Source organism: Bacillus sp. FJAT-45350, from assembly GCF_002335805.1.
Taxonomy (GTDB): Bacteria; Bacillota; Bacilli; order Bacillales; family NISU01; genus FJAT-45350.
Window position 1 is genome coordinate 948,138 of record NZ_NISU01000001.1, and the last position, 115,343, is coordinate 1,063,480.

Sequence of the window (115,343 nt, forward strand, 5' to 3'; positions counted from 1 at the left end):
AATAACATTGTTGCTACTTTCGATGGTTGCAATGTTGTTCTTACTACTAGGGTCAGGTGCACTTATACAAATAGATCCTGATTATTATATAAGTCAAAAAGAAGTAGTTGATCAAGCATTACTAGTGTATTCTACTGGAAGTGTTAGTGATGTTTTTTATTTTCGATTCTATCATGAAGTATTATATTCTCTCTTTAATCTTATCCTTACGGTTCCAAATGTTCTTGGTTTATTTTTAGTAGGTTTGTATATAGCCAAGAAGGGTTATTTGCAAGAACCTTGTAAGCATCAGCATATTTGGAGAAAGTTAAATAAGCATACGTTATGGAGTGGGGGGGGTCTTACGTTACTGTTTGCATTATTGCTAAACGTTGAATTTACTAGTCCATATTGGTTATTGTATGCGCTAGCTCATTCCTTAAATATTATTGCAGGTCCATTGCTAATGCTTTGGTATGTATCTTCAATCGTCTTACTTGTGCAAAAGAAGAGAGTACTACATAAGTTACAACCAATTGGGTCTGTAGGAAGAATGGCATTAACGAATTATCTCCTACAGTCTCTCGTTTTTGTTTTCATCTTTTATGGCTATGGCATAGGAATGTTTGGGAAGATAGGAGCATTTAAAGGGATTTTATTTGCGTTATTGTTGTATTCCTTACAAGTTATCATTAGTCATATATGGTTAAAATACTTTAATCAAGGCCCATTAGAGTCCTTATGGAGAAAGTGGACTTATCAACAAACATCCTCCATTTAAAAAAAAATTTGTCGATTTTATTAAAAAAATGGAGGGAATTACCTACATAATGTCAAATATATTTGTAGTTTGGCAATATAGGAAATGAGGTATATATATTTGGATGCGACTTTATTTAATTCTATTTTTGAACAATCGGCGATAGCAACTGCAATCACAGATTTAAATGGGAATTTTGTACATGTAAATCAAGCTCTCTGTGAATTCACAGGATATAACAAATCAGAAATAATGGACCAATCCTATACTGTAATTTCTCATAAACGTGATATACAAATAAACCGCACCCAATTAAGAATGTTATTAAAGCAGGAAGAAACGAATTTTCAAAGGGAAAAGCAATATATTCATAAAAATGGACATCTTATGTGGGGACTATTAAATGTAAGTTTAATTTTGGGATCTAAGGATTATAATGAACAAAAACTCCTAATTCAAATTAAAGATATTAACAAAAGGAAAGAAATGGAACAAATGTTAGTGGAAAATGAAAAGAAGTTCCGTTTAATAGCGGAACATTCTTCAGATATTATTTCAACGTTTAGCTTTGATAATGAATGCAAATATATTTCTAAATCAATTCAAATAGGTTTAGGGTATAATCCTAACAAACTATTAGAACAAGACATCTTTTTAAATTTACTTCATCCAGATGAAATAGACGAAGTTATGGCACAGGTAAAATTAGCTCTACCATCTGTAACAACTTTTACTCATAGGTTAAGACATAAAGATGGGCGTTACATTTGGTTTGAAACAAAGATTAAAACTATCTATGACCATGGTAGACCAATAGAAAAGTTAGCAGTTTCAAGAGATATTTCAAGAAGAAAAAAATTAGAAGATGAGTTGCTAGTAAGTGAAGAACGTTATCGTAGTCTTGTCGAATCTTCTCCAGAAACGATTTTGGTCTTTTCAGCAGATGACGGTAAAATTTTATATTTAAATGCAACTGGTTATGAGTTATTAGGTGCGAGTAAGAGTCTCGATTTAACAGGCTACACTGTCTGGAATTTCATGATTATGGATGAGATTGAAATGGCAGAGAGTAACTTATATAAAATGTTAACAGAGCTTACTGAACCTATTCAGCATACAACAACATTACTATGCTTGGATAATAAACGGAAATTGGTCAAATCAACAGCTTCCGCAATAACCTATAAGGGGAAAACTGCCATTCAAGCAGTTGTTCGTGATATAACAGAAGAGCGAAAGATTGAAGAATGGATGAAGAAAACAGAAAAGCTTTCTTTAGTAGGACAATTAGCTGCTGGAGTTGCCCATGAAATTCGTAATCCGATGACCTCTATTAAAGGTTTCATTCAATTAGCTAAAACAACAAAGGAATTAAAAGATATCTACATTGATATTATGTTAACAGAGCTCGAAAGAACAGAAAGTATTATTTATGAGTTTTTATCTCTTGCTAAACCGAATGGTGCTACTAGCTTTCAAGACATGAATTTTATTATCATGCTTCAGAAAGTAATTACTTTATTAGAAACCCAAGCAATGATCCAAGATGTTGAAATTTTAGTTGAATATGACCAAGTACCATTAATTGAATGTGATGAAAATCAATTGAAACAAGTATTTATTAATATTATTCAAAATGCAATTGAAGCTAGTACAAGTAAAGGCAAGATAAGGATAACTGTCGGTACTGATTCTCAACATCAATATACAATCGTAAGAATTGTAGATGAAGGCTGTGGAATACCAGAGTGTCGGTTAAATAAGTTAGGGGAGCCGTTCTATTCTACAAAGGAAAAAGGAACTGGCTTAGGGTTACTCGTTAGCTTTAATATTATTGATAGTCATCAAGGTAAGATTAATTATGAGAGTAAGGAAGGTCAAGGTACATCAGTGGAGGTAATATTGCCGGTAAGGCAGTCGATTAGAGAACTAATTACCTAACGAAAGAAACTGAAGTCTTTTTTGAGCTTGCTCTGAGTATATTCCCCAGAGCAAGCATAAAAATGCGCCAAACTATTACGATGTCATTTATTTTGATTAAATTCTATATTAATCGAATTATTTTCTTCTACTAAAATATCATCTTCTTCTTTTTCCTCTTTCTCTTCCAACTCTTGATTTATCATAGATTTTAATTTTTCCTTAATGTTATTGTTTTCTCCATTTTCTTCTATAACAGGACCAAAATTAAAAGTGAATTCATCACCAATAATATATTCACCGGTAACGAACTTTGAATTGGCCTGATGTCCCTTATGAATTGTAGGTCCAAAATTAATTGACCCTCCACGAGCATTATTTATACGAATCGAACCAATCTTAGTATACGGTCCACTTCGTCTCATTAGAAATCCTCCTTTCTTACATACAATAACGTATGTGAGCAAGGACAACCTAGTATAGATGATAGTCACCATATATACTAAATTAGACTATTATCACTAAACTCCAGACTATGTATATGTTTTGTATGGTATACTGAAATAGTTAGTTTTAGATTGGCGGTGAAATATAATGAAGAAATGTGAGTCGTGTTCCAGTCCTATAACATGGAAGGAAAAGACTAAGTCATTATTATTAGGAAATAGACCAATTACATGTCCAAAATGTAATAGTAAATATGTTATCAAACCAAGCTCAAGATTGATTGTAAGTTTAACTCTTGCCATACCATTAGTTATATTTGGTTTATTTATTGCACCGATGATAGGGTTAAGTAATTTAGTGATGGTAGGATATTTGGTAGTTATCGCGCTGTTTATATCAATGGGGCAAGCATTTTTTGTGAAGTATGACAAAAAAAATACCCAAAAGATAAAACAATAGGTATAGAATGAGGGGGCTAACAAAGTGTATTCTTCACTTTGTTAGCCCTCTAGGTACGGTTGATATTTATTTAAAAGGCTTATTGATGTTGTTCTGGTGAATGATCTTTCCCCTTTTTCTTAAGTTCTTTCTCTGTTTCCATATTCTCCATCTCTTTACCTAGTTGTTTCGCATCTTCGAAATCTTCTACCATCGAGTTATCTCTTTCTTTAGAGGGTTCGTCTTTTTTCTTTATCTTTTTCGTCAGTGGATTGTCCAATTGCTTTTTATCTTTTTCATCATCAATTTTTCCTGCACCAAGTCCTTCGTTAATCATCTCATCAATTTGCTCTTCTTTTTTCATGTTTACTTTTCCTCCTTATTGTGAATACTGTTTGTTTTTATAATACCCGTCCATTTGCTAGGTAAACATTACATTTTCAAGATGGTATTCAGTAAGGAAGTCTAGATATAGATAAAATGTATTATGCATGAATAATATGAAGTGTTCATGTTATGGTTATGAAGGTAACTATCTATGTTTGGAAGGGAGTTGTTCTATCTTGGAAATATTGTCACAGATATGGCCATATATATTAATCTTCATACTGTCTGCTATTCCATTATTCGAAGCAATGGTTGTGATACCGATTGCAATTGTAGCTGGATTACCATGGGTTCCAGTATTAATTGTTGGACTTATCGGTAATGTTGTCACTGTTCTTATTGTTATTATTTATGTTGAAAAAATAAAGGAATGGAGAAATAGAAGAAAGCAAAAGAAACTAGAAGAGAAGAACGAAAACATAAGAGAAAATGAAAACGAAGTTGATGAAGCCAAAGAGTCAGAAGAGAAAAACGTTAACAAAAGTGAAAATGAAAATGTTGATGAAGATGTAATTGAAGAGGTAGGAGAGAAGCAAACGAAACGAGCAATAAGAGCACAAAAGATTTGGAAAAAGTATGGATTGCCAGGTTTAGCTCTCATTGGACCTTTTATTGTAGGGAGTCATATTACTGCATTAATGAGCCTATCCTTTGGCGGAACGAAGAAATCTGTTACCTATTGGGTTAATGGTAGTGTAATTGGATGGTGTATTTTACTAGCGGTGCTAGCTCATATTGGTTTAGACTTTTTTATTAGCGATAATGGAGGCTTTTTATCAGACCTTTTCTAAAATTTCAGGAATAGAGACAAAGTCCTAATGGGAGCTTTGTCTCTATTTTTTTCCATCAACCTTAGATTTTGGATATTGAAGTCGAAACTGCTTTAATTTTTTATAATGCTCACTAATTTCTTTAGCTGTTAGCTTATTAGTTTTTAAATCGACTTCACTATGGTATCTCAGAAGCAATTCGGCCGTATTAATTGCATCATCAATCCCACGATGTGCTTTTCCAACTGGATCTATTCCAACTAACTTTAATGCGTTTTTCAAACCTAAAGAATGTTGAATTTCTGGATTAATTAGATTCCCGATTTGTGGTTGTATATCATTGTAGTTTATAATCCAATCTAATTTTAGTTTCGTGCGGATACATTGGTTTATTAGATGAGCTTTGTCATCTCTTCCCCAAGAGCAAAGATAATAATCTTCACCAGCCCAATCTGAAAATTGTTGAATTCCTTGTTTAAATGGGACGGCTGATTTTTCATCTTCCTTAGTCATTTTGATAAATTTCTTTGTACTCTTAGAAAAATAGCCACTCTTTGGTTTAATATACACTTGAAATTGGTCAGTTATTTCCTTTGATGTTAAATTCACTTTACAAGCTCCGATTTCAACGATTTCACTGAGCTGCCCTTTTTTAAATCGCTTCATTAATTCTAAGTCAAAAACAATCGCATCCAACAGATTCACCCTTTCCGTATTACTCTATACTTATAGTTTACACTTACTTTCTGTTTCAATCGAATATTACAATGAAAAAATGTATGAATATTAGTAGTCAGTAGAAGGTTAGATTAAATTGATACATATCATTTGAAGTCATTTTCTTATGAAACTGTGGGGATTTGTTACATTTCCCTTAAACTATGATAATATAATTAATGTGAATATAAAACATAGTAGGTGAGTAATTTGATCGTCAATCGAAATGAACCATGTCCTTGTGGCAGTGGAAAAAAGTTTAAAAAATGTTGTTTGAAAAATGAAAATGTTATTCAATTAAGTAAAGTAAAAGAGGAGCGTTTTTTTACACAAAAGAAAAACTTAGTTGATAAGCTTAGGGAATTTTTCACAGAAAAGCTAAGTTATAATGAGCATATGCGTCTTCATACTGAATTCAAAAATCGAACAGGGCGTAGTTTATCTCAAGAAAATGACCAAGCGTTCTTTACCTTTTGGTTATATTTCTTCCATCGATTTGAAGAAAATGGCCGAGGGATTGAATGGTTTTACAGTGAAAATCAGTCGAAGTTATCTGAAGTTGATAGGCAATTTGCAAAATCATGGACAGAACTATTGCCTAGAATCGTTCAAGCGGTAGACGCGACGAACTCTGAGGTGTTGTTTGAGGATATTATCACGAAAGAAACCTTTAATGTTCCAAATAATAAAGAGGCATTACCTATCTTTGCTCCTTGGTATGGTACCATTGGTGTGCTTGAGCCTTTTGATAATCAGTATTATTTCAATGGGGTTCGTGTTTTTGAAGGACCAAGCAATATTAACAATGCATTACTGAAAGTAGAAGATCTAATCGAGGAAACGAAGAAAAGCGCTACTGAGGTGCTTATAGACTATTATCCTGAAATTTTGCTTGAATCGTTAAAAAATGAGCGTGACACGGGTGAAGCTATAGAACAAAAGACTATTTCTGAGTACAAATTAGATTATAATGTACATAACCATACGGTACTTCAAGATTTTATTCATAACGAAGGTTTTGTTATAGATAAATGGGATGATAAAGTCAAATCGGTTAACTGGACTAGTTCATGGAAATGCTATAAAGATAGTGAATTATCAGGGGAAGTACTACTCGCGGATGTGTATGCTCTGATTGATATCAATGAGGATGTTCTCACTTTTAAAAGTATTGATATTGATAAAATAAATGAGTTCAAAAGCAAACTAGGAAAATTAGGTGTTGCTATTACATTTAAAGAGGAGTCAGTACATACTTTTGAGATTCCGTACTATGCAGAAATTCGTAATACAGTATTAAGGGTCGATGATAATACCCCGCAATACTTTGGTATGTTCGCTCAACAGCATTTAGGAAATGAGATTGAAGTACCGATTCCAAAGTATAATGGCCACTCCATTCGTGAGCTTGTTGAACAGGGCAAAGTTAGGGATGCTGAAACTTGGCTAAAACAAACGGAATATTTGATGTACATGAATGTATTAAAACAATTTGGGAAGGTAGAAGTTACAGCTGATCACAATACAGCGCGTAAAATACTTGGACTTCCATTATCTCCTTTTGTTACTGGTGGGGAAAATAGAACGTCTTCAATGGAGAATGTGGTATCTTCTAAAGATGGGTTTAAGGTCGAGGAGGAAGACATCCCTTACCTTGAAAGTCTAGAATTTACACCTGATACAGTCGACAATTTTTATTCAGAGGATTTTGTTGACTTCTTTAAGGATAAAACAGGTGGGAAAAGTGAAGCAACTGTTAGAAAGTATAAAAACAGCCTAGTTGATTTAAAAGAATTATTAGAGCGTTCTTCAAGAAATAGCTGGAGCGAGTTAAACTATGAATTTTGGGAACAGCTTATTTCAAAAGATTATTTAAGTATGTATGAAGTTGCAAGTAAGACACTACTGAAGGATTTTCTGAGTACACTGAAAGCCTTTACAAAATGGCTAGACAAAAAGTACTCGATGTCGCTTTCTAAAGATGTGACTTCGATTGTAAAAGAATATGAAGAAAAGCTAATTGAAAAATTATTAGTTCTTAGATAATAATTAGAAGGCATCCTGTACTTGAAAGGATGCCTTCTTAAAGTACCTAAGGGGGAACAACGTGGGAGAAGCACAAGTAAAATCAATAGAACGTAAATCAATTGTGGAGAGATTTGGTTTAGAGTCTGTACCGAAAGATTTACGTACAACATCCTCACTAGAATATACGATGATCCAAATAGCGATTGCAGTCAATGCAGGAAACTTTCTCGTCCCTGCCTTAGCTGTTTTAGAGGGAGGGCTTTCATTCTTTTATGCGGTCCTTTCAACGGTGATTGGAGCATCTCTTGCCTTTTTATTTGTATCTTTTTTGGCATTACCTGGGGCAAAATATGGTATTCCAGGTCAGTATGCGATTCGATCTATATTAGGAATGAACGGAGCACGCTTCATCGCGTCACCTGTTCGGACTGTAACGTCTCTGTATTGGTTTGCAGTTCAGACAATTGGAGGTACTTATTTATTAAAGGAAATGATTGAAAGGGCTTTTTCAGTGTACATTTCTTTTGTTCCACTAGCACTTAGTATGGCGACAATCATGGCTGTTCTTGCGCTCATCGGATTTGAAGCGGTAAAAAAAGTAACAAAATACTTCCTACCAATCTTATTTCTAGGGGGAGTAGTTATGCTATATATATTTTTCACGACTGATGCAAAGGGAATGACATTTCAAGATGTATGGTCAAAGGAAGGTACAAACCAAGTAAGTACGATGTTGTTCTTTGCGAGCCTTGCCTTTGTTCAATATATTTCTGGAGTAAGTTCTTCATCTGATATTGGTAGATACGCCAAATCTACGAATCACGCATTTTATGGTTTATTAACGGGGAACATCATTGGTTTTACATTAACAGCTGTACTTGGCGCCTATACGGCTACATTAGCAGCCAGTTGGAATCCATATGTAATCTCTAGTCAGCTAACAGATTCAACTCTGCTTATCCTCATAATCTTTCTTGCTGCTATGTGCTCTATGATTATTATAAATCTTGCAAATGCATATACAGGTGGATATAGCCTATTAAATTCAGTTCCTAGATTAGGCAGAGTGAAAAGTGCTGTCTTGTTTGGACTAACTGCCATAATTTTAAGCTCTCTTCCGGCATTAGTAGATGATGCAAAGACGTTTATTTCGTTTCTAGGGGCATTAGTAATTCCACTATCTGCTGTCATAGTGATAGACTTTTTAGTGGTAAAAAAACGTAAATTATCATCTGCAGATATGGAAAAGCTGGCAAATCAGAGCTATCGTTATAATAAAAAGGCATTACTGTCCGTTGTTCTTGGACTGATAGTTTATCTACTATTACCTGAAAACCTTTCACCAGGTTTTATGGCCTTCATATTAGTTAGTGTTATGTATCTAGGTTTAGTTTATAAAAGAAGAAAATAAGAAGTTGTGTGAATAATAGGAAGCTAGATTAGATAGTATCGTGAAATCAACAGGTATTATTGAAAATGTCTTCCTATTATCACCTTTAAGAAAATAAAGGAATGAGGCGAATGAATAATTTCGAATTCAGGTTTGATTTCACTCTGAAGTAAATCAATTACAACTCGATGTTCTTTGATCGTCCCTTCAAGGTATCTAAAATTACTTCTCATTTCAATTAAAATCTTCTCTTGTCCAGTTTCAATTCTCTCTAAACGTTCATCAACTGAATTAAAACGCTTATTAATAGCAATGACTTGAGTATCAACTGAATTAAAACGCTTATCAATAGCAATCATTTGAGTATCTATTGAATCTAGTCTCTTTTCATTTGCAACGAGCTGTTCATCGATAGAATCAAATCGTTCACCAAACCGAGCGTCCATAGAGTCAAACCGCTCATCGACAGCAAGAAACCGAGCATCAATAGAGTCAAATCTTTTATCAATTTGTTCGAACTTTACATTCATTTCCTTTTTCATACCTTGTATTTCGGTAAGAATTAATTTCATCGCTTCCTCCAATGCTTTCACCTCCTTTATTATTTTGAATTATACCATTAAAGCAGAATGATATTAAATAATTTAAGCTATACATAATTGTAGAAATTCTAGTTTGCTTAGATAACGTTGCAATAGCAAAGAGGATGTTTAAAGATCAGTGTACATATCTTAGAACATCCTCTTTTTATGTGTAGTTTTGTTATTTTTCATTTTGTCGAAGTAAACCTAATAGCAATTGGTCAGTTTGTAAATCAATATATTCATCAATTGTGTAAAGTTCCTTTAATGCCCAGCGACGAAATGCCCACATATGTCCACTAATTATAATGTTATGTGCTGTTAATTTAATTTGCTTTTCATTTAAATCTATAATTTTTTCAGCGACACATTCTCTGATTACTTTTTCAATACTTTCCATCATTAAATTGTTTTTATTTAGAACATAGAGGAGAGCATCTTTTGGTAAAGCTTTCACATCTTGATACATGATAATGATTTCGTCTTGTAAACCATCGACAACTCGAAAGTATGAACTAATTACAACCTTTAATCGTTCTATCCCTTTAAGCTTTGTTGTATCAAGGTTAGATTCAAGGCGCTCATTTACTTCATCATAAATATAGTCACAAACTAAAAATAGAACATCTTCTTTCTTACCTATATATTCATAAAGTGCACCTATACTGAATCCTGATTCTTTAGAAATTTCTCTAGTTGTTGTACGATGATATCCCTTTTCTTTAATAAGGCGTACTGATGCTTTAATAATTTGATTTCTTCGGTATTCTAATAATTTAGGATCTTTTACACTTGCGGGTACTTTCCTTTTTTTCAAATGGCTCACTCTCCTTGATGACAGAATCTCTATAAATAAATTAACTGGAAATTTCGAAAAAATATTTAGGGTACAGTCTATTTTAAAAAGGATATGAACTTTTTGCAATAAAAATAAATGAAGCTTCACTCAATGGAAGCTTTTATTTGGTTTTTTGTTTTGGAAAGGCAACCGACACAATGTTTCTTGACTACAATAGTTAAAAGCGTCAGTGGATATTTTGTGGAATGATTGGGTTTATTTGTCTACTTAGTTCATAATGGAATGGATAGAAAATTTAACACGGAGAGGGAGAGGTATGTTGAAACTTACATACACTGGCAAGACGAAGGATGTTTATGTTTTAGAGGATGGAAACTACTTATTAAAATTTAAAGATGATGTGACTGGGGAAAATGGAGTATTTGACCCAGGTGCAAATACAGTGGGACTAACGTTAGAGGGAGCTGGAAAAGCTGGACTACGTTTAACAAAGTTTTTCTTCGAGGCGTTAAAGAAGAAAGAAATCCCAACACATTACATCGATTCTAATATAGAAGAAGGGACGATGACGGTTAAGCCTGCTGAAGTATTTGGTAAAGGACTGGAGGTAATTTGTCGCTACAGAGCTGTTGGAAGTTTCCTACGCCGTTATGGGATGTATGCGGAAGAAGGTCAAGAGCTAGATGGATTCGTTGAGGTAACATTGAAGGATGATGACCGTCAAGACCCGCCAATTTCTAATGATGCCTTAGACATGTTAGGGATTCTTTCAAAAGAGGAATACGAAGTACTAAAAGTGTTAACACAAAACATCGGAAATGTAGTGAAAGAAGAGTTAGCAAAGAAAGATATTGAGCTATACGATATTAAATTTGAATTTGGTCGTATTGAAAACGGCAAGGAAATTGTTCTAATTGATGAAATCTCAGGTGGTAATATGAGAGCTTACAAAAATGGTCAATATATTGAGCCATTACAATTAGAAAAATTTATGTTGGAACTATAAGTAAGCATAAGGATCAATGTATGGCAGCCAAAGTTGAATGGCTGCTTATTTTTTTAAGAGTGCGTATGTTGAGAAAAACTTTAAGTCAAAGGAAAGTTTAGTCATAAAGCAATCCCTCGCTCTATTTCATCTTAGAAAAGGAAGAATAAACTCCTGGACAATCTCATATATGTAAGTAGGTTGCTACTTTGTTCAAATTTGAAGGTGGGTGACAGGATGAGTGAGGTAGAATTATATACAAGTAGTAGTACTGATTTAACGATAACTAATCAAGAATTGAATTATTTCGGGAAAGTCATTCCCTTTCAAAATGTACAAAATGTAACTTGTACACAAATGAAGGCAGATTATACGATTTTCTCTTGTTTAGCACTAATAGGATTAATTATTACATGCCTAGGAAAGCTGCGGGCTGGACTAGTGATTTCAGATTTAATTATATTTGACCATTATTTACAGTTATATAATTTATGGGATTCTACCGGGGCGTTTTTCTTAATGATCAGCGCTTATATTTTTTTACTAACTAAGGATAGATATCTTATTGATATTAAAATGAAAAACGGAGAAACAATGAATATACCATTAACAAAAAAAGTAGATCAATATTCGATAGAGAATATTGAAAAATCAATCAAACAAGCTATGCGATATACGAAATTTTCAGTAGCAGCAGAAAATCCTTATGAATCAAAGAGTAAGTAATTATTGATGAGGGTGTCTCAAAAAAGCGATTGTGGTTTTTTGAAAGCACTGAAATAGTCCAAGGTAGAGTATTCAAGTTGCAAGCCTATCCATTTTATCACTCTTTCCTATTTTACTATTTTAAGCAATGGATAGGATAATATGTACTAGTCATGGTGAAAATTGAATCATCACACAGTTATTTATTAATTATAATTATTATTAATATATATTGTATTTTATTTAATGCATGTTATAATCATTCTTATTAAGAGTGAATGATAATACAAGAGGTGTCTACTATGAATGTAAAAATAAAAGAATGTCAAACTTGTAATTCTCCAGTTAAAACATTAAAGCATGGAAGTTTGTGTGAGTGTGGCTATAAACTGAAAAATAGAAAACATGGCTAGAGAGTAGGAGCACTAAAAAAGTATTTTTATATTTTTTAGTGCTTTTTAAGAAATACGTTAAAGCTGTTATAATTTTTATTGAAGTTGACGCGCAACGTGAAGAAACATTATAAGTTATAATTTCTTTCTCATTTATCTTGTCTAATTCTCACCATTGCACCTTCCAATTTGAAATTTGGATAATGATATGCATAATATCCTCCACCATATTGACCCGCATATTCTAGTGTAGTTGTTTGATAAGCCTGTTTTTCTTCATCTTCACCAAGAAGCAGTTCAATGGAATCACCATTCTCTATTTCGTGTCCTTCTACCTCAAATTTCCCGTTAATATTTAGGTGAAGTTTTCCTTCAACAAGAACCTCTTTTTCCATATAATCAATACTGTTCTGAAGCTGCGATATATATTGTTCATGTAAGATTTGTAAATAAATATAAGTAGAACGGTTATGTATATCCATCTCTTCGATAGAATCTACCTCTTCTAACTCGTTCATTATTTCAGTAAATTCCTTAAGATTCTTAGAAATTAATTGTAATGTATCGTTCGCTTGCTTAACTTTTTCTACATGACTCATAGTATCAACCCCTCCATATTTCTTCTTTATAAATTTTCTCTAAAAATAACATAAAACTATATTAAGTGAAACTGTAAATTGAAAATTATTGTTCTTATAGAATTTATTTTCTATCTTAATTCGGTTTCTTACTACTCCTAATTGGTAAAAGAGTATTAGATAGATATTTGTCGACTTGTCGACTTGTGTAGGAGGGTTAGAAGCGAAATGCGTAGTGATAAAATAAATGTGTTTTCAATTTCAGCAGTGATCGTGTTGTTCATTGCTTTATGGGGATTCTTCTTTCCGAGTGGGATGGAGAGAATCATGTTGTTTGGGTTAGAACTCGTTAATGATGTATTTGGTTGGTTTTATGTAATGGCAACAGCAATATTTGTTGGCTTTTGCTTATATTTAGGTTTTGGTCCTTATCGTCATATGAAAATTGGTAAAAAAGAAGATAGTCCAGAGTATTCATATTACTCATGGATTGGAATGCTTTTTGCAGCTGGTATGGGCGTTGGACTTGTCTTTTGGGGTGTTGCTGAGCCTGTGTCTCATTATGTAAATCCATCAAACGGGATCGAGCCTGAGTCTCGGCAAGCGGCTGAAACTGGCTTATTATATGGTGTTTTTCATTGGGGGATTCACCCCTGGGCTGTCTATGGGATAGTTGCTTTAGCTTTAGGATTTGTTAAATATCGTAAGGAACTACCTGGACTAATTAGTTCTACTTTTTACCCTATTCTAGGGGAACGAATAACTGGTAAATGGGGAGAAACGATCGATGTAATTGCTATTGTAGGTACAACTGCTGGAATAGCGACTTCTTTTGGGTTAAGTACGCTTCAAGTTGGCGGTGGGATTCAGCAAGTATTTGGAATTGAGAACAATGGTTTACTTCAACTTATGATTATCATGATAGTAACAATTGTTTTTTTAGTCTCAGTTATTTCAGGTATTGACCGAGGTATGAAATATCTAAGTATTGGAAATTTAACCTTGGCAGGCATTCTTTTATTTATTGTTATTTTTGTTGGTCCTACTTTATTTATTATGGAGCACTTTACGTTAACATTAGGTACATATATTTCTCAGATCATTCCATTAAGTTTTCATACAACTCCTTATACCGATAATGAATGGCTAGGGGAGTGGACCTTTTTTTATTGGGCTTGGGTAATTGCGTGGAGTCCTTTTGTTGGTACTTTTATTGCTAGAATTTCAAAAGGTCGCAGCTTACAGGAGTTTATGATAGGGGTGTTGTTTATTCCTGCATTAGGAAGCTTGTTGTGGTTTGTTGCCTTCGGTGGAACGGGAATTTATCAGGAATTAACGATGGGAGTAGGCCATGCATTAGAAATTAAAGAAACTCCTGAAATCGGAATTTTTCTAGTACTAAGCCAATTACCTTTAGGTTTAATTCTGAGTGTCGCTGCTTTAATTTTAATTACTATATTTTTTATCACATCAGCCAATTCAGCAACTTATGTACTTGGAGTATTTTCTTCTAATGGAAACTTACAACCGAAGAAGTATATGTTAATTACATGGGGGCTACTTATTTCAGCAGTTGCTTCTTCACTTCTCATAAGTGGGGGTCTTCAAGGCTTGCAAGCACTAGCAATTATTATTGCATTGCCTTTTACGTTCTTAATGCTATTAATGATTTATTCAATCATTAAATTTGTTAGACAGGAAGGAATTGAAAAGCATAAAGTTGAGGAAAAAGAAGATTGGTGATGCTTATAAGATAAATGAATGTTAAGAATTACTTAGTGAAGTATGGCACTCTTATCTATGTAGTAAGTTTAAATTGAAACTTTCCTTATTGTAGGTCATAATTATAAGGTGCTAGTAAACTTTACTAAGTTGTCATTAAAAGGAAGGTAATTTATGTCAGAAGAAAATATTACGAGAATACATTTAAATGGGAAAGAACTTATTCTTATCGGTACTGCCCATGTGTCGAAGCAAAGTGCAGAACAGGTTAAAGAAGTAATTGACCGAGAAAAGCCAGACTCTGTTTGTGTAGAGCTAGATGAGCAAAGGTACCAATCGATCATGGATGGTAACAAATGGAAAGATATGGACATTTTCAAGGTTATCAAGGAAAAAAAGGCAACTCTTTTACTAATGAATCTTGTCATATCCTCGTTTCAAAAACGTATCGCGAAGCAATTTGGAATTAAGCCAGGTCAAGAAATGATTCAAGGGATTGAATCAGCGAGAGAGCATAATGCGGAATTAGTACTTGCCGACCGAAATATCCAAATTACGTTTGCTAGAATTTGGCACGGTATTGGTTTTTGGGGGAAAGCTAAATTACTATCACAGCTTATAGCTAGCATCTTCAGTAAAGAGACGATTTCTGAGGAAGAATTAGAAAAAATGAAAACGCAAGACATGCTAAATTCAATGCTTGAGGACTTTACAGTTACATTTCCTAGATTGAAAAAACCGTTAATTGATGAAAGGGATCAATACTTAGCTCAAAAAATCAAAGAAGCACCTGGAGATAAGGTAGTAGCAGTATTAGGAGCTGCACATGTACCAGGTATCAAAAAAGAAATACATAAGAACCATGATTTACGAGAGATTAGCAAGTTACCACCTAAATCCAAGGCACCTAAAGTCCTTGCTTGGATGATTCCAATTATTATACTTTCGATTATTGGATATACTTTTTACGCTAATCCTTCCGCAGGTTTTCAACAAACATTAAGCTGGATTTTGTGGAATGGTTCATTTTCAGCTCTAGGGGCACTGATAGCATTTGGTCATCCATTTGCAATCCTCACCGCATTTCTAGTAGCGCCATTAAGCTCATTGAGCCCATTAATGGCAGCAGGTTGGTTTGCAGGTATTGTGCAAGCTTATATGCGCAAGCCTAGTGTAGCTGATTTTGAGAATCTGTCTGACGATGTCTATAATGTAAAAGGTTTTTGGAATAATACTGTCACGCGAATTCTTCTTGTTGTCATGCTATCAAATATCGGTAGTACAATAGGAACGGTAATTGGTGGGGCTGATGTAGTGCGCTTATTCTTAGAAAATTTGTAATGTATTAGATGTAACCAAAGGTATTGTAACTCTTTGGTTACGTCTTTTTTAATTTTAATATAAAATTTCACGTACTGTATGTTATAGAAAAGTGTATTTAGTCTTAAGGTAGTTAAGAGTATTATATCGTTCCTTTAAAAAGGAACCTTTGGTGATGTATAATGACAAATAGCATTTTCTTGATTTACGTCTTATATATGGGAGAGCGATATGAAAAAAACAGTAAATGTTGTTGGTGCGGTCATCTTTAACTCCAACAAAGAAATCTTATGTGCGCTTCGTTCATCTACTATGACAATGCCTCATCTTTGGGAGTTTCCAGGAGGTAAGATAGAGGAGGGAGAGAAAGCAGAAGATGCTCTAGTGCGAGAAATTGATGAAGAACTTGGCTGTGAAATACTGGTTCAAGACAGTGTTGAGGATACAACTTATGAGTATGAACAAATTAATGTTCGACTACTTACTTTTACTTGTAAAATTGTTAAAGGTAGTCCTGTCGCGAAAGAACACGAAGAGCTACGATGGGTACCTATTTCATTTTTATCTAAACTGAAATGGGCTCCAGCTGATATTTCAGCAGTAAAGACATTAGAGAAAAAATTTGAGGAGAGATGAAGTCATGCCAACGTATAACAAATTAGTCAGAGATAAAATACCAACATTATTAGATACTATAGGAAAAAAATATAATGTAACTGAGTTAAATGAAGCTGAATACAAAACTGAATTAAAAACAAAGCTTGGAGAAGAAGTAGAAGAATTTTTAACAGCTAAAGATGACGGACAAGCTGTTGAAGAGTTAGCAGATATACTTGAGCTTATTCATGCATTAGCTAATGTTCATGGTGCAACAATTGAGGATGTTGAAAAGGCTAGAAAGATTAAAGCTGGAGAAAGAGGTGGCTTTCAAAAAAAAGTCTTCCTTATTGATGTAGAGGATAAGTAAGTAGTTAAGGGATGTCCGAAAAGGTTATAGTTACCTTTTCAGACATCCCTTAATTATGTGTCTACCCATTTACTATTTCGGATAAAAGTCCATATGATTCCATTCGTGCCTCTTGATCATAGACATGTGTATTGATAATGATTTCGTCTGCTTGTGTTTCGTTGAGGAATTGCTGAAGCTTTTCCTTCACTTTCATTGGACTTCCAGATACTGAATAGTGAAGCATTTTTTGAACCATAGCTTTTTCATTCATGTTCCATAGTTCCTCTATGTTCTCAACTGGAGGCATTAGCTTTCCTGATTTTCCACGGATAATGTTTAGAAATGCTTGTTCTTGAGAAGTTGCAAGCCATCTTGCTTTTTCATCCGTCTCTGAAGCTATTACGTTTGCACCAATCATTACATAAGGCTTATCAAGCGTTTCTGAAGGCTGGAAGTTTTTACGATACAAATCTAATGCAGGTAATAAATAATCTGGAGCAAAGTGGCTAGCGAATGCAAATGGTAAACCGAGTTTCCCAGCTAACTGTGCACTAAATCCACTTGAACCTAATAACCAAATTGGAATAGAAAGCCCTTCACCAGGAATCGCACGAACATGTCGTTTATAGGTTGGATTTAGAAATAAACGCAATTCTTCTACTTGTTCAGGAAAGTCATTACCGTCGTATCGTTGACTTCGACGTAATGCTTGTGCTGTATGTGGATCAGTTCCAGGTGCACGCCCTAAACCTAAATCAATTCGGCCGGGATACATCGATTCTAGCGTTCCAAATTGTTCAGCAATTACGAGTGGAGCATGATTAGGAAGCATCACACCACCAGAGCCTACTCTGATTTTTGATGTACCACCAGCTATGTATCCAATGACTACTGATGTAGCAGAGCTAGCAATACCTGGCATGTTATGGTGTTCAGCAAGCCAGAAACGCTTATATCCAAGTTCTTCAACACATTGAGCTAGTTGTAAACTATTTTTAAAGGAGTCACTTGCCGAGTATCCTTCTAATATAGGAGCAAGGTCAAGGACAGAATATTTTGTATTAGATAAAGTTTTTTCAGACATAGAAGTGTCCTCCTTAGATTGATACTTTTTGAAGTTGTAGCAAAATAGTATCACGTATACAGTGGACATGCATGTAAAGTGACTTCCCTTTTAAGATATAAATTTAGCTTACTTTTTGTTGCTATTAAATTTATTAGCAAGTACTCTTTTCGCTTCATTATAAGTAAGACCAGACTGTTCATTTTGTCTTTTTACATCTTCTATATTTGTTCCAGAAACTGTGTATTTCTTATTATTCATGTATAAACCTCCCAAAATAGTCTTTCTATATTCTTTGCTAAAATTAGCTTTTTCATGTAAATAAGGTGCCTCTTCCAAGTGCATTTACTGCTGCACAAAAAGGAATCAGGCACCTATTATAGAAAAACTATTTCTGAAGAGAGATACATACAAACTATGAATTGCTAATTATTTTAAAAAGGTAATTTATTCTTTATTAAACCATAGTGGTTCGTTGTCATCAACGTCACCATTATAATTAATAAATATCTCTTCACCAGCTTTAATATCTTTGTAAGCATAGTAGTCAAAAGTGTGGTTATCAAAATTAATATCATACGTAGCATTAGGCTCATAGGAATGATTAAATAGCATTCCGTAACCTAACACAACTGCTGTGTGGTTAATTCCATATTCATAAACATAATCTGCAAGAATTGTTTTCTCTATATGCTCATGTTCCTCATTCGGATATGGTACAACTGGTGCTTCATGAAAAAGTTGTCCTTTTGCTATATCCTGTGTGGCAAATACACCACGATTAAATTCCCCGTCACTAACTCTTGATATCTTTATCTCGATCATTTACTTCACCTACGCGTTCTTCATTATTATCTTTCAATTACCATACAACTGACTGTAACATTGGGAAGAAAAAACAACAACTATTATCGCCAATCTTACTATGAATAATAAAAGGGAAGTTATTCCTATAAACTGATTTTTATGGTAATGTAGGGTATATTTAGCTATATAATTGAAAGTGGGAATAAAATTGGAATCTATTATTATGCCTACCATTGGAATTGTACTTGCTAGTTTATGCTTTTACGAAGCGATTCGTATACAAGTGCAAAAAGGGATAATTAAAGAATCAAAGATTGCTTTCTTATTTACATTAGCTTTGTCCTTTTTGCAATTTTTCATAACGCCATTTCCAGTACAAGACATGACTTTATTCTTTGTGTTTATCATAGGAATAGTAATACTTTTATTGTTTATAAAGATATATTTTCAAGGCAAAAGTATTACAGTGTATGCGACGACAAAGAATGAACTTCTACGTACGTTAAGGGGGGAGCTTTCTGATTTATCAATCCCTTACAAAGAAGAAGATTCTTTAACAGCTGAGGCGACACTACTTGAGCTATATGAAGATCGTGCATTGATTAAAATTAGTAGTTTCAATAGTGAAGGGACTTCGAATTACACCGTGTCATTTAAAAAATGGTGGAGGGTTTATCAAATTGATGAAGTTCAATTACGCATGATAGAAGTTTATCAAAAGGAACGCGAGCAACAAATTTTTTGGAAACCGATATTGCTTAACTGTCTTTTAGGAATTGGGATTTTATTTGTAACATTCTATTTAATGTGATCGTAGCAGAATACAACCTCTGAACTTTACAAAAGCTATTATAGACAACAACTTGGGAGGTAAAGGATATGACTAATTCAAAAAAACAACAAGGTTCTTTAAATAGAAAGCAACAGGAAAAAGAGGTGCATAATCAAAAAAAACAAATAACTACAGCCGAAAAAGATGGTTTTCGTTATGACTATGATGATTCATCTGACATATAGAGTATAAGGTGAGGGCTGTATTTTAGTGAGGTTGTTCGTTTCGATGAACAGCCTTTTTAAAGTACGACTAAACTAAAGGGGGATGGAATATGGTTGACAAGGTGTTAATCGTTGAGGGAACGAACGACCGTAAAAGAGTCAAACGTGTGATTGATGAACCTGTTGAAATCATTTGTACATATGGTACGTTAAGTGATGAAAAGCTTGAGACATTAATTTTTCCAGTCGAGGATTTAGATGTTTATATTCTTGTAGACGAGGATGAAGCTGGGGAAAAGCTGAGAAAACAATTAAATCATGAATTACCAAATGCAACTCACATATATACGTTGAAAGAATATCGTCAGGTAGAAACAACACCTTATAAGTATCTTGCTCAAGTGTTGAGAGGACATTTTGCTGTAAAAGCTATGGTGTGACTCGTTTCATGAGGACAACAGGTTCGTTATAGTTAGAATACGATGAAAATTGGCAACTAAACGGACATTGGTTCCGTTAGTAAGGAAAAATTGCTTGTTTTTACAATACTATTATTAAAATAAGGGATCTAGTGTCCAAACTATCGTCTAAAAGTAGGTTTACTAGGATATAAGTGATTCCCTGTCCACATTGAAGTATTTTGAAGCTAAACAGTAAAAAAATAAGCAACTGCCTTATTAAAAAGGTAGTTGCTTGGTTCGTTTAACGTTGTTCTAAACGTGCAATTCGTTCATCTAAATCTGGGTGAGAGGAGAATAGTCTCATCATGCCACCTTTTCCGCTGATTTTCATTGTTTGGATCGCTGAATCATCAGTACGGTCTTTTACGTTAGCACGGTCTACATACCCTTTTAGTGAGCGTAATGCATGTGCCATTTTGTCTCGACCAGCTAAATCAGCTCCACCTTGGTCAGCGTGGAATTCTCTGTAACGTGAGAATGCCATAACGACAAGACTTCCAAGTATCGAAAATAAAATTTGGAAAATGATAATTGCTGCAAACTGAACAACGACTTGCATTTCCTGACGAACAAAACGAGATACAAGAATTGCTGCAATTCTTGAGAAGAAGACAACGAATGTATTGACGACACCTTGTAATAACGTCATCGTAACCATGTCCCCGTTTGCTACGTGTGCTACCTCATGGGCGATAACACCTTCAACTGCATCATCATCCATCACATTAAGTAATCCTGATGAAACTGCAACGAGAGAACGTTTTTTCGAAGGGCCTGTTGCAAACGCATTCACTTCAGGAGACTGATAAATTCCTACTTCAGGCATATGTGCTAAACCAGCTGCACGTGATAAGCGATGAACTTTTTCTACAACAACGCGCTCATCGTGTGATAACGAACCATTCGGGTCGAGTACTTTGACCTTCATCATTTTTTTTGCAATGAATCTTGACATAGCTAGGGAGATAAAAGACCCTGAGAAACCAACAATTAAACTAAATACCCCTAAAGCGACTAAATCAATTCCTAATCCAGGTCCACCAGTATCAAAAGTACCACCGATATCAGTAAAGGTAGTGATTAGTGACCATACAATGATGATTGTCGTCATAACAAGTATGTTTGTTAAAATAAAAAACAAAAAGCGTTTTCCCATCATAAACCTCCAATTTCATAACATTTATCCTTTATTCTAACACGAAATTGATAAGTTAACAGAGAATATCTATTGAACAATTAGATAATTTCGTGTGGTTATTTCTCATAATTGTAAAGTTTGTCTTTTCATTAGTATCAAAGTATAATTTAAAAATTCAAAAAAATTTTATACATCAAATTAGGGTGAGGAAAATTATGACCAATCTTAAGAAATCAAGAATTATCGGAATTTGCCTAGTACTTACAGGGGCAATTTTGTGGGGAGTTTCAGGATCTGTTGCTCAATATTTATTTGAAGAGCATGGCTTTAATGCAGAATGGTTAGTGGTGATAAGGCTATTAAGTGCAGGGATTCTAATGCTATCAATAGCTATAATGACAGGAAATGAGAATGTGTGGGAAATATGGAAGACTCCTATGAATCGAGTAAAAATCATCGTTTTTGGGATATGTGGAATGCTCGGGGTTCAATATACATATTTTGCAGCAATAGAAGCAAGTAATGCGGCAACCGCAACACTACTTCAGTATACCGGCCCAGTGATGATTGTTTTGTATCTTTTACTCCGTCATAAAGTGGCCCCAACAAAGTATCAAGTAATGGCTATTATTTTAGCTTTAACAGGAACATTTTTACTAGTCACACATGGAAACTATACGACTTTATCGATTTCAGGCTGGGCATTATTTTGGGGGCTAGCTTCTGCTGTCGGGTTAGCGATTTACACACTACAACCTATTAAGCTTCTTAAAGAATTTGGCTCAGGTGTTGTCGTTGGATGGGGTATGATTATTGGCGGAATTGGAATGAGCTTTATTCATCCACCATGGAATATTGTAGGAGAACTGACTGTACCATCAATTATTGCTGTAATATTTATTATTATTTTTGGAACGATTATCGCTTTTTTTAGTTATCTCGAAAGCTTGAAATATTTAAAGCCGACAGAAGCGAGTTTATTAGCTTGTGCTGAACCACTTTCAGCAGCAATCATCGCCGTTATTTGGTTGAATGTAGTATTTGGATTGTCAGAATGGATTGGTGCCTTCTGTATCATTACAACGGTTGCGATCCTGTCATTTGGAAAAGAAAAGGAGAAAGAAACAAGCGAAAATCAGTCGTATGAAGAGGTTGGGTAAAAGGGTGAAAAAGTGTATAATGAAATTTTAGATTCTATAAATGCTTTACCAGATATAGAATACAAAGACTAAGTGTTTATTGCTGTGATAGCAGAACAACAGCTATTTATTTGTTGTGCTAATGCATAGGTTAGTTGAAATAGATTAATGAAAAGCTTTTAAAGTCAAAATAAAAGTGATTCTTCTTGTACATAACGATAGTTTGGTCTACTCTTTGTTTAAGGAGTGAAAGTAATGAGTGAAAATATTGAAGGTATAGATTACAAGGAAGTAATTGAATATGCACTTGATCCGCTAATTGTACATTCGCAACTGAAGATAATATATGTAAATGAGGCAGCAGAAAAGTTTTTTAGAGCTCCAAGGGAAGGGTTGATTGGAGCAAGTCCGTTGGATATTTTTAAAGACACCTCTAAACCCGCAATTACAAAAAGAATTTCCGGAGCTTATCGTGAACCCGCCGAGCTTATTGAGGAAACTATATATAAAATGGATGGAACGTCAGTAGAAGTTGAGTTATATTGTCACCCTATTAAGATAGGAGAAACAAAAGCCATTCAAACTTATGTAAAAGACATCACGGAGAGAAAACAACAAGAAATCATACATCATGAAATGAATATACAAATAAATGAGATAGCGTCCAATATTGTCCCCATCCTAGAAGGCATTGCTGTTCTTCCTTTAGTAGGAGCAATAAATCAAGATAGGGCTATGCACCTCTTAGAATTGGTGCCAGTCAATGTTAAAGAGCAAGAAATAACCTGTTTAATTATAGATTTTTCAGGAATTTATAAAATTGATAATTTAGTTATTGACTCTATATTTAAAATTATCAATGTACTAAACGTAATAGGGGTAAAGTGCATTTTAACTGGGGTAAGACCACAATTAGCCATAGAAGCAGTTAACCTTGGGTTTAACTTAAAAAACATAATTACTTTCTCCAATGTTAAGGATGCTTTATATTTTTTAGGAGGAAACAATACAAAGTAAGGAATAAGTCGTTCAAAGACTTCTTACTGGAATTTGTGGGCCACTAATCACTGGATTAGCGGTCTTTTTGTGAAGAACAACATAGATACTTGGGGGAAAATATGAAAAAAATAATCATAATTATCAGTATTACAATCGTATTTCTTATTAGTTTAGGTTATTTAATAAATGAGATATCTAAATCAAGATCGTTCCAGTTTTTTGGAGGCTTAATCACAAGTGTAGAAACAAATGAAAAAGTAGTAGCATTAACGTTTGATGATGGTCCTGGTGCTAACACAGATAAAATATTAGATATTTTAAGTAAACATGATGTGAAAGGGACCTTTTACTTAACAGGACATGAGATTGAGAATTTTTTTGATGATGGAGTTAACATTGTACAAGCAGGGCATGAAATTGGAAATCACTCTTATTCCCACAAACGAATGGTTTTTAAATCACCATCTTTCATAAAAGATGAAATAGAGAAAACAGATGAATTGATACGCCAAATTGGCTTTGAAGGGGAAATCACATTTCGCCCACCTTTTGGAAAAAGATTATTGTTTTTGCCGTATTATTTATCAGAAAATGATAGAAATACAATCTTATGGAACATCGAACCGGAAACCAACCCTGAAATAGCTTCGGACTCACATAATATTGTTAATCATATAGTTGATAATATAGTGCCAGGTTCCATTATTTTGTTGCATGTCATGTATGAAAGCAGAATAGAATCTCTCAATGCTGTAGAAGGAATTGTTATTTCGCTAAAAGAACAAGGGTACACATTTGTGACAGTTTCCGAACTATTAGAACTTGAAAACTAGCGGAGGCATTTAGGGACTGTTGCAATAGCAGTTCCTTTGATGTTGAAGTGACGAAGCAGTTATAGAGTAACTCAAGGAATTGCAGGTAGGTATCTACTTCTGTTTTTAGATAGGAATTTTGGTTACGGGGCTTTTAACTTGTTTCAGATTTCATATTGGTATGAACTTGTTTTGTTCTTTGTAATTGTAATTCCATTAGCTATAATTGTTGTCCAAAGTTTAATTGACCGTTCAATAAATAAATTTAAACAAACGGAATATGAAATAAAGATAAAAGAACTTGAATGTAAAATAGAAAAATTAGAGAAGCGGGATAGGGACTAATAACACCACTTTTGTTAAAGTGGTGTTATTGTTTGAAGTAATAAAAACAAGGCATGGAGATAAAAACTCCCCATGTCTCTTTTAAGGCGCTGAAAAAGTCCAATCAGTCGATTTGAGAAGCGGTAATGGCTCCACACGTTGCGCGTTTGCATTAAGAAAATCACTCATAGCATGCTTTAAAAAAGAGGCAACGGCTTCATGCATTACTTTAAGGCCACTAAAAAAGTGGTCTGCACCCCGAAAGTTAGAGTTGTAATCTGACTTTTGGGGTGTATTTTTTATGGCTAAATATAGTGAAGAATTCAAATTAATGGTTGTAATAGAATATCGAGAAGGTAATTTGTCGTATGACCGCTTGGCAAACAAACACAGGATGCAACACAGCTCTATGATTAAAAGGTGGGTAAAAGTATACGAAAGATATGGTGCAGCTGGGTTGATGAAAAAGACTAAGAGGGAAACTTATTCTGTTCAATTCAAACTAGATGTAATAAGCTTTATGAAGAGAACGGGCTCTTCAGAGGTAGAAACTGCCATACGATTCGGTTTATCCACTCCTTCTATGGTAAGTTCATGGAAGAAAGTTTTTTGGGAATCTGGTACTGAAGACCTGGAAAAGGCGAAAGGAAGGCCACCCATGTCTGATAAAGCTAAGAATAAAAAAGTTCAACCTACAGAAGAGAAAAAAATGACATACGAACAAAAATTAGAAAGAGAAAACGAACTTCTACGTTTAGAGGTGGAATATCTAAAAAAGTTAAAAGCTTTTCAGATGGATCCGGAAGGTTATCTCGAAAAGCACAAGCAGCGTTATCATTCGAACTCAAAGAAATCTTCCGACTAAAAGATGTTTTACATGTCGTTGGTATTCCAGAATCGTCGTACCATTATCATATAAAGCGGATAAACGAGAAAAATCCTGATCAGGAGCTTAAGGAAAAAGTTCGGACTATTTTTGAAGAGAATGATGGCAATTATGGTTATCGTCGTGTTCACTTAGAATTGAAAAACCGCGGGATAACAGTAAATCACAAGAAGGTTCAACGCATCATGAATCAACTTGGACTTAAAGGGGATAAGTTTAAACGAAAAACACGCAAGTATAATTCTTATAAAGGAAACGTGGGTAAAATTGCGAAAAACCGTATAAACCGTCGTTTTCACACACACGTATGTCATCAAAAATTAGCAACTGATATCACCGAATTTAAATGTTTAGATGGATTAAAGCTGTATCTAAATCCTATTTTGGATATGTGTAACGGTGAAGTACTATCGTATGGGATAAGTATGCGTCCGACGTTAGAGCTTGTACTTAACCCTCTTGATGATGCTCTCGAAATTGTAAAAGGCTTGAAGTACAGAACGACGATTCATTCTGATCAAGGCTGGCATTATCAACATCCAAAATGGGTGAAAACACTCAAGAAGAAAAAAGTTTTTCAAAGTATGTCACGAAAAGGAAACTGTCTAGATAATTCACCTATGGAGAGCTTTTTTGGCTTACTAAAACAAGAGATGTATTATGGACAAGCAAAATGCTCTTATGAAGATTTAAAAAAGAGAATTGAAGATTATATCTTTTATTATAATAACAAGCGTATTAAGCAAAAATTGGCTGGTATGAGTCCGGTTCAATACCGCCTTCACACCAACCAATTAGCTGCTTAAAATAAAACTCTAACTTTATGGGGTCACATCAAAGTGAAAGTCACACTTTTTCAGCAGCCTTGCCTCTTATCTTAGGTATTTATCATATCATTTACTTCCTTTTATTTTTATCTTCTTTCAATAATTCTACTTGTACGTGAAATGTGTTTTCTTTAATCCTTTCTACATCGAGAACTTTCCCTTTTCTCCCCTTAATTTTAATTCCTTGTCCTACTGCTGGTACCTCATCTAAAAGTTGACTTAACAGAATATCTCTTTTTTCAATGTAAACCACATTAACCAATTCTTTCACCCACTTCGTTCAAGTTTATGGATACTTTTAAGCATCATTTAGTACCCTCTATAGGAGATATATGACAACATATAAATTTAAACACCACTATTTTTATATTTATTCTCATAGAAAAAGAAAAAGTAAAAACGCATGGAAGTTTATAACTATCCATGCGTCGTGTGCAGGTGCTTAACCGTTTTCTGTCTTATAACATGTATCGATCTTTTTCTTTTTCGTGTTTGATGATTAAAATAATCCCTACTGCGAGGATGAGGATGAATTGTCCGATGTGTCCTAGCAAATAGAACTTATCAAGGTAAATAACTCCTGTGAATACTAGCAGGTCACGTACCATAAAGCCAGCCATCGCTAGAAAACCGATAGCGTAAATTTTTGCTTCTAGGCTTTTCGTAAAGATTCTGATAACAACAATCAGAATAATTAGGACTTCAAAGCCTGATAGTTTTTCAAAAATTCCTTTTGTGATTGTAAAATAATCTGGATTCACTATTGAGAGAGTGAAAGCAACTAGCGCTAAACCAAGATGTATTTGCCAGAGACGTCTTATGATTTTTTTGTAACCAGGACCGAATAGCTTATCAAGAATCATTAAATCAAAGGCAGAGCCAAAGAAAACGGCAAGTTGAAATACATAAATCCATAAAAAGGAATAATCAATGATTAATTGCTTTGAGCCAGTGATACTAAATGAATAGAGAGCGGCACATAGAGCAGCAGCAGAAAAAACAAGATAGATCCATTCAAACCTTTTTACTAGAAAAGCAATAAATGAAACAAGTGTAATAAACAGTAGAATTGAACCTATAACGATTTTATCAAAATCATCCTGGATCATTTGCTTTAAATAACTAGAATTTGATCCGATAGAGACAGCTCCAGATACACCAATCAGGTTTCCGTTAGAGTAGGAACGTATCGTTAGATCGGATGAAAGCTCTGGGTTTAACTCGATAAAGTGACGTCGATTATAGCCTTTATAAGTGACCGTTTCTGACTCGGGAATATCCCCATATTGGTATATCAAACTGTCTCCTTGATAAACTTCAAATGTACCGTACATAAAAGAGATAAAGATAGCCGGATCTTTCCAAACGAGCTCAGGCAATGTGTTACGTAGATAAAGAATGTCACTATCATTACGAGGTTCATCAAGCTCTTTCACATTATCTGTTTCTTTCCAGCCTGAGTCAGGAATCCCTGTATCACTCGCTACTGATTCGACCCATTTGTATTCCCAGCCCTGTTCGAGACGAATGATCGATGGCTCTGTTGAATCTTCTTGTCCGAATGTATCATTCGCCAAGAGGGTGATGCTTGTTAGTGTGAATAATAGGATAAATAGCAGTGCTTTAGAATTCATTGGTTCCTCCAAATCAACTAGATAACTTATGAAACTGTTCATTTCGACAAATAGAATATAAAACCTTTAAATTAATAAATTGTTATCGTACAGACTCTATATTAAACTGAGTATAGTTTATTTTTTAGAAGAAAAGCAAAGGTGAATGAGGCGATTTAAGTGGATTTTGTTACACATACGTTATTTGGCTTAACGATTTATGGAGCAACGAATAAAGAAAAGATGACAAAAGATGTCCGGAAATCTGTCTTCGTCGCTGCAGTTGTCGGTAGCGTCATTCCTGATATTGATGTCGTTTCACAGCTTTGGGATACAGAAGGAATGTATCAGATGTGGCATCGTGGCATTACACATTCAATATTTATGGTTCCGATATGGGCAGCGCTTATTTCGTTGCTATGTTATTTTGTATGGAAAACAAAGGATAAGCGGATTTTCTATATTTCATGTATTGCCGTATTCGTACATAACACAAGCGATATTTTAAATGCCTATGGTACAGGCTATTTTGAGCCATTCTCATCTGATAGGATTGGTCTTGGAATATTACCAATTGTTGATATAGTTATCTGGCTAATTATGCTTGGAGGCTTTCTTTATGTGCGATTCAGAAAAGCAACTCCACATAAAGTTTATAAAGTCGTTTGGCTACTAATTCTTACTCATGTGTTGCTACAATCAATTCAAGGGTATATGATTTACCAATCGACTGTTGACAACTATGAGAAACAGGTGATAACTTCTGGTTTTTTACCAGGTCAATTTAAAATCGTTGGTAAGACAGGGAACGAAGTAGAAGTATTTAACGCAACAATTTGGGAAGAACCTGAGTTAATTCACCGGTTAACATCCCAGGAAAATGTGGATGTAGAATTTCTTTTTGAACAGCATCCAGCCGCAAAAACTCTTTATGAGTGGTCTCCATTTGTAATTATTGTAGAGGACGAGGATAAGATTGGTCTTTATGACCCAAGATTTTTCCGATTGGGCGAACCTTTCTTATATGAATATATTTTTAAAGAAGATCTTCAACTAGTTGACTAAACAAGTTAGTTGATAAAAAGGTAGCTTTACGTATTAATAATACTTGATAATGGTATTAGAAACAGTTTATGATAAAAATATTATAAAAGTAATATTACTATGGAGGAATACATTTATGGATATCCCTAAATACCCTGAAGGTTACCATGAGTTTGACCGTGGGAAGCGAGTAACTGAAGAGGAAATTACAGAGAAAATTAATCATGAAGTTGAGTCGATGATTCAATTTATGGTTAGAAATAACTCGGATAACTATTCAAAGACGTTTGAAGATGTGCTTATTATCATCGACCGTATTCAAGAGGATGATGAACACTACTTTGAGGTTTCAGTAGCAAAACAGCATAGCAGAGCAATTGTTAGATAATTACATAAAATAGGATGCATAGCCCTACGTTGATGTTAGGGCTATCTCTTTTAGGAGGAAACAGAATGGAAAAGCTGAATGAACAAGAAGTTGAAAAACTACTAGGTGAGCTAGAAGGCTGGACATTAGTAGATGAAAAGTGGATTGAGCGGAAGTATAGATTTCAAGATTATCTTGCAGGTATTGATTTTGTACAGAGGGTTGGTCAATTGTCAGAAGAAGAAAATCACCATCCTTTTATTTCGATTGACTACAAGCTAGTACGAATTAAACTGACTTCATGGAATGCAAAGGGATTAACAGAATTAGATTTTACTTTGGCTAATAAATATAATGAATTATATAAAAAGGATTGACTTATACACTTTAATAGTGTATAAATTTTTGTAGAATAACTTTAGTGCCAAAAAGCGTTTAAGTATTTATGCGTTTAAGTGAATTAGTAAAAGATTAATAGAATGGAATTTTTACATACCTAGAGGAGTGTTAATGATGCTAACGAAGACAAAAATACCAAAACATTTAAAAAAATACACGGTAACACAGGAGTATGAGCAGTATTCTGCGATTAATCAAGCCGTGTGGAGATACGTTATGCGTCAAAACTACTATACTCTTAAAGATATTGCACATGAAGCCTATAATGACGGGTTACGAGCGTCAGGAATTTCAATAGAAAAACTACCAGACGTAGAAGAAATGAATGAATGTTTATCGAGGTTTGGGTGGGGAGCAGCGACAATTGATGGCTTTATTCCAGGGGTAGCTTTTTTCGAGTTTCAAGCAAATGGAATTCTACCAGTTGTAGCAGAAATTCGTAAACTAGAAAACATTCAATATACACCGGCTCCTGATATTATTCACGAAGCAGCAGGACATGCGCCAATCCTTTGTGACAGTAAGTATTCTGAATATGTGAAGCTATTTGGAGAAATCGGTAAAAAAGCAATCGCAACAAAAGAAGAACATAATCTATTTGAAGCTGTTCGTACGTACTCAAATCTTCTCGAAAAAGGTGAATCGACTGAGGAAGAAATCGCTGAGGCAAAGAAAAACATTGAAGAAGTCGAAAAGACAATTACAGGACTATCAGAAGCAGAGAAAATAGGAAGGTTATACTGGTGGACGGTAGAATACGGTTTAATAGGTGACTTAACGAATCCAAAGGTGTATGGAGCAGGATTACTGTCATCAGTTTCTGAAGGACGTAACGCACTAGACGAATCTGTTGAAAAGCTTCCTTTTGAACTAGAGAAAATCATTCAAACAGATTTTGATATTACGAAACCACAGCCGCAACTATTTGTGTGCAGAGACTTTGAACAATTAATAGAAGGTGTTAAGGAATTTGCCAAAGAAATGGCATTCATGAAAGGTGGGGCAGAGAGCTTAGAGAAAGCCAAGCAATCTGCGAATATAGCTACAGTAGAATATAGTTCTCGTTTGCAAGTGACAGGAATTGTTGATGAGCTTTTATATAATAATCGTAATGAGGCAATTTACCTAAAGATGAAAGGGCCTACTGCATTAGCTTACGACAATAAAGAAATTGCTGGGCATGGAACGGAGACTCACCAAGATGGCTTTGGTGCACCAATCGGAAAGCTTAACGGTCATTCGATACCGTTAGAGCGTTTCAGTGATAGAGAGCTGGAAAGAGTGGGGATAGTTCTAGGAAATGAATGTGAGCTTCAATTTGAGAGTGGTGTGATTGTAAAAGGTGTCGTGGAAGGAATCCATAGTCGTGACGGTCAAATACAAATTATATCCTTTAAAAATTGTAGTGTGACTCTGAATGAGCTTACTTTATTTGAACCAAGCTGGGGTACTTATGATATGGCTGTTGGTGAGTCAATCCCATCAGTTTATGCTGGAGCTGCTGACGGTGAAGCGTATTACTCAATAGGAAATGAAGAGAACGTTAACCAGGCGGTTTTCATTATGGAAGATACACCTCTAAATCGATTATATCAACAAGTAAGAGATGTGAGAGAGGGTAATCGAGATAACGTAGGCCTTGTTGTTAGTACTGTTTGGAATGAGCTTAAGCAAGACTTCCCGAATGATTGGCTTCTAAGGCTTGAATTGATTGAGCTAGTAGAAAAATCAGATATGTCGGGAATAAGAGAAGAGATTTTAGCAGAGTTAAGAGGGTTGCAACAGAAAAACAATGAGCTTAATACATTAATACAAAGAGGATTAGAAATTCTTTAAAGAGAGACTGTGTCAAAAGGTCGGTATTTGACCTTTTGACACAGTCTCTATTCTATTGATGTGTTTTACGGATTTGTTGACCATAACCCCGCACCTTTTACAAGTACTCTTGGGTTAAGTTTTAATCCGGCTACAAGATATTCTGCAAGGTCTTCTGGGTGCATCACATCTTCCGCATTTCCAGAGATAAGATTCGCTTCTTTTGCTAAATCGGTGACTACTGTACTTGGTGTTAATGCAGTAACACGGATATTGTGCTTTCTAACTTCTAACATAAGGGACTCAGTTAAGCCTAAAACACCAAATTTTGAAGCACTATAAGCACTTGTCACAGGTGCGCCTTTCTGACCAGCAGTTGATGAAATATTTACGATGTCTCCTGATTTTTGCTCGATCATATCAGGTAAGACCGCTCGAGTTACGTTGTATACACCCATTAAATTCACTCGGATAATGTTCTCCCACTCTTCAGGAGACAAATCAAGAAAGCCTCCGAATTTAGCAGTACCGGCGTTATTAACTAAAATATCAATTGAACCAAAATCATTCTTAATATGTTCGACAGCATGATTAACTGCTTCTAAGTCGGATACATCTGCAATTGCAGAGGAAACGGTGATCCCGTATTGACTAAGCTCAGTAGCTAAATTCTCTAGGTTAGACATCGTTAAACCAATTAATCCTAAATTGACACCTTCTTTTGCAAGTTCAATGGCAGTGGCACGTCCAATTCCTCTACCTGCCCCTGTAACAATTGCATTTTTTCCTTTTAACGAAATCATCATTTTACCCCCAGTTTAATGTAAACAAAATCATAGTAGTAATATGGTACAAACTGAAGAGATACTTCCCTGTAAATTATATCCATATAGCTAACGTATCGCAAAAGCATTCAAAATAATTGCTAAAATATAATACAATCGGTATACTTATGTATTTGAGGGCAATTATTGATAATTCGTATTAAAATCAAAGTGAATGATTGACTTACGGCTATCTAGGGTAGTCGTTTTTTTGAGGAGTTTGAAGATTTTCGTATTGAAAGAAAACTACTTACAATAGAGTTTGGGCATTCTAATAGTAAAATAATAATAGAAGTGAGGATTTAATCGTGAGTACAGCAGAAACTAACAACAAATGTGTCATCGTCATTTTTGGTGCCACAGGAGATCTTGCGAAAAGAAAGCTTTTTCCGTCCATTTATAACTTATATAAGAAAGGACAGTTGTCTGATAACTTTGCTGTTATTGGGGCAGCGCGACGTGATTGGTCGGATGAAACATTTAGAGAAAATGTTGTAACATCGATACACGAGTCTAAAATAGAAGCTAGTGAAGATGTACAGGCTTTTGTAGAACATTTCCGTTACTTATCTTTTGATGTGACTAATGAAGGATCTTATCAAAATTTACATGGATTAATTAATGATTTAGATAAAGAATTTAGCATTCCAGGAAACCGAATTTTTTACATGGCGATGGCTCCACAATTTTTCGGAACGATTGCTTCGTATTTAAAGTCTGAGGGTGTGACAAATACCGATGGATGGAATAGATTAATTATCGAAAAACCATTTGGACATGACTTCGAATCAGCTAAGAAATTAAACGATGATTTACGTGAGGCTTTTGAAGAAAACGAAATTTATCGTATCGATCATTATCTTGGGAAAGAGATGGTTCAGAATATTGAAGTAATCCGTTTTGCTAATGCAATTTTTGAACCATTATGGAACAATCACTACATCTCAAATATTCAAATTACGTCTAGTGAATCACTTGGTGTAGAGGATAGAGGTGGCTATTATGAAGGTTCTGGTGCACTTAGAGATATGGTTCAGAATCATATGCTACAAATGGTTGCGCTACTTGCAATGGAACCACCGATTCGCTTAACAACAGAAGAGGTGCGTAGTGAAAAAATTAGAGCATTACGAGCATTAAGACAGATGAATGAAGAAGACGTTGATACATATTTTGTTCGAGGTCAGTATGGACCTGGAATTGTAAATGAGAAGGAAGTCAATGGCTATCGTGAAGAAAGTAATGTTGACCCTAACTCCCAAACGGAAACATTTGTAGCTGGCAAGCTGTTTATTGATAACTTCCGTTGGGCTGGAGTTCCTTTTTACATTCGCACAGGGAAACGAATGACGGAAAAATCGACAAAAATTGTTATTCAATTTAAAGAGTTACCAATGAACTTGTACTATAAATCAGCAGATGAAATGCATCCTAACCTACTAATTATCCATATTCAGCCAGATGAAGGGATTTCGATTGTTTTAAATGGAAAGAAACGAACGCTGTCTGGAGAAACTACGCCTGTCAAGTTAGACTATTGCAGTAGTTGTGATGATGCTTTAAATACTCCAGAAGCATATGAAAAACTTCTAAATGATTGTATTTTAGGAGATGCAACGAACTTTACCCATTGGGATGAAGTGGCGCTGTCATGGAAATTTGTTGATACAATTTCTAATGCATGGTCTAAAACAACACATACAGATTTTCCGAATTATGAGTCAGGTTCAATGGGACCAAAATCTTCAGATGGACTACTATCAAAAGATAGTTTCCGTTGGTGGCCAATTTTAGATGACAGTGATTATTCAGTTAAATAAACTTTGGAAGGGGTATGACCAATGAAAATGTATGATATTACAGTACCAATTTATGATGGAATGCCAGTATATAAGAATAAGCCAGAAAAGCAACCAAAACTAGAAACAAAAACGAATGGCTATGTGACGGAATCGAGATTGTCTCTCGATGTTCACACAGGAACACATATAGATGCACCGTTACATATGGTGAATGATGGAGAAACATTTGAAACAATTGAGATGGACAAGCTAGTAGGACCTTGTAAAGTATTTGATTTTACCGAACTAGATGGTGGCATAAAAAAGGAACACCTTGAAGGTTTAGATATTGAAGAAAATGATTTCATTCTGTTTAAGACAAAAAATTCGTATGACAAAGAATTCAACTTTGATTTTATTTACTTAGCAGAGTGTGGTGCAAAATACGTAGCTGAAAAAGGAATTCGTGGTGTAGGGATCGATTCTCTAGGGGTAGAGCGTAGTCAAGAAGGACATCCAACACATAAGACATTATTCGGTAACCGCATCATCATTATTGAAGGATTGGATTTAAAAGAAGTGGAGCAGGGGAGTTACTTTATGGTAGCAGCTCCGCTGAAGTTATCTGGGACAGATGCTTCGCCGGCAAGAGTTTTACTTTTTGAGGGCATGGGAGTTTAATTTTAATTATAAATTATGAGTTATGAGTTTATAATTTCGAATTGCGAATTGCGAATGGAAAAGCATTGAGAGGGCTTGTTTCTGTTAATGCAGTGACTTGGCTCATTGCTTAAAAAAAGATCGAGTGAGGTGTATTTTCTCACTCGATCTTTTTTTATATCCAGTTTGTATGGAATGTGCCTTCTTTGTCAATTCGTTTGTACGTGTGTGCACCGAAGTAATCTCGTTGTGCTTGTAGTAGGTTTGCTGGGAGTGTAGCTGTACGGTAGCTATCATAGTATGAAAGAGCAGCTGAGAATGCGGGTACTGGTACACCATGCTGTACAGCGACAGAGATTACATCACGTAAAGCACCTTGGTATGATTGAACGATTTCTTGGAAGTGCTTGTCTAATAATAAGTTAGGTAGGTTCGGGTCCGCGTCATATGCATCTTTAATATTTTGTAAGAAGCCTGCACGGATAATACATCCACCCCTCCAAAGCATAGCAATACTTCCGATGTCTAGGTTCCAGTTGTACTCTTCTGAAGCTGCTTTAAGCTGTGAAAGACCTTGTGCATATGAACAGATTTTACTCATGTACAATGCTTTTCTAATCGCTTCAATTAACTCTTTTTTCTCCATAGCTAATGATGGCTTTTGCTCAGGACCTTTTAGAATTGTACTAGCATGGACACGCTCTTCTTTTATTGCTGATAGGCAACGAGCGAAGACAGACTCTGTGATAATTGGAAGTGCAATACCTAAATCAAGAGCACTTACGCTTGTCCATTTTCCTGTTCCTTTTTGACCAGCTGTATCTAAAATGACATCCACTAAAGGCTTACCTGTTTCAGGATCCATTTTCTTAAAGATATCAGCGGTAATTTCTATTAAGTAGCTATCTAGCTCACCCTTATTCCAGTCTGAGAAAATTTCGTGAAGCTCTTCAGCACTTAAATCTAACGTGTTTTTCATTAAAAAGTAGGCTTCGCAAATTAATTGCATATCACCATACTCGATGCCGTTATGAACCATCTTTACATAATGTCCTGCTCCATCTGTACCGATGTAGGAACAACATGGCTCACCATTTACTTTAGCAGAGATTTGTTCAAGCATTTCTTGAACTTTTTCGTATGCTTCCTTTTGTCCACCTGGCATAATAGAAGGTCCTTTTAATGCTCCTTCTTCACCACCTGAAACACCAGCACCAATAAAGTTAATACCTTTTTCAGCTAAATACTGATTTCGTCTAATTGTATCTTCAAAGTATGTATTTCCTCCATCAATGAGGATATCCCCTTGTTCTAAGTATGGTAATAACGATTCTATTGCTTTATCAGTAATTTCTCCTGCATTCACCATTAATAAAATTTTACGTGGTTTTTCTAATGATTGAATAAATTCTTGAATATCTGCAGTTCCTACAAGGTTTTTGTCACTATGTTCAGCCAAGATATCATCTATCGTTTTCTTCGTAATATCATAAATCGCAACAGAAAATCCTTTACTTTCAAAATTTAGTGCGAGGCTTTTTCCCATTACTCCAACACCGACAACACCAATTTGTTGTTCACGCATAGTTGTTCAACTTCCCTTCATTTAAAATACCTTGCTATTATATATGAAAAAGCTACTAAAAGTCATAAATATAGCGATACTATTTATTTTACACAACTGTTAGGTAATTAACCAAATACAATTTCAGAAAAATGTTAAATAGTTCTGTACTATATTATCATTCACTGCTTTGTTCCCCGTCTTCTATTATAGGTAATACAGTAGAGTATTTTATTTCTCTTAATCCTAAGCTTGTTTGGATTTTCGTTATACCTAGTTTGTTTAGCTTAATGATAAATGATTGTAAATCCTTTCGATCCTTATTTGCGACCTTTAAGAGATAGTCATATTCCCCTGTTAAACAATGACATTCTAATACCTCAGGCATTGCTTCGAGTGCACTTTCTATCACATTTAACTTCTCAGCTTCATGGATATTTGTACTAATAAAAATAAAACAAAGTAAATCAAAGCCAAGTTTTTCAGGATTTAAAATAGTGACCTGGCGATGAATATAACCTTCACTTTCAAGCCGTTTAATTCTTGAATGAACAGCAGGTGAAGAGAGGTTTACACGCCTTGCTATTTCGGCATTACTTAATTGTGCTTGTTTTTGTAATATATCTAAAATTTGTAGGTCAACTTTGTCGAGAACCTTCCTTACGATTGATTCCATACCATAAACACCCCTTTAAATTATTTCAAATAGAGTTACGTTTGCTCCTTGAAACAAAATAATCTTCTGTATTTTAGTTATTTACTTTAAAGTATTTTGAGTTTAATCCATTATACAAAATATTATATTGAAAAACAGCAATAAATGTTAAGGTTATTAATATACATATCGATTAATTGTGAGAGGAGGGCTTTCGTTGCGTTATTTCTATTTTGGATTATTACTATTAACGAGTTTATTATGGGCAGGAAATTTCATTGTCGGAAAATGGCTCGTTGAACATGCCTCTCCAATGACATTAACTAGTTTACGTTGGTTGATTGCAGTTGTTTGTTTATTTCCGATAGTGTGGTGGACTGAGAAGAAGATCTTACCTTCACGAAAGTCAATTATTCCGTTGTTTTTCATGGGGATTACTGGGGTTGTTCTTTTTAATGTCTTACAATTTATCGCTCTAGAGCACACATCAGCAACGAATGTTGGATTAATCTCGACATTAATAGCACTTTCAATTGCTTTTTTCTCAGTTCTTTTTCTTAAGGAGAAACTTACTATATTACAAGTAGCAGCTATGTTTATCTCCCTTTTTGGGGTGCTTCTCGTCCTGACAAAAGGAAATAGTGCAATTTTATTTTCGCTTCAGTTCAATATAGGGGATTTATTTATGATCGGTGCTGTTTGTATTTGGGGAATTTACGCTGTATTAAGTAAGTGGGCAATGACGTACACATCACCAATGATGGCGACACTTTATTCTGGAATCTTTGGTTTGATGGTACTACTTCCTTTTAATATATCAAGTTTTACTGTATCAAATATAAATACTACCTTCATTTATTCAATCCTTTACACTGGGGTCATTTCAACGGTCGTTTGTATTGTGCTTTGGAATCTTGGTGTGAAAAAATTAGGCGCAACAACGGCTGGACTCTTCTTAAATTTCAATCCAGTCTTTACAGTTATTTTAGCCTTTCTTCTTTTAGGCGAGAGAATGACAATCATTCAAGTGATTGGAAGTATTATCGTCATTATTGGATGTTTCTTGTTTACGTACTTTAAGGATAAGAGCTTCCTTACTCGAAAGCCTGTTCCAGCAAGTATACAAGCTAAAGTAGAACGAGTGAGCTAGTTTCGATTACTTTGATTACAGCAGGATTTATACTATAGTTATTATTAGGCCCAATGAAAAAGTGTGGTTTTTACTATTTCATTGGGCTTAAAGTATTGTGCGATGCCGTTTCCTCTTTTTAAAGCTTGCTACGAGTGAGTTTTTCGTAGTAAGCGCGCAACGTGCGAAGCCATTATCACTTCTTGAATCGTCAATAATGACATTTTTAGTGCTCTCGATTTCCTAAGGGCTTTTTGAAATAAGAAAATTCTATTAGAGGTTGGTTATATATGAAAGCAAGAAAATCATTTACGGAATTTGTTGAAGATACGATAGATAATATGAAGGATTTTGATTCGAATGATTTGAATTGTATAAGAGAAAGCATCCGTAACGCAATTCATTATTACGATTTAAAGTCTAATGTAGAAGAAACAGAGGCAGGACGAGTAGAAGTATTATATATTACCTCGATGGCTGAAGAGAATATGCTTTTAAAAATAGTGGAATTAGCTGTTAGTGGTAATGTAGAACAAATAAATCTAGAGTCGGTGTATGAAAGCCGAGTAGTAAGAAGTCATTAACTTAGGGGGACTTACGTTGAATATTACAAGATTTCCAAGAAATATTTATACATATTCACCTACACCAATCGAGAAAGCAACACGGCTATCAAATTCGTTGAAGGGACCAAACGTATATATAAAGCGTGATGATTTACTTGGTCTAACGGAAGGTGGAAATAAGACTAGGAAGCTAGAGTTCCTTATTGCGGATGCCCAAGAAAAAGGGGCTAATACAATCATCACAGCAGGTGGAATACAATCAAATCATTGTCGTTTAACATTAGCAGCTTGTGTAAAAGAAAACCTGAAATGCATTCTTGTACTAGAGGAAAACGAAGTAAATCAATATCATACAGACACGAATGGAAATGTCCTTCTTTTTCAATTACTAGGAACTGAGTCAATAAAAATTGTCCCAAATGGCACTGATGTGTACAGAGAGATGGAGAAGATAGCAGACGAAGTAAGGGAGTCTGGTCGTAACCCTTATGTAATTCCCGTTGGCGGTTCAAATGTGATTGGTGCTACTGGCTATGCTGCGTGTGCGGAAGAAATTGAACAACAAGCAAAAGAACTCGGTATCCACTTTGATTATGTTGTATGTGTAAGTGGTAGTGGGGGAATGCACGGTGGATTAGTCACTGGTTTTAATGGATTAGATAGTAATCAAGAAGTTATTGGTATCAATGTAAGTAGAGGGAAAGAGGAACAGGAAGAAAAGGTCTATCAGCTAGTAAAAGAAACCGCAGAGCATCTAGGGTTAAACAAGACAGTCCATAGAGAGGCGGTTTCTTGCTTTGATGATTATGTAGGACCTGGATACGCCTTGCCGACAAATGAAATGGTAGAGGCTGTGAAGCTAGCAGCAAGTACAGAGGCAGTATTGCTCGATCCTGTATATACTGGGAAGGCAATGGCTGGGTTGGTTGATTTGATTCGCAGGGGGCATTTTAAGCCAAGTGACAATATTTTATTTATCCACTCTGGTGGGACACCTGCTGTTTATGCATATGCACCTGTTTTTTTATTATGAGAAATAAAATAGTGTAGTTCAGGTCAGCAAAGATAACGTAAATGTATAAGCCATTAGTTTTGCCAAAGTAAAAAGAAGGATAGGTGAGCAATAATGAAACATGCTTTGCCTATCCTTTTTATACAAAGGTAAGATTGGCTTATTCATTGAACAATGGCTAGGCAGTGTTGTTGTTCATTTTGCTGTAGCTGTTTCGTTAGTGAAAACGGTTCCTATTCTGGATGTTATCTGCTTGGTTTAGTGTATTTTTTGAAAGAAACTAAATTGGGTGGTTATTCAACTTAATGGTATTCCTGTAGTATAGTTCGTTATTTTCTTTTATCACTAATGGATTCCAAATTTTCGAGGAGGTTTTTAAGGTTAATAAGATTAATTAGAGATAGTAACAATTTTAGAAGTCGTTTTCTTTGAAGTGGCACGTGCTTTACCAAATCTTTTCCTAATTTACGTTGTTTTCGAAGTTCTTCTAATAAACATTTTATTCTTTCTAGTAGCGCCTCGATTCTCTCTTCTAATTGTTTACGAATCTTTCTAAAAGTATCTAAATCGTGTAATTGTGGCAAGGTATGCGCCTTTTTGTGCTTCAATAATGATTCTAAATCAAGTTGTTTATCTAGCACTGGATTTACTAGAATATCTTTTCTTACATCTTCTAGTAATGTATCAAGTAAGCATCGCACATCAGTATCAGACTGTAACCTAAGAAGGTTAATTATTTCTTGAAGGGTTTTATCTTTGTTCATACCATTTTCTCTCCTTTATAGTAATTTTTTATTCTGTACTAGTATATTCAAGATTACTAACTTTGTTATGAAAATGATTGCTTTGCCTTGTATATGTAGATGTATAGATGATGAAGTAATAAAACATGGATAGTACAACAAAATAGGGAACTAAATCATTATGCGATTTAGTTCCCTATTAGGAGCAGATTGATTTAGACAAGCCTGAGAGTTACTCATTTTAATAATTTATCTACTATTTGAAGTATTACGGTTATACTATTGACCTCGATGTTTTTTGTTTAGTTGCTGAATTTCAGTTACAAGCTCTTTCATCTTTTCTTTCGCATCTGGATACTCCTCGTTCCAATGCTTTGCTAGGGCAGGCATGCTTTTCGAAATATGTGTATATAACGCCCATGCCTTAACCTTTTCTGTTACGTCTGGTGATGCTTCCCCTAATAATAACTCTGTGTATTTTTCTAGCAATCCATCTAGTTGTTCCTGTAATTTATCGTCCAAAATGAACCCTCCTACGTCAATAATGTATATAGCAGTATAACATAATTTCCACTCGATTTCGTACTAGAAGGCTTTACATGAATGAAGGCAGGCTGATTGCTCACCGTTTGTTGTGCATGCTATCATCATAAACATAATAATCTTGAAGGAGCTGTTCCTTTTGGTAAAAGAAATTAGTTTAAATGACAGAGCGATTAACATAGATAGCTATACAGAGGAAAAGGTACAGGGATTACATAAAATAGACGTTGAATTTAAAGTGACGAGTGAGGAATACCATGAAATTACGACATTGCTCTATCAGGGTATGTTTGATGTAAACGTCCCAGAAAAAGAACTATCCTTTCGAGGGTCGATTCAACAGTATTTTACTTCGGTGACAAATTTATATGAAGAAGGTCAAGTAGGCACATTTACAGTAAGCTTGCTTGAAGAAAAAGAGCAGGCAGACTTATGAAATTAAGTATATTAGACCAGTCTCCGATTTCAGCAAATCAAACTCCACAAGATGCTCTAATTGAATCAATGAAGCTAGCGCAAACAGGAGAAGAGTATGGATATACTCGTTATTGGATAGCAGAACATCACGATCTTCCAGGGCTTGCGTGTCCTACACCTGAGGTAGTTTTAGGGTATATTGGGGCCCATACAAATCGGATTCGTATTGGCTCTGGAGCAGTGTTGTTACCTCATTATCGACCGTATAAAGTAGCTGAAGCTTTTAATACACTAGCCACATTGTTTCCCGATCGAATTGACCTTGGAATTGGCAGAGCGCCAGGTGGTTCAGCTGAAGCAACGAATGCGTTATCTACAAACTTTTTAAAACAAACATGGGATATGCCAAACTTGGTGAAGGAGCTTATTCATTTTTTAAATGACAATTTTCCAGAAGGGCATGAGTACGAGAAGGTTTCAGCTTCACCAATACCTGAAAACCCTCCTATTGCGTGGCTTCTCGGGACGAGTGAAAAAAGTGCATTATTAGCTGCGGAAAACGGTTTACCTTATACATTTGGACAATTTATGAGTGATAAAAATGGTGCAGAAATCATTCAAACTTACCTAGAGCGTTTTCAACCAAGAAGAACTAGTGACCGTCCTGAAGTTATCGTTACAGTATCAGCCTTCTGTGCGGAAACGACTGAAAAAGCAGAGGTAATGGCACTAACTTCAATCATCTGGGGGATTCAAAGGGAAAAAAATGAAGGTAACGGGTTGATTCCTTCGACTGAAGAAGCAATGCAATATAAGCTAACGCCTAAAGAAAAAGAAGTCGTTGAAAAAAGGAAACAACAGATGATTATTGGCACGCCAAGGGGAGTAAAGGAGAGGCTTATAGACATTCAAAGCCAGTATCATACGGATGAAATTATGATAGTCACAAACACTTACTCAACTAAAGACCGTGTTCAATCATATAAATTAATAGCAGAGGAGATACTCTGATAATAATAATCTAATTCGGACATATTAAGAACATTATATGTATGTCTGGAGGGACTTAAAGTGAGTAAAGCAGAGAACAAATTATCCGTTTTCGCATTAGGTGGCTTAAATGAAGTCGGTAAGAACATGTATGCAATTCAATATGAAGATGAGATTGTTTTAATTGATTGTGGTAATAAGTTTCCAGATGAAACTCTTTTAGGAATTGATTTGATTATCCCAGATGTTAGCTATTTAGTAGAGAACAAAGAGAAAGTTAAAGCATTAATCGTTACACATGGGCATGAAGATCATATTGGTGGGATACCATTTCTACTGAAAAAAATTAATGTGCCTGTTTATGCGACTCGATTTACATTAGGGTTAATCGAATTAAAATTAAAAGAACATAAAATCTTGAGAGAAACTGAATTGAATGAAATTAATTCAAATTCAAATGTAAAGCTTGACCAAATCAGTTTAGACTTTTTCAAAGTGACTCATAGTATTCCTGATTGCTTAGGGATCGTTTTTAATACACCTGAAGGAAAAGTTGTACATACTGGTGACTTCAAGTTTGATTTGACACCTGCTCAAAATGAACATTCAGATATTCATAAAATGGCTGAAATCGGTAAAGAAGGTGTCTTACTTTTATTATCTGAAAGTACAAACGCAGAACGTCCAGGATCTACACCAACTGAACAAATTGTCGGTGAACATGTATTAGATGCTTTTATGAAAGCTGATGGAAAAGTAATTCTATCTACGTTCGCATCGAATATTAGTCGTGTTCAACAAGTTGTAGATGCAGCTATAAAAACGAATCGAAAGCTTGCACTACTTGGCCGAAGTATGGTCAATGTCGTTTCAGTTGCGATCGAAAGAGGATACTTATCAGTGCCGGAAGATATGTTAATTGAACAAGACCAAATTAATGAAATGGCACCGGAAAAGGTTGCTGTGTTATGTACAGGTAGTCAAGGTGAACCAATGGCAGCGTTATCTCGCCTATCAACGGGTAACTTCCGAGGAGTCGAAATTGTTCGAGGCGATACAGTAATACTTGCAGCAGGACCGATACCTGGTAATGAAAAGAATGTAACGAAAATTGTGGACAACCTATTTACGATTGGCGCTAATGTCATTTATGGTTCTGGTAGTTCATCAGGTATGCATGTATCAGGTCATGGTTATCAAGAAGATTTAAAGCTGATGCTGACATTAATGAAGCCAAAATATTTTGTCCCGATTCATGGCGAGTACAGAATGCTCCATCACCACCGCATGTTAGCAGAATCTGTTGGAGTTGAGGAAGGGAACACCTTTATTATGAAAAATGGAGATGTTGTCGATATTGCTAACGGTGAAGCGCGACAGACTCGTAAAATACCAACAGGGAATACGTACGTTGATGGTATTGGTGCGGATGATGTTGGAGACATTGTCCTACGAGACCGTAAGCAGTTATCAGAAGATGGTATGCTAGTAACTGTCTTAACAATGGGTAAACGAGACATGAAGCTTGTATCAGACCCAGACACAATTTCCCGAGGCTTTGTCTATGTTAAAGACTCTGAGGAATTATTAAAAAATGTAAATAACCTTATTAAGAGTACTGTCAATAACCTTGAAGAAGAAAACAAAAAAGAATGGCATATGATAAAAAAGCAAATTAAACGAGCTGTTGGACAATATATCTTTAAGCATACAAAGAAAAAGCCGATGATTCTCCCGATAATCATTGAGATTTAGGAAAACTTTATCCAAGCAGTCGCATTCTCTTTAACGAGAGTGTGACTGTTTTGTTTTCTCTGGTTAGATGCTATTGTTACATATGTTTGATACAATAGAACATAATTTCAATTTAATGGGTGATGACATGGATAAAGAGAAATTATTAAAAGTTATAGAAGCAGCAAAGCTTTACTACTTACTTGATTATACCCAAAGTGAGATTGCAAAGGAACTAGGCGTATCTCGTCCTACCGTCTCAAGACTTCTTCAGCAAGCAAAAGAGGAAGGAATCGTCGAAATTAAAATCATTGACCCAACGGAAGATGTAGACAATCTATCTTTTGAACTTGAACAAAAGTTCAATTTAGAAAAAGCAATTGTAACTCATATTCCGCATTATGAAGATCATGTGATAAAAACGTTCATAGGAGAGGCAACGGCGAAGTATCTAAATGAAATATTAAAAGATGGTGATATTATTGGCGTTACTTGGGGGACAAGCCTATATCACACAGCAGTTGAATTGCATGAAAAAGAAGTAAAAGATGTAAAAGTGGTTCAATTAAAGGGTGGAGTAAGTCACTCTGAAACGAATACACATATGAATGAAATACTTTATTTATTTGGACAAGCATTTAACGCAGCTACTCACCATTTGCCTTTACCTGCGATTGTTGACCATGTTGTAGTGAAACAGGCGATGGAAGCAGATCGTCATATAAAGAAAATACTAGAGCTTGGTAAACAATCTAATATAGCATTATTTACAATTGGCCCTATAAAATCAGAATCACTACTATTTAAGCTTGGATACTTTACTGATGATGAAATACAAGACCTTAAATCAAAAGCAGTAGGAGATATTTGCTCTCGCTTTTTTGATCATAATGGACAGGTTTGTAATGAACAGTTAAATTCTCGAACATTAGGGATAGAGCTTGAAGAGTTAAAAAAGAAAGACAAATCAATCTTAGTAGCTGGAGGCCCGACTAAAATTGAAGGGATATATGGTGCACTAAAGGGAAATTATGCAAATGTGCTAGTAACAGATCAACATACAGCCAAGTTCCTACTAGACAAATAAGTGGATAAGAGGGCTTCGTCTTCCTTACTCATAGCTTACTATGGAAAAAAACTATAGTAGGCTTTTTATGTTGAATTTTTCTCTGATTCTTAATTACAGCTGAACAATTGATAAGTCGAAAACATTAAAATAGTTAAAATAAATACTTGTTTGACGGAATTGTTACAGGTTACCTAATATATTTTACAAATGTTCATTGAAGCGTTTACATTTGTTCTTTTAATCTGTTATATTATGAGTATATTGATCATGATCATCTATTAAATTACAAAGCTAGTGTTATTAAACTTCATAAAACTACTAACTAACTGGGGTGAACAGCATGAATATTATATGGGGTTTGTTTGGGGTTTTTACAGTCTTATTTATTGCCTATCTTTTCTCGAGTAATCGTAAAGCAATTAAACCTAGAACAATTCTTGGTGGATTAGCTATACAATTAACGTTTGCATTCATTGTCTTGAAGTGGAATTTTGGTAAAGAAATGTTGCAGAAACTAGCACTAGGAGTTAATGAAATTGTTAACTATGCGAACGAGGGAATTGAATTCTTATTTGGTGGATTATTTGTTGCAGATAATATTGGTTTTATATTTGCATTTCAAGTATTGCCTGTTGTTATCTTTTTCTCGGCATTAATATCTGTCCTATACTATCTTGGAATAATGCAAATTATTATTAAAATATTAGGTGGAGCACTTTCGAAGTTATTAGGGACGAGTAAAGCAGAGTCATTATCTGCTGCGGCAAATATTTTTGTTGGACAAACAGAAGCACCATTAGTAGTAAAACCATATTTACCAAAGATGACGAAATCAGAGCTTTTTGCGGTTATGACTGGTGGGTTAGCATCTGTAGCAGGTTCAGTATTAATTGGATACTCACTACTCGGTGTCCCGTTAGAATATTTGTTAGCAGCAAGCTTTATGGCTGCCCCTGCAGGTTTAATCATTGCGAAAATTATGCTTCCTGAAACAGAAGTTTCACAAACTTCAGATGAACTTGAAATACAGAAGGACACAGAATCAGCTAATGTAATTGATGCCGCTGCTCGTGGTGCTAGTACAGGACTAACATTAGCTCTTAATATTGGTGCAATGTTACTTGCTTTTATCGCATTAATTGCTTTAATTAATGGAATTTTAGGAGCAGCTGGTGGAGTGTTTGGATTTGAAGGAATTACTCTTGAGATGATTCTTGGAGTGTTATTTGCACCACTTGCCTTTGCAATCGGTGTTCCGTGGGCTGAAGCGGTACAAGCAGGTGGTTTCATTGGACAAAAAATTATCTTAAATGAATTTGTTGCGTATGCTTCATTTGCACCACAAATTGCAGAGCTTTCTCCAAAAGCAGTTGTAGTCATTAGTTTTGCATTATGTGGTTTTGCTAACGTTTCTTCCATTGGTATTTTACTAGGTGGTTTAGGAAAACTTGCGCCTAATCGTCGAACAGACATTGCAAAACTTGGTATGAAAGCAGTTGTAGCGGGTGTACTAGCATCGTTATTAAGTGCATCTATTGCAGGGATGTTATTCTAAAAAATTAAATTGTTAGGAGATGGCACGCATGAGAATGGTAGATGTCATTGAAAAGAAGCGAGATGGACATGCTTTAAGTAAGGAAGAAATTGATTTTGTTATTGAAGGTTATACAAATGATCAAATACCTGACTATCAAATGTCTAGTTTGGCAATGGCGATTTTCTTTCAAGGAATGACTCAGCAAGAACGTGTGTATTTAACAGAGGCAATGGTTAGTTCCGGAGACCAAATTGATTTATCTACGATAGAAGGAATTAAGGTAGATAAGCATAGTACAGGTGGGGTTGGTGATACAACAACACTAGTCCTAGCTCCCTTAGTAGCAGCTGTAGGAGTACCAGTAGCGAAAATGTCAGGTAGAGGTCTAGGTCATACAGGTGGAACGATTGATAAACTAGAAGCTGTACCAGGCTTTCATGTGGAAATAAGTAACGAAAAATTTATGAAGCTAGTAAATCAAAATAAAGTTGCGGTGATTGGGCAGAGTGGAAACTTAACTCCAGCAGATAAAAAGTTATATAGTTTACGTGATGTAACAGCGACAGTAAATTCGATACCACTTATCGCTAGTTCGATTATGAGTAAAAAAATTGCCTCTGGAGCAGATGCGATTGTACTAGATGTTAAAACAGGAAATGGCGCCTTTATGAAGGAGCTTGATGATGCAGTAGAGCTTGCTAAAGCAATGGTTGAAATCGGAAATGGTGTTGGAAGAAATACGATGGCAGTTATTTCAGATATGAGCCAACCTTTAGGCTATGCGGTAGGGAATGCGCTAGAAATAAAAGAAGCGATTGATACCCTTGTTGGTAATGGACCAGAGGACCTTCAAGAGTTATGTCTAACATTAGGTAGTCATATGGTTGTGCTTGCCAAAAAGGCAAAAACGAAAGAAGAAGCCAGACAAATGCTTCTTGACGTAATGGAAAACGGGAAGGCACTTGAAACGTTTAAAATATTCCTTGCTTCGCAAGGTGGAGATCCATCCGTTATTGATAACCCCTCAAAGCTTCCGACAGCACGCTTTACATTTGAAGTAAAGGCAGAAAAATCAGGATATGTTTCTAGCATCATTGCTGACAAAATTGGAACAGCAGCAATGATACTAGGTGCAGGCCGCGCAACAAAGGAATCAGTAATTGATTTAGCGGTAGGTCTTGTTTTAAACAAAAAGGTAGGAGATTTTGTGGGAGAAGGGGAGTCGATTGTCACGATTCATAGTAATACTGATGCTATTGAAGATGTAATGAAACGAATCTCCGACGCTTACACTATAGTAGAACACGAAGTTAAGGCTCCAGCACTAGTTTATCAAGAGATTTTATAAATGGATAAACTCTTATAAAAATGTAAGGAAGGATGAATGAAACATGACGAATTTAGCAAAAATGATTGACCATACAGCACTAAAACCAGAAACAACGGAGGAACAAATTGAGACTCTTTGTAAAGAAGCGAGAGAGTATAAGTTTGCCTCTGTTTGTGTAAATCCAACGTGGATAGAAACGGCTGCGGAACTTTTAAAAGACTCTGGAGTAGATGTATGTACAGTAATAGGTTTTCCGTTAGGTGCGAGTACACCAGAAACTAAAGCATTTGAAACACGGGATGCTATTACAAAAGGTGCAACAGAAGTTGACATGGTTATAAATATTGGCGCATTACAAGATGGAAATGATGAGTTAGTGGAGCGTGATATTCGCGCTGTCGTTGAAGCAGCAAAAGGGAAAGCATTAACAAAGGTTATTATTGAAACGTGCCTACTAACAGATGAAGAAAAAGAACGAGCTTGCCGTCTAGCAGTACAGGCAGGAGCTGATTTTGTGAAAACATCAACTGGTTTTTCATCAGGAGGGGCAACTGTTGAGGATATCGCTCTAATGAGAAAAACGGTAGGACCGACAATTGGTGTAAAAGCTTCAGGGGGAGTTAGAAGTTTAGAGGATGCAAATGCAATGATTAATGCAGGAGCGACACGTATTGGAGCTAGCTCAGGAATTGCGATTGTAAATGGACAAACTTCAACTTCAGATTATTAATTAGTAGTGGAAGTCTTGGGTTGTGCTAAAAGGTAAAAATAGACCTTTTGACACAACCCCTTTCTATTAATAAGCTCTCCTATGCGAATTATGTTTTGTGAATGGGTAACATTAATAATGATAAGAGACTAGTAAGGGAAGTGACAAAAATGACAAATACAATAACATTTTTAAAGGGAAAAATGAAAGACATAAAACCTGAAATCGGCTTAATTCTAGGCTCTGGTTTGGGGGTATTAGCAGATGAAATAGAAAATCCAATAAAAATTGCCTATAATGAAATACCAGATTTCCCAGTATCGACAGTAGAGGGACATACAGGTCAGCTAGTAATTGGTACATTACAAGGAAAGCAAGTCATTGCGATGCAAGGGAGGTTTCACTATTACGAGGGATATTCATTAGAAAAAGTAACGTTTCCTGTTCGGGTAATGAAAGAACTAGGCGTTATTAACTTAATTGTAACGAATGCTGCGGGTGGAGTGAATGAGAGCTTTTCCCCTGGTGACTTAATGCTAATAACTGACCATATTAATAACATGGGTAATAATCCGTTAATTGGCCCGAATGATCCGACAAAAGGAGTACGTTTCCCTGATATGTCAGTAGCGTATAGTAAAAAGCATATAGCATTAGCAAAAAATATAGCATCAAACTTAGGAATAGCAATTAAAGAAGGGGTATATGTAGGAAACACAGGACCATGTTATGAAACTCCTGCAGAGGTAAAAATGATTCGTACTCTTGGAGGAGATGCAGTTGGTATGTCAACGGTCCCTGAAGTAATTGTAGCACGACATTCCAGCATGGACGTACTAGGAATATCGTGTATTTCTAATATGGCAGCTGGTATACTCGAGCAACCTCTTAATCATGAGGAAGTAATTGAAACAACAGAAAAAGTAAAAGACAATTTCCTACGGTTTGTGAAAGCAATAGTAGCGGAAATGTAATACGTAAGTACAAGATTGAAAGCAAAAAAATAACCTCAATCATGAGGTTGCGTTGTTCCGGGGTTGTGTCAAAAGGTTGATTTTTACCTTTTGGTACAGCTCCGTTTTTGTTTCAACTGTATCAATAACGTTCGATAAGCCATGTTTTGTACCTTAGTACTGCAAGCGGTTTTATCCTCGTACTCCGGTGGCAATCATCTAACTACGGCTGAACTAAGGTTCAACCGTCCTTCTCTCTGTTTGATTCCTTCGAGAAGGTGCCCCTACCTAATTTTGGGTTTCTCGCTCGTGGGGTTTACCTCGTTCCACCTTAAAGATTTCTCATTAAGCTTCGTCACTGTGGCACTTTCAGGGATACTCAACCATATCTCAAAAGGGACTTAGGCGTTTTTTCCCGCCGTCAATTCAGCCTTAAGCCAAATTGCCCTAGCTTATTGATTGGCTAGGCACGAACACTACGGGCATCTTAGCACCGTGCGAGCATGGACTTTCCTCTACAACATTTACATGTCGCAGCAATTGCCTGAACGTTATATCAGCTGTGTAAGAAATAGTATATCAAGATAATAGATGTCGGTCAAAAGTAATTTTTGGTAATCTAGTAGAAGTTGAAGTAATTTAATGATAACTTTGCTAAACTGTTAAATATATACACAAATGGGCACATTCTAGAAAAAATGAAGGAAAAGAGATTTTTAGGATGTTGCTAAGAAGGCCGTATCGAGTGAGAAAGCTATGAAATAAACACGTTGGTTTTCATATATGTCTTTTTATGGGATGAAGTTTAGTATGATAAAAGGAGCATTCCTGTTAGAAGGTTTTTCGGGGACTTGAACAAAAAAGAGCCCTCTTGGTATGATACGGGGTGTCAAATCTGGACGAATTGACCCCTAATTTAGTAACCAAGGAGGACTCCACAATGGATTTTAAACAAAATCAGAAAATAAATCAAGTCACTGAAGAAACCCTCGTTGTCGGAATCGACATCGCAAAGCGTACACATTTCTCCTGCTTTGTTGACGACCGTGGACGGATACTCCAGAAATCATTCTCTATTACACAGTCACATCAAGGGTTTGAGTCATTTTATGATCGAATTCTCAAAGCATTAAGAGAGCATGGAAAAACAGAAGTTCTAGTAGGAATTGAACCAACTGGCCATTATTGGTTAAACTTAGCCTACTTTCTTGAGGAACGAGGCATTCCGCTTGTCATGACCAATCCAATGCACGTTAAGCGTTCAAAGGAGTTAGATGACAATCTGCCTACAAAGCATGATCGTAAAGACGCGCTAGTGATTGCTCGACTATTAAAAGACGGACGTTTTAGTTATCCTCGTATTCTAAAAGATGTCGAAGCTGAACTTCGCGTCGGATCAACGTTTAGAAGTAAGTTGACGGAGGAACTGGGAGCCGTTAAAAACATGATGATTCGCTGGTTGGACCGCTATTTTCCTGAATTCACTCAAGTCTTTCCCTCTTTCGGAAAGATGGCTTTGGCCGTACTCGAATGTACGCCATTCCCAAGTGATCTCTACCAAAAACAACCTGATGAATTACTTGTGATGTATCGTCAAGTAGAGGGGATGAAATCTCCTCAGAAGCCCAAAGCTGTGCGTCTCATTGAAGTCGCAGCTCACTCGATTGGAGTAACAGAAGGACGTAAGATGGCCCGTTTTGAAATTGCCACACTCGTTCAACGTTATCACCAATTAGAACAAGAAATTGAAAGCATCACCCAAAGCTTAGTTGAGCTCGTCAAAACGTCTGTAGAATATGAATGGCTTTCAACAGTTAATGGACTCGGAGACACTACCATCGTTGATCTATTAGCTGAAATCGGCAGCTTTTCACATTATGAGGATCCACGCCAACTTATCAAACTCGCGGGACTCACATTGCGTGAAAATTCGTCTGGGCAGCACAAAGGTCAAAAACGTATCTCTAAACGAGGCAGAAGGAAGCTACGCGCCCTCCTGTTTCGAGTGATGATGCCAATGATCCGTCATAACGAAGCCTTTCGTAAACTACATGAATATTACACAAATCGCACAGTCAACCCGTTACGAAAGAAACAATCAATTGTGGTCCTTTGCGGAAAACTATTAAAAGTATTACATGGAATCAGTACGAAGCATAAAGCATTCGATGCACAAAGAATGATGAGGGATGTACCTAGTCTCGAAGAGGCTATGTAGTCTGCATCTCCTTGAATGAACTAGACAATTGGATGACACGGAGAAGCTGGCACTATTTTCACCATTCGACCTAGAGTCCCTAAAGGAGCTTCGCTAGCCTCTGCCTTATGACTAGACCGAACGAAGGAATGTAGGCACACAGATGTCCAGAGACATGGGAGGGTACGTCATCATAAGCTACGCAGAGATCCATGGTGCATCGTATATTTCTTCAACGCTACTTACATTAATATCCAGTAGTGACCGCGTAGCGCACCCATAGATTGGAATAGTTTCACATAATTTTAAATTACTGTTAGAGGTCGTGTCGAAAAATATTTTTTTGACACCTCACAAACGGGTCAAACCGTTGATATATCAATATTTATAGAGGGAGAGTATACCATTGTTTAAGTTTTTAGAAGGATTCTTTCAGAAAAAAAGCTGCAAATTTTGTAAATCAAAACAAGGGCATTTTACTAGATATATAGATGACAGAGGTGAAACGATTAAGGTTTGTCCAAAGTGTCTGACCTATGCAGAAAGAAGGGCATTTCGGAAGATGTAAGGGTAGGCGAGATTGATGCTTAAAAAATAACAATAATAACGACCAGGCCCTATAACTATAATTTATATAGTACAAAGAATGGGGGCCTTTCTCGTGAATATACGCTCGTTCATAAATCGGTTTACAGTGTATACATCTTTGTTTTTTATTTTATCAGGTTGTAATGATGATTGGGTTAAGGAACAGATTCTAGGAATTAATGAAGGTCCTATTGAGGAGGAAGAAAGTCAGGAAATAATTGTGGATAAACCGATACCAATACCTAGTCAAGTAGATGGGGAGTTAACCATTGAACCTTTTGATGTAGTCGAAGCAATCGGTACTGGTCTAATAAGTCCCCTACAGCACATCAAAGTGTAGTTTCGCTTTGATGTGCTTTTTAGGTAATGTGCAAAACCGTATTTCTTGTGATGAAGTTGTTCCTTTTAGCAGAAGATAACTTCCCTAGTCATCGGATTAATCTTATAAATCACATCTTTTCGTTCGATAATGATTTCTGTTTTCTTTTTTAAATCGGTAGTTGTATTAATTATTCCAAGTAACTCTTTCGATGGATTAATTGCAACAGGATGAGCTACGTGTTTGAACATTGTTACATCCCCGTTTGTATCCCCGTAAGCATAGCTTTTGGTCAAGTCGATGTTATGCTTCTCTACCATTTTATGTATCGCTTTTTCCTTACTATTAGAATCCCACATAGGTGTGACATTACCTGAAAAGAAGCCGTTTTCATCGATATGATAAGTAGAACCACAGTAGTCAGTTGCATTGTATTTTTCGGCCATCTTAGATACTAAAAAGCTGGGACTACCAGAAATGAATAAGATTTTGTGACCTTGCTCTTGATGCCAGTTGATTTGTTGTCTTGTATATTTATAAACCCTATCAGCCTTTAAACGAATAACTTGCCGTGCGATAAAATCAATTTCATCCTTCGCAATACCTGTTAAATGTTTAACATAGGTTTCAGTTATTTCGAGTAAAAAATCATCATAATCACCCTGCCGGTTATCCCATTCATGAAAAGTTTCCTTCACATTTTCATCCCAAACAGTGGGAGAAATGACTTCATATTTTATAAGACGTTTGAAGTGTTCAGTCAAAAGGGAATCTCTATAAAAGGTTCCGTCGATATCAAAGAAAGCACAAGTATTCATGTTCCCACGCTCCTCAATCATTTTGAATGTAGTATAGCATAATGCTACTACTTCACGTAATTTTTTGCGCCTTTAATAAATTAAGGTATTCCCTATAAAAATAAGGATAAATAATCTAAATACATTAAATACTAACAGTATATGAGGCATACAAGCCTTTAATCCAAAAAGAATGGGGGTTTGTATATGAAGCAGAGGGACATTAGTACCGAGAGTAACGAAAATGTAACTAAAGAAACGATGGAAATTAGTGAAACTGGATACGGTTATGTTATAGAAAACAAGCAAGATACAAAAGAATACGACGACAATAATAGAGGTCAGAATAAGTAAGGGGTATTGATATGTTCAAACATCAAAAAGAGTTACTGTTTCCTGTTAATGTGAAAAATCCGAATCCAGCGTTTGCCGCAGCTGTATTAGAGCAGTTTGGAGGAGCAAATGGTGAATTAAAGGCTTGCTTACAATACTTTGCCCAAAGCTTTGCTACGAAAGATCCGGAAATTAGAGATTTATTACTTGATATTGCAACTGAAGAAATTTCTCATCTTGAAATGGTTGGTGAATGTATTACACAACTTATGGGAGCCCCTGATACTGATCCTAATACTTTAGGTGTTGACGGAAGAAAAATGGTGTCAGAAGGTACGACGATGGGGAATGCGAATGGATTCCTGAACAATATGATCAATCAAAACTCTACTGTACAGAAAAGTTTATATCTCTCAGGGCACGGCCTTGATTATGTAGATTCGTCAGGTTCTCCTTTTACTGGGAACTACATTAACAATGTAGGAGACTTAATGGCTAATATTCAATCAGATTTAGCTGCAGAACTACGCGCTAGAAAAGTGTATGAAGAGCTACATAGACACGTAGACGACTCTGGAGCAAGAGAAATGTTTGACTTCTTAATCCAACGAGAGGAAGCACATGCGTTGCTATTCTCAGAAGCAATTGAAAGAATTCAAGACACCCAAATCCCTGAACGTTCATTTGGAGATAAGCAATACTCAATCATGTATCCTGATTTATCGCAAGGCGGTCAAGGAGAAAAAATATTCAAAACTGATGATGCAAAAACTATAACAGGACCTTTTACGGGAGATCCAGATTTAGATACATTTGGTGGGCAAGAGCCACCGAGCTATCAATAAGACATAGAAAGGATTGTTAAATGTGATTAATCAAGATTTTGGTGAACTTGTCGACCAACAGAAAAAACATAAAGCTCAATACCTAGGTGGAGCAGAGTCAAAGAAGAACCGTAAAGACACTGATGGAAACACGAACCACGGGATACATGTGGGAGCAGAAGGTAGAGATAATACAAAAAAGTAATGGAAGAAGATTAAATAAAGAGAGCACAACAAAGTACGTAACATACTTTGTTGTGCTCTTTAGATGTGACGCACTAAATGAATGCTAGGGAATTAGTTCACTACGTTAATATTTATCGCCAAAGGTAATGCAGAACCTGAGCCATGCATGAATTCTAATACGAGGTCACTTGCCCCTTCACTAGCAGTATATTCGATGATCTTTACTACTTCATTCATTGGTGAAAGTGTTGGGATCGCATATGTGCCGTTTTGAGTCTTAACTGCACCTGCGTATCGTCCACCACGAGATGCCGCTCGAATTTCAATAGTTTTAGGACTTCCACTGTGGTTTACAAATGGAATTTTTACCTGATATGTTGCACCGTAGTGACCAATATTGTCTGCGCTATTTTTACTGTCAAAGCTGTTGCTACTAGTTAAAATATTATCTGTCATTCTATTTGAGATATTATAAGACTTCTCATCGTCAGTTACATTGAATCTTGGCAATTCAGTCAAGAGTGTGGATTGCTCCCAACTTCCCCGTGTATGAGTATGTAGGTTGTCTAATGCAACAGGTTCATCTCTTATTTGAGCAAGGTTCGAATTATCAAGTTGAGACATCACCGTTCGAATTTTATAGTTTAGACTTCCGTTCGACTCTTTACTTCTTACATTAAACTCATGAAGGAAGCCAATCATGTGGTCGGGATGAACTAGAAAAGAGTCTAATGTAACAGTTTCGTTGGCTGGTATTGTTGTCTTTTCTAAAGTAATCGATGGGATACGTTCATTTAGCGTAAGACCTGCTAATTGCATGCCAATATCATAAATAGCCCAACCACGAGAGCTAGTTCTATCTATCCCTTTTGGATTAATAATTTCTAACTCATTGTCAGATAGGTTTTCAATTGTAATCCCAATGGTTATTGGGTGGTTGAATTTATTGTGGTGATGTCCGAGAACTCGATGTTGTTCTTCACGATTGTTGGAAACAATATGGTCGTGCCATAGTGTACTTTGCTGGGTAGTAATTGTTCTTTCATATAAAGATTCTGGATTATCACTAACTAACAATCTACGTTCCCCTGTTAAAGTAACACTGTTTACATTTATCGGTCGTGCGATTTGACCAGACTCTTTTTGTAACGTTTTTGTGCCAAACACATTATTACCAGTGATAAAACTTAGTTGGTTGTGCGCCTTGTCCCAGTTTACTTCAGCACCTATTAAAGTTGCTAATGTTCTTGAAGCCCCGAAAAGCTCTCCATTATGTTCCCAAATCGGATTACTAAGCTCTATCAATTCACCATTAAGAGAAGCTTGACTATTTCCAATTTCTAATTCAAATTCGTTCCCATCTCTTGTAAAAGAAATAAGTTTATTATCTATATGTGCTTGTATGTTCATCGCATCTAAAAATTTAATTAGAGGAAGATAACTTATGTCTTCTTTTATTAGTAAATAATCGACTATATTTACCTTAAAGCCATCAATCATAAGAACAGGATTATCTAGTTTAGATAGAATGTTAGATGTATTTTTAGTTGTTACAGAAACAGTTTTAGTAGCATTATCCCAGTGCACAGTGTCACCAAAGGACTCACCAATAAATCGAATTGGCACGAGTGTTCTACCATTAAATAGTTGAGGACTTGTTACAAGTGTATGAGATTCACCATTTACATAAGCGGTGTTGCTTTTAATATGTAGTTCAATGATGTTTCCATCTCTTTGAGAGGTTACTCTTTGTTGCTGTTGATCCCACTCAACGGTTGCCCCCATTGCTTCAAAAATGGCTCTCATTGGCACGAGTGTTGTTCCATTTTGAATAATTGGAACACTAGAAAATTCCACAGCTGTATTATTCACTATGATGTTTACGTTCGTCTCACTGGCATGTACAGCATTCATGCTTTGAATAGTAATAGTAGGAGACAATAGTAATCCAATGCCTACTACACATGAGATGAACCCATGTTTAAACTTTTGCATAATGATACACTCTCCCGAAGCAAATTTAAAAGTTTTTCATGAATAAGTGTGGAGTAAAGTTTTGGAAAATGCAATAGTTTTTATGTAAATATATAAGCTGAAAACGGTGATAGAGACCATTCCATGCATAAGAAACCTTTTTTAGAAAAAACTGAAGATGAACAACTTTGAAGGAGGGATTGTAATGGGACGTGGAAAAAGCCTTAACCATAAGAAAAAGAGCCATCCAGGAGATTTGCCTAAAGGGGCAGAAATGAGAAAGGCAAAGCCTGATTCTGGTGAGGAAGCTTATTTATCGGAAGCGGAAGCATTTAAGAATCGAGTGCCTGAAGAATAGAAGAACGAATCCGCTAAATGTTCTCTAATTAAAATAAAAAGGTTGCCCCTACATTGATAGTAGGAGCAACCTTTTTAATCTTCTATGTAAATCGCAAACCTATGTACGATTTACTTATCCATGCGTAACTTTGACATTGACTCAGAACAAGTAACCTTTAGCACAAGAAAAGTGTCCCTCTTATGGCTGCTTCCTTCCGGACCTGACCCGTTCATGGGGTTTTCGTTGCAAAAGACTTGTTCCTCAACATCAAATTAAAAGCACTGACCACACATAAGAAAACCTTCGATAGGCATTGACCCTGCTATAGCGGATTGCAGGTTACAAGGCACCGCTACCTCCCCGTCTATTGCGAAATGTTTCATTTGAATAACTTAATCTTACTACGGATCTCACCTCTTGTATATGCCAATTAATTGGTAGTAGAGGATAAAAATGAGGTGCTTAAAGGCAACTGAAAAGGGAGGAGTGAGAGAGGCCGCTAAAAAAGTGTGATTTTTACTTTTTCAGAGGCCACTACTGCCTCAATTCGAGTGCCATCTGTACAAATAACACTGTTTCACTAAACAAGATTTATCTTTATTTCAAGAACTTCTTTTTCCTCTGATGTGAGAAGCTTATTTGCTAGTGGAAATAGCACTGATTCTTCTTTCATGAAATGTTGCGTTAAAATTTCACAAGCTTTTGAAGTATAGGATGCAATTCTTTTTATATCTGTTGGTTCAACGGTTTCTAAATTTTTTTCACAATCATCAAGAAACGTTTTTAATAGTTTTTTTGCTTCATCATGTTCATATTCCATTACAGCAATTGGGCCATTAGTACGGCCAATATAGGCAGCGACCATTTCAAAAAGAACACCTTCTTCTCGTTCCGCATGAGGCTCAAGTTCTGTAACGAAGGATTTAACTTGCTTGTATAATTGTTCAAGAGCTTTGGAATTAAGTGTAATCTCCTCTTGCTCGATTGACTGTGTCAAGGCATAAATAGATTCCATTTGCTTCGTTAGAGGAGGATGTTCATTTTTCAGTTGCATAAGTGCCGGACAAAGTGCGTTATCAACATCATCACCTAGCATACTACTTACACAGCTTAATGGTTGTGTCTCCATTTAATTCAGCTCCTTTAACTTTTTAATCACTCTTGGAAATAAGATATTATTCTCAAGGTGGATATGCTCAAATAAATCAGCCTCTAAATTTTCTAGCTTTTGATAGGTGAGTTGAAAAGTCATGCAAGCCCATTGTGGTGCGGTGAAATCATTTGTAACCTTTCGAAGTTCAGCTAAAACGCCTCCAGCACCCTCATGTTCATCTACTAACTCTTCAATTTTTACGGAAATGTCTTTAATGATTTCAGTTGTTGGTTCATTTTCAAATGCCTCTATTAAAGGAAATACATTCTGCTCTTCATCTATCGTATGTTGCTCAAGCTCTATTTTTAAAAGGTGGAAAAGTTTATGCACCTCAGCCAGTTCAGGACAATCACGCCCGTGAACTCGTAGCACTTTCGTTGTAAATTGACTTAACTCAGGTAAAAGAGTGGAGAGGTAAGCATGATGAGTAGAAATGATATGTTTAATTAGCTGACTACTCGTAAGATTAGCCCTGTTAACAGAAGGCTTTTCTAACGATTGTAAATAAGCCTCATTTATTTTTGCTAAAATCTCATCACCATCTAGCTTCTTTTCAGTAATAACTTCACCAATTGGTCTGTTACCGCCACAACAAAAATCTATTTTATATTGCTTTAATATTGTACTTGCTTCAGGGAGGCGTGTGACAATCTCGCCAGTTCTAGTAGAAAAGTCAAAGGTTACTTCCATTTTCAAAACCTCCAAGTTCGAATTTTTGTTTCATCCTTACAATTCATAGTGTACAGAGAATAACAATCATTTTCAGTGATGTATGTCACCAATTAAAAAATTGATGAAAATAAAGTGGGGTCAGTCCCCCAATGCTTTACCGTATAGAAGGGTTTCAAAACAACAGGAACGATAAAAAGGGTGCTCCTAATTAGAATAGGAGCACCCTTTTTAAATTTTCTATGTAAATCGCAAACCTATGTACGATTTCATCATCCATGCGTAACTTTCTCTTTGACTCAGAACAAGTGACCTTTTGCACAAGAAAAGTGTCCCTCTTATGGCTGCTTCCTTCCGGACCTGACCCGTTCGTGGGGTTTTCCTTGCAAAAGACTTGCTCCTCAACATCAAATAAAAAGCACTGATCACACATAATGAAACCTTCGATAGGCATCGACCCTGCTATAGCGGATTGCAGGTTACAAGGCACCGCTACCTCCCCGTCTATTGCGATGTGTTTCTTTTGAATGACTTAATCTTACTATGTATATCACTTTGTGTATATACCAATTTTATGGTAATGCAGGAGGAATGTAACTAAACATTAAAGGTAATGACCGATATATGTCGAAAGTACCTTTTGAGAGGTTAGGAACATTCTTTTATTATTTGCAAATATCAATTTTCGAGGTGAGCTATGACGAATATCATTTATTCACGTAAAATTACTGACACTGAAGGGCACAATCTGTCTATTAACCTTTTGAAAGAAACGTTTAAGGGAGCAATAAATATCCGTAAATCACTTGAGGCACATAAGAAAAAAATCGCTTATTTCTTTATTGACCCTCTATTAAATGGTTTTGAAGCAGCAAATGAATTTTACTTTAATGTGTTAGAATGCCAGTCTATCGACAAAATCAATACATACAAAAGTGGAGCTAGTCCAATTCAAGCGTTAACAGATGCAAAAGAGCTAATCGATGGTGGACTATATGATGCTGTTTTTGTCTTTGGTCATGAGCCGTTACTAACAAATAAGAAGATTTATGGGAAAAATGAGGTAACAAAGGCGATGAATATCTTTGAAGAACAAAGTATTATTCAGTGCTATAACGAAATCGCCCATACTCTTTGTAGTAGATTAGGGTTATCTGAGAAAGAGTTTATGGCTTTATCTGACAAGCTCTTTTTAAACTATCGGAAAACATATCAGCATGTTACAGGAATGGAAGTGTCTGATGACAGGGGAAGACAACTAGATGACCAACATGGTGACTTATTTAAACTGACTGACTGTGCAAACCCGAATATTGATTTCTCAGGTGGGGTTATCCTAGTGAATGATGAAGTCGCAAGCTTATTACAAATTCCCGCAAAAGATAAAATAAGAGTAACTGGAGCAAACTATTCAATGGTTGAAGGGTCGCCTGAAAAAATTGATGCGATTGTAGGGAAAAAGGATAATCTATTTCCTCATTTACGAAACGCCTTTCTCCAAGCACAAACTCATTCTTCAATAGACATAGCAGCCGAGTTCCAGAATGGTAATTTGTTTCTTGAGGTATATACGTGTTACCCACCAGTACCTATCGCATTTTTACTAACGACAGGACTCATAACAAACATCGATCAATTGCCAGACTTACTAGAAACACATGAAATGACCATTACAGGTGGGATGAACTTGGCAAGAGCTCCTTGGAACAACCCTGCATTGAATGGAATGATTGATATGTATCATAAAATGAGGGAATGTACTAAACGATATGGCTTAGTGCACGGTAATGGTGGAATTGCTGAAACGCAAGGAGTTGTAATTTTAGAAAAAAATTAAAATTTAACTGGAGGGTTGCTGACCTATGAAAAACTCTAAAAAGTGGATTGATATATCCCAACCGTTAAACAATCAAATTGCTCATTGGCCTGAGGATACACCGTTTGCATATGAAGTTTCATATTCTAAGGAAGAAACAGGCTCTGTAAATATTGGACAGATTATAACGAGTACACATATAGGCACCCATATTGATGCACCTTTTCATTTTCTTAATGAAGGGACACGGGTTATAGATTTAGACATTAATTTGTACATAGGGACTTGCAGAATTATTGATGTATCGCCTCATTTTGAAATAAATGAAAAGGTATTACGTGAATTTCCTTTAGATGGGATAACCAGATTATTAATAAAAACACATATTCCTAACAACCCACATGAATTCCCGAAAGAAATTCCGTTCATAACAAAGGAAGGCGCTAGCTATTTAGGTCAAAAAGGGATAAAACTTCTCGGAGTAGACGTACCATCTGTTGATCCATTAGATAGCACTGAATTAGAAGCTCACCATTCATTACATGGCAATGGAATTCACATTTTAGAAAACGTGATGCTCGACCAGGTGGAACCCGGAGAATATGAGTTAATTGCACTTCCTTTGCCAATCGAATCAGGAGATGGTAGTCCCGTTCGTGCTGTAATCAGACCTATCAGTTGAATTCATTTATTGTGTGGAGCTTTGCCAAGACGTATATGAGCCGTTACCGTCACATCCATAGCATTGATAATCAAAAGAGGGGATATACGTGTAGCCGTTATGCTCTGGTAAATAATAACCTCTGCCATTACAAACTGGACATAGATTTTGTTCTTTCATTTTCTCCAGTTTTTTCTCGTGTTTTGCAGATTGCCAATCTAGAAAAGCATTTAATAAACCCAATTCACTCACTCCTACACATTTTATTTTCTTTAGTGTGTGGAAAATTTAGGATTTTATTCAATTGATACAAGACGATATGAATTGGAAGAAAAAGTGAGTGTTATACTAGTAAACATGAGGTATAGAGTATTAAATTGAACTACTAGGAGGACTTACTATTGAATATAACAAAATTCTTATCTGTGATTGGTCTAAGTATAGTACTTGCTGGATGTGCTAATGCTGAGGCACCTGTACCAGAAGATAATACTGTACCAGAAGAGGTAACTGAGGAAGATACTGAGCTAGAAGAGAATATTTCTGACGTAGAAGAAAAAGAAGAGCAAACTGTAGGAGAAGGCGAGAAAGAAAAGGACAAGCCTGATGTTGCTGGACCTGAAGAAGCGGCTGATGTAGTTGTGAATGCGTTGCAACAAAAAGATATGAAGACAGTCTCTACTTTTGTACATCCAACAAAAGGGGTTCGATTCTCTCCATATGGATATGTCCGTGAAGATGTCGACAAAGTCTTTACTGCAGAAGAAGTGGAAGGATTAATGGAAGACGAAACCGTTTACACTTGGGGTGTTTTTGATGGAAAAGGAAATCCAATTGAAAAAACATTCGCAGACTATTATGAACGCTTTGTCTATGATGTAGACTTTGCAAATCCGGAAGAAAAGGCAGTCAATGAACGGTTAGGACATGGGAACACATTAGATAATACTGATGAAGTCTATCCAAATGCAACTGTAGTTGAATATCACTTTTCTGGATTTGAAGAACAGTATGATGGTATGGATTGGCGTAGCTTACGTCTTGTCATTGAGGAGAAAAACGATCAATGGTATTTAGTTGGCGTTATCCATGATGAGTGGACGATTTAGTTAGAGCTGAATTTGTTGAAAGCAATGCGCGAAGCCACTAATAGCAAAGAGGCCGATTCTATATGAATAGGATCAGCCTCTTTGCTTGTTTCTAGATTAAGTGTTGTCTATTTACATGTGTAATTGCCAGCCGGAGTTTTTTTCATAAGACTCTTTTCGACGAAGCGCTCTAACATTTTCTTAATACAAAGTGTGTTCTTTGCAGTATCCTCTAACTGCGGATTTGCCTTTTTTAAACTCTTCGCAGCACTTTCGTAAGACATCGCTCGCTTTGAAGTTTTGATAATTTTAAGTAGCTGGGTTGCATAAGTAATTTGACTCATTCTTTTATCACCCTTTCGCGTATAACCTTAAACATAACATACATTGGTAAAAAAAGCGAATCTTGGTTTGAATGTAGGCAGCATTATTTTCATTTTGTTAAAAACGAAAAGAGATAAAGAAAAGCCTGTAAAGTTGTTGCTGCAGTAGGTGTTTGCTACCTTTGTGTTAAATAAGAACTGTCCAAGGATTCATCAGTATATAGACTGAAAAAAATATATTTTAATTATAAAATAATCTAACTCTTTTCTTTAAATATTATGGTAGAATATTCAACAAAAACTACAAATTTTTTTGAATGGAGAGCAACAATGAAAAAGCCGAAGATTTCCTCTGCAAAAAGTGTCCATGGAATGGTTTCAACTGCCTCTAAGCCAGCAACTGAAGCAGGTGTAAGGATGCTTGAAAAAGGTGGGAATGCTGTAGATGCTGCTGTCGCAGCCGCACTCTGTTTAGGTGTGACAGAGCCTCAAGCTTCTGGAATTGGCGGACAGTCAATGGCGTTGATTTATTTAAAGGATGACGACCGAGTGTTTGCGTTAGATGGCTCGTCTCGTGCACCGTTTAATGTTCAACCAATGAAAACCCCAGATAAGCCAATCAAGCTAGGGTTAAAGTCAACGACTGTACCATCTACTCCCGCGACACTTGGCTATATGCTAGAAACGTATGGAAAGCTTTCTTTTGAGGATGTTGTAGAGCCAGCAATTCAAGCGGCGAAAGAGGGTTTTACTGTATCTCCGTTGATTCATCGCATGATTAAAAAAGAAAAAGATTATTTACGAGAAGACCCATCAATCGTAAAAAACTTTTTCGAGAATGATGAACCAATGCCGGTTGGAAAAGTAATTAAACAACCTGAATTAGCTGAGTGTCTAGAGACAATGAAGAAGATGGGCTGGCAGGACTTTTATATAGGAAGCATTGGGCAGAAGATTATTGTGGATATGGCGAACAGAAATGGATTAATAACGGAAGCCGACCTATGCCAAATCCCATACCCAGTTGAACGAGATGTGCTGACAAGTACTTATCGAAATTTTGATATTTATACGTTTCCACCACCCGGTGCAGGAAGGGTCCTCGTCCAAATTTTAAATACAATGGAAGGCTTCCCATCAGACATACTGAATACAGAAGAAGGATTAGGCGCTGTTATTTCCGCATTAGCATTCCAATTTGCTCTTAACTCAAGGCAAAGACAGCCAATTCATCCTGATTACTATATGCAAACGGTCAATAAGCTAATGTGTGATAAAGAGTATGCTGCTGAAATTAGAGATGCTATCGTAAAACTTTGTAGCGTACATTTTGAAGATACTCTGATTCCGCCATATACCTCTGGTGAAACAACACATCTATCCGTTACTGACAAGGACGGTAATGCAGTAGGAATTACTCAGTCGATTGAGCTCGTATTTGGGAGTAAGACAATGGCTGATGGTTTAGGCTTCTTTTATAACAATTACATGAGTGCATTTGAGTATAAAAATATGACTCATCCTTATTACTTATTACCAGGTGGAAAGCCATGGAGTAGTGTGGCGCCAACTCTTGTTTTTAAAAACGGGATGCCTAAATACTTATTAGGAAGTCCTGGCAGTAGTAGAATTTCAACCTCCCTAGCCCAGGTCATTACAAGACTAGTGGACAAAAAGGAAAGTTTAGATATGGCGATAGCGGCACCTCGTTTCCATTCATCTGATACTGGTAAGCTATTAATTGAAAAGCTACGTTTTAATGAAGAAGTAATAAAAGCGTTAACAACCACAGGCTTTAACCTCTCAAAACGAGGAGCATATAGCTTTTACTTAGGGTGTGTACAAGGGATTGAGTTTCCCGAAAAAGATGGAGAACCTTTCTATGGAGTTGCAGACCCAAGAAGAGACGGTACAGCACAAGGACCGACTGAATAAGTAACATGCAAATCTACACTAGTAGAGTAATGGCTTCTTAAGTTGCGCGCTTGCTATAAGAAACCCACTTGTAGCGAGCTTTTCAAACTTAAAGACTAAACTTACAAATTGAAGGAGTTACATGCGAATGAAAATAGCGATCGTATACAATCGAGAAAGTCAGGCAGTTATTAATTTATTTGGAAAACAAAACCGTGAAAAGTATGGACTAGAAACGATTAATAGAATCAAGGAAGCCCTACTTGCGGGAGGACACCAAGTTAAGACATTTGAAGGAGATAAAAATATTATCGCAAAGCTAGAAGACTTTATGCCTTCTGTTGTTTCTGGTGAACGGCCTGGACTTGTATTTAACTTGAGTTATGGTATTCAAGGAAACGGTCGCTATATGCATATACCGGGAATTTTGGAAATGCTAGGTATCCCATATGTAGGTTCAGGACCAGAAACACATGCCTTAGCATTAGACAAAGTTGTAACGAAAATGATCTTAATTCAAAGAGGGCTTCCTACTCCAAAGTTTACAGTAATGGAAAAGCCAGATTCGCCAATTATGGATGATTTAAATTATCCTTTAATTGTAAAACCAAAGGATGAGGCAGTCTCGTTTGGTCTTAAAGTTGTTCATAACGAAGAGGAGCTAAGAGCAGGGGTACAGGTCATTTATGAAACGTTCAACGCACCGACGCTAGTTGAAGAATATATTGAAGGACGAGAAGTTAATGTAGCCTTACTTGGAAATAATCCAGTAGAAGCGCTCCTTCCTGTCGAGCTAGTTTTTGGTCAAGGGGAACAAATTTATACGTATGAAGATAAGAAGAACAAAAGTGGAAGAACAGTAGAGAAGGTTTGTCCAGCGCCATTGTCAGAAGAACAGACAAAAGAAATCCAACAGCTTGCGATTGATACATTTAATGCATTAGGTTGCTATGATAGTGCTCGTGTTGACTTTCGAATTGATAAAAACGGGAAACCTTACATTTTAGAGGTTAATTCAATGGCGAGCCTAGGTTCAGATGGTTCTTTCGTTTATGCAGCTGAACAAATGGGACTTAGCTATGCAGACTTATGTAACAAGCTAATTGAAGTGGCTAATGAACGTTATTTTGGCCCGTTCTTCTTAGATAATCATACGGAAGATAGTAAAGAACAACAGGCATTAATCTCATCGATTACTCAAAATCGAGATAAAATCGAAGCTGATTTGAAAAAGTGGACCAACATTTCAAGCTGGACAGAAGACCCAGTAGGATTGAGTACTGTAAGAAGAAGACTTGACGACCGATTGAAACAACTAGGGTTAGAGCTTATGGAGGATTATACTAATGGACGTTCAGCGTGGACATGGCAATCGAAAGCAGGCTTTAAAGATGGAACTTTAGTCGTTATCCCAATTGACATACCAGGTGAACGTAATGGGTTTCCAATTCCATATCGTAAAGAGCAAGAATGGATTTACGGTGAAGGGGTTGCCTCAAGTCGTGGTGGACTAGTAACAGTATTAAGTGCGCTGCAGGCACTCGATGAACAACAGCTGTTATCAGACAAGAAAGTAGGTGTATTCTTTTATTCTGACGAAGGAAGAGGAATGCGCTATAGCAGTGCGACATTAAGAAAAGCAGCAAAAGAAGCCAGACAAGTAATTGTCCTACAACCTGGTTTTACTGGTGGAAAAATAGCTGACCAGCGAAGAGGCTCGAAGCAATATAGCATCATTGTTGAAGGAGATCCAATGAGAATTGGAATTGAATCCAATCAAACCGATGTACTAAGTTACTTTATTCAAAAAGCTGAGAAGCTCAAGAAAATAAGTAGCCGTAATAAGAAAATTACAGTAGCGGTCCAGGATGTTCGCTCTCAACGCTATAGTGTCCTGTTGCCACACCGTGTGCAAGCTACAGTAGCGGTAACTTACTTAGATGAAAAGCTTGCTAATGAAGCAGAAAAGCAAATTAGAGAAGCATTTACATCAAAATCAAGTGGGATGCAGACATACGTGGAAACATTGGTTGAACGTCCACCATTAGTACGAAAATCAAATAATTCAGTTATACCACAACTGAAAAACTTAAGTGAAAAGTGGAACTTACCATTTGGAACTGAATCAAGTCTATTATCGACTGCAGCTGGAGAAATTCCGTCATCAGTTCCGGTTGTATGTGGGTTTGCACCAGCAAGTAAAAACCTATACACACCTAACGAAGCGATTCATCGCAGTGAATTAATTCAACGTTCCTTATTATTAGGTTTGTTTTTACTAGAACAATGAAACTGAGCGGTGAAGAGAAGATTCTACCAATCGTGATATCAGTCCCCCACGGGGGACTGATTATCCCACCGAATTTGATAAGTAATTGCTTACTGACACAAGAAGAATTATTGCTAGATTGTGACACTTGGTCTCACGAGCTATACGATTTCAAAGGCTTAGTAGAAGAATATGTGGACACGCCGATTGCCCGAATTGTTGTAGATATGAATAGAGACAGAAACGACCTACCCCCAAATAATCCTGATGGAGTAGTCAAAACACTGTCTGTCGTTCAAAAGTCGGTATGGGATCGAGAAGGTGGACTAGCAAAGGAAGAAATCTCAAACTTGTTAGAGGATTATTATTCAACCTACCATCTGCAGTAGCCTTGGCAAAGCCTACTAGTTATTTGGATATGAATTATAATCCAATTTATGTATTTATTGATGGGAAAGAGCCTCGCTTTACAAATGATCCAATAATTGAAAATGGTCGAACATTAATTGAATTTCGTCCTGTGTTTGAAGAGTTAGGACTAACTGTTGGATGGGAACAAAGCACAAGAAAGATTACTGGGAAAAATACAGGTCTAACTGTAGAGATGATAATAGGGAGTAAGACAGCATATGTGAACGGTAAACGAGTTTCTTTAGAAGTTGCCCCAAGAGTCGTTGATGGTCGTACGTTAGTTCCATTACGTTTTGTTGCTGAAAATAGTGGAAAGAAAGTGCAATGGAATAGTAATGTACGTATGATTATCATAAATGATGGCAACTTTGAACGAGCTAATTTTAATATGACTATAAATGATTTAAATCAACAATTCGTGAATAATGCAAAAAATGGGAAGCTTGGACCATTCGAACATTCAAAAATCGTGAATCGTTCATTAGGAGAAGTAGTGAATAAATTTGGTTTCCCTGACCGTAGACATAACGGTACCCCTGCTAGTGATGATGTACCGGCTATATCGTATGGAAACTATTACATTTCTTTTCTAGGGGACTATAATACTCATCATCTTATAAGACCGAAAGCAACAAGAATAGGAATGTTTTTTGATAATAGAGTTACAAACCAAATGGTCATAAATCGATTAGGACAGCCTGATAGTAAAGACTACGGAATGGATGCGTATTTGACGTATAACCTTGGCCAATACAACCTTGTCGTAACAACAAATGATTTAAATTCAAATGCCAACATCCAGAATATCTCTATCTCTAGAAATTAAGAGGAAAAGTAGTTAGTTCAGATTTTTAGTAATTTAACACGCTAATAAAGTGGGGGACTGACCCCCACTTTATTTTTGATCATCATAATGGAGACATAGAACAATGAACGAAGCTGTCTAGTCAATAGAAAAATTGATTATCAATGGCTCTCTTTGCTAAAAGACCTAGGTTGAGTATATTCACATTCACTCATTGTAGGTCTTTTAAGTATTTTATTTGCTCACAACTTAATATAAGTAAATTAATCATAAAGTTTTAACTAATTTTGGAATTCTTATTCTTTCTTGCAATATTTATAGAGATAAATAGAGCTGAGGAGGTAGAGAATGAAATTAAGAGTAGTCGTTTTTATTCTTGCATTATCGTTGATTGTGTTTCCTACATTCACAAATGGGGAAAGTTTGTCAATTGTTGGTGAACAGGCAGTTGTTATCAAATCTAAGACAGGAGAGGTACTCTTTGAAAAAAATGCATTTGAAAAAGGGTATCCAGCCAGTATGACAAAGGTACTTACAGCAATGTTGCTAATGGAAAGAATCGGAGAGGATGAAATCATTACCCTTTCACCTAATGCAATAAATACAGTAGGTAGCAATTCTCAAATATTTTTTCAAGCTGGGGAAGAGATAACGAAGGAGGACGCCCTATATCTACTTATGGTGATAAGTGCTAATGATGTGGCAGTAGCAATCGCCGAGCACATTTCAGGGTCAGAAGAAGCCTTTGGAGAACTGATGACGTCAAAAGCGAAAGAAATAGGGGCACAACATTCTTCTTTTAAAACCGCAAGTGGATTGCATCATGATGAACACTACACAACTCCATATGATATGGCACTTATATGTAGAGAAGCAATTAAGAATGAAGCAATTCTTAAGGCGATGGGAACCCGTAGTTATCTAGTATCGACAAACAAACAGGAAAGAACCGTACATAGTCCGAATCGATTAGCTGAAGACGAAAATAATATCGGTGGAAAAACGGGATATACAAGAAAAGCACAAAATACGTTAGTGAAAGTTGACAAAATTGATGGAAAACAAATCATTTCTGTCGTGATGAAATCGAATAGAAACAACATTTACAACGATATAAAATTGATAGCCGACGAAGGTGTTTCCCGTTTGAATTATGTTGACATTATCTCAAAGCAGGAATGGATAGATTCGATGTTCTTTAACGAAGAGGAATTGGTCATTGGGATAATGGAGGATGTAGGCTTTTTTGCATCATCAATTTATGAGAATAATATTACTACACTTGTGCATAAAGATGAACAAGTCTTTCATGAACTTGAAGTGATAAATATAGGAGATGTTGTTGGTTATATTGAGGTCCAACATGAAGGGGAAGTATTTGATGAGATTGAATTAATAGCTACTCACCAATTTTCGCCCCAGCAAATTATCGCTGAAAGGGAAAGAATTGATCGTCAAAATGTGATGTATAGTGCGATGGCAATATCAGTTCCATGTGTGGCTGCTCTAGGGTTATTGGTACTATATATGAAAAGAAGAAAAAGTACGAGTTAGGGTCAGTCCTCCAATAAGTTAATGCGTTAATAAAGTGGGGGACTGACCCCCACTTTCCGATTTAGAGGCAGTTTCCTTTTCATTTTTACTTTTTGTTTTTGGATAATATCTTTTGCAATAATGCGTCTGCCTTTTTCTTTGCTTGTTTTGTATTATTTTCTAGGATAATCACAGGTTTACTAATAGTTCCATTATCTCTAAAAGAAATATCCACCATGTCACCTTCCTTTATTTCTGAGGGCAGTTCTTTTAGTGGTACTTCTTTTTGTATCATTTCATCCTCACGTAGTAATAAAATAGCGATTGTTTCTTCAATTCGGTCAACAGTATAGTTAGCCATACTTTTGCTCCTTATGTGGTAATCTCAGCTTTCATTCTTTCAAAAGTGTTTGTACCAATTCCACTGACATTCAATACTTCTTCAATTGTTGTAAAAGGACCGTGTGTTTGTCTGTAGTCAATAATACGTACTGCTATAACTGGACCTACTCCTGTAATCAGTTGTAATTCTTCTTCATTTGCGGTGTTAATATTGACTGGATAAACATAGGAATCTTCATCTCCAATAGACCCACCTTCGTTTCCAGTACCGTTCCATGGAATGTTTTTCACCTCGTAATTAACACCATCAGTTACTACAATAATGTCTCCGGAATCTGCTGTAGAATAAACAGTTGCTCCATATGCTTTTAAGCGCTGTACAATATCATCGTGAGGATGGTTATATCGATTACCTTCTCCATACGATAAAATAGCTACTTCAGGTTGCGCATTATCTAAGAATGTAGGATTGGAAGACGTTCTCGAACCGTGATGTCCGACTTGAAGGATTTGTGATGATAAATCAAAATTACCTGTCATTTCACCTTCAGATAATTGCTCAGCATCACCTGTAAAGAGTAAGCTAATCTGATTATAGTCAATCTTTAAAGAAACAGATGAATCATTTAAACTTTTCTGTTCAGAACCTGTGTTTAAAACTGTCATCTTTACAGAGGGATCAATAGTAAGTTCAGTTCCCACTTCGGCAATGTCAAATGGAATGTCCATTTGGTCGATTAACTCTAAATAATTTAAATAGGTTAAAGTTGTATGTGTACGCCCACTGTCTAACACTTGCTTAATTTCAAATTCCTCAAATATTGGGAGTAATCCACCGATATGGTCAGCGTGAGCATGTGTTGCTACAACTAGGTCTATAGAGCTTATCCCAGCTTGTTTCAGATAAGAAACTACTTTTTGACCAGCCATTTGTGTACCAGCATCAATTAAAACAGTTTTTCCATTAGGTAAAAGGAGTAATGATGAATCACCTTGTCCGACATCGAGAAAATGTACTGTTAAGTCACCTTGAACTTGTATGTCTTCGATAGGTAATTTAAACTGTTCATCTAAAACCCTAGCCATAAATACAGAAAATTCTGCTCTAGTAATATTAGAATTAGGTCTAAAAGAGCCATCAGTATAGCCTACTGTAATTTGATTTGCTAGTAGTGTTTGTATAGGTGTGTGGCCCCAAAATCCAGTTGATACATCTCTAAATTGAAAGTCTCCTACTCCTTCCAATCCATAGGCTCTTTGTAAAATGGCTGCCATTTCTGCTCTCGTTAACGGAGCATTTGGAGAAAAGTTTCCTTGATATCCTGTAATGATTCCTTCATCAGCTAAAGTAGCAATAAGCTCGTAATAGGGATGTTCAGGGCTTACATCAGCGAACTGTGGATTTGGACGATCTATTGTTGCAAACTCTAATTCTCTTTGCAACATTAAAGCAGCATGAACTCGTTGAATTTCGTCGTTAGGCCCAAAGTTCCCATTTGGGTATCCACCGACTATATTTTTATTACTTAAGTAAGTAATTTCATTTCTAGCCCAATGGTCAACGGTATCACTGAATCCATGACCTGTAGCCAATTGTTTTATATTCTGATTCGCATTATCAAAACCAATGTCTTGATTTTGTAGATTATCTGGGTTGGTACATCCAAATAAAAATAAGAAAACCAAAAGTAGAGGCAGTAATACTTTCCTCATTAAGCTAACCTCCTAATTCAACTCATAGATTAACCATAGCTTTTTCCTGCAGCTTAAAAACATACGAACGAATTATGGAGACCGCTGAAAAAGTGTGATATTAACTTTTTCATCGGCCTCCGAATTATGTGTAATATTATTAATAAAAAAAATGCACCACAGTTGTGAGACAGTGTCTAACAATAATGGGGTGCAGTTTAATCTGTTTCACTATCTAATGCAAGCTACTCTTTCATTTGTAATGTCATTTACTCTTGCTGGACCAATTCCTCGAACACGCGTAAGGTCATTGAGTGAATTAAATGGTCTCAATCGAATAATTTCATTTGCTCTTTCACTATCAATATGAATAATTGATGTTAGCTGATCACTGTTTGCCTGATTAATATTCACACAACCAGTGATTGGTGGTTGTACTGGTGTAGTTAACTGCCCGTGTATAGCATTTCGGGCTTCGTTAGTTAGATTAATACCGATTGTTCTTGATTGTTGAAACCATTCAACCTGGTTTCCTAAGCTTTCACTTATAAAGCGAAGTGGTACGAAGGTTCTTTGATTACTTAGGACAGCTTGTGTATCCATTTGGATTCGATTGTTGTTAACTAAAGCAGTATTTTGACCGATTATTAACTCGATATCTTTGTCACCTTTAATAATTACTTTTCTAGTGGCAGGTTCCCAGTGTACAAAGTAACCTAATTCCTCTGTTACAAACCTAACTGGAACCATCGTTCGAAAATTATTATCGATAAAAGGTTCAACATCCATACGAACTTTATTATTTCTAATAATAATATCTAATTCCTGTGGTGTAATTGTAAATAATGCTTGTTGTCCCCGCGCTTGATATTGTTCTGTAGACTGATCGTGTTGCTGTTGATCCAATCCTAGATTCTGGCCGCATGCTGTCGAGATAGCAATAATGAAAATCAGCAAAAAAAGTCTAAGAGATACGTTCATAAAAGGTTCCTCCAATTTAAAAGTAAAAATTTTTTTCATTTTTCTTTTAACATTAGTTTAAAAAAGAGAAATATACCTATATAGAAGAAACGCACTCTAAATATTGTTTAATAAATACAAAGATATGAACAAAAGTTCGTATAAATCGCCTTCAGTCAAAATCCTATTCATGTACCTTAAAATAAGGATTTTAAGGTAAAAAAATTGCCCAATACCTACATCTAAAAGGTTTTGGGCTAAAAAAGTGAGGACAAGTATTCAGATTACTGGAACAAATGATTTATTTATCTAATTTTTTGTGTTGTTGATAAACAATAAAGTTCCTCTTCATATGTCCCCTATTACTTCTGCATGTTTTGGATTATCATTGCAATGCCTTGACCACCGCCAATGCATAAGCTTGCGACACCGAATTTAAGACCTCGTCGCTGCAGTTGATAGGCAAGGGTTAGCAAAATTCTCGTACCACTTGCTCCAACTGGGTGACCTAAAGCAATGGCACCGCCATTAACATTTGTTTTCTCCTGGTCTAGTCCAAGCTCCTTTTCAACTGCCAGATACTGTGCCGCAAAAGCCTCATTGATTTCAAATAAATCAATATCTTTTATCATTAGACCTGCTTTTTTTAAGGCCGATTGGATTGCAGGGACAGGTCCGATACCCATATGAGCTGGATCCACACCTGATATACCCCAGGAGACGATTTTACATAAAGGCTTCTTTTCATTTCTTTTGATGTAATCTTCATCCGCGATGACAAGGGAAGCTGCTCCGTCGTTAATCCCACTCGCATTTCCAGCTGTTACAGTACCATCCTTTTTAAAAGCTGGTTTCAGTCGAGATAAGTCTACTAATGATGCCTGTGGTTTAGGATGTTCGTCTTGGTCGATAACGGTGGTGGTGCCGTCCCTATTTTTAATTGTAATAGGTGTTATTTCTGCCTGGAGTTCCCTATTTAATCTTGCCGTTTCGGTTCGTGTCTGGCTTAGCAGGGCATAGTTGTCCTGAGCTTCTCTCGTTATGTTAAACTTTTCTGCTAAATTCTCTGCTGTGATTCCCATTCCTATCTTGCAATAGTTATCGGTGAGCGTGCCAGTTAGCATATCTTGAAATTCTAGATTACCCATTTTCTGCCCTTGGAATCGATGGGTGAAATGAGAGTAGGGGGCTCTTGACATGTTTTCAGCCCCGCCTACGAGTGCGATTTTAGAATCTCTTGTTAACATACTTTGCGCAGCACTTATGACCGCTTGCAAACCAGAGCCGCATAATCTATTCACTGTTAATGCAGGTGTTGATTGCGGAACTCCTGTTTTCAGGCCGATGTGCCGAGCTAAGTAGGCTGCATTGGTATCGGAATGAATCACGTTGCCGTAAACAATATTGTCGATTTCTTCAGGAAGCACATTGGCGCGTATTAATGCTTCCTTTGCTGATATTTCACCTAACTTTGTGGCTTCAACGCACTTGAGAGAGCCTGTAAAGGAGCCGAAGGGTGTTCTTGAACCGTTGAGTATATAAATGTCTTGCAAGGGGATAACCTCCTCTTATTTTTTATTTTCTTGTTAACTTGATGCCTTCTTTGATACGGTCCCATGCATTGTCAATTCCTTCATTACGTAATTCATACTTCTGAACACGTTCCGTCGCTGTTTTTGGTAGGGTATCTTTAATTTCCACGTATCTAGGGACCATATAATACGCCATCCGGTCTTCGCAGTATCGGATAAACGCAGGGAAATCGATCGTTTTATTTTCTTGTGGAACGAGGATGACTTTTACATCTTCTTCAGATAATTCTGATGGAACACCGATTGCCGCAGATTCCTTAACGTCTGGATGCTTATTGATGATTCTTTCAATTTCATAGGAAGAGATGTTTTCCCCTCGATATCTGATGCAATCTTTCATTCTATCTTTAAAATAAAAGTAACCATTCTCATCTTGCGTACCACGATCACCGGTATGAAACCAGCCGCCTTTCATTGCTTCCTCTGTTTTGTCAGGCATTTTATAATAGCCTTTAAATATGGTGTGTGGTTTGAGCTCTCTTACACAAATTTGCCCTTCTGTGTTTGGAGGTGCTTCCTTTTCATTTTCGTCGAATATTTTCACTTCAACATTGGATAAAGGTTTACCAATGGAGCCTAAGCGGACGTCATCTGTCGGGTTACATAGACAGACTGTAGCTGTTTCCGTTAATCCAAATCCCTCCATGACTTTAATGTCAAATCTGTCTTCAAATTCAGCCCAAATTTCTTTTGGTGCAGCTCCCCCAAATGTTTTGGTAATCGTATTGTTTATTTCAAATTTTGAGTAAGGCTGTTTATATAAGACGGTTAAAATGGAGCCGATATAGTTAAAAATCGTCGCCTGATAGTGATGAATTTCACTCCAGAATTTACTCGCACTGAACTTTTCAGATAGGGCAAGCTGTGCACCTGCGAGCATAGTTCCCATGACAGAAAGCTGTTGAGCATTGCAATGGAATAATGGAAGACAAGTATAAAGAATATCCTCCTCGTTAATATCAGCTATTTCATTTAGGAAGTTGGCTGCTGTATTCACATAAGAAAAGTGGGGGAGAACGACTCCTTTAGGTAATCCAGTAGTGCCGGAAGTATAGATGATAGACATAGGGTCTTCCTGGCGTAAAGGGACCTCATCTCGTTGGGTATTTTCCAAATCTTTAGCGGAACGTATATCTTCTAAACTAATGATTGTTAACTCTTTATCTGCAACAGCCTTTGTTTGCTCCACGAAGGCCGGTTCTACGATTGCGATACTAGAGTCAGAGTGATCAAGAATGTATTCTAAGCTTTCTCCTTTGATATGATAATTGATAGGGACCATGACGGCACCTAGCTTAGCGATACCAAACCAGATAAACAGAAAATCAGGAGAGTTTTTTAATAGTAAAGCGACATGGTCTCCTTTTTTCACTCCAACCGTCTTAAGAAAATTTGCTACTTTATTTGCTTCTTGATTGGTTTCTAAATAGGTATACTGTTTGTCTTTAAATCTTAAAAAGGTTTTAGACGGATAAGTAGAAACGTTGTGTTTCAGTAGTTGGGGGATAGTATTAAAATATTGTGACATGAATTCATACACTCCTTTGAGAAATAGTATCAGGTGGATAAGTTGCATCTTCTTATGAAAAGCGAAGCAAGAGAGCCCTACTAGAAAAAAGTAAGGCGCTGAAAAATACAAATCAACCATTCAGCGCCAATGAAGTTGTCGCCAGGGCCCTTCCGGTTTTCTAACCGATAGGTAGTATAGAATGCTAATTAAATAAAGAGAAGCATGCTAACAGACGAGATGATGAGATATATGATCATCGCAATTAGGCAATACCCCCAGATGTCGCGAATGCTAAGACCTGCAATACCTAGTGCAGGAAGTGCCCAGAATGGCTGGAACATATTCGTAGTGACGTCACCTATCGTAACTGCGTTAACGATTGCAGCAACATCAACATTTAATTTTTGCGCTGCTTCAATCATAATAGGTCCTTGCACAGCCCACTGGCCTCCTGCGGAAGGAACGAAAATATTTGTTAAACACGCTGCTAGATAGACAAACAACGGCAGTGTAGCTTCTGTAGAGATGGAGACAAACCAGCCGGCGATGATACTAATCAGTCCAGAGCTTGCCATAATCCCCATAATCCCTGCGTAGAACGGAAATTGAATAATAATTCCCCCCGTAGATGTAACCGCTTTCGAAATTGCCTTCATATAATTTCTAGGTGTCTTGTGTAATGCCATCCCTACAATAATTAGTAAAAAGTTCGCAAAGTTAATGTTTAAGTCGAGGCCATTTGTAAAGAAGTAGTAACCTATCCAGCTCAAACCTGCAATGACGATAATGTATGTTAGTATCTTACTGTTATCCAGTCGCTCCGCAATAGTTGGAGGCTCTGTAGCTAGTGCCGCACCAGACTCTTGCTCGGCCTGACTTGAAGCGCTAGGCTTTGTTTCCACAAAAGGAATCGTATCCTGGGTATTAGGGTGCATCTTCTTAAATAACAAAGCGAAAACAATAACAGAAAGAAGGGCAGGGATCATTAACTGCGGGCTAAAAATTGTCTGTGATAAAGGAATGAGACCAATAGTTTCTTCAAGAGGATGTCCTGGTGTGTTTACTAACAATGGTGCCGTAATAGTTAATGAGATTGGTAGCATTGCCATAGCTCCACAAAATGCAGCTGCAATAAGTACTCGATAATCTACCCCTTTGATGTTTCTAGCTAATTCTCTTGCAAATATTGGCCCTAAAATGAGACCAAATCCCCAGCTGATAAACGCTGCTAAAGCACTTACGATTACAGTACTCATAACGGCGACTCCAGGATTTTTTGGAATAGTTGCTAAACGGATGATACCTCTTTGAACACTAGGTGCGATGGCTAAACAGTAACCTGCTACAAGAATAACGACCATCTGCATTGCGAACGCTAAGAAGTCCCAAAATCCTGCGTACCAAAATTCTACTAATTCAAATGGGCCAGATGGTGTAAGGAACAGCGCTAAGAAGTAGGCCATAACCGTAAGAATAATCGCAAAAACGAATGCATCAGGTAAATACTTTTCTACTCCGACTTTAAAGCGGTTTGCAATATGGTATAACATTTCAACACTCCTTTTTCATTTAGTTATATTAATAGATGCAATTTTCATGCCAAAAATAGATTGGCTTGAGGTCAAGGGGTTTTGGTGAGCAATTGCAGTTCTGCATATGCAAATTTGCGAACGGAGTTCTTATGTTTGCGAATTCTGAATATTTTAATTATTATAATTTATAAACTTAAGAAAGAAAGTGTAATGAAATGAGAGGGGCGTTGAAGAAGCGATGTTATTGTTTAACTCACCACATTTTCAGGCGACGGATGTAGATGAGGTTGTGAAATTATTCCATGAAATTTTTAACACTTCTAATGATGGGATGTATGTCTGTGATAATAAAGGACGTAGTATATTATTTAATAAAGCATTTTTAACTATTTCAGGAATAGAAGAAAGGTTGTTGTATGAGTATAGTGTTTTTGAGCTTGTACAGAAAAATTATGCACCTAACTCCTGCGCTGCTGTTACCTTGCAGACAAAGGAAAAGCATCACACAATAATTGATTACTATAATGGGAAGAAGGGAATACTTACTTCTACTCCAATAAAAAATGAAAATGGGGACATCGTTTGTGTTGTTTCTAATGTAAGAGATATTACGGAGTTAAATAGGATGCAACAGGAACTTGAAGAGGCAAGAAACTTGAATTACAAATACAAAGAGACTCTCTATCAAATCCAAGGAGAGATAAATCGGGAAAAGAGCATTGTTTATTGCAGTAAAAGCATGCAGAAAATTGTTTCTTTAGCATTCCGATTATCTAAAAATGATTCTCCTGTTCTAATTTTAGGTGAATCAGGAGTTGGGAAGGATGTCTTAGCTAGATATATTCATAAAGAAAGTGGACGTTCAGGCCCTTTTGTAACAATTAATTGTGGTGCAATACCAGATCATTTGCTTGAATCTGAGTTATTTGGTTACGAAAAAGGTGCCTTTACAGGTGCTAATCAGTCAAAAGTGGGTCTTTTTGAACTAGCTCATAAAGGAACGATTTTTTTAGATGAGATAGGGGATTTGCCATTCGCTCTTCAAGTGAAGTTATTAACTGTGCTACAAGATCAAAAGTTTAGGAGAGTTGGAGGGACGCAGTCCATAGAAGTTGATATGCGAATCGTAGCTGCAACTAATAATGATCTGGAAAAATTGATTGCGGAAAAAAAGTTTCGTGAGGATTTGTATTACCGGTTAAACGTTCTTCAACTAGGAGTTCCGCCATTGAGAGAAAGACCAGATGATGTACCAGCATTAGCATTTCATTTCTTGAAGGAATTAAATGAAAAGTATATTGGTGATAAAAAGCTGCAATCTGATACGATTGAGTGCCTTTCTAAGTACCCATGGCCTGGGAATATACGAGAGTTAAAGAACATTTTAGAGAGAACTTATCATCTTAGTGAAACAGATAAAATCGGAGCTGAAACATTGCCAGAAAAAGTAAGGGTTTACAATAGAGATTTGGAGTGGAACAAGGTGGATGTTGTTGTAGAGGCGAAAGAGGTGGCTTCAAAGATTGAGGATATTCCTTTAAAAGAGGCGATACACTTATATGAGAGGGAGTATATTAAGCAAAAGTTAATAGAATCCAGAACCTTAAACGAATGTGCACAAAAGCTGAAGATTGATATCTCGACACTAATAAGGAAACGAAACAAGCTAGGGATACAGAAGTAGAGTTGATTGGTAATTAGTAATTGGTGAATAGTGCTACTGGGGTCAGAAGTGTCTCTGAAAAAGTAGGGAAGATTAAATATCACCCTCCTGGAAGTAGTTATTTAGTATGGCAGATTCACTTATTTAATAGAATAAGTTAGTTAAATTAAAAGCTATAGTATTTAATCATTATCTAGCTAAAGATTAAAATTATGAAATACTGTCCATATTCTGTACGAACTTTGTACGATATCTAGACACTGAATACAGTTTCATTACAAACAATTAGCTAAGTAACGCTATCTTACGTAAAAAGAAAAGTTGGTATGAAACTTGCATTATATTATCAGTGTAATGATATTTCCTAGGAGGGGTAGAAATGAATAGTAAAGAATCGATTGCAATTGTTACTGGAGGAGCTTCAGGATTAGGGGAAGCGGTCGTACGTAATATCGTAGAGCAGGGTGGAAGATCAGCAATATTGGATTTAGATGTTGAAAGAGGGCAAGCTTTAACAGAAGAGCTTGGTAACCAAGTAATTTTCGTGAAAACTGATGTAACTGACGAATTAAGTGTGCAACATGCTTTATCTGAAACAATAGATGCATTTGGGTCTATAAATACAGTTGTGAATTGTGCGGGCATTGGTATTGCGACAAAAGTGTTAAGTAAAAAAGGTGTGCATGATCTTAATTTGTTTTCAAAGGTTATTCAAGTTAATCTAGTTGGTACGTTTAATGTAATAAGATTAGCTTCTGAAAAGATGATAGATAATGAGATTAATGAAAATAATGAGCGTGGAGTTATTATTAATACAGCTTCTGTAGCGGCATTTGAAGGTCAAATTGGTCAAGCGGCATATAGTGCTTCTAAAGGCGGTGTAGTCAGCCTAACCTTACCTATTGCACGTGAGTTAGCGGCTTATGGAATAAGGGTAATGACTGTTGCTCCAGGGTTATTTGAAACTCCAATGTTTGCATCATTACCAGAAGACAGCCGTAAAGCACTAGGGGCGATGACACCGTTTCCTTCTCGACTTGGAGCACCAAGAGAATATGCACAGCTAACTCAATCTATCATAGAAAATCCGATGCTTAACGGTGAGGTAATCAGGCTTGACGGTGCAATCAGAATGCAACCGAAATAAGTGAAGGGGAATAGAATTACTATTATATAGGGAAAGCGTTGTCCATAAATAAGTGACTTTTACTTATTTGTGGGCAACGTTTTCTGTTTCATTACTAATAACAGATTCCGTCCATTGTAGCTTATCTCAAATGATAGTAGACCAAGTGAATTTTATCGTTTTCTATTTATATATCGATATAATGGAGGATTATCGTAATATAAATAGAAATAAAGAATATTCGGAAAAAATAATCGAGATTTGTTATTGTAGTGAAATAAATAAGTAGAAGGAGGATGGAAACTTGATTAATCTAAAAGAGATTATGACACCTGTGGAATGTACGATACATACGACAACACCGGTACAGGAAGCTATTGAATTAATGAATAGCACAAAGTGGAATATTCTACCTGTTACTAATTCAGAAAGAAAGCTGATGGGAGTTTTTACGAGAAGTAATCTATATCAGATGATATTAGAAAAAAAACCGTTAGATGAACCCATTGTAAATTTTATAAAAAAAGATGCTGCGACACTATCAATCAACACTTGTTATGAGGTAATTAAAGATGTTGTTCCAAAGAGTCAAGTTGGAACAGGTATAGTATTAGATGAAGAAGGGCGTGTCATTGGACTATTAAGAAAAACTGATATGGTAATGGCCTTACTTCGTTCAACTAATATGCTAAAGGAACAGTTAGAAACGATTTTGCAAAGTTCTCACCTAGGGGTAGTAATGACGAATGGCGAAAATGAGATAATTTATGTAAATGAACAATTTTCAACTATGATAAATAAAACAAATGAAAACCTCATCAAACAGTCGTTTAAGGACCTATTCCCTGATATTAATACGAACATCGATGAATCTATTTATATCCCTAAAGTAGCAGTCGGACAAGAACAAACAATGCTACGGTTGTCTTATTATCAAACAGAAGAAGGAACTAGGGGGATTATAGCTCTGTTCCAAAACATTTCTGAGATCGAACAAATGGTTCAGGAGTTACAAACTGTAAAGAATCTTAAACAAATTTTAGATACTGCTATCGATCATGCGTATGATGGTATTCTAATGATTGATGAAAAAGCGAAGGTAACGATGGTAAGTCCGCCGCTCTTAGATTTGTTCAATTTAGAAAAAGCACAAGTGTTGGATAAAAAAATTGACCAGGTCCTTCCTCAACTAAATTTAGAAAAAGTATTTGAAACTGGTGAAGCGGAGTTAAGTGAATTCAAAGAAATTAATGGAATTAAATATATAATTAATCGTATTCCGGTTATGCAAGATGGAGAGATAATAGGTGCTTTAGGGAAAGTCATGTTTAGGCAGTTACATCAAGTTAGTGAGCTATTTAAGAAATTAGAAAAAGTCGAAAATAAAGCAGCCTATTATCAAAAGCAGTTACAACAATCAGAAACATCTCGATTTACTTGGGACGAGATTATCAGTCAAGATCCTTTCATAGAGAAATTAAAGAAAAGTGCAACAAAAGCAGCTAAAGGACGTTCAACGGTTTTAATTCGTGGAGAAAGCGGAACCGGAAAAGAGTTATTTGCCCATGCGATACATAGTAGTAGTGTAAGAAAAGATGGAAAGTTTGTCATTGTTAATTGTGCAGCTATTCCGGAACACTTGCTAGAATCAGAGTTTTTTGGGTATGAGGACGGGGCATTTACAGGAGCAAGACAAAAAGGAAAAATAGGGAAATTCGACCTCGCCAATGGTGGAACACTCTTCTTGGATGAAATCGGAGACATGTCGTTAACACTACAAGCGAAATTACTTCGAGTTCTTCAAGAACGTGAATTTTATCGTGTCGGAGGAACTGAACGTATCCACGTAGATGTACGAATTATTGCTGCAACAAATCGTACATTAGAACAAATGGTTCAGGATGGAGAGTTTCGTGAAGATCTCTATTACCGCTTGAATGTTATTTCTCTAAATATTCCTCCACTAAGAGAACGAAATCATGATATTCGTCTACTAACAGAAGCATTAATGGAAAATTTAAATCGAATGCTTGGAACAAGTATTACAGGAATGGGTGAAGAAATCCATCACGTCCTCATGAATTACGATTGGCCAGGCAATGTTCGTGAGTTAAGAAATGTATTAGAAAGAGCAATGACCTTTGCAGAAAACGGAAGAATCCAATTAGAAGATTTACCGGAATATATTGTAGAAAAAGTACAGAACGAAGGACTAGAAAACAACTCTTCAATTAAGATGGCAGAAGTAGCAGAGCGGTCTGCTGTAGAAAAGGCTTTGTTTGCTGCCAATGGAAATAAGACAAAAGCGGCAGATTTATTAGGTATTAGCCGTTCTGGTTTATATGAGAAGCTAAAGAAATTTCAAATATAAAAGGAAGTGTTCAATATTTGGACACTTCCTTTTTCTTTTGTGCTTTTTTCCTTCACAACAATACAACAATTCTTACAAACCGTGAACGTCGACCTCAATTTAAGCAAGTAATACTCAATAAAAAAATAAAAAACATTTTATTTTGAAACTTGGCACAGAACTTGCAATTAAGTAGAGTATCAAGACTTATATTTTTAATTATAAAAAGGAGGAATGTACATTGGATATTGGTTCTTATTTATCAGTCAATGCACGTAATTTTGCAGAGAAGTGGGCAATCAGTTGTGAAGGAAGGGATTATACGTACCGAGAGTTTAATAATGAGGTAAACAAATTAGCACATGGTCTACTTGAGATGAATGTGAAAAAAGGTGAAAAGGTTGCCTTAATGATGAAGAATTCCGATTACTTTGTTTTTGCCTATTTTGCTCTAGCAAAAATTGGTGCAGTCGTTGTTCCGATAAACTTTAGGTTGACTTCAGTAGAAGTAAACTACATTTTGCAGCAATCAGAATCGACGTTAATTTTTAGCGACGAAGAATTCGATGAGTTGTTGGAAGAAGCAGCGAAAAACACTGAGGTACGAAAAATTATCACTGTAGGAGTTCCAAAGGTACCTACTCATATTTCTTACCAAGAGTTACTGACAAATAATACAGAGAATCCTGATGTGAAGGTAGAAGAAACTGATGACCTTGAAATCCTGTATACATCGGGTACTACAGGAAGACCGAAAGGAGCGTTATTTGATCATAAACGAATTTTTAATGTTGGTTTAACAATGATTACTGGAATGGGTATCAACCAGCATGACCGCTTTTTGCATATTGCACCATTATTTCATTCAGCACAGCTAAACCTATTTCTCGTATCAGGAGTTGTACTTGGTGCTTCTCATGTAATTCAACGTGAGTTTCATCCAGTAGAAACGTTAAAAGCAATTGAAAATCATAAAATCACTCACTTCTTCGGTGTTCCAGCAATGTATAATTTCTTACTCCAAGTACCAAATGTAAAAGATTATGATTTATCCTCGATCCAACGTTGTGGTTACGGAGCAGCTCCGATGGCACCAGAAATTGTAAAAAAGAGCATGAACATGTTTCAAACTGACCGCTTTTTTAACTTGTGCGGGTTAACGGAGGCAGGGCCAGGAGGAATCCTATTAGATCCACAAGGTCATAAAGAACACATTGGTAAAGGTGGAAAACCATTTTTCTCAACTGAAGCACGTGTTGTAGATGATACAGGGGAAGATGTAAAACCTCATACTGTTGGGGAGTTCATCCTTCGTGGTGAAACAATTATGAAAGAATACTATAAAAAAACAGAAGAAACAAAGAAAACACTAAAAGACGGTTGGTTATACACAGGAGACTTAGCAGTTATTGATGAGGAAGGGTTTATTACTTTAGTAGATAGAAAGAAAGACATGATTATTTCAGGTGGTGAGAATGTCTATTCTGTAGAGGTTGAGCAAGTTATTTATGAACATCCACAAGTGTTAGAAACGGCGATTATTGGGCTTCCTGATGAAGTGTGGGGAGAGGCAGTAACAGCGATTGTCGTACCAAAGGATGGAGAGTCGATTGACGAGAAGGAGTTTCGAGAGTTCTGTAGGCAGAAACTAGCTGGTTATAAAGTTCCAAGGAGAGTTATATTTGACAAGATTCTACCAAGAAATGCTTCTGGGAAAATATTAAAATACCGATTACGAGAAAAGCTTCAGGAAGTAGAATCTTAAGCAAGTTAAGTAAAAAGGCAATGAAATGGAGTGATACAAATGAAACATCCTTATTTATCAGAAGAGCATGATATTTTTCGGAAGACATTTCGCAAGTTTTTAGAAAAAGAAGCTTATCCATATTTTAATGAGTGGGAAGAGGAGCGAATGATTCCACGTTCGTTTTGGGAGAAGATGGGGACTCATGGTTTTCTCTGTCCGGACGTAGACGAGAAATACGGAGGTTCTAACGTTGATTGGGGCTATAGCGTTGTCATTAATGAAGAGCTTGAAAAAGTCGGTTCTAGTATGGTTGGTCTCGGTCTCCATAATGACATTGTCGTTCCATATATTACGGCTTATGGAACTGAAGAACAAAAACAACGCTGGCTACCAAAGTGTGTAACAGGGGAAACGATAACTGCAATTGCGATGACAGAGCCTGGCACAGGTTCGGACCTTGCCAACATTAAGACAACAGCAATTGAAGATCGAGATCATTATATTTTAAATGGCCAAAAGACATTTATTACAAATGGTATTCATTCTGATTTAATCATCGTTGCCTGTAAAACAGACCCACAGGCAGAACCGAAGCATAAAGGTGTTAGTTTGCTAGTAGTAGAGCGGGACACCCCTGGTTTCTCGAGAGGGAGAAAGCTAAATAAGATTGGATTACACAGTCAAGACACGGCTGAGTTAATTTTTGAAGATTGCCGAGTTCCAAAGGCGAATCTTTTAGGTCAAGAAGGAAAAGGCTTTTTATATTTAATGGATAAACTACAGCAGGAGCGACTAGTTGTCGCGATTGTTGCTCAAGTGGCAGCAGAAGAGATGCTAGAGATGACAGTCGATTATGTGAAAACAAGGAAAGCGTTCGGGAAGTCGATTAGTAGCTTTCAGAACACACAATTTAAGCTAGTAGAGATGGCAACTGAGATTGAAATGGGCAGAACATTTGTTGACCAATTAATAGCCAAACATATTGAGGGTGAAGAAATCGTTTCACAGGTGTCGATGGCAAAATGGAAGACTACTGAAGTAGCAAAGAAAGTAGCTTCTGAGTGTATGCAACTGTATGGAGGCTACGGTTTCATGGAGGAATATGAGATTGCTAGAAGATTTAGGGACACTCCAGTTTCAGCTATCTATGCCGGAACGAATGAAATAATGAAGACGATCATCGCTAAAAAAATGGGTTTATAGCATTGATGGGGATTAGTTTATGTATGTGAGTAATAGTACTTAGAATTATCTAAATTATCTAAAAAGGGGATTTATTTGATGAGAGAAGCAGTAATAGTAGAAGCGGTTAGAACTCCAATAGGAAAAAGAAAAGGATTATTACAGCATATTCGACCAGATGATTTAGCGGCAATTGTACTTAAAGAAGTAGTTGAACGTGCCAATATATCCGCTAGTTTAGTAGAAGATGTAATTATGGGTTGTGTTACTCAATCTGGTGAACAAGCAGGAGATATTGGTCGGGTTGCTGCTCTTATCGCAGGATTTCCAGATACAGTTCCAGGAACTACACTTGACCGACAATGTGGTTCTGGTCAACAGGCGATTCATTTTGCTGCACAAGCAATTCTAAGTGGTGATATGGATATTGTCATTGCAGCGGGAATTGAAAATATGTCGCGTGTACCGATGGGGTCCAATTATCAAGAAGCAGCAGTTAGTGAAAAATTAAAGAGTCAGTATGAAGTCATTCACCAAGGACTGTCTGCAGAACGGATTACAGAAAAGTGGGAGCTTACTCGTGAAGAGCTAGATCAATTTTCATTTGAAAGTCATATGAAAGCAATCCAAGCACAGCAACAAGGACGTTTTGAAAGAGAAATTGTTCCTGTTGAAGTCACATTACCTGATGGTTCGACAACAACACTACGCGAGGATGAAGGTCCGAGGAGTGATACATCGTTAGAGGTTTTAAATAGCTTACGTCCTTCTTTTGATAAAAATGGAAGCATACATGCCGGAAACTCAAGTCAAATTAGTGACGGGGCAGGGGCAGTTTTAATTATGTCAAAGGAAAAAGCGGAAGAACTTGGTCTGAAGCCAAGATTCACAATTAAGACTAGAGTAGTTGTTGGCTCTGATCCTACGTTAATGCTAACAGCTCCTATTCCAGCTACAGCAAAGGTGTTAGAAAAATCTGGTCTATCGATTGATGACATTGATGTTTTTGAAGTAAATGAAGCCTTTTCTTGTGTACCACTTGCTTGGTTAAAGGAGACGGGAGCTGATCGAAGTAAGTTAAATCCGAATGGAGGTGCTATTGCACTCGGTCATCCTCTTGGAGCCAGTGGTGTTCGATTAATGATAACAATGATGCATGAATTAGAACGTACAAATGGACGTTTTGGACTTCAAACAATGTGCGAAGGTCATGGGATGGCTAACGCGACAATTATTGAGAGAATCAATTAAAAAAGTAATCGGAGGGATCATTATGTCGACAACGATTGGTACATTATTTGAGCAAACGGTAAAGAAATACCCTACTAAAGAAGCACTATACTATGTGCAAAAAGACGTTCGGTATAGCTATCAAGAATGGGATCAGCAAGTAAACAAGGTAGCTAATGCCTTACTGGATGCAGGTGTAGAAAAGGGAGACCGTATTTCTACGTATCTATTTAATACCGAAGAATTGGCAACAGTCTATTTCGCTAGTGCAAAGATTGGTGCAGTATTTAACCCGATTAATTTCAGGCTGGCAGCTGATGAATTGAAATTTATTTTGGAAGATGCAACTCCAAAAGTTGTTTTATTTGAGAGAGCACTAGCAACTGCAGTAGAGGCAATCCAAGCTCAACTACCTGATAGTTCTTTCTGGTACGTTGACGTGGACGCTCCTGACTTCGCTGTTAATTATCATGAAAAAGTAGCTGATGCTTCGGATATACGCCCAGAGGTTGAAGTTAATGAAAATGATTTATATGCAATTATGTATACGAGTGGCACAACAGGAAGGCCAAAAGGTGTCATGCACCTCCATCGAGATATGGTTGAGCAAAGCTTGATTTTAGTTGCTGGTTCGAAATTGACAAGTAATGATCGAGGGTTGGTTACAGCGCCAATGTTTCATTGTGCAGAGTTACATTGTGCTTTTCTCCCAAGAGTGCATATTGGGGCAACAAATATTATTACTCATCATTTTGAGCCAAAGCAAACGTTGGAATTGATTGAAAACGAGAAAATCACGTTGTTTTTCTCTGCTCCGACTATGTGGAATATGATGCTACAGGAAGATTTACAAAAATATAATTTGACATCTTTAAGGATAGGATTGTACGGTGCAGCACCAATGGCACCAGCATTAGTTCAGAAAGTTCATCAAAGCTTCGGAGTGGCATTAATTCAAGCTTATGGAATGACAGAGATGGGACCTGCCGTAACATTTTTAATGGAAGATGAACAAATAACAAAAGCAGGAGCAGCTGGTCGAGCGATTCTAAATCATGAAATTCGTGTTGTTCGTCCAAGAGAAGACGGTCGTTCAGAACCAACCGATACTCTATTACCAGGTGAAGCGGGAGAGATTATTGTTCAAGGGCCATGTATGATGCAAGGATATTTTAATAGAGCAGAAGCGGCTGAAAAATCGATTTATAAAGGCTGGTATTACTCAGGTGATATCGGATACTTTGACGAAGACGGTTTCCTATGGATTGCTGATCGTGTAGACGACATGATTATTAGCGGTGGTGAAAATATCTACCCACGTGAAGTTGAAGATGTTCTATATAATCATTCTGGTGTACTTGATGTAGCAGTTATAGGAGAACCAGATGAAAATTGGGGCGAGCGAGTAACAGCTATTGTAGTGAAAAAGGACCCATCTATTACGGAAATCGATTTAGAGAACTATTGTAAAAATAGTGAGGAGTTAGCAGACTATAAGCGACCAAGACGCTATCTATTTACCGAGCAACTCCCAAGGAATGCTAGTGGAAAAATACAAAAGTTTTTATTGAAGAAGCAACTCGAGCCAAAACAGTAGATTGAAAGGGGTGTTTAGATGCTTGATGGGATTCGAATTGTTGACTTTTCATTTTATCTACCAGGACCATATGCAACGTTACGCTTAGCCGAAATGGGAGCGGAAGTTATTAAAGTAGAACCACCAGAAGGAGATCCAGCACGTCTTATTGGTGAAAAGAAAGGCGACGAAGGACTTGTCTTTCTAGCAAATAACAGTAATAAAAAAAGTATCACATTAAATTTAAAAAATTCGTCTGACCAAGAAAAGGCACGAGAATTAATAAAGACTGCTGATGTGGTTATTGAAAGCTTTCGACCAGGAGTAACGAAAAGATTAGGGATAGATTATGAACGAGCGAAACAAGTACAGCCTGAGATTATTTATTGCTCAATCTCCGGTTACGGTCAATCTGGAGCTATGAGTTCTTTAGGAAGTCATGACTTGAACTATATGTCCTTAAGCGGGGCGCTTGCACAATTAAAGTCACAGTCCGGAGAACCAGTTCACCCAACTAATACGTTTGCAGACCTTATCGGTAGTCTTGCTGCAAATGAAGCAATTTTAAGCGCGTTGTTAAAGAGGGAAAGAACAGGAACAGGAGAATATATTGACCTTGCAATTACAGATGTTATGGCTTCCTTGATGGCGAACCATCTCATGTTTGAACAGGAAAAAGGAAAGAGCAATGGGATACCACTTCTTGGAGGAGAAATCGTGTCTTACAAGATTTATGAAACAAAAGATAATCGGTACATCAGTTTAGCGGCACTAGAAAAGAAGTTTTGGGAAAACTTTTGTGCTGAGGTAGGAAGAGAGGATTGGCTGCCACATCATTTTTCACCTGCAGATAATTCAAATGAAATTTATCAAGAAATGAAAGAGCTATTTTCTAGTAGAACGATGAAAGAATGGACACAATTTGGGTTAAATGTAGATTGTTGTTTAACACCAATATTAGAAACGAGAGATTTAGCTGAATCTGATTATTTTAAAGAAAGAGGTAGAATTTTCGATACGGGATGGGGGAGCAAACAAGTAGTAACACAACCACATCCAACGACTTATTCTAGAACCCGACCTCCACGAAAAGGCGAACATACAGATGAAATTTTAGCAACTCTAGTAGATTTAAAATCGAACAAATTGTAAGGTCTTACAAGAATAAATAATTTGTTATTTTAAAAGGGGGAAAAAGATGAAGAATTTAAAGAAGAAATTAATGGGAGCTTTATTACTTACGACAGTATTATTAGGTACGGCTTGTGGTGGGAGTAACGATACGACCACCACTCCTAGTGACAGTGGAGAACAGGAAAATGAAACAAATGAACAACTAAGGCTAAGAGCTTCATCTGGGGCAAGTGAACTTCATCCGTTTCATATTGGATTCTTAGGACCAATGATGGAGCGTATTGAAGAAGAAACTAACGGAGAACTTAGCTTTGATATTTTTACTTCAGGAGAATTAGTAGAACTTGGTGGAGAATATGATGCACTTCGTCAAGGGACGATTGATGTTGCGTTGTCTTTATTACCTCCATACGATCCACAGCGATTCCCGTATACAGAAGTCGCGATGTTACCTTTATTAGAATCTGATACGAAGATAGCAACTGAAGCAATGCATAATTTAATGAAGAGCGATCACATTCTAGCAGATGGAAAAACGTACTATGAACTAGAATTTGCTGAGAAAGGATTAGTATCATTTGTAATTCCTGTTACTGAGCCATATGTACTTACAACAACAAACCAAAATAAAATTGAAACTGCTGAAGATTTATCAAGAGCGCTTCGTATTCGAAGCTCATCACGAGTTCATGAAATCTTATCAAATAACTTAGGATTTACGTCGGTTTCCATTCCTGCAACAGATGCTTATGATGCTCTTAGTCGTGGAGCGATAGATGGAACTCTGCATAGTGTTCATGATTGGCCTGTATTTGGGATAGAAGGAATTTTAAAGCATTCACTTGAAGGAGCGAATTTTGGTCACTTTGTCGGTCACTTAGCTATGACGGAAGAAACATGGAATAAGATTCCGACAGAAACACAGGAAAAAATTCGCCAAGCAGCTGATGAAATTGTGATTTCGGGAACACAAGCCATTTCGGATGCGCAAGAGCGAGGTGCACAAGCCTTTACGGAAAGTGGTGGAGAGTTTACTCATTTGGAGGATTTAGATCCATCGGTAGTTGCTCTTGTGAATGATGCTATTGTGAATACGTGGTTTGATTGGATAGACACGTTAGAAGAACAAGGTCATGCAGGACAAGAGATTGCGAAGTTATGGAGAGATTTAGTAGTTGAAGCAGGTGCTACATTGCCCCAAGAAATTATGGACATTCAATAGATTTTAAAAGGTTAAGCCAAAGGGTAACATTCAACCTTTTGGCTTAACCCTATAGACTAATAGGAGGCTGTCTCATAAGGGAAAAAACACCCTTTGATACAGCTTCAATCTAAAGAAGAGTTGAGGTGAATCAAGTGGTCGAAAATATTGCCATTATTGTTGTGCTTTTATTATTTACGGTTTTATTATTATCTGGACAATTTATTAGTTCACTACTCTTAACATCAGGAATACTTGGCATTTATCTTATAGGTGGAATGTCTTTATTAAATGGATTTATTCAAAGTGAACCTTTTAGTAGAGTTGCCAGTTACACACTGACCACAGTTCCCCTCTACATTTTGATGGCTCAATTTATTATGCAAGCAGGTATTGTAAAAGATACTTATAACCTTGTTTATAAACTCTCAAAAGGGAAATCCAGTTTACTAGGAGTATTAACTGTCTTTTTAGGAGGGTTACTAGGAGCTGTATCTGGGTCAGGTACAGCCACTTCAGCAGCGCTAGGGCAAGTTGCCGTCCCTGAATTAAAAAAGAGAGGTTATCCTGATGGGTTAGCAGCCACACTAGCAGCCGCATCTGGTTCATTATCGGCTATTATTCCACCTAGTGTCCTTCTCATTTTATACGGTGTCATTGCACAAATTTCAATTGGACAATTATTTGCTGCTGCGTTTATCCCTGGAATCTTACTCATGATTGTCTTCTCTATTGTAACTATTGTCTATCTAAGATTATCTAAAATGAATGTAGATTATCCACGGTTAGAAGAGGAAGAAAAAGATACTCCTTATAGCCGGTATATTATTGTAATGGCTGCTGGACTACTTATCGCAGTTTCAATTTTTGGAGGAATTTATACTGGTAAATTTACACCTACGGAAGCAGGAGCAGTTGGGGCGTTTATAAGTTTACTAGTTGCGTTAGTCCTTGGAAAAGTGAATAAGAATTTCATTATTACGTCTATGGTAGAAACAAGTAAAGTGACGGTAATGGCGATGCTTATCGTAATTGGTGCTACAATTTTCGGTAGGTTCATCTCGCTATCGTTAATACCAAGAAAAATTATTGAATTACTTGGTCCGCTTATGGAATCGCCAATTCTTTTATTAATTATTATTTCAATCTTTTACTTCTTCTTGTTCATGTTCATTGAAGGAGTTGCGGTTATTTTGATGACTGTACCAATCATTCTACCAATTATTATCGCAGCAGGGATAGACCCTATTTGGTTTGGTATCCTCCTTGCGGTCATTTGTACAATCGGTATGATTACCCCACCAGTAGGTATTAGTGTATATGCAGTAGGTGGAGTTAGTAAAATACCAATTGAGAAAATTTTCCGTACATCTACTGTATTTGCCATTGTTGCAGGAATTGTAGTGGGTGGTCTGCTTATTGCATTTCCAGAACTTGCTACATGGTTACCAAGTACGATGGAATAATAGAAAGAAGGTGGTAGAGTGAAGAGTATATTTTTTAAAATCGAAAAAATACATGAAGTCTTAAAATTAATCGGAGTGTATATTAGTGGAATTAGTATTCTAGGGATGATGCTTCTCATAGTTACAGATGTATTTCTTAGAAATGTCTTCACAGCCCCCATTTCAGGTACCTATGAACTTGTCCAATTTTACTTTATGCCACTAGCTATCTTTCCAGCATTAGCGTACACGTACAGTTCGGGGATCTTACCAAGACTAGGAGAGTTAATAGAAAAAGCTCCGTTCCGAGTGCAAAATACAGTAACGTATATCTTACTATTTATTGAAATTGTCATCTTTGGATTGTTGATGGTTTATGGTTGGAAATTTGCGATGAGTGGATTGAGTGACAAGATGGCTATTCCAATAGGTGGTAGTCTCTTAATTCATTATCCAATATACTTTTTAGTACCAATTGGATTTGGACTAGTGTTGGTTGAAGTAATTATAACCTCATGTAAAAGAATATTAAAAATAAATGATGAGGGGTCAGTCCCCCAATAAGTTAATACGTTAATAAAGTGGGGGACTGACCCCCACTTTTTAGTTATATTAAAATGTGTAGGCAGACCCTACAATAATAAGCAGGATAAATAATACGACGATTAATGAAAAACCTGTTGTTGCTGGTACGTGACTCATGAAGAATTCCTCCTTTTGAGTGATTACTGTATATAGCTATGTAGAAGTCACTAAATTGGGTGGGCATCTGTCCGGATTTTTAAAGAAATAGGCGAGTGTCTACGTAATAAAGAGTTAAATAAACCCCTGACCATAAAGCAGTATCAGAGCTTGATGGTCAGGGGTTTTTAGTTACAAGCTATATAGTTATTAGACATGTCATGTCAACATATGAATGCAACAAGACATGGTAAGTATTTATCATTACCAGAGGGGGCTAACTTAAATGAGTACCGAAACTTTGCAACAAGTAGGGCCTGATGAAAAAGTTATGTCTGTTAAGGATTGGCTGATCACTTTGATAATATTGGCGATTCCGTTAGTTAATATTGTCATGCTGTTTGTATGGGGATTCGGTTCAGATGTTAATAAGAATAAAAAGAATTATTGTAAAGCAACTCTGTTGTTGATGGCGATACTCATTGCGATCTATTTATTATTTACAGTTTTATTAACTGCGATTTTGTTTACGTTTATGTAGGGGGGTTATAAATTAGAAGATGCGGGGTCAGTCCCCTAGTGAGTTAATGCGTTAATAAAGTGGGGGACTGACCCCCACTTTAACTTCTATTCCTCAATCACTTTAGCTATAAAATCCTTTAGCCGTTGCTCGTATTTTTCAGTTGCAACAGTATAGGATTTAATATGGCCAGCATAAGGCACAGTCCATAATTCTTTTTCTCCACTTGCAGCTTCATAAATATGATGGGCCATTGAAGTAGGGACAAGCTCATCTTTTTCACCATGTATGATCAATAAAGGACGAGTGTTTTTTTCTACTTGGTTTAGTACAGAGGCTTCACCGAATGTAAACCCAGCTCGTACATTCGTAATCGCACTTGTAACAGGCACCATAGGGAAAGCTGGTAGGTTATATAAATGCTTAAGCTGATACGTCAGTATATCTTTGGCTGAAGTATACCCACTATCTGCAATGATTCCTTTCACCTCTTGAGGTAATTTCTCGCCACTGGTCATTAATACAGTCGCAGCACCCATTGAAGTTCCATGAAGTAGGATATGCTTGCTGTTTTTTTTATCGATAAGTACCTGAATCCATTGTTGATAATCTAGTCGGTCATGCCAGCCAAAGCCAATATAATCACCCTCGCTTTTTCCATGGCCTCTGGAGTCAGGCAGTAAAATATTGAAACCCTGATTATAGTAAAACTGGACAAATTCTTTCATGGACTCTCGATCATTTCGAAAACCGTGAGCAAGTATAACCGTTTTGCCAGTTGTCTTTTCATTCTCTAGAAATAAAGCCTCAAGTAAAAGACCATCCTCTGAAGTAATCGTTTCTATTTTAAATTCTTGGTTATCAAACCATTGAATAGCTTCATCAATTTTATTTTGGTTATTCGTTGATACTGGGACGACGTCTGTTTCCTTATGGAGTTCAACTATCTGACCTCGTTTTATGGCTTCACTGTAAAAATGATTTCCTGCAATAACTAACCCTAAAGCTATTAAGACTGTAAAGCTACTTCCTGTGACAATAATCTTTTTCAAAAAACCTCTCTCCATTCTTTCATCTTGTACTTGTTTAATCGCCGTTTATCGTGTGAAAAGGATAGAACAAGTAAGTTAATTGCAAGTATATCATAATCAAAAACTGTGAGGACGGCATAGTTATTTTTTTTTTGTTAAGTATTTAAAATGAAAGGGATAGTTTTCCAATATAACACACACTCTATTCATGTACCTTAATGTGAAAGGATGATAACTATATGGATCGATTTGAACAAGTGTACAACGATTATAAGAAGCAAGGTCAAGAGCAAGCAAAAATGGAATATGATCCTACCGCAAGCGATGGAAAGGAACAAGTTGTCGCAGTAAGAAAAAATGACGATGGAGATATCATTGCGATTAAAACAGAGTCGGGGAGAGAGCTTGATTATGTAACAGCTCTTCAAGAAGCAAAAGAAGGGAACTTGGCACATGTCGATGTGTTCCATAAATATGGTCGGGATATTTTACGTAGCGAACCAGACGGTATTCAAGAAAATAATTTAGATAATTTACCACAATTTTAGAATGTGTTAATTAAGCCTAAAAAAATGCCCAATACCTACATAGAAAAGGTATTGGGCTAACAAGTGGCACACGCACTATGAATTCTCTTTAAATTTTTCAAGACAGTTTTTACATATACACGTTTTCCTACGATGTTCTGGAGGCACGAGTTCCAATATCTCTTTAGGAAACTTTTCATCATTACACCAGCAACCTTCAGCTTTGGAGCAATCATTGCTACTCCCACACAGCGGACAGGATTTTGAATTAACTTCAACATAAACCACATCAACACATCCTTTTTTCAGTTTAAATGAGATTCATAGAACAAATGATTTCTTCCATCCTATTATTTTCGCTATAATAAGATCATATATTGTAACGCTAAAGGAGGCAATAAATTTGAGTAAACAAGTGATTGTATATTCAGCGGAAGATTGTGTTGAGTGTACTTATGTTAAAAAAGCGCTAACAGAAGAAGGCATACCATTTGAGGTAAGGGATATTATGAAAAATAAAGAATACCGTGAAGAGGTTGAGAAATTTGGGTTTATGGGGATACCTGTAACTGTAGTTGGGGACCGTGCTATCAAAGGATTCACACCAGAGTTAAATGAATTAATAGAATCTGTAAAGAAATAAAATCAAAAGGGTGTTCTAAGAGGTAGATAGATACCTTCTTAGACACCCCTTATCTAATTTTACTCCGTTAACTCACTTAGTACTTAAATACATGTTGACCAATAACATTAGATGTTTCTCTGGAATCAAGCCAACGACTGGTCGCTATATCAGGATTGTAAAAGAATAATGTATCCTCAGAAACTTCTCCCATACCTGTTAACGCAGCTTCTACAGCTTCTATCGATTCTTCGTCAGCTGGCCTGTTAACTTGTCCATTAGCAACAGGTTGAAATTGTCTAGGTTGATAAATCACTTCTTCAACTGTGTCAGGAAATTGATCGCTTTCTACTCGATTTAATACGACATTGGCTACAGCTACTTTTCCTTCAAAAGGTTCTGTTTGAGCTTCGGCTCGTACAATTCGAGCTACTAGATCGATTTCTTTTTCTGAAAGACTTATGTAATTCATATGAGCACTTTTCACTTTTACTTCAGGTTGTTTTTCAATATGTATATTAATTTCCTGACCTGCAAAAATCAAATCAAGGTTCGTAACTTGTGGGTTCGCAATTGCTAATTCTTTTAATGTAAAACCATTGTCTCGGGCTATCTTTGACATTGTGTCTCCTTCTTGAACCGTATATGCAAAAGTAGATCCAGTAAAACAAAAGGCTGCTAGTAATGTTAACACAAAAATTAGTTTTTTCATTTGTATCCTCCTAGTAAACTTAGCTTTTAATAGCTTTTGATATAACTTATCCCTATGAATGAAGATCCAAGAATAGTATTACAATTTGTTTACAAAGGAGTTTTAATAGGATGGTTAAAAGTTTTTTTATATCTGATAGTTTTCTATTGGTTCAAGAATCATCTTTTAAAATTTCTTATCACATATTGGCAGTTATCATCTTATAGATGATATAATCTAGATGTTTTTTGAATATTTTGCGTTTGTTCATGTAATCGGGTTGATAAATATAATTAGGTTTATTGGGAGGAAGAAACTATGTCAAATAGTAACATACCAGTTTCAGTGTTAAATTTAGTTCCAGTTCGTAAAGGGGAGGGGGATAAAGAAGCAATTGATGCCATGGTTGACTTGGCGCAAGCAACAGAGAAGATGGGATACTCACGCTATTGGATTGCTGAGCATCATAATGCAGCGGCTCTGGTTAGTTCTGCAACGTCTATATTAATCAAACATACGTTGGAGAATACGGAAAAAATCCGAGTCGGTTCTGGTGGGATTATGTTACCGAACCATTCACCTTTAATTGTCGCAGAACAATTTGGAACATTGGAAACGATTTATCCTAAGCGAGTTGACTTAGGTCTTGGAAGGGCACCGGGTACTGATATGTCAACGGCAAATGCACTTAGACGCTCTCAGCACGAATCTGTCTATACATTTCCTCAGGATGTGAACGATTTACTTAGATATTTCGGTCCTGAAGAGAAGCAAGAGTTTGTAAAAGCATTTCCTGGTGTAGGAAGGAATGTTCCACTCTATATTCTTGGCTCGTCAACAGAATCAGCAATCTTAGCAGCAAAACTAGGTTTACCATATGCGTTCGCGTCTCATTTTGCACCAACGTATTTAGGTGAAGCACTTTCTATTTATCGCAACAACTTCAAGCCTTCTGAATATTTAGATGAGCCATATGTGATCACATGTCTCGGAGTAGTAGCAGCTGAAACAGATGAGGAAGCCGAATTCGAGGCTACAACAATGCTACAACGCTCGTTATACATGACCCGTCGTGGCCGCCATCCGTTATACCCACCGGTTGAGAATATGGACGATTTATGGAATGAATCGGAAAAACAAATGGTGTTAGCTAAGCACCGAATGACATTAGTAGGAAGTAAAGATTCAATCCGTACACAATTGAAGGAATTTCAAGCTAGATACAATGCTGATGAAGTTATGGCTGTCACGTACATTTATGACCGCGACAAACAAAAGAGATCTTATGAGATATTGAAAGAAGTAGTGGATGGAAAATAGCAAGAAAAGTTAAGTAGGAGGGAGCGCTAGTAAACCGCTCTCTTGACTATTCTCAATGAAAATAGGTAGACGTTATCTAACCAAAAAATAGTGCTTGTCTACGAAACATCTATTATAATAATAGTATAGGTGATAACGTGGAGAAGCAAATTCTTGATTTACTTACTGAAATGAGTAAAGAAATGAAAAGTATGAAATCACAAATGCATAATCGATTTGATACTATTCAATCAAAGCTCGAAGGTGTTGGAGGGCTGTTTGAATTAACTAATGAATCAAGAATTACTGACGTAGACTTTATCGCTGACAAGGTAAATAAACTAGAGAGAGAACTATATATACTAAAAAATAAAAGTAATAACTAGGGTGCTGAGGCACTCTTTTTTGTTACAGGTAGGTTTCGCAGTACCAGATTAAAGAATTTTCAAGAACGGTAATGGATATTATTTTGGTTATAATTTTAAATGGGAAGGGATCGGAAATCCCACGATTGAAAAAGTGTGGGTATATTGTCTAATTTCCTAAAGAAGAAAGAGGAAGAATAGAATGAAAAAGAGGTTGATATTATCTACAATATTCGTATGTATTATTATTTTATCAGCGAAAATTTATTTTGATACGAATGAATTCAAAGTAAATACTGTCCAATTTCAAACAAAGATAATTCCTAGTAATTCTGAATTCACTGTTTTACAAATTAGTGATTTACATAATAAAGTTTTTGGAGTTAACAATGAAAAATTAATTAATACCGTGGAAAACCTTGACGCAGACATTATTGTGATAACAGGAGACCTTATTGATAGGAGCACAGATGATTTTAAACATGTTTTTTCTCTTATTGAGAATATAACAACCATTAATCAAAAGGTTTTCTTTGTATCTGGTAACCATGAGTGGGGTAACTCTTATACTAGTGATTTTATAAAAGGTCTTCGAGAGCGAAATATTACTATTTTAAACAATGAAAATACTCAAATTACGATAAGAGATGTTACCATTAACTTAGCTGGGTTGGACGATGCCTCAACAAATCATGAAAATGTAGAAGAAGCATTTAATGGAATAAATCAAGAGCTATATACTTTTATATAAAAGATAAATAAAACGAGAGCGATAGCAGCATAAAGCTATCGCCTTCTTCAATTGAGGGGTCAGTCCACCTGTAATTTAACGCGTTAGCAAAGTGGGGGACTGACCCCACTTTGCTTATAAATAAATTCTATGTTTACATTTAGTATATAACAATATATAGTAATAGTTACATAAAGCATAACTAAATATTGTGATTTGCGGAATAATAGGTGTCTATGTTAGTAGACTTAATAGGGAATCTGGTGAAAGTCCAGAACTGTCCCCGCAACTGTAAGTGTGGATGAAATGAGATAAACCACTGTATAAGTAACTTAAAGGTGCTTGTATGGGAAGGCTCAGAGTAAGAAGAAGCACAAGTCAGGAGACCTGCCGATTTATTCCAAAAAGTTTCATTTCTTCGGGGGGTGAGAAGTCGAAACGGTACAGTAGGGGTATTTATCTTTCCTTATTTTTCTTTATGTACCGTTTATATTCCAATTACTCTTCCGATTTCGGAGGAGTTTTTTTGTTGTCAACAAACTTTAAAATCTTTCATGTTGGATAAGTGAAAGCATATTCGCACTCTGCTTTACAGGTTTTGTTTTTTATAAAAAACGTCAACTATTGAAAATTAAAGGAGAAATATATGAGTATACCAACTGATTCTGAACAACGTTCTACTGTTATTGCTGCTATACAAGAAGTGACTAATAAATACGGAATTAATGCAAAAGAATTACTAGATAGGATAAAGGATGTAGATGAAGAGGATGCCAACCAACAATCGTTATTATATGCCCTACATCATATATCTATTGACCAACCGAATTGGACGTTTTTAGCATCGAAACTCTATTTGAATGAATTGTATAAAAAAGCTTCTGAAAGCCGTGGGTATGATCCTTCACAAAAATACGGTGATTTCTATCAACTTATAAAATTATTAACTGAAAAAGGAATATACTCACCGAGTCTATTCGGTTCTTACAGTTTCGAAGAGGTCGATGAGTTAATGACTGTAATAGAGTCAACACGTGATAACTTATTTAATTTCATTGGACTATTTTTACTGGCAGACAGGTATCTAGCTAGAGACCATGAGAAACATATATTTGAGTTACCACAAGAGCGATTTATGATTATTGCGATGACTTTAATGCAACAAGAATCAAAAGAAAAGCGACTATCACTAGTAAAAGAAGCTTACTGGGCATTAAGTAATTTATATATGACGGTAGCTACTCCTACGTTAGCAAATGCAGGAAAGAGCTTCGGTCAATTGTCATCATGTTTCATTGATACAGTTGATGACTCATTAGATAGCATTTATTTAAATAACTGGGACAATGCGAGATTAAGTAAAGATGGTGGGGGAATAGGCATTTATTACGGAAAAGTCCGTGCGTTAGGTTCAGATATTAAGAGCTTTAAAGAAAACTCTTCAGGAGTAGTACCATGGATTCGACTAGTAAATGACACTGCTGTTAGTGTTGATCAATTAGGTCAACGTCAAGGAGCAATCGCTGTTTACCTTGATTTGTTTCATAAAGATATTATGAATGGATTTTTAGATTTAAAAACTAATAACGGTGATGAGCGTCGAAAGGCACATGATATTTTTACAGGTGTGACAGTTCCTGATTTATTTATGGAAAAACTACAGGAAGTTGATGATAGTGGAAAAAGTATCGGGTACTGGTCGACATTTTGTCCTCATCAAGTAAAGCAAATCATGGGATGGAAAGATGATAAGGGGAAGGCATTAGGGTTAGAAGACTTTTTTGATGATACAGGTAGAAAATATTTTACAGAAAAATATGAAGAAGCAGTAAATCATCCGTTACTTCCACGTAAAACATACCGAGCGATGGACGTAATGAAGCGAATTATGGTTGCTCAATTAGAAACGGGTACGCCATATATGTTCTATAGAGACGAAGTAAATCGCCAAAATCCGAATAAGCACATCCTTGGAAAAGGGCGCACTTCAATCTTTTGTAGCAATTTATGTACTGAAATTACGCAAAATATGTCCGCAACTCAGATTGTAAAGGAATATCAAGATGAGGACGGAAACATTGTGATTGTCCGTAAGCCGGGTGATTTTGTCGTTTGTAATTTATCATCAATTCACCTTCCGAATGCTGTAAAAGCTAATGTGCTAGGACGCTTAATTCCTATTCAAATGAGAATGCTAGATAATGTAATTGATCTGAATACGATAACGGTGGGACAAGCACAAATAACGAATAAAAAATTTCGTGCAGTTGGATTAGGAACATTTGGCTGGCATCATTTGCTTGCTACCAAAGGGATACATTGGGAGTCTAAGGAAGCGGTTCAATATGCAGATGAGCTTTATGAAACAATAGCATATTACACAATTCAAAGCTCAATGGAGTTAGCTAAAGAAAAAGGTGCTTATAGTCAATTCGAGGGGTCCGAATGGCATACTGGAGATTATTTTCAAAGAAAAGGTTATGAATCAAAACAATGGTTGAACTTACTTGAGGAAGTTCGCGTAAATGGGGTGCGGAACGGCTGGATGATGGCGGTTGCTCCTAACTCTTCCACAGCGAAAATAGGTGGCTCAACTGATGGTATTGATCCTTTATATGCTGTTGAATATGCTGAGGAAAAGAAAAACTTTAAGTTCATAGTGACAGCACCAGAACTAACTCATACCACGTATCCTTATTATAAAAAAGCAAGATATGAATTAGACCAACGGTGGAGTATTAAACAAAATGCAAGTAGGCAAAGGCATATTGACCAATCGATTAGCTTTAATCTTTATGTACGCCATAATATAAAAGCAATCGACTTACTAAATCTTCATCTAGAGGCTTGGAAGCAAAAATTAAAGACGACTTACTATGTTCGAAGTACTTCACAATCTGAAATAGATGAATGTCAAGCTTGTCATAGTTAGAGGAGGAGAAACGATGAATGGACAAAACGCTTTAACAAAAATTAAATTACTAAACACAGAGTATCCAAATAGATCAACAGGAATTGTAAATGGTCGGTCATCAGGGATATTAAATTGGAACGATATTGCGTATCCACAAATGTATGATTTCTATCATGTGTTATTATCCAACTTTTGGAAGGCACAAGAAATTAATATGCAAGATGATATTAAACAATGGAATCAATTATCATCGAAAGAGCAAGATACATTTTTGAGAATTAACACACAATTAGCATCACTTGATAGTCTTCAGACACCAACGATGACTCATGTGATGGACTATGTGACAGATCCTAGCTTTAAAGCAATATTTGCTGTTATTTCACAGCAAGAAGCGGTCCACAATGAATCTTATTCTTATATATTAAGTTCTCTCGTCCCTTTAGATGAGCAAATTGAACGTTTTAATCAAGCAAAAGATGATCCATTAGTACAAAAACGTAATGAACTGATTTTAGAATCTTATGAAGCATTTCGTCTTAACCCGAATTTGAAAAACTTGTTATATCTATGTGTAAACTCAATTAATTTAGAAGGTATTTATTTTTATGCTGGCTTTGCCTTTTTCTATCATCTTGCTCGACAGCAAAAGATGCTTAAAACAAGTACAATGATTAGTTATATTCAACGAGATGAAATGCAACATGCGTATTTTATTTCTCAATTTATTAGGATTTTATTGTCTGAAAACCCTGAGCTGAATAATGAGGAGAATAGGCAATATATCTATCAAACTATCGCACATGCTGTAGAGCTAGAAAAAGAATGGGCTCATATCATCCTATTAGACATAGAAGGTATTGATTTATCAGAATTTGATCACTATGTGGAATATTTAGCTAACAAGCGATTTCGTCAGTTAGGGTTAGCAAATTACTTTGAAGAGCGTGACAATCCAATGCCTTGGATTCATATATTTAGTGATGAAATGATGAATGATACGAAGTCAGATTTCTTTGAACAAAAATCAAGAACCTATACAAAAGTCAGCCATTCGAACGGATTTGATGAATTATAAAATGAAAGTAGCGATCATTTATACGTCAATTACTGGAAATACACGCGAGCTAAGTACAATCATTTACCAATTGTTTAGAGAAGTTACTTCGTGTGTATCCTTGCATCCAATTCAAGAGTTTCAACTATCAAACATTGACCAATATGATGGTATTGTCATTGGTACGTATACATGGGGAGACGGGAATATCCCTCAAGAAATGGAACCTCTTTATGAAGCTATTGAAAGAAAGGATTTGCGACCTGTACCAACGGGGGTATTTGGTACTGGTGATCGTTTTTATCCTAATTATTGTGGGGCTGTAGACCGATTTCGGGATATGTTGTTTGTTCAAACAGAACTGGCTGTAACGTTAAAGGTAGAATTATCGCATCAAGAAAAAGATATGCACCGTTGTAGAAAATTCGTGGACTTGTTCTTACAACGGTGCGATGCAAAGCTCGGTGCATATTGAATGGAGTAAGGATTACTTCCTTTTCTATCCATAAAGGAGAATTATCGATGAATTCTATTAAAATTATTACTGACGTAGAAAATGTAAGGTATTATTTAAACCACTGTGAATTTCACCCATTGTTAAATCGTTTTAGAGAGGCAGAAGAGCAGCAAAAAGCGTTGACTCAAATAATAAAAAATGAGGGGACAATGTGTATTGCTATTGATAATCGTACCATTGCTGGTTATACACTCATTGTTCATCCTGAGGAAAATGAACGGTGGAGTTACTTAGATTATATAAGAATACTTGGAGTACTTGAGGTCGCACCACCATATCGTGGACAGGGTATCGCAAAAAAGGTTGTAAATGGCATACTTGAAGATAAATCCTTAGAGAACTACATCATTTTATCATTAGAATATGCCTGGCATTGGGATTTAAAGATGGTGGAAGGAAATATTGAAACATATAAGGAGTTATTGAAAGGTGTTTTACATACAGGTGGGTTTAAAGAAACAATCACAGATGAACCAGATATTGCCCAGTATCAGCATAATTTTTTAATGGCGAGGTTTGGAGAAAAAATCACCCCTGACCAGGTTAATGAATTTATGAGAATAGCAAATCTGAATTCAATATTTTAAGTTTGTTTCGGTGTCCCAAAAGGTCTTTTTTCACCTTTGGGACACCATTACTATTGTTAACACTCAGTATTTATTCGCCTTCAATGTCATCCAATTCTTTATCAAATGCCGCAGATACCTTATCAAATTCTTCGTCGCTCTCGATCGCAGTTAAATCACCGTCATTATCAACTTTTAAAAAGAAAAGATCAATGCCTTCATCGTTCTCTACTTTCAAATCTTCCACAAAACTTACCGCTACATAGTCGATATTATCAATTGTTAAGGCAGCTAAAACCTCAACTTCTTGTTCCTCATCATTTTCATCACCAATTGTAAAAACTTCGCCTATTTCGACTTTTTCCATAATGTACAGCTCCTATCATTTATAGTGAATGTCTTAGTCTCAATCATTATCTTCTCATATGCATTAATTTAAACCTCGAAAATTGAATTTGGGGGTTAAAGCAGAATGAATGGTTTACAGGGTAATGTTGGAAACTACTATAACTCTACCAATGTAAAGGAACACTAAAGGGATTTCTAAGTGTTGAATAGTTAAAAATATTATAGACGTACCTTTAACATATCTTTTTTTGCATATATTTTTTAGTTAGTTTCTTTTTGTTCGTTTGTACGATGAAAAAGTTTGAGGAGATATAATCACACACTCCGTTAGTGATCTAATCATTACATTTGTAACTACTCCAATTATAGAAGAAACAATTATGATGATAATAAGAAGAAATTCAAGGAGGATGTTGTATGGCAATTGTTCATATGAAAAATATAGTGAAAAGATACGGGGCTCATTTGGCTCTTGATAATGTGGAACTAGATATTGGAGAAGGGGAAATCCTCGGTTTATTAGGTCCGAATGGTGCCGGTAAAACGACCTTAATTCATGCTTTAGCAGGGATTATTGGCTTCGATTCTGGGGATATCACTGTATTTGGCAAGGAACAGCAATCTAATTTACTAGAAATAAAGAAGCAAATCGGACTGGTAACACAAGATATCACCGTTTTTACAGACTTAAGTGCAAGAGAAAACCTAGAGTTTTTTGGAGGTATATATGGTTTAAAGGGAGATAAATTAAATAAACAAATAGATGATACGTTGGAATTTGTTGGACTCTCGGAACACGCCCGAAAGCTTCCTACGAAATTTTCTGGAGGAATGCAAAGAAGATTAAACATCGCCTGTGCCCTCGTTCATAGACCGAAGTTCCTTATAATGGATGAACCAACAGTAGGGATTGATCCCCAATCCAGGAACCATATATTAGAAACAATTAAACGATTGAATGAGCAAGGGACAACAATTCTGTATACGACCCATTACATGGAAGAAGTTCAAAGCCTTGCCTCGCGTGTTGTTATTATGGACCAAGGACATATCATTGCCGAGGGAACAATCAATGAGTTAGTAAAAAAAATTCAACATGAAGAAAAAATTAATATGGAGGTTGCAGAACCAACCGAGCTCTTATTAGAAAAACTTCGTAAGTTGGATGGGGTAAAACAAGTTTTCCAAAGCGGTAAGGAAATTCATATCATTTCCCAAGTAGGGGCAGGAAACCTGGACCGTGCTCTTTTCATTGCCAGGGACTTTGGTGGAATTCACTCTGTTTCAGCAGAAAAACCAACCTTAGAAGATGTATTCTTAACACTTACTGGGAAACGTCTACGTGATGGAGGGGAGGAATAAATAATGATTTTGAGATCTAGTTATTTCATCCTTCGCCGCATGCTCAGAAATTATATAGGAATGGCTATTCTACTAGTAACTCCAATCGCATTAATCACAGTTTTAGGGTTGATAGCTGACGGTGCAGTGAGTGAACCTCTCGGCATACCAATGAAGGATGAGGTTGCCGTTACAATGGTTTTTGCCTTTCTCATGTTTGGTGGATTTTATACAATGGAATATATAAAGGGAGACCTCATGTCTACTATGAAATGGAGAATGTACTCCCTGCCATATCAAGCTCATACACATGCTTATTCGATTTTAATTTCCAGTGCCCTTTTTAATGTGCTACAGAGTTTTGTAATTGTTATTTACACCCACTTTGTTTATGATGTTCACTGGGGGAATTTTGGGTTTGTATTACTCACTCTTATGGTTGTTTCGACTCTTATTCAACTTGTATTTATCAACTTTGTTTTAGGAGTGAAAAATTATAAAACTGCTGAGCGATTAGGGACAGGATTTGGCCTCGCGTGCCTCATGGTTGCAGAGGTGTGGTTTCCATTGCCAGATAGTGCATTTTTCCGTTTTATTTCGACTTACAGTAATCCGTTTTCCCTTGGGCAAAACATGATTTTTGGCACAATAACAGGTGAAAATATTGATAAAGCAATCATCAGCTTTGTGATTTTAATAGGATTATCTATTGTTTTGGCAATGTCAGCAGCGTATTTTGGAAGGCGGAAGCTTGTATGACCATATTTACCTTTGTTTTTAAACGTTTTTTTCGAAAAAAATCAAATATTTTCTTTTTACTCGTCCTTCCAATAGGAGCTGTATTTCTCCCTATAGGAGAATGGCCTCCGATTCCGTTAGGTTTTCAATATTATAGTATTTTATTGTTGTTTCTTGCAGCTCGGCTTGGGGGAATCATCTTAGAAGACCGTGCCAATAAGACGCTTTTACGGGTAAGTGTAGCACCCATTACCCATTTTCAATATTTATGGAAAAACTTGTTAGCCTACTCAATTATCTTGACCTCCGTAAATGTGGTGTTCGTTACACTAGGAGTTATCGTTCATGGGGAAAATTTACCGTCTCCAATCTTATTTCTACTTATCTATACTGTTTTTTCTACGACTTCGTTAGGTTTCTCTTTAACCTGGTATTCTTTATTCCGTAACAAAGAAGCAGCATTCAGTATTCTAGGAGGAGTCATTATCCTCATGGCAATGCTAGGAGGAGTCATGTGGCCTGTGGAAATTATGCCAGAATTGCTACAGCGTGCAGTTATGCTTTTGCCAACTTATTGGGTAGCGGAAGGAACTATTTTAGTAGCTTATGGGGCACCAACAAAGGACCTGATTACCCCATTAGTGGTGATGTTTCTCTTCTGTATTGCCTTCCTATTAGTAGGTAGCAGAAGGAGGCTCACATAGCTTTATCGGATTATTAGTTAAACTAATTTGTTATGATAGAGATAGTAGATATAAGGACGTGTGTACGTATGAATAATAAATGGGAATACTGGACTTCAAAATCAGCGACTATTCTTTGGCGCGTTTTAGGATTACTTTTACTTTGCGTACTGTGGCTTCAAGGCAACGGGGGTGAAGGAGGAGTAATCCTTCTCTTGTTTCTTGCAATTATGGCACTAGCTCGTTGGAGATTTCAATTGCCAGGATGGACCGTCCTCATTGATCAGGCCGCATGCTTAATTACCATCACATACTGGCCGTTTGCCGCTTTTGCGTTAGCAATTCCTGTTTTTGAAAGCTTGCACAAAAGACAGTCCTGGTTTGCTCTACCGACAATCATTTTTGCCATTATCTATTCTGACACTTCCATCGTTCTTATAGCCGTATTCATCCTTGCGGGATTGTCCGGGGCGATCCTTGATGGCTGGGCCGAGGAAACGAAGAATTATCAGAAGGAAGGGGATCGACAACGAAGAGACCGCTATGAATTGGAAAACCTAAAAGAAGAGCTCTTGTTAGCAAATGCTCAAGGGGCACGAATGGCTGAGCTGGCAGAAAGAAACCGAATTGCACAGCAGTTACATGATGATGTAGGGCATGAGTTAACAGCATCCGTCCTAGCATTGCAAGCCTTTGAGCAACTGTGGAAGGAAGGGGACCCTGAAGCAAAAGAAATGTTCTCTCAAGCACAGAACCGTCTTTCTAAAAGCGCTGTCTACTTAAGAGAAACTGTACATAACTTAAAACCAATGAAGGATTTGGGAATTGAAGAATTACAAGAAATTAGTGAACAATTTTCACTGTGTCCGGTGCAGTTCCAAGTTTTTGGTGACACATCCAAAGTACCTGCACACTTATGGAGTATACTCTATCCCACATTAAAGGAAGCCTTAACAAATACTATTCGGCACGCAAAACCAACAAAGGTGGAAGTTTCTTTTGATATCAATCCCCACATTCTAAGGTTATCCGTCTTTAATGATGGAATGAATAAGGATCAAAATGGTAAAGGAACAGGAATAGGTCTAAGAAACCTTCGCCACCGAGCAAAGGCTGTAGGTGGGAGTATATCGTTCGACACTACCGATGGATTCTTATTAATCTGTGTCCTACCTATAGAAAATCAGCACCAAGGAAGCTGCTGAAAAAGTGAAAATCACACTTTTTCAGCGACTTTGCACCAAGGGAGGTTTCAATTATGAAGATATTAGTCGTTGACGATGATGCTTTAGTTTGTAAAAGCTTGAAAGTCCTCCTATCCCGTGAAAAAGACATGGAAGTCATTGGTACCGCCAATAATGGTGCCGAGGCAATCACAGCCTGTCGTACAGAATTGCCAAACGTTGTTTTAATGGATATCCAAATGCCTGTCATGGACGGGATTCGAGCGACGAGGCAAATTAAATTAGACTGGCCAGAAGTTCATGTGATGATGTTAACTACGTTTAAGGATGAAAAAAATATACGATTAGCCCTCCTAGCAGGAGCGGCAGGTTATTTAATTAAATCAATCGAGGTTACTAGTATGGCTCAACAGATACGCGCCCTCATGTCGGGCTCCAGAGTATTAGATGCAGATGTGTTAAAACAACTCACCGAGCCAACTAACAGGGAAGAGCTGGAGCAATTAACGCCTAGGGAAAAAGATATTGCAGGATTAGTAGCGGAGGGCCTTTCCAACCGGGAAATAGCCGATCAGCTTTATATCAGTGAAGGGACTGTACGCAATACGCTTTCTGTCATTTTAGAAAAACTACAGCTTCGGGACCGAACTCAGTTAGCCATCTATTATTTAAAAAATAACAATATATAACTGCCATTGGAATATGATTTGTGGAGAGGGGGATTGGATATGGAAGTCATTGGTTCTGCATTGCTAGTACTAGCGGTATTCTTCTATTTTGAATAAGAGACGTTAATGAAACGAAATTGTGGTATGAAGAAATTATGGACCAATTCAATTAGTATTTTGAAGGATAGGGGGCTATCTAAATATGAGGAATAAGAGCAATCATGAATTGGCTATTGAAGCAAAGGGTCTTGTTAAAGTATTTGGAAATAAACGTGCGGTAGACGGTGTTGATTTAGCCGTAGCTAAAGGGACAGTGTATGGATTTTTAGGACCAAATGGAGCAGGGAAGACAACAACTGTTCGGATGTTGGCGACGTTAACACGTCCTGATGCTGGGAGTGCTAACATACTTGGTCACGATCTTGTAGAAGAATCAAATGAGGTACGTAAAAAAGTAAGCTTAACTGGACAATTTGCTTCAGTAGATGGAGACCTTTCAGGGATGGAGAATCTAATTCTGATTGGACGCCTTTTAGGTTACTCGAGACGACAAGCAAAAGAGCGAGCGATCGAATTACTAACTGCTTTTGGTTTAAAGGATGCAGCCAAGCTTCAAGTGAAGAATTACTCTGGGGGAATGAAGCGTCGGATTGATATTGCGGCAAGTATTGTTGTTTCTCCAGAATTACTTTTTCTTGATGAACCGACAACAGGACTTGATCCCCGTAGCCGCAATCAAGTATGGGATATCATTAGAGTGCTAGTTAGTACGGGTACAACTGTATTATTAACAACACAATACCTTGAAGAAGCCGATCAACTCGCGGATCGAATTGCAGTTATTGACCAAGGGAAAATTATTGCAGAAGGGACGAGTGGTGAACTAAAAGCATCAGTAGGTACAGGCAAACTACATGTTCGCCTCTTTGATCCTGAACAGAGATCAGAGGCAGCTGAGATATTAACTGAGGAACTTGATGTACAAATACAATTGGCATCTGAACCATCAGCTCTGTTTGCACAAGTATCTGATACTGAACGTGTCACACATGCACTTGGAGAATTAGTCCGCTCAAATATTAAAGTCACTGATTTTTCACTTGGACAGCCAAGTCTTGATGAAGTATTTTTAACCTTGACGGGAAGGCCGGCTGAAGATGATTCTAGTGAGGAAAATAAACAAACAATCGAAGGAAAGGGGGAAGTAGAGTGAATTCAACTCCAAATAGAACGAATGAGTTTGAAGTGGATGAGGCTATGAAGAGTGCATTATCCTCTCGTGAACGTCCTTCTAAACCAAATGGAGTATCCACTTCGCTTACATTTGGTTGGCGAGCACTATTAAAAATCAAATATGTACCTGAACAAATGTTGGACGTAACTGCTTTTCCAATCATGTTTCTACTCATGTTTACTTATTTGTTCGGTGGTGCCATTGCTGGATCTACGAGTGACTATTTACAGTTCCTTCTTCCAGGTATTCTAGCGATGACGGTTATTACAATTACGATGTACACGGGAATCGAGCTAAACAACGACATTACGAAGGGGGTCTTTGACCGTTTTCGCTCCTTACCGATATGGGGTCCTTCTGTTCTTGTCGGGATGTTACTAGTGGATGCGGTACGTTACACAGTAGCGGCTGCCATTATGATTTCTCTAGGTCTTCTCATGGGCTTCAGGCCTGAAGGTGGTGCAGTAGGAGTGTTGTCGGGAGTCGGGGTATTGCTTCTGTTCTCATTCAGTCTTTCTTGGATATGGACGACACTCGGTTTAATTCTTCGTTCAGAAAAATCACTTATGGGAGTTAGTATGTTGGTCTTGTTTCCGTTAACGTTTGTAAGTAACGTTTTCGTTGATCCGAGAACATTGCCAACATGGCTAGAAGCGTTTGTAGAGGTCAATCCGATTTCCCTTCTTGTGACAGCAACGCGAGGTTTGATGCATGGGACGGCGACATTTGAAGAAGTCGGATTGGTACTCATTGTTTCCGTCATCATAACCGTTATTTTTGCACCAATTACAATGTATTTATATAGAAATAAAAAGTAAAGGAAACGCAAATAGCAATAGAAAGAGAAAGAGCGTACCAGCAATAATATGGTACGCTTGTTTTCGTTTGATATATCAACTTTTTATGGAGGAGTATAGTTATATTGTATTAGGGAAAAAATAGGACAAAATTACCTAATTGGATTGGAGTTTTATATTCATGAGTTCTCACGAAGCTGTAAAAATCACTTCATCAGAAATGGCATCATTGTGGAATGCCTATATCAATCACACACATAGTATTTGTATTTTAGAGTATTTTATAGCGAAAGCTGAAGACTCTGATATATTAAATACTCTTAAAAATACTTATCAAAAAATTAATAATAGCAAGGAATCTTGTCAACAGTTATTACAGTCGGAACAAGTTCCTATTCCAACAGCTTTTAGTACCCATGACGTTGATGTGAATGCACCTCGCCTTTTTTCTGACTCATTTTCTTTAATGTTTATAAAGAACTTATCAAGAGCGATGGTAGCCTCTTGCGGATTAATGTTTACAATGTCCACACGTAAAGATGTTAGAGAACATTTTGAAGACTGTTTATCTAAGGGAACCACGATATTTAATGAAGTAAGTGATTTGTTGTTAGAAAAAGGGCTTTATACAAGACCGCCATTTATTGACCCACCGAAAAAATCCGACTTTATTGAAGATAACGATTACCTAAATGGAATTGATTTATTTAGTGACCAACGATACTTAAATTCAATTGAAATATCTCATGTATTTGCTAATATCGAAGCTAATGTAATAGCTAGTGCATTAACAAAAGGATTTGCCCAAACAGCAGATATAAAGGAAGTTAGAGAATTTATGGAAAATGCAGGGCAGTTATCTGAAGGAATAGTCAATTCCCTAACTCAATTTTTAACAGGAAGTCAATTATCAGCACCAATGCCATCTGAAACTCAAGTGTTTAGTTCTTCTCATCCCCCGTTTTCAGATAGGCTGATGATGTATGAAATAACTGTTTTATCGGCAGCTGGGCTTACTGATTATGCTACATCAATGGCGACGAGCATGAGAAATGATTTAAAAAGGCACTATATGGATTTGATAAATGATACATCGAAGATATCCAAAAAGGCAGAAAAGTTAATGATAGAAAATCATTGGCTTGAACAGCCACCACAACAAGACAGAATAAATCCATAGAGGTACATCACATTGGAGTTGAACGCGAATGATGTTCAGCTCTTTTTTTATGGCTTAGTCTAAAATTAAAAAATATTTATACTGTGGATAAATGAAAGCTTAATGGCAGTTCCTACTGTTGTTGAAGTAATAAGAAAGGGTAGAACAAACAGCATTTAACTTATAGAAGTTAGCATTTGAGTCTAACAAATTTTGTGTACTGTTTATACAATATAAAGCAAATTACAAGTAATGTTACATAGTATATGTTATTGTTATAGTTAAGTAACTATATCGAGGTGAACTTATGGAGTATGTAGAGCCTATCAAGGACATTAAAATGATAGATGATATAAAAGCTATCCTTAAAAATAAGTCCAGAAGAGACTATTTATTTTTTGTTTTTGGTATCAACACAGGAATGCTCGTAAGTCATTTACTAAATATTAAGGTACATGATGTTTTTGATGATGATATTGTAAATGAATATTATGTTTTGAACGAAGAGAAGCATATTGACGGTAAGCACTTTTATATTAATAAAAAGGTAAAAATCGCCTTACAAGAATATATAAAAGAGGCAGAATTAAATAACGAAGATTACCTTTTTAAATCAAAGAAAAACAACCTTCCAATCACTCGACAGCAAGCCTATCGCATTATCAATAATGTTGCTAGAGAAGTGGGTATTGCCGAAAAGGTTGGTACACATACATTAAGAAAAACGTTTGGCTATCATGCCTATCAAAAAGGTATAGCTATTTCATTATTACAAAGGGTATTTAATCATTCAACTCGTGCTGAAACACTGAAGTATATTGGCATTACTAAAGAGGAATCTTTTCATGCAAAAATTGATGTGAACTTATAAAGTATGGAAGTGGAGGAGACAGAATAGGTGTTAGAACAAATAAACATAGATTATTTTATTTTACTTGCAGCTTTACTATTGATTATAGGTGTTTTAACTACAAAGTTCTCAACTCGCTTAGGGGTTCCAGCCCTAGTATTATTCTTATTGGTTGGGATGGTAATGGGGAGTGACGGTTTAGGCTTTATTCACTTCGATAATCCGAAACTAGCTCAGTTAATTGGAATATTTGCCTTAGTTATTATCTTGTTTGAAGGTGGCATGCAAACAAAGTGGTCATCTGTAAAATCCGTAGCGGTACCTTCCTTAACGTTAGCAACTTTAGGGGTTTTAATAACTACGATAGTTGTTGCGGTAGCGGCTAAACTTATATTTGATGTTACTTGGCTAGAAGGATTCTTATTTGGTGCTATTGTTGGTTCAACGGATGCAGCCGCCATTTTTGCTGTATTAAAAGGTCAGAATATACGGAATAAACTTAGTTCAACTCTTGAAGCGGAGTCAGGTACGAATGACCCGATGGCGGTGTTTTTAACGTTATCCCTGATAGAATTGATGACAATTGATCAACCAGTCTATTATTTACTATTAGGCTCATTTATTTGGCAAATGGGAATTGGATTGTTAATGGGGTATCTATTAGGACGTTTTGCTAGTTATGCTATCAATAAAATAAATTTAGATTCAAGTGGTCTTTATCCTATCTTCGCTCTTGCCTTTGCCTTACTCACGTATAGCCTGACAGATTTAATCGGAGCTAGTGGTTTACTAGCTGTTTATATAGCGGCACTGGTCATTGGTAATCAAGACTTAACATATCGACACTCAATTTTTAGATTCAATGAAGGCTTTGCATGGATGATGCAGATACTCATGTTTATCATTCTTGGTTTATTAGTATTTCCTGCACAATTGGTATCATTTGATATTATAATTAAAGGTCTCTTGCTTTCTATTATATTAATTTTCGTTGCTCGTCCTGTTGCTGTTTTCCTTTCGACGATGAGAATGGGATATGATTTAAAAGAAAAAGTATTTCTATCTTGGGCTGGATTAAAAGGCGCGGTTCCAATCGTACTTGCAACGTTTCCGATGACAATGGGACTTGAAAATAGTCAATTGTTCTTTAATGTTGTGTTTTTCGTAGTATTAACATCAGCATTAATTCAAGGGTCAACGATTTCCATTATTGCAGAAAAATTAGGATTAAATGGTCCAAACAAAGTTGAAACTCCTCATTCGTTAGAACTGGTTTCTATCGGCAAAGCTAACGCTGAAATTATTGAATTTGTGGTGAATGAACAGTCTGTTATTAAAGGCAAATTTTTAAAAGATATTAACTTCCCTAAAGATGTTCTAATTAGTGCGATTATTCGTTCGGGAGATTTAATAACCCCTCAAGGAGATACAAATATAAAGTCTGGAGATATACTTTATATTCTTGTATCAAAGAAAAGAAAAAAAGAATTGAAGAGCTTTTTAAATAGTGGTAAGGAAAATAGTAATCAATCGAATTAACTAAGTAGGAAAGAGCAGCTTATTTATTAACGGGTTCAGTTTTGGGAGAGTATACTTTAAAAAACGGGTAGCGATTCTTCAACTACTAAAGTAAGATATATTTTATTATGTAGTGATACGTATGAATATAAAATAGGGGTTGGGTTCTGTTGTTAGAAAAAACTTATAAGAAAATTGGAATTGTTGCTGTAACATCAGAAGGCGCTGCACTTTGTTATAAAAATATTGTTTCTGAATCAATGAAACGAACGGGAAAGAATATTCATCCAGAAATATCACTTCATAATGTTTCATTCTCTGAATATTATCAGGCCGTAGTAAATGATGATTATCAAGAAGTAGAAAATATATTGCTTTATTCTATAAAAAAACTTCAGCTAATAGGGGCAGATTTTGCTATTATTCCTGCAAATACAATTCATTGTGTATTTAAAGAAGTCCAAAAGAGGTCGCCAATTCCATTAGTAAGTATTTTAGAAACAACTTCAAAAGAGTGCCAACGTCAAAACTATAAAAAAGTATGTGTTTTAGGAACAATTTTTACAATGCAAGGAAAATTATATGCAGAATCATTTGAAAAGTATGGTATAGATTTAATTACCCCATCTATTGAAGAACAAGAAATTATTAACTCAATTATCATGGATGAGTTAATACCAGGTAAATTCAATAAGAAGTCAATAGAAAACGTTATATCAATAATCAATAGAGTTAAATCAACTAGGTGTGATGCAGTTGCCCTTGCTTGTACTGAATTACCAATAATAATTAATGATAATAATTCTCCGCTACCTATCCTTGATACAACTAATTTACTATCATTAGCAGCACTAGATTTTGCTATTAATAATAATTAGTTGAAGAAGAAAAGACAATACGACCAAAAAACGCACCAATCAGTGCGTTTTTTGTATGCTAATTATGGTGTTAATGTGTACGGGATTGGAATGCTGAATCCACTTTTGTTTCGCTTGTGATGTAACTTTTATCCTCCAAAAACTGAACCCGTTACTGTTGAGGGCACTGA

General features: G+C 36.4%; 118 protein-coding genes, 3 other RNA genes and 1 riboswitch (1 of these 122 only partly in view). Of the genes, 84 read left to right on the forward strand and 37 right to left on the reverse strand.

Going from position 1 to position 115,343, the window contains the following annotated elements; genetic code table 11:
- Together CD003_RS04735 and CD003_RS04740 are read left to right on the forward strand one after the other, a co-directional pair.
- Positions 1–760: the 3' portion of a DUF418 domain-containing protein gene (locus CD003_RS04735; protein WP_096199727.1), read on the forward strand. Its footprint begins 449 nt before the window's first position; 760 of the gene's 1,209 nt are visible here — the last part of the coding sequence; its start codon lies off the left edge, out of view; it ends in the stop codon at positions 758–760.
- Between the two features lie 99 nt (positions 761–859).
- Positions 860–2,680, forward strand: a complete 1,821-nt coding sequence (locus CD003_RS04740; RefSeq protein WP_179295431.1) for a PAS domain S-box protein — start codon at positions 860–862, stop codon at positions 2,678–2,680.
- Positions 2,681–2,763: 83 nt separating this feature from the next.
- Here CD003_RS04740 and CD003_RS04745 read toward each other — a convergent pair whose 3' ends face one another.
- Positions 2,764–3,084, reverse strand: a complete 321-nt coding sequence (locus tag CD003_RS04745) for a hypothetical protein (protein ID WP_096199729.1) — start codon at positions 3,082–3,084, stop codon at positions 2,764–2,766.
- Between the two features lie 169 nt (positions 3,085–3,253).
- Between CD003_RS04745 and CD003_RS04750 the strand changes: the two genes are divergently transcribed.
- Positions 3,254–3,565, forward strand: a complete 312-nt coding sequence (locus tag CD003_RS04750) for a TIGR04104 family putative zinc finger protein (RefSeq protein WP_096199730.1) — start codon at positions 3,254–3,256, stop codon at positions 3,563–3,565.
- A gap of 79 nt (positions 3,566–3,644) precedes the next feature.
- On the opposite strand, the gene CD003_RS04755 is transcribed toward CD003_RS04750, so the two are convergent.
- Positions 3,645–3,908, reverse strand: a complete 264-nt coding sequence (locus tag CD003_RS04755) for a hypothetical protein (protein WP_096199731.1) — start codon at positions 3,906–3,908, stop codon at positions 3,645–3,647.
- A 199-nt stretch (positions 3,909–4,107) separates the two neighbouring features.
- Here CD003_RS04755 and CD003_RS04760 point away from each other — a divergent pair, with 199 nt between their 5' ends.
- Complete coding sequence (locus CD003_RS04760) at positions 4,108–4,722, forward strand: small multi-drug export protein (RefSeq protein WP_218838245.1); 615 nt, start codon at positions 4,108–4,110, stop codon at positions 4,720–4,722.
- Positions 4,723–4,764: 42 nt separating this feature from the next.
- Here the strand turns inward: CD003_RS04760 and CD003_RS04765 are convergent, their stop codons facing one another.
- On the reverse strand, positions 4,765–5,397 hold the full coding sequence (locus tag CD003_RS04765; protein ID WP_096199732.1) for a 3'-5' exonuclease: 633 nt from the start codon (positions 5,395–5,397) through the stop codon (positions 4,765–4,767).
- A gap of 231 nt (positions 5,398–5,628) precedes the next feature.
- On the opposite strand from CD003_RS04765, the gene CD003_RS04770 reads away from it, so the two are divergent.
- A complete protein-coding gene (locus CD003_RS04770) occupies positions 5,629–7,464 on the forward strand; it encodes an SEC-C domain-containing protein (RefSeq protein ID WP_179295432.1) in 1,836 nt (611 codons plus the stop codon).
- A 61-nt stretch (positions 7,465–7,525) separates the two neighbouring features.
- On the forward strand, positions 7,526–8,857 hold the full coding sequence (locus tag CD003_RS04775) for a purine-cytosine permease family protein (RefSeq protein WP_096199734.1): 1,332 nt from the start codon (positions 7,526–7,528) through the stop codon (positions 8,855–8,857).
- 56 nt (positions 8,858–8,913) lie between these two features.
- Here CD003_RS04775 and CD003_RS04780 read toward each other — a convergent pair whose 3' ends face one another.
- Both CD003_RS04780 and CD003_RS04785 read right to left on the reverse strand, forming a co-directional pair.
- Positions 8,914–9,420, reverse strand: coding sequence for a hypothetical protein (locus tag CD003_RS04780; RefSeq protein ID WP_096199735.1), 507 nt, complete (start codon positions 9,418–9,420; stop codon positions 8,914–8,916).
- Between the two features lie 178 nt (positions 9,421–9,598).
- Positions 9,599–10,234 carry a TetR/AcrR family transcriptional regulator gene (locus CD003_RS04785; RefSeq protein WP_096199736.1) on the reverse strand — a complete coding sequence of 212 codons (636 nt, stop codon included), beginning with the start codon at positions 10,232–10,234 and terminating at the stop codon, positions 9,599–9,601.
- Between the two features lie 301 nt (positions 10,235–10,535).
- Here CD003_RS04785 and CD003_RS04790 point away from each other — a divergent pair, with 301 nt between their 5' ends.
- Both CD003_RS04790 and CD003_RS04795 read left to right on the forward strand, forming a co-directional pair.
- On the forward strand, positions 10,536–11,222 hold the full coding sequence (locus CD003_RS04790) for a phosphoribosylaminoimidazolesuccinocarboxamide synthase (RefSeq protein ID WP_096202254.1): 687 nt from the start codon (positions 10,536–10,538) through the stop codon (positions 11,220–11,222).
- A gap of 216 nt (positions 11,223–11,438) precedes the next feature.
- A complete protein-coding gene (locus CD003_RS04795) occupies positions 11,439–11,927 on the forward strand; it encodes a hypothetical protein (protein ID WP_096199737.1) in 489 nt (162 codons plus the stop codon).
- A gap of 520 nt (positions 11,928–12,447) precedes the next feature.
- On the opposite strand, the gene CD003_RS04800 is transcribed toward CD003_RS04795, so the two are convergent.
- Positions 12,448–12,897: a DUF5348 domain-containing protein gene (locus CD003_RS04800; RefSeq protein WP_096199738.1), complete on the reverse strand. Its 450-nt coding sequence runs from the start codon at positions 12,895–12,897 to the stop codon at positions 12,448–12,450.
- Between the two features lie 207 nt (positions 12,898–13,104).
- On the opposite strand from CD003_RS04800, the gene CD003_RS04805 reads away from it, so the two are divergent.
- From CD003_RS04805 to CD003_RS04820, 4 genes are all read left to right on the forward strand, one after another.
- A complete protein-coding gene (locus CD003_RS04805; protein ID WP_096199740.1) occupies positions 13,105–14,619 on the forward strand; it encodes a BCCT family transporter in 1,515 nt (504 codons plus the stop codon).
- Between the two features lie 153 nt (positions 14,620–14,772).
- Positions 14,773–15,939: a TraB/GumN family protein gene (locus CD003_RS04810; RefSeq protein ID WP_096199741.1), complete on the forward strand. Its 1,167-nt coding sequence runs from the start codon at positions 14,773–14,775 to the stop codon at positions 15,937–15,939.
- Positions 15,940–16,149: 210 nt separating this feature from the next.
- Positions 16,150–16,554: a (deoxy)nucleoside triphosphate pyrophosphohydrolase gene (locus tag CD003_RS04815; protein ID WP_096199743.1), complete on the forward strand. Its 405-nt coding sequence runs from the start codon at positions 16,150–16,152 to the stop codon at positions 16,552–16,554.
- 4 nt (positions 16,555–16,558) lie between these two features.
- Complete coding sequence (locus tag CD003_RS04820; protein ID WP_096199745.1) at positions 16,559–16,885, forward strand: nucleoside triphosphate pyrophosphohydrolase; 327 nt, start codon at positions 16,559–16,561, stop codon at positions 16,883–16,885.
- A gap of 61 nt (positions 16,886–16,946) precedes the next feature.
- Here CD003_RS04820 and CD003_RS04825 read toward each other — a convergent pair whose 3' ends face one another.
- The 3 genes from CD003_RS04825 to CD003_RS04835 all read right to left on the reverse strand — a co-directional run bounded on the left by CD003_RS04825 (position 16,947) and on the right by CD003_RS04835 (position 18,755).
- Positions 16,947–17,951 carry an LLM class flavin-dependent oxidoreductase gene (locus tag CD003_RS04825; RefSeq protein WP_096199747.1) on the reverse strand — a complete coding sequence of 335 codons (1,005 nt, stop codon included), beginning with the start codon at positions 17,949–17,951 and terminating at the stop codon, positions 16,947–16,949.
- Positions 17,952–18,059: 108 nt separating this feature from the next.
- The gene (locus tag CD003_RS22185; protein WP_096199749.1) at positions 18,060–18,191 is read right to left on the reverse strand and encodes a hypothetical protein; all 132 of its coding nucleotides are present in this window, start codon (positions 18,189–18,191) and stop codon (positions 18,060–18,062) included.
- Between the two features lie 186 nt (positions 18,192–18,377).
- Positions 18,378–18,755, reverse strand: coding sequence for an SET domain-containing protein (locus CD003_RS04835; RefSeq protein ID WP_096199751.1), 378 nt, complete (start codon positions 18,753–18,755; stop codon positions 18,378–18,380).
- A gap of 190 nt (positions 18,756–18,945) precedes the next feature.
- Between CD003_RS04835 and CD003_RS04840 the strand changes: the two genes are divergently transcribed.
- The 3 genes from CD003_RS04840 (at position 18,946) to CD003_RS04845 (ending at position 20,173) form a co-directional block, all read left to right on the forward strand.
- Positions 18,946–19,548, forward strand: coding sequence for a hypothetical protein (locus CD003_RS04840; protein ID WP_096199753.1), 603 nt, complete (start codon positions 18,946–18,948; stop codon positions 19,546–19,548).
- A gap of 68 nt (positions 19,549–19,616) precedes the next feature.
- Positions 19,617–19,754, forward strand: coding sequence for a hypothetical protein (locus tag CD003_RS21715; protein WP_179295433.1), 138 nt, complete (start codon positions 19,617–19,619; stop codon positions 19,752–19,754).
- An 89-nt stretch (positions 19,755–19,843) separates the two neighbouring features.
- Positions 19,844–20,173: a toprim domain-containing protein gene (locus tag CD003_RS04845; RefSeq protein ID WP_096199755.1), complete on the forward strand. Its 330-nt coding sequence runs from the start codon at positions 19,844–19,846 to the stop codon at positions 20,171–20,173.
- A 262-nt stretch (positions 20,174–20,435) separates the two neighbouring features.
- Here the strand turns inward: CD003_RS04845 and htpX are convergent, their stop codons facing one another.
- Positions 20,436–21,350 carry a protease HtpX gene (htpX, locus tag CD003_RS04850; protein WP_096199757.1) on the reverse strand — a complete coding sequence of 305 codons (915 nt, stop codon included), beginning with the start codon at positions 21,348–21,350 and terminating at the stop codon, positions 20,436–20,438.
- A 197-nt stretch (positions 21,351–21,547) separates the two neighbouring features.
- Between htpX and CD003_RS04855 the strand changes: the two genes are divergently transcribed.
- From CD003_RS04855 to CD003_RS21720, 6 genes are all read left to right on the forward strand, one after another.
- On the forward strand, positions 21,548–22,492 hold the full coding sequence (locus CD003_RS04855; RefSeq protein ID WP_096199759.1) for a DMT family transporter: 945 nt from the start codon (positions 21,548–21,550) through the stop codon (positions 22,490–22,492).
- Positions 22,493–22,726: 234 nt separating this feature from the next.
- Positions 22,727–23,488, forward strand: a complete 762-nt coding sequence (locus CD003_RS04860; RefSeq protein WP_096199760.1) for a PAS domain S-box protein — start codon at positions 22,727–22,729, stop codon at positions 23,486–23,488.
- A gap of 101 nt (positions 23,489–23,589) precedes the next feature.
- The gene (locus CD003_RS04865) at positions 23,590–24,303 is read left to right on the forward strand and encodes a polysaccharide deacetylase family protein (RefSeq protein ID WP_096199762.1); all 714 of its coding nucleotides are present in this window, start codon (positions 23,590–23,592) and stop codon (positions 24,301–24,303) included.
- A 138-nt stretch (positions 24,304–24,441) separates the two neighbouring features.
- Positions 24,442–24,627, forward strand: coding sequence for a hypothetical protein (locus tag CD003_RS04870; RefSeq protein WP_096199764.1), 186 nt, complete (start codon positions 24,442–24,444; stop codon positions 24,625–24,627).
- Positions 24,628–24,907: 280 nt separating this feature from the next.
- Complete coding sequence (locus tag CD003_RS04875; RefSeq protein WP_096199766.1) at positions 24,908–25,471, forward strand: helix-turn-helix domain-containing protein; 564 nt, start codon at positions 24,908–24,910, stop codon at positions 25,469–25,471.
- Positions 25,372–26,298: an IS3 family transposase gene (locus tag CD003_RS21720; protein ID WP_257008348.1), complete on the forward strand. Its 927-nt coding sequence runs from the start codon at positions 25,372–25,374 to the stop codon at positions 26,296–26,298. Before CD003_RS04875 ends, CD003_RS21720 begins: the two co-directional genes overlap by 100 nt.
- A gap of 91 nt (positions 26,299–26,389) precedes the next feature.
- On the opposite strand, the gene CD003_RS04885 is transcribed toward CD003_RS21720, so the two are convergent.
- Together CD003_RS04885 and CD003_RS04890 are read right to left on the reverse strand one after the other, a co-directional pair.
- The gene (locus CD003_RS04885) at positions 26,390–26,590 is read right to left on the reverse strand and encodes a hypothetical protein (RefSeq protein ID WP_373558529.1); all 201 of its coding nucleotides are present in this window, start codon (positions 26,588–26,590) and stop codon (positions 26,390–26,392) included.
- A gap of 187 nt (positions 26,591–26,777) precedes the next feature.
- The gene (locus tag CD003_RS04890) at positions 26,778–27,953 is read right to left on the reverse strand and encodes a hypothetical protein (protein WP_096199772.1); all 1,176 of its coding nucleotides are present in this window, start codon (positions 27,951–27,953) and stop codon (positions 26,778–26,780) included.
- Between the two features lie 159 nt (positions 27,954–28,112).
- On the opposite strand from CD003_RS04890, the gene CD003_RS04895 reads away from it, so the two are divergent.
- From CD003_RS04895 to CD003_RS04910, 4 genes are all read left to right on the forward strand, one after another.
- Entirely contained in the window at positions 28,113–28,997 is an 885-nt protein-coding gene (locus tag CD003_RS04895; RefSeq protein WP_096199774.1) for a metal-dependent hydrolase, read from the forward strand.
- 115 nt (positions 28,998–29,112) lie between these two features.
- The gene (locus CD003_RS04900) at positions 29,113–29,364 is read left to right on the forward strand and encodes a hypothetical protein (RefSeq protein ID WP_096199776.1); all 252 of its coding nucleotides are present in this window, start codon (positions 29,113–29,115) and stop codon (positions 29,362–29,364) included.
- A 65-nt stretch (positions 29,365–29,429) separates the two neighbouring features.
- Entirely contained in the window at positions 29,430–29,720 is a 291-nt protein-coding gene (locus CD003_RS04905; RefSeq protein WP_096199778.1) for a 4a-hydroxytetrahydrobiopterin dehydratase, read from the forward strand.
- 136 nt (positions 29,721–29,856) lie between these two features.
- Positions 29,857–31,578, forward strand: a complete 1,722-nt coding sequence (locus CD003_RS04910; RefSeq protein WP_096199780.1) for an aromatic amino acid hydroxylase — start codon at positions 29,857–29,859, stop codon at positions 31,576–31,578.
- A gap of 65 nt (positions 31,579–31,643) precedes the next feature.
- Here the strand turns inward: CD003_RS04910 and CD003_RS04915 are convergent, their stop codons facing one another.
- A complete protein-coding gene (locus tag CD003_RS04915; protein ID WP_096199782.1) occupies positions 31,644–32,360 on the reverse strand; it encodes a 3-ketoacyl-ACP reductase in 717 nt (238 codons plus the stop codon).
- A 329-nt stretch (positions 32,361–32,689) separates the two neighbouring features.
- On the opposite strand from CD003_RS04915, the gene zwf reads away from it, so the two are divergent.
- Both zwf and CD003_RS04925 read left to right on the forward strand, forming a co-directional pair.
- Positions 32,690–34,201: a glucose-6-phosphate dehydrogenase gene (gene zwf, locus CD003_RS04920; protein WP_096199783.1), complete on the forward strand. Its 1,512-nt coding sequence runs from the start codon at positions 32,690–32,692 to the stop codon at positions 34,199–34,201.
- A gap of 21 nt (positions 34,202–34,222) precedes the next feature.
- Positions 34,223–34,843, forward strand: a complete 621-nt coding sequence (locus tag CD003_RS04925) for a cyclase family protein (RefSeq protein ID WP_096199785.1) — start codon at positions 34,223–34,225, stop codon at positions 34,841–34,843.
- Between the two features lie 154 nt (positions 34,844–34,997).
- Here the strand turns inward: CD003_RS04925 and gndA are convergent, their stop codons facing one another.
- Positions 34,998–36,407: an NADP-dependent phosphogluconate dehydrogenase gene (gene gndA, locus CD003_RS04930; protein WP_096199787.1), complete on the reverse strand. Its 1,410-nt coding sequence runs from the start codon at positions 36,405–36,407 to the stop codon at positions 34,998–35,000.
- Positions 36,408–36,564: 157 nt separating this feature from the next.
- Positions 36,565–37,062, reverse strand: a complete 498-nt coding sequence (locus CD003_RS04935) for an Lrp/AsnC family transcriptional regulator (protein WP_096199789.1) — start codon at positions 37,060–37,062, stop codon at positions 36,565–36,567.
- A 196-nt stretch (positions 37,063–37,258) separates the two neighbouring features.
- Here CD003_RS04935 and CD003_RS04940 point away from each other — a divergent pair, with 196 nt between their 5' ends.
- The 3 genes from CD003_RS04940 to CD003_RS04950 all read left to right on the forward strand — a co-directional run bounded on the left by CD003_RS04940 (position 37,259) and on the right by CD003_RS04950 (position 39,769).
- Positions 37,259–38,191, forward strand: a complete 933-nt coding sequence (locus CD003_RS04940) for a DMT family transporter (protein ID WP_096199791.1) — start codon at positions 37,259–37,261, stop codon at positions 38,189–38,191.
- A 269-nt stretch (positions 38,192–38,460) separates the two neighbouring features.
- On the forward strand, positions 38,461–38,754 hold the full coding sequence (locus CD003_RS04945; RefSeq protein ID WP_096199793.1) for a DUF6407 family protein: 294 nt from the start codon (positions 38,461–38,463) through the stop codon (positions 38,752–38,754).
- A 16-nt stretch (positions 38,755–38,770) separates the two neighbouring features.
- Complete coding sequence (locus CD003_RS04950; RefSeq protein WP_096199795.1) at positions 38,771–39,769, forward strand: D-cysteine desulfhydrase; 999 nt, start codon at positions 38,771–38,773, stop codon at positions 39,767–39,769.
- A 308-nt stretch (positions 39,770–40,077) separates the two neighbouring features.
- Here CD003_RS04950 and CD003_RS04955 read toward each other — a convergent pair whose 3' ends face one another.
- Positions 40,078–40,512, reverse strand: a complete 435-nt coding sequence (locus CD003_RS04955) for a hypothetical protein (protein ID WP_096199797.1) — start codon at positions 40,510–40,512, stop codon at positions 40,078–40,080.
- Between the two features lie 258 nt (positions 40,513–40,770).
- Positions 40,771–41,013: a YusU family protein gene (locus CD003_RS04960; RefSeq protein WP_096199799.1), complete on the reverse strand. Its 243-nt coding sequence runs from the start codon at positions 41,011–41,013 to the stop codon at positions 40,771–40,773.
- Between the two features lie 160 nt (positions 41,014–41,173).
- Here CD003_RS04960 and CD003_RS04965 point away from each other — a divergent pair, with 160 nt between their 5' ends.
- The 8 genes from CD003_RS04965 (at position 41,174) to CD003_RS05000 (ending at position 49,794) form a co-directional block, all read left to right on the forward strand.
- A complete protein-coding gene (locus CD003_RS04965) occupies positions 41,174–41,470 on the forward strand; it encodes a DUF3219 family protein (protein ID WP_096199801.1) in 297 nt (98 codons plus the stop codon).
- On the forward strand, positions 41,467–42,462 hold the full coding sequence (locus tag CD003_RS04970) for an LLM class flavin-dependent oxidoreductase (RefSeq protein WP_096199802.1): 996 nt from the start codon (positions 41,467–41,469) through the stop codon (positions 42,460–42,462). Before CD003_RS04965 ends, CD003_RS04970 begins: the two co-directional genes overlap by 4 nt.
- A 60-nt stretch (positions 42,463–42,522) precedes the next feature.
- Positions 42,523–44,196, forward strand: a complete 1,674-nt coding sequence (locus CD003_RS04975; protein WP_096199804.1) for a ribonuclease J — start codon at positions 42,523–42,525, stop codon at positions 44,194–44,196.
- A 127-nt stretch (positions 44,197–44,323) separates the two neighbouring features.
- A complete protein-coding gene (locus tag CD003_RS04980) occupies positions 44,324–45,262 on the forward strand; it encodes a sugar-binding transcriptional regulator (RefSeq protein WP_096202255.1) in 939 nt (312 codons plus the stop codon).
- 322 nt (positions 45,263–45,584) lie between these two features.
- Positions 45,585–46,799, forward strand: a complete 1,215-nt coding sequence (locus tag CD003_RS04985; protein ID WP_096199806.1) for a NupC/NupG family nucleoside CNT transporter — start codon at positions 45,585–45,587, stop codon at positions 46,797–46,799.
- A 28-nt stretch (positions 46,800–46,827) separates the two neighbouring features.
- The gene (locus CD003_RS04990) at positions 46,828–48,129 is read left to right on the forward strand and encodes a pyrimidine-nucleoside phosphorylase (protein ID WP_096199808.1); all 1,302 of its coding nucleotides are present in this window, start codon (positions 46,828–46,830) and stop codon (positions 48,127–48,129) included.
- Between the two features lie 43 nt (positions 48,130–48,172).
- Entirely contained in the window at positions 48,173–48,841 is a 669-nt protein-coding gene (gene deoC, locus CD003_RS04995; RefSeq protein WP_096199809.1) for a deoxyribose-phosphate aldolase, read from the forward strand.
- Positions 48,842–48,990: 149 nt separating this feature from the next.
- Positions 48,991–49,794, forward strand: a complete 804-nt coding sequence (locus tag CD003_RS05000) for a purine-nucleoside phosphorylase (protein ID WP_096199811.1) — start codon at positions 48,991–48,993, stop codon at positions 49,792–49,794.
- 130 nt (positions 49,795–49,924) lie between these two features.
- Here the strand turns inward: CD003_RS05000 and rnpB are convergent.
- An RNA gene (gene rnpB / locus CD003_RS05005) (RNase P RNA component class B) lies at positions 49,925–50,325 on the reverse strand.
- Between the two features lie 388 nt (positions 50,326–50,713).
- Between rnpB and CD003_RS05010 the strand changes: the two genes are divergently transcribed.
- Together CD003_RS05010 and CD003_RS05015 are read left to right on the forward strand one after the other, a co-directional pair.
- A complete protein-coding gene (locus CD003_RS05010) occupies positions 50,714–51,991 on the forward strand; it encodes an IS110 family transposase (RefSeq protein ID WP_096199813.1) in 1,278 nt (425 codons plus the stop codon).
- A gap of 640 nt (positions 51,992–52,631) precedes the next feature.
- Positions 52,632–52,898, forward strand: a complete 267-nt coding sequence (locus CD003_RS05015) for a hypothetical protein (RefSeq protein WP_096199815.1) — start codon at positions 52,632–52,634, stop codon at positions 52,896–52,898.
- Positions 52,899–52,963: 65 nt separating this feature from the next.
- Here CD003_RS05015 and CD003_RS05020 read toward each other — a convergent pair whose 3' ends face one another.
- The gene (locus CD003_RS05020) at positions 52,964–53,695 is read right to left on the reverse strand and encodes an HAD family hydrolase (protein ID WP_096199817.1); all 732 of its coding nucleotides are present in this window, start codon (positions 53,693–53,695) and stop codon (positions 52,964–52,966) included.
- Positions 53,696–53,881: 186 nt separating this feature from the next.
- Here CD003_RS05020 and CD003_RS21725 point away from each other — a divergent pair, with 186 nt between their 5' ends.
- From CD003_RS21725 to CD003_RS21730, 3 genes are read left to right on the forward strand one after another with little or no spacing between them, the layout of a single operon-like run.
- Positions 53,882–54,028 (forward strand): hypothetical protein, encoded by a 147-nt coding sequence (locus CD003_RS21725; protein ID WP_179295435.1) that lies wholly within the window; start codon positions 53,882–53,884, stop codon positions 54,026–54,028.
- A gap of 11 nt (positions 54,029–54,039) precedes the next feature.
- A complete protein-coding gene (locus tag CD003_RS05025) occupies positions 54,040–54,852 on the forward strand; it encodes a manganese catalase family protein (RefSeq protein WP_096199819.1) in 813 nt (270 codons plus the stop codon).
- A 22-nt stretch (positions 54,853–54,874) separates the two neighbouring features.
- On the forward strand, positions 54,875–55,036 hold the full coding sequence (locus tag CD003_RS21730) for a hypothetical protein (protein WP_179295436.1): 162 nt from the start codon (positions 54,875–54,877) through the stop codon (positions 55,034–55,036).
- A gap of 92 nt (positions 55,037–55,128) precedes the next feature.
- Here the strand turns inward: CD003_RS21730 and CD003_RS05030 are convergent, their stop codons facing one another.
- On the reverse strand, positions 55,129–57,012 hold the full coding sequence (locus CD003_RS05030) for a copper amine oxidase N-terminal domain-containing protein (protein ID WP_096199821.1): 1,884 nt from the start codon (positions 57,010–57,012) through the stop codon (positions 55,129–55,131).
- A 184-nt stretch (positions 57,013–57,196) separates the two neighbouring features.
- Here CD003_RS05030 and CD003_RS21735 point away from each other — a divergent pair, with 184 nt between their 5' ends.
- On the forward strand, positions 57,197–57,349 hold the full coding sequence (locus tag CD003_RS21735) for a hypothetical protein (protein WP_179295437.1): 153 nt from the start codon (positions 57,197–57,199) through the stop codon (positions 57,347–57,349).
- A 91-nt stretch (positions 57,350–57,440) separates the two neighbouring features.
- Here the strand turns inward: CD003_RS21735 and ffs (CD003_RS05035) are convergent.
- From ffs (CD003_RS05035) to ffs (CD003_RS05050), 4 genes are all read right to left on the reverse strand, one after another.
- Positions 57,441–57,704, reverse strand: an RNA gene (ffs, locus tag CD003_RS05035) — signal recognition particle sRNA large type.
- Between the two features lie 207 nt (positions 57,705–57,911).
- Positions 57,912–58,460 (reverse strand): hemerythrin domain-containing protein, encoded by a 549-nt coding sequence (locus tag CD003_RS05040; protein ID WP_257008177.1) that lies wholly within the window; start codon positions 58,458–58,460, stop codon positions 57,912–57,914.
- A complete protein-coding gene (gene ric / locus CD003_RS05045; protein ID WP_096199823.1) occupies positions 58,461–59,174 on the reverse strand; it encodes an iron-sulfur cluster repair di-iron protein in 714 nt (237 codons plus the stop codon).
- 228 nt (positions 59,175–59,402) lie between these two features.
- Positions 59,403–59,666: signal recognition particle sRNA large type (gene ffs / locus CD003_RS05050), an RNA gene on the reverse strand.
- 184 nt (positions 59,667–59,850) lie between these two features.
- On the opposite strand from ffs (CD003_RS05050), the gene CD003_RS05055 reads away from it, so the two are divergent.
- Together CD003_RS05055 and kynB are read left to right on the forward strand one after the other, a co-directional pair.
- On the forward strand, positions 59,851–60,990 hold the full coding sequence (locus CD003_RS05055) for a hypothetical protein (RefSeq protein WP_096199825.1): 1,140 nt from the start codon (positions 59,851–59,853) through the stop codon (positions 60,988–60,990).
- Positions 60,991–61,015: 25 nt separating this feature from the next.
- The gene (gene kynB / locus CD003_RS05060) at positions 61,016–61,651 is read left to right on the forward strand and encodes an arylformamidase (RefSeq protein ID WP_096199827.1); all 636 of its coding nucleotides are present in this window, start codon (positions 61,016–61,018) and stop codon (positions 61,649–61,651) included.
- 6 nt (positions 61,652–61,657) lie between these two features.
- Here kynB and CD003_RS05065 read toward each other — a convergent pair whose 3' ends face one another.
- Positions 61,658–61,873, reverse strand: a complete 216-nt coding sequence (locus CD003_RS05065) for a methionine aminopeptidase (protein WP_096199829.1) — start codon at positions 61,871–61,873, stop codon at positions 61,658–61,660.
- Positions 61,874–62,031: 158 nt separating this feature from the next.
- On the opposite strand from CD003_RS05065, the gene CD003_RS05070 reads away from it, so the two are divergent.
- Positions 62,032–62,739 (forward strand): hypothetical protein, encoded by a 708-nt coding sequence (locus tag CD003_RS05070; protein ID WP_096199831.1) that lies wholly within the window; start codon positions 62,032–62,034, stop codon positions 62,737–62,739.
- 107 nt (positions 62,740–62,846) lie between these two features.
- Here CD003_RS05070 and CD003_RS05075 read toward each other — a convergent pair whose 3' ends face one another.
- Complete coding sequence (locus CD003_RS05075) at positions 62,847–63,062, reverse strand: hypothetical protein (RefSeq protein WP_096199833.1); 216 nt, start codon at positions 63,060–63,062, stop codon at positions 62,847–62,849.
- A 309-nt stretch (positions 63,063–63,371) separates the two neighbouring features.
- On the opposite strand from CD003_RS05075, the gene CD003_RS05080 reads away from it, so the two are divergent.
- The 5 genes from CD003_RS05080 (at position 63,372) to CD003_RS05100 (ending at position 69,994) form a co-directional block, all read left to right on the forward strand.
- Positions 63,372–64,976 carry a gamma-glutamyltransferase family protein gene (locus CD003_RS05080; RefSeq protein WP_096199835.1) on the forward strand — a complete coding sequence of 535 codons (1,605 nt, stop codon included), beginning with the start codon at positions 63,372–63,374 and terminating at the stop codon, positions 64,974–64,976.
- A 127-nt stretch (positions 64,977–65,103) separates the two neighbouring features.
- Complete coding sequence (locus tag CD003_RS05085; RefSeq protein ID WP_096199837.1) at positions 65,104–67,245, forward strand: M20/M25/M40 family metallo-hydrolase; 2,142 nt, start codon at positions 65,104–65,106, stop codon at positions 67,243–67,245.
- Positions 67,246–67,277: 32 nt separating this feature from the next.
- Complete coding sequence (locus CD003_RS05090; RefSeq protein ID WP_257008180.1) at positions 67,278–67,613, forward strand: N-formylglutamate amidohydrolase; 336 nt, start codon at positions 67,278–67,280, stop codon at positions 67,611–67,613.
- Between the two features lie 29 nt (positions 67,614–67,642).
- A complete protein-coding gene (locus CD003_RS05095) occupies positions 67,643–68,461 on the forward strand; it encodes a copper amine oxidase N-terminal domain-containing protein (RefSeq protein WP_179295438.1) in 819 nt (272 codons plus the stop codon).
- 327 nt (positions 68,462–68,788) lie between these two features.
- On the forward strand, positions 68,789–69,994 hold the full coding sequence (locus tag CD003_RS05100; protein WP_096199843.1) for a D-alanyl-D-alanine carboxypeptidase family protein: 1,206 nt from the start codon (positions 68,789–68,791) through the stop codon (positions 69,992–69,994).
- An 85-nt stretch (positions 69,995–70,079) separates the two neighbouring features.
- Here CD003_RS05100 and CD003_RS05105 read toward each other — a convergent pair whose 3' ends face one another.
- The 6 genes from CD003_RS05105 to CD003_RS05130 all read right to left on the reverse strand — a co-directional run bounded on the left by CD003_RS05105 (position 70,080) and on the right by CD003_RS05130 (position 77,619).
- Positions 70,080–70,334, reverse strand: a complete 255-nt coding sequence (locus CD003_RS05105; RefSeq protein WP_096199845.1) for a DUF3006 domain-containing protein — start codon at positions 70,332–70,334, stop codon at positions 70,080–70,082.
- Positions 70,335–70,345: 11 nt separating this feature from the next.
- Complete coding sequence (locus CD003_RS05110; RefSeq protein WP_096199847.1) at positions 70,346–72,028, reverse strand: S-layer homology domain-containing protein; 1,683 nt, start codon at positions 72,026–72,028, stop codon at positions 70,346–70,348.
- Between the two features lie 210 nt (positions 72,029–72,238).
- Positions 72,239–72,988, reverse strand: coding sequence for a stalk domain-containing protein (locus CD003_RS05115; RefSeq protein WP_179295439.1), 750 nt, complete (start codon positions 72,986–72,988; stop codon positions 72,239–72,241).
- Positions 72,989–73,329: 341 nt separating this feature from the next.
- Positions 73,330–74,520, reverse strand: coding sequence for an acetyl-CoA C-acetyltransferase (locus tag CD003_RS05120; protein ID WP_096199851.1), 1,191 nt, complete (start codon positions 74,518–74,520; stop codon positions 73,330–73,332).
- 22 nt (positions 74,521–74,542) lie between these two features.
- On the reverse strand, positions 74,543–76,087 hold the full coding sequence (locus CD003_RS05125) for an ATP-dependent acyl-CoA ligase (RefSeq protein WP_179295440.1): 1,545 nt from the start codon (positions 76,085–76,087) through the stop codon (positions 74,543–74,545).
- 188 nt (positions 76,088–76,275) lie between these two features.
- Positions 76,276–77,619, reverse strand: coding sequence for a short-chain fatty acid transporter (locus CD003_RS05130; RefSeq protein WP_096199855.1), 1,344 nt, complete (start codon positions 77,617–77,619; stop codon positions 76,276–76,278).
- Positions 77,620–77,839: 220 nt separating this feature from the next.
- Between CD003_RS05130 and CD003_RS05135 the strand changes: the two genes are divergently transcribed.
- From CD003_RS05135 to CD003_RS05185, 11 genes are all read left to right on the forward strand, one after another.
- The gene (locus CD003_RS05135) at positions 77,840–79,285 is read left to right on the forward strand and encodes a sigma-54 interaction domain-containing protein (RefSeq protein WP_257008181.1); all 1,446 of its coding nucleotides are present in this window, start codon (positions 77,840–77,842) and stop codon (positions 79,283–79,285) included.
- A gap of 358 nt (positions 79,286–79,643) precedes the next feature.
- Entirely contained in the window at positions 79,644–80,411 is a 768-nt protein-coding gene (locus CD003_RS05140) for a 3-hydroxyacyl-CoA dehydrogenase (protein WP_096199857.1), read from the forward strand.
- Positions 80,412–80,694: 283 nt separating this feature from the next.
- Complete coding sequence (locus CD003_RS05145) at positions 80,695–82,761, forward strand: sigma-54-dependent Fis family transcriptional regulator (protein ID WP_257008183.1); 2,067 nt, start codon at positions 80,695–80,697, stop codon at positions 82,759–82,761.
- A 220-nt stretch (positions 82,762–82,981) separates the two neighbouring features.
- Positions 82,982–84,505 carry a class I adenylate-forming enzyme family protein gene (locus tag CD003_RS05150; RefSeq protein WP_096199859.1) on the forward strand — a complete coding sequence of 508 codons (1,524 nt, stop codon included), beginning with the start codon at positions 82,982–82,984 and terminating at the stop codon, positions 84,503–84,505.
- Positions 84,506–84,544: 39 nt separating this feature from the next.
- Positions 84,545–85,690: an acyl-CoA dehydrogenase family protein gene (locus CD003_RS05155; RefSeq protein WP_096199861.1), complete on the forward strand. Its 1,146-nt coding sequence runs from the start codon at positions 84,545–84,547 to the stop codon at positions 85,688–85,690.
- A 78-nt stretch (positions 85,691–85,768) separates the two neighbouring features.
- A complete protein-coding gene (locus CD003_RS05160; RefSeq protein WP_096199863.1) occupies positions 85,769–86,920 on the forward strand; it encodes a thiolase family protein in 1,152 nt (383 codons plus the stop codon).
- 22 nt (positions 86,921–86,942) lie between these two features.
- The gene (locus CD003_RS05165) at positions 86,943–88,496 is read left to right on the forward strand and encodes a fatty acid--CoA ligase (protein WP_096199865.1); all 1,554 of its coding nucleotides are present in this window, start codon (positions 86,943–86,945) and stop codon (positions 88,494–88,496) included.
- A gap of 18 nt (positions 88,497–88,514) precedes the next feature.
- Positions 88,515–89,627: a CaiB/BaiF CoA transferase family protein gene (locus tag CD003_RS05170; protein WP_096199867.1), complete on the forward strand. Its 1,113-nt coding sequence runs from the start codon at positions 88,515–88,517 to the stop codon at positions 89,625–89,627.
- Positions 89,628–89,673: 46 nt separating this feature from the next.
- A complete protein-coding gene (gene dctP / locus CD003_RS05175; RefSeq protein ID WP_096199869.1) occupies positions 89,674–90,831 on the forward strand; it encodes a TRAP transporter substrate-binding protein DctP in 1,158 nt (385 codons plus the stop codon).
- Positions 90,832–90,956: 125 nt separating this feature from the next.
- Positions 90,957–92,276: a TRAP transporter large permease gene (locus CD003_RS05180; RefSeq protein WP_257008184.1), complete on the forward strand. Its 1,320-nt coding sequence runs from the start codon at positions 90,957–90,959 to the stop codon at positions 92,274–92,276.
- Between the two features lie 18 nt (positions 92,277–92,294).
- Entirely contained in the window at positions 92,295–92,819 is a 525-nt protein-coding gene (locus tag CD003_RS05185; RefSeq protein WP_096199873.1) for a TRAP transporter small permease, read from the forward strand.
- A gap of 48 nt (positions 92,820–92,867) precedes the next feature.
- Here the strand turns inward: CD003_RS05185 and CD003_RS05190 are convergent, their stop codons facing one another.
- Positions 92,868–92,957, reverse strand: a complete 90-nt coding sequence (locus CD003_RS05190) for a YjcZ family sporulation protein (RefSeq protein WP_096199875.1) — start codon at positions 92,955–92,957, stop codon at positions 92,868–92,870.
- 265 nt (positions 92,958–93,222) lie between these two features.
- Between CD003_RS05190 and CD003_RS05195 the strand changes: the two genes are divergently transcribed.
- Positions 93,223–93,477, forward strand: a complete 255-nt coding sequence (locus tag CD003_RS05195; RefSeq protein ID WP_096199876.1) for a hypothetical protein — start codon at positions 93,223–93,225, stop codon at positions 93,475–93,477.
- 86 nt (positions 93,478–93,563) lie between these two features.
- On the opposite strand, the gene CD003_RS05200 is transcribed toward CD003_RS05195, so the two are convergent.
- Positions 93,564–94,508 carry an alpha/beta hydrolase gene (locus CD003_RS05200; RefSeq protein WP_257008185.1) on the reverse strand — a complete coding sequence of 315 codons (945 nt, stop codon included), beginning with the start codon at positions 94,506–94,508 and terminating at the stop codon, positions 93,564–93,566.
- Positions 94,509–94,726: 218 nt separating this feature from the next.
- On the opposite strand from CD003_RS05200, the gene CD003_RS05205 reads away from it, so the two are divergent.
- Positions 94,727–95,035 carry a DUF3892 domain-containing protein gene (locus tag CD003_RS05205; RefSeq protein ID WP_096199879.1) on the forward strand — a complete coding sequence of 103 codons (309 nt, stop codon included), beginning with the start codon at positions 94,727–94,729 and terminating at the stop codon, positions 95,033–95,035.
- 75 nt (positions 95,036–95,110) lie between these two features.
- Here CD003_RS05205 and CD003_RS05210 read toward each other — a convergent pair whose 3' ends face one another.
- Complete coding sequence (locus CD003_RS05210) at positions 95,111–95,302, reverse strand: cysteine-rich CWC family protein (RefSeq protein ID WP_096199881.1); 192 nt, start codon at positions 95,300–95,302, stop codon at positions 95,111–95,113.
- Positions 95,303–95,417: 115 nt separating this feature from the next.
- Between CD003_RS05210 and CD003_RS05215 the strand changes: the two genes are divergently transcribed.
- On the forward strand, positions 95,418–95,657 hold the full coding sequence (locus CD003_RS05215; protein WP_096199883.1) for a glutaredoxin family protein: 240 nt from the start codon (positions 95,418–95,420) through the stop codon (positions 95,655–95,657).
- A gap of 76 nt (positions 95,658–95,733) precedes the next feature.
- On the opposite strand, the gene CD003_RS05220 is transcribed toward CD003_RS05215, so the two are convergent.
- Complete coding sequence (locus CD003_RS05220; protein ID WP_096199885.1) at positions 95,734–96,348, reverse strand: cell wall hydrolase; 615 nt, start codon at positions 96,346–96,348, stop codon at positions 95,734–95,736.
- Between the two features lie 297 nt (positions 96,349–96,645).
- On the opposite strand from CD003_RS05220, the gene CD003_RS05225 reads away from it, so the two are divergent.
- The 7 genes from CD003_RS05225 to CD003_RS05255 all read left to right on the forward strand — a co-directional run bounded on the left by CD003_RS05225 (position 96,646) and on the right by CD003_RS05255 (position 103,796).
- Positions 96,646–97,647: an LLM class flavin-dependent oxidoreductase gene (locus tag CD003_RS05225; protein ID WP_096199887.1), complete on the forward strand. Its 1,002-nt coding sequence runs from the start codon at positions 96,646–96,648 to the stop codon at positions 97,645–97,647.
- A gap of 137 nt (positions 97,648–97,784) precedes the next feature.
- Positions 97,785–98,012: a hypothetical protein gene (locus CD003_RS05230; protein WP_096199888.1), complete on the forward strand. Its 228-nt coding sequence runs from the start codon at positions 97,785–97,787 to the stop codon at positions 98,010–98,012.
- A gap of 181 nt (positions 98,013–98,193) precedes the next feature.
- Positions 98,194–98,742, forward strand: a complete 549-nt coding sequence (locus CD003_RS05235; protein WP_096199890.1) for a metallophosphoesterase — start codon at positions 98,194–98,196, stop codon at positions 98,740–98,742.
- Positions 98,743–98,932: 190 nt separating this feature from the next.
- A riboswitch (cobalamin riboswitch) is annotated at positions 98,933–99,130 on the forward strand.
- 237 nt (positions 99,131–99,367) lie between these two features.
- Positions 99,368–101,653 (forward strand): ribonucleoside-diphosphate reductase subunit alpha, encoded by a 2,286-nt coding sequence (locus tag CD003_RS05240; protein WP_096199892.1) that lies wholly within the window; start codon positions 99,368–99,370, stop codon positions 101,651–101,653.
- A 13-nt stretch (positions 101,654–101,666) separates the two neighbouring features.
- On the forward strand, positions 101,667–102,713 hold the full coding sequence (locus CD003_RS05245) for a ribonucleotide-diphosphate reductase subunit beta (RefSeq protein WP_096199894.1): 1,047 nt from the start codon (positions 101,667–101,669) through the stop codon (positions 102,711–102,713).
- 1 nt (position 102,714) lies between these two features.
- Positions 102,715–103,167, forward strand: a complete 453-nt coding sequence (locus CD003_RS05250; protein ID WP_096199896.1) for a flavodoxin domain-containing protein — start codon at positions 102,715–102,717, stop codon at positions 103,165–103,167.
- A gap of 47 nt (positions 103,168–103,214) precedes the next feature.
- Positions 103,215–103,796: a GNAT family N-acetyltransferase gene (locus tag CD003_RS05255; protein ID WP_096199897.1), complete on the forward strand. Its 582-nt coding sequence runs from the start codon at positions 103,215–103,217 to the stop codon at positions 103,794–103,796.
- 70 nt (positions 103,797–103,866) lie between these two features.
- Here the strand turns inward: CD003_RS05255 and CD003_RS05260 are convergent, their stop codons facing one another.
- Complete coding sequence (locus CD003_RS05260; protein WP_096199899.1) at positions 103,867–104,142, reverse strand: DUF1292 domain-containing protein; 276 nt, start codon at positions 104,140–104,142, stop codon at positions 103,867–103,869.
- Between the two features lie 398 nt (positions 104,143–104,540).
- Between CD003_RS05260 and CD003_RS05265 the strand changes: the two genes are divergently transcribed.
- The 11 genes from CD003_RS05265 (at position 104,541) to CD003_RS05315 (ending at position 115,173) form a co-directional block, all read left to right on the forward strand.
- Positions 104,541–105,485 carry an ABC transporter ATP-binding protein gene (locus CD003_RS05265; protein WP_096199901.1) on the forward strand — a complete coding sequence of 315 codons (945 nt, stop codon included), beginning with the start codon at positions 104,541–104,543 and terminating at the stop codon, positions 105,483–105,485.
- 3 nt (positions 105,486–105,488) lie between these two features.
- On the forward strand, positions 105,489–106,223 hold the full coding sequence (locus CD003_RS05270) for an ABC transporter permease (protein ID WP_096199903.1): 735 nt from the start codon (positions 105,489–105,491) through the stop codon (positions 106,221–106,223).
- Positions 106,220–106,906, forward strand: a complete 687-nt coding sequence (locus CD003_RS05275; protein WP_096199905.1) for an ABC transporter permease — start codon at positions 106,220–106,222, stop codon at positions 106,904–106,906. Before CD003_RS05270 ends, CD003_RS05275 begins: the two co-directional genes overlap by 4 nt.
- A 68-nt stretch (positions 106,907–106,974) precedes the next feature.
- A complete protein-coding gene (locus CD003_RS05280; protein WP_096199907.1) occupies positions 106,975–108,090 on the forward strand; it encodes a sensor histidine kinase in 1,116 nt (371 codons plus the stop codon).
- Positions 108,091–108,143: 53 nt separating this feature from the next.
- Positions 108,144–108,758: a response regulator transcription factor gene (locus CD003_RS05285; protein ID WP_096199909.1), complete on the forward strand. Its 615-nt coding sequence runs from the start codon at positions 108,144–108,146 to the stop codon at positions 108,756–108,758.
- A gap of 181 nt (positions 108,759–108,939) precedes the next feature.
- Entirely contained in the window at positions 108,940–109,950 is a 1,011-nt protein-coding gene (locus CD003_RS05290) for an ATP-binding cassette domain-containing protein (RefSeq protein WP_096199911.1), read from the forward strand.
- A gap of 44 nt (positions 109,951–109,994) precedes the next feature.
- Positions 109,995–110,789 (forward strand): ABC transporter permease, encoded by a 795-nt coding sequence (locus tag CD003_RS05295; RefSeq protein ID WP_096202259.1) that lies wholly within the window; start codon positions 109,995–109,997, stop codon positions 110,787–110,789.
- A gap of 160 nt (positions 110,790–110,949) precedes the next feature.
- A complete protein-coding gene (locus tag CD003_RS05300) occupies positions 110,950–111,948 on the forward strand; it encodes a DUF3231 family protein (RefSeq protein ID WP_096199913.1) in 999 nt (332 codons plus the stop codon).
- A 286-nt stretch (positions 111,949–112,234) separates the two neighbouring features.
- Complete coding sequence (locus tag CD003_RS05305) at positions 112,235–112,798, forward strand: tyrosine-type recombinase/integrase (protein WP_096199914.1); 564 nt, start codon at positions 112,235–112,237, stop codon at positions 112,796–112,798.
- 27 nt (positions 112,799–112,825) lie between these two features.
- Positions 112,826–114,316, forward strand: coding sequence for a potassium/proton antiporter (locus CD003_RS05310; protein WP_096199916.1), 1,491 nt, complete (start codon positions 112,826–112,828; stop codon positions 114,314–114,316).
- A 149-nt stretch (positions 114,317–114,465) separates the two neighbouring features.
- Positions 114,466–115,173 carry an aspartate/glutamate racemase family protein gene (locus CD003_RS05315; protein WP_179295441.1) on the forward strand — a complete coding sequence of 236 codons (708 nt, stop codon included), beginning with the start codon at positions 114,466–114,468 and terminating at the stop codon, positions 115,171–115,173.
- Positions 115,174–115,343: the final 170 nt, after the last annotated feature.

Bases quoted from the DNA above. Each gene is read 5' to 3' on its own strand.
- CD003_RS21715 (WP_179295433.1), top strand. From the start codon at position 19,617: ATGACTAATTCAAAAAAACAACAAGGTTCTTTAAATAGAAAGCAACAG.
- CD003_RS04890 (WP_096199772.1), bottom strand. From the start codon at position 27,953: ATGAATTCTAAAGCACTGCTATTTATCCTATTATTCACACTAACAAGC.
- CD003_RS04915 (WP_096199782.1), bottom strand. From the start codon at position 32,360: ATGATTTCGTTAAAAGGAAAAAATGCAATTGTTACAGGGGCAGGTAGA.
- CD003_RS05270 (WP_096199903.1), top strand. From the start codon at position 105,489: ATGATTTTGAGATCTAGTTATTTCATCCTTCGCCGCATGCTCAGAAAT.
- CD003_RS04990 (WP_096199808.1), top strand. From the start codon at position 46,828: ATGAGAATGGTAGATGTCATTGAAAAGAAGCGAGATGGACATGCTTTA.
- CD003_RS05195 (WP_096199876.1), top strand. From the start codon at position 93,223: ATGAGTACCGAAACTTTGCAACAAGTAGGGCCTGATGAAAAAGTTATG.
- CD003_RS04925 (WP_096199785.1), top strand. From the start codon at position 34,223: ATGAAAATGTATGATATTACAGTACCAATTTATGATGGAATGCCAGTA.
- CD003_RS04875 (WP_096199766.1), top strand. From the start codon at position 24,908: ATGGCTAAATATAGTGAAGAATTCAAATTAATGGTTGTAATAGAATAT.
- CD003_RS05125 (WP_179295440.1), bottom strand. From the start codon at position 76,087: ATGTCACAATATTTTAATACTATCCCCCAACTACTGAAACACAACGTT.
- CD003_RS05110 (WP_096199847.1), bottom strand. From the start codon at position 72,028: ATGAGGAAAGTATTACTGCCTCTACTTTTGGTTTTCTTATTTTTATTT.
- CD003_RS05160 (WP_096199863.1), top strand. From the start codon at position 85,769: ATGAGAGAAGCAGTAATAGTAGAAGCGGTTAGAACTCCAATAGGAAAA.
- CD003_RS21725 (WP_179295435.1), top strand. From the start codon at position 53,882: ATGAAGCAGAGGGACATTAGTACCGAGAGTAACGAAAATGTAACTAAA.
- CD003_RS05095 (WP_179295438.1), top strand. From the start codon at position 67,643: ATGAATTATAATCCAATTTATGTATTTATTGATGGGAAAGAGCCTCGC.
- CD003_RS05025 (WP_096199819.1), top strand. From the start codon at position 54,040: ATGTTCAAACATCAAAAAGAGTTACTGTTTCCTGTTAATGTGAAAAAT.
- CD003_RS05155 (WP_096199861.1), top strand. From the start codon at position 84,545: ATGAAACATCCTTATTTATCAGAAGAGCATGATATTTTTCGGAAGACA.
- CD003_RS04825 (WP_096199747.1), bottom strand. From the start codon at position 17,951: ATGTCTGAAAAAACTTTATCTAATACAAAATATTCTGTCCTTGACCTT.
- CD003_RS05130 (WP_096199855.1), bottom strand. From the start codon at position 77,619: ATGTTATACCATATTGCAAACCGCTTTAAAGTCGGAGTAGAAAAGTAT.
- CD003_RS22185 (WP_096199749.1), bottom strand. From the start codon at position 18,191: ATGAATAATAAGAAATACACAGTTTCTGGAACAAATATAGAAGATGTA.
- CD003_RS05245 (WP_096199894.1), top strand. From the start codon at position 101,667: ATGAATGGACAAAACGCTTTAACAAAAATTAAATTACTAAACACAGAG.
- CD003_RS04750 (WP_096199730.1), top strand. From the start codon at position 3,254: ATGAAGAAATGTGAGTCGTGTTCCAGTCCTATAACATGGAAGGAAAAG.
- CD003_RS05100 (WP_096199843.1), top strand. From the start codon at position 68,789: ATGAAATTAAGAGTAGTCGTTTTTATTCTTGCATTATCGTTGATTGTG.
- CD003_RS04860 (WP_096199760.1), top strand. From the start codon at position 22,727: ATGAGTGAAAATATTGAAGGTATAGATTACAAGGAAGTAATTGAATAT.
- CD003_RS04900 (WP_096199776.1), top strand. From the start codon at position 29,113: ATGGATATCCCTAAATACCCTGAAGGTTACCATGAGTTTGACCGTGGG.
- CD003_RS05115 (WP_179295439.1), bottom strand. From the start codon at position 72,988: ATGAACGTATCTCTTAGACTTTTTTTGCTGATTTTCATTATTGCTATC.
- CD003_RS04955 (WP_096199797.1), bottom strand. From the start codon at position 40,512: ATGAACAAAGATAAAACCCTTCAAGAAATAATTAACCTTCTTAGGTTA.
- CD003_RS05295 (WP_096202259.1), top strand. From the start codon at position 109,995: ATGAAGAGTGCATTATCCTCTCGTGAACGTCCTTCTAAACCAAATGGA.
- CD003_RS05085 (WP_096199837.1), top strand. From the start codon at position 65,104: ATGAAAATAGCGATCGTATACAATCGAGAAAGTCAGGCAGTTATTAAT.
- CD003_RS04800 (WP_096199738.1), bottom strand. From the start codon at position 12,897: ATGAGTCATGTAGAAAAAGTTAAGCAAGCGAACGATACATTACAATTA.
- CD003_RS05205 (WP_096199879.1), top strand. From the start codon at position 94,727: ATGGATCGATTTGAACAAGTGTACAACGATTATAAGAAGCAAGGTCAA.
- CD003_RS05290 (WP_096199911.1), top strand. From the start codon at position 108,940: ATGAGGAATAAGAGCAATCATGAATTGGCTATTGAAGCAAAGGGTCTT.
- CD003_RS04810 (WP_096199741.1), top strand. From the start codon at position 14,773: ATGTCAGAAGAAAATATTACGAGAATACATTTAAATGGGAAAGAACTT.
- CD003_RS04745 (WP_096199729.1), bottom strand. From the start codon at position 3,084: ATGAGACGAAGTGGACCGTATACTAAGATTGGTTCGATTCGTATAAAT.
- CD003_RS05300 (WP_096199913.1), top strand. From the start codon at position 110,950: ATGAGTTCTCACGAAGCTGTAAAAATCACTTCATCAGAAATGGCATCA.
- CD003_RS21735 (WP_179295437.1), top strand. From the start codon at position 57,197: ATGGGACGTGGAAAAAGCCTTAACCATAAGAAAAAGAGCCATCCAGGA.
- CD003_RS04755 (WP_096199731.1), bottom strand. From the start codon at position 3,908: ATGAAAAAAGAAGAGCAAATTGATGAGATGATTAACGAAGGACTTGGT.
- htpX (WP_096199757.1), bottom strand. From the start codon at position 21,350: ATGGGAAAACGCTTTTTGTTTTTTATTTTAACAAACATACTTGTTATG.
- CD003_RS05010 (WP_096199813.1), top strand. From the start codon at position 50,714: ATGGATTTTAAACAAAATCAGAAAATAAATCAAGTCACTGAAGAAACC.
- CD003_RS04945 (WP_096199793.1), top strand. From the start codon at position 38,461: ATGAAAGCAAGAAAATCATTTACGGAATTTGTTGAAGATACGATAGAT.
- CD003_RS05165 (WP_096199865.1), top strand. From the start codon at position 86,943: ATGTCGACAACGATTGGTACATTATTTGAGCAAACGGTAAAGAAATAC.
- CD003_RS05255 (WP_096199897.1), top strand. From the start codon at position 103,215: ATGAATTCTATTAAAATTATTACTGACGTAGAAAATGTAAGGTATTAT.
- CD003_RS05250 (WP_096199896.1), top strand. From the start codon at position 102,715: ATGAAAGTAGCGATCATTTATACGTCAATTACTGGAAATACACGCGAG.
- CD003_RS04835 (WP_096199751.1), bottom strand. From the start codon at position 18,755: ATGATCGAGATAAAGATATCAAGAGTTAGTGACGGGGAATTTAATCGT.
- CD003_RS05265 (WP_096199901.1), top strand. From the start codon at position 104,541: ATGGCAATTGTTCATATGAAAAATATAGTGAAAAGATACGGGGCTCAT.
- CD003_RS05170 (WP_096199867.1), top strand. From the start codon at position 88,515: ATGCTTGATGGGATTCGAATTGTTGACTTTTCATTTTATCTACCAGGA.
- CD003_RS04795 (WP_096199737.1), top strand. From the start codon at position 11,439: ATGAGTGAGGTAGAATTATATACAAGTAGTAGTACTGATTTAACGATA.
- CD003_RS04935 (WP_096199789.1), bottom strand. From the start codon at position 37,062: ATGGAATCAATCGTAAGGAAGGTTCTCGACAAAGTTGACCTACAAATT.
- CD003_RS04845 (WP_096199755.1), top strand. From the start codon at position 19,844: ATGGTTGACAAGGTGTTAATCGTTGAGGGAACGAACGACCGTAAAAGA.
- CD003_RS04970 (WP_096199802.1), top strand. From the start codon at position 41,467: ATGAAATTAAGTATATTAGACCAGTCTCCGATTTCAGCAAATCAAACT.
- ric (WP_096199823.1), bottom strand. From the start codon at position 59,174: ATGGAAGTAACCTTTGACTTTTCTACTAGAACTGGCGAGATTGTCACA.
- CD003_RS04865 (WP_096199762.1), top strand. From the start codon at position 23,590: ATGAAAAAAATAATCATAATTATCAGTATTACAATCGTATTTCTTATT.
- CD003_RS04815 (WP_096199743.1), top strand. From the start codon at position 16,150: ATGAAAAAAACAGTAAATGTTGTTGGTGCGGTCATCTTTAACTCCAAC.
- CD003_RS05135 (WP_257008181.1), top strand. From the start codon at position 77,840: ATGTTATTGTTTAACTCACCACATTTTCAGGCGACGGATGTAGATGAG.
- kynB (WP_096199827.1), top strand. From the start codon at position 61,016: ATGAAAAACTCTAAAAAGTGGATTGATATATCCCAACCGTTAAACAAT.
- CD003_RS05080 (WP_096199835.1), top strand. From the start codon at position 63,372: ATGAAAAAGCCGAAGATTTCCTCTGCAAAAAGTGTCCATGGAATGGTT.
- CD003_RS05275 (WP_096199905.1), top strand. From the start codon at position 106,220: ATGACCATATTTACCTTTGTTTTTAAACGTTTTTTTCGAAAAAAATCA.
- CD003_RS05305 (WP_096199914.1), top strand. From the start codon at position 112,235: ATGGAGTATGTAGAGCCTATCAAGGACATTAAAATGATAGATGATATA.
- CD003_RS05140 (WP_096199857.1), top strand. From the start codon at position 79,644: ATGAATAGTAAAGAATCGATTGCAATTGTTACTGGAGGAGCTTCAGGA.
- gndA (WP_096199787.1), bottom strand. From the start codon at position 36,407: ATGCGTGAACAACAAATTGGTGTTGTCGGTGTTGGAGTAATGGGAAAA.
- CD003_RS05285 (WP_096199909.1), top strand. From the start codon at position 108,144: ATGAAGATATTAGTCGTTGACGATGATGCTTTAGTTTGTAAAAGCTTG.
- CD003_RS04985 (WP_096199806.1), top strand. From the start codon at position 45,585: ATGAATATTATATGGGGTTTGTTTGGGGTTTTTACAGTCTTATTTATT.
- CD003_RS05190 (WP_096199875.1), bottom strand. From the start codon at position 92,957: ATGAGTCACGTACCAGCAACAACAGGTTTTTCATTAATCGTCGTATTA.
- CD003_RS05225 (WP_096199887.1), top strand. From the start codon at position 96,646: ATGTCAAATAGTAACATACCAGTTTCAGTGTTAAATTTAGTTCCAGTT.
- CD003_RS05020 (WP_096199817.1), bottom strand. From the start codon at position 53,695: ATGAATACTTGTGCTTTCTTTGATATCGACGGAACCTTTTATAGAGAT.
- CD003_RS05235 (WP_096199890.1), top strand. From the start codon at position 98,194: ATGAAAAAGAGGTTGATATTATCTACAATATTCGTATGTATTATTATT.
- CD003_RS05105 (WP_096199845.1), bottom strand. From the start codon at position 70,334: ATGGCTAACTATACTGTTGACCGAATTGAAGAAACAATCGCTATTTTA.
- CD003_RS04820 (WP_096199745.1), top strand. From the start codon at position 16,559: ATGCCAACGTATAACAAATTAGTCAGAGATAAAATACCAACATTATTA.
- CD003_RS05075 (WP_096199833.1), bottom strand. From the start codon at position 63,062: ATGAGTCAAATTACTTATGCAACCCAGCTACTTAAAATTATCAAAACT.
- CD003_RS04805 (WP_096199740.1), top strand. From the start codon at position 13,105: ATGCGTAGTGATAAAATAAATGTGTTTTCAATTTCAGCAGTGATCGTG.
- CD003_RS05280 (WP_096199907.1), top strand. From the start codon at position 106,975: ATGAATAATAAATGGGAATACTGGACTTCAAAATCAGCGACTATTCTT.
- CD003_RS05055 (WP_096199825.1), top strand. From the start codon at position 59,851: ATGACGAATATCATTTATTCACGTAAAATTACTGACACTGAAGGGCAC.
- CD003_RS04855 (WP_096199759.1), top strand. From the start codon at position 21,548: ATGACCAATCTTAAGAAATCAAGAATTATCGGAATTTGCCTAGTACTT.
- CD003_RS05260 (WP_096199899.1), bottom strand. From the start codon at position 104,142: ATGGAAAAAGTCGAAATAGGCGAAGTTTTTACAATTGGTGATGAAAAT.
- CD003_RS05030 (WP_096199821.1), bottom strand. From the start codon at position 57,012: ATGCAAAAGTTTAAACATGGGTTCATCTCATGTGTAGTAGGCATTGGA.
- CD003_RS04910 (WP_096199780.1), top strand. From the start codon at position 29,857: ATGCTAACGAAGACAAAAATACCAAAACATTTAAAAAAATACACGGTA.
- dctP (WP_096199869.1), top strand. From the start codon at position 89,674: ATGAAGAATTTAAAGAAGAAATTAATGGGAGCTTTATTACTTACGACA.
- CD003_RS04905 (WP_096199778.1), top strand. From the start codon at position 29,430: ATGGAAAAGCTGAATGAACAAGAAGTTGAAAAACTACTAGGTGAGCTA.
- CD003_RS05240 (WP_096199892.1), top strand. From the start codon at position 99,368: ATGAGTATACCAACTGATTCTGAACAACGTTCTACTGTTATTGCTGCT.
- CD003_RS04980 (WP_096202255.1), top strand. From the start codon at position 44,324: ATGGATAAAGAGAAATTATTAAAAGTTATAGAAGCAGCAAAGCTTTAC.
- deoC (WP_096199809.1), top strand. From the start codon at position 48,173: ATGACGAATTTAGCAAAAATGATTGACCATACAGCACTAAAACCAGAA.
- CD003_RS05220 (WP_096199885.1), bottom strand. From the start codon at position 96,348: ATGAAAAAACTAATTTTTGTGTTAACATTACTAGCAGCCTTTTGTTTT.
- CD003_RS05000 (WP_096199811.1), top strand. From the start codon at position 48,991: ATGACAAATACAATAACATTTTTAAAGGGAAAAATGAAAGACATAAAA.
- CD003_RS05040 (WP_257008177.1), bottom strand. From the start codon at position 58,460: ATGGAGACACAACCATTAAGCTGTGTAAGTAGTATGCTAGGTGATGAT.